The organism is Sinorhizobium fredii USDA 205 (genome assembly GCF_001461695.1).
Taxonomy (GTDB): domain Bacteria; phylum Pseudomonadota; class Alphaproteobacteria; order Rhizobiales; family Rhizobiaceae; genus Sinorhizobium; species Sinorhizobium fredii.
This window is the reverse complement of record NZ_AUTC01000077.1, coordinates 1-114,056: the sequence shown is the minus strand read 5'-3', so window position 1 is coordinate 114,056 and position 114,056 is coordinate 1. Positions and strand designations below refer to the sequence as shown.

Below are 114,056 nucleotides of genomic sequence, written 5' to 3'. Positions count from 1 at the left end.
TTCTCGATCGGAACACACCGAGCTATACGGCGATCCTCGAAAACGATGGCAACCTGGTGATCGCCCTTGCCGATATGGATCTCTACACGTTGTTCTCACCGCGCCGGCTGCAGCAACGCGCCATGCGCGAACGCCTCGCAGCGAGCGATCTCGTGCTGATGGACGCCAACCTGCCGCAAGAGACGCTGGCCGCGCTCGTCGACGCATCGGCCGGATCGAACCGCATCCTTGCGGGCATCGCCGTTTCCCCGGCCAAGGTCGTCCGCTACCGCCAAAGCCTGGCCGGGCTCGATTTCCTCTTCATGAACGAGGCAGAGGCCCGTGCGCTGACCGGCGCCGAGGCCGTTGCCGCCGAAGAATGGCCGTCGCTGCTGCGTTCTGCGGGGCTTTCCGGCGGCGTGGTCACCCGCGGCGGCAAGGCGGCGGTTGCCTTCGACCGCAACAGCAGCTGCCTCGCAGTGCCGCCCGCCCTGCCCGCGCTTGCCGACGTGACCGGTGCCGGAGACGCGCTGGCATCGGGCTTTCTCGCTGCCCGGCTTGACCGCACCGGTCTCGCCGGGTGTCTGCGGCACGGCATCGCCGCGGCAGTCATAACGCTTCACTCGCCATTCGCCGTCGCCGTCGAGATGTCGGCGGACAATCTTGCACAGGTTCTGGCCCTTGTGCCCGAGCCGCAAATGCTGTCATGAAAACTCCAGGCCGCATGCAGAAGGCGCACGGCAGTTTTCCGCCCGCACCGCTCCCACTCATCAGAAGCGAAAGCCCATGACAAAACCCACCTCGCCCTTCCTGCCAATCGAATACTCCGATGAAGTCGCGGCCGCCAAGGCGCGCGGCGCACCGCTCGTGGCACTGGAATCGACGATCATCACGCACGGCATGCCTTATCCGGGCAATCTCGACATGGCGCGCAGTGTCGAGGCGATCATCCGCGACCAGGGGGCGGTTCCGGCCACTATCGCGGTGATCCACGGCGTCCTTCATGTCGGCCTCGACGACAGGAAGCTGGAGGCGCTTGCGAAGACCCAGGGAGCCATGAAGTTGTCGCGCGCCGACCTTGCCTTTGCCCTCGCCGAGCGCCGCACCGGCGCCACGACGGTCGCAGCAACGATGATTGCGGCTGCCCGCGCCGGCATCAGCGTTTTTGCCACAGGCGGCATCGGCGGCGTCCACCGCGGCGCCGAACTGAGCTTCGACATATCCGCCGATCTCGACGAACTCGCCCGAACGGCCGTGATCGTCGTTTGCGCCGGCGCCAAGGCCATTCTTGACATTCCGAAGACGCTGGAAGTGCTTGAAACAAGGGGCGTCCCGGTTGTCACCTATGACAGCGAGACCTTCCCCGCCTTCTGGTCGCGCGATTCCGGCCTCAAGAGCCCGCTGATGCTGAACAGCCCGGTAGCGATCGCCAACTTCCAGCGGATGCGCGAACTGCTCGGCGTCGAAGGCGGCATGCTCGTTGCCAATCCGGTTCCGGAGGAAAGCGAAATCCCGCGTGAGGAGATGGAAATCTATATCGCAAGGGCGCTGGACAATGCGGCGAACGACGAGGTCTCGGGCAAGGCCGTGACGCCCTATCTGCTCGACAACCTCTACCACATGACCGAGGGACGAAGCCTCGAGACGAACATCGCCCTCGTCGAGAACAACGCGCGCCTTGCAGCCGAAATCGCCGTCGCCTTGGCGGCAAGCAAGACGAAATAGAAGAAGTTCGCGCCCGGCGCAAAGAGCGCCGGGTTTCCCGGGCTACCGGGTGGCCTCAGGAATCCAGCATTTCGCGGACGGCGACCGCCAATTGCTTCAGAGAGAACGGCTTCGGCAGGAAGCCGAACTTGGCATCGGCCGGCAGATTGCGGGCAAAGGCGTCCTCCGCATAGCCCGACACGAAGATGAACTTCAGGTTCGGGTATTTCTTCCGCAATTCGCGCAACAGCGTCGGCCCATCCATTTCCGGCATCACCACGTCCGAAACGACGATATCGACCGCGCCGTCGAGCTCTTCCATGATATCGAGCGCTTCAATACCGGACCCCGCCTCATGAACCGTATAGCCGCGTGTCTCGAGCATCCGCTTGCCGCCGCGGCGGACCGCCTCCTCGTCCTCGACGAGCAAGACCACGGCGGAATCGCCGGTGAGATCCGCAGGCTCACTCTGTGCCGCGGTCGGCGCCGGAGTGGCAACGGCAGTCGCCGCGCGCGAAGTGGGCTCCTCACGCGCCTCTGCGGTTTCCACGTAGCGCGGCAGCAGGATACGGAAGGTCGTGCCTTTGCCGGCCTCCGAGTCCGGATAGATATAGCCGCCCGACTGCTTGACGATGCCATAGACCATCGAAAGCCCGAGACCCGTACCCTTGCCGACCTCCTTCGTCGTGAAGAATGGTTCGAAGATCTTGTCCATGATCTCCGCCGGGATACCCGTGCCCTGATCGGAGACTTCGACCATGACGAAGTCGTCTTCCGGCACTTCCCGACGTCCGAGTGCGGCGACGTCGCTCGCCGGCAGGTTTCGTGTCCTGAGCGTGATGATTCCGCCGTCGGGCATGGCGTCGCGGGCATTGACGGCCAGGTTGAGCAGTACCTGCTCGAACTGGCCGAGATCGGTCCTCACCGGCCAGAGGTCGCGGCCATAGTCCACCTCCACTTTGACATTTGTGCCGGTCATCCGATCGACGAGCATCCTCAGGTCGCCGATGACGTCGGTGAGATTGAGGACGGTCGGCCGCATGGTCTGCTTGCGCGAGAAGGCGAGCAATTGCCGCACCAGGACGGCGGCGCGGTTGGCGTTCCGCTTGATTTCCATCAGGTCGGCGAAAGTCGCATCGGCCGGCCGCGCCGAAAGCAGCAGATGGTCGGCAGAAAGCAAGATGGCCGTCAGGACGTTATTGAAGTCATGCGCGATGCCGCCGGCGAGCGTCCCCACCGCATTCATCTTCTGCGTCTGCGCCATCTGGTTCTCGAGCGCCTTCTGCTCGGTGATCTCCAGCGCATAGACGATCGCCGCCTCTTCCGGTGCCTGGTCGCTCTGGTCGATGACGGCGTTCACGTAGAAACGGAAGTGGCGTCCTTCATCGGCCGGATGCAGCGAATCGATTGGCGCTATGTCGCCTTGCCGGTCCTTGGCCGCGGCGAGCGCCTCTTCGAGTTGACCCCGCTCGGCGGCGTGCATGACCGCGCCGATCATGATGCCGCGCTCGACGTCGTCCTGCGAAACGAGGCCGGCGAAGAGCTTCAGGAAGGGGGCGTTGGTTCTAAGGATCCGCCCGTCGCCGTCCACCGAGGCTATGGCCATCGGCGTGTTGTTGAAGAAGCGCGTGAACCGCATCGTCGCATTCGAGGCCGACTGATCGCCGTCGTCGCCCTCGCGAGACATGACGATCGTCCTGCTTTCCCCGGGCGCACCGTCGCGGGTCGAGGAAACGCGATGGATCAATCTTGCCGGCAGGCTCTGGCCGCTCCCCTTGCGCAGGTCGAGATCCAGAATCTTGGTCTTCTTCAGGCCGGGCTCAGCCTGCACGGATTGAATGAGCGCAAGTCCCTCGCCGGCGACGAGATCGGCAATGCTGATCGTTCCCGGCTGGAACTTGGTGAGATCGATCCCAAGCCAATCGGCAAGCGTGGCGTTGATGTAGAAGATTTCACCCTTGCGTCCGGCGGAGAAAAAGCCCGCCGGCGCATGGTCGAGATAGTCGATGGCGTTCTGCAGTTCCTTGAAGAAACGCTCCTGGTCGTCGCGCTCGGCGGTGATATCGGCAATCTGCCACAGATAGAGCGGGTTGCTGTTGGCATCCTCCAGCGGCAGCACCCGCGCCTTCAGTCGAAACCAATGCGCGCCCGAGCCGGTCATCGCGCCATTCGCCAGAGGCTTCAGGAGGCGGAACTCCTCGTGTCCCTGCTTGCCCTCGTGCAGGCCGTTGGTCAGCCGGTAGATCGCCTCTGTCGCCTCCCTGTTGCGCGACAGGATGGTTTCCAGCGACTGGACGCCGGCGGCACCTTTCGCGCCGGTCAGGGCGCCATAGGCGGCGTTCGCATAGACGATGCGCCCCTTGCGGTCGGTGACGACGGTGCCGTCCTCATGGGCATCGAGAAAGGCGCGTGCCAGTTCATCCGGCCGCGACTGTGGCATGACCTCGATGAAGCCGATCACCGACGATACCAGGAAGAATATTCCGACCATCGCCAGCACGCCGAGAATGCCGAGGACGATTTCGTTCTCCAGCTGGTTCTTGAAGACGACGAAGGCCGCGGCAGACGCGGTCAATACGATCGCCAGCACGATGATCCTGAACACGGTGCCCGGCCGCACGCCCCGGTCAACGACCGGCATCTGGTAATCACCTGACTGCCGCAATTTCGTCATCGGGTCCTCACCTGCTGGCGGAGTCGTCCGCCGCTATACCGGCACCCCGCTGACTTGCCGCGCCGCACATCCCGCTGACGCACAAGGGCCACCGTAATCCTTTGAATTGCCGCATAATTTATCCCCAAAACCAGCCCGGTTTAAGGTCCTATGCAGTTGCCGGCATCCGACCGGCCTTTGCGAGACTCACGTGTGCCGCATCCGCTTCGTCGAACTGGAATCATCTTTAACAATCAGAGATAACAGCAGAAAGCGTCTCAGCGGAAGCGCAGCGGTCAATTCACAGGGAATGTCGGACGCAAGCTTGTCCCGGCCCGAAAAAAGCCGTCAAATGTTGCAATTCGACCGGTAAAAGGAGTTCAGCCCATGATGGAAACGTTGGTCGGGGACAACGGTAGCCGATTCATCGTCGCCGCCGGAGCCGTGGCGATCGGCCTCCTGTGCCTCGTGGCGGTGCTCTGGATCATGCGAAACAGACCCTCGTCTCCCTTCGTGCGCGGCGGCAAGAACCGACAGCCGCGTCTTGCCGTGCTCGATGCCGCCGCCGTCGACACGCGCCGGCGGCTCGTGCTGGTCCGCCGCGATGACGTCGAGCATCTGATCATGATCGGCGGCCCCACGGATATCGTCATCGAAAGCCGCATCGTGCCTGATGACGCGGCGCCGGCCGCGAGTACCGGTCGCGCGGCGTCGGAACAACAGGCCGCGAAGGCTCCGGTCGCGCCGGTGCGTGCCGACCCGGGACCTCAACCGGTCACGCCCCCCGCACCTGTAGAAACAGCAAAAATAGAGCCGATCCGCCCGGTGACATCGGATGAGCCGGCGCGCGCGGTGCCCGCCCGGGTACCAGAGCTCGCACCGAAGCCCGAGGCGACCGCGCCCCAACGACCCATCATTGCGGTCGAACCGCCGCCTCGGCCGCAGCCCGCCGCCACGAACGCCCCACCCGCACCGGACATTGCTCCGGTATCCACGGCGGAGCCGCCTCAGGGGACGCTTAGCAGCCTTCGCGACCGTATTGTCCCTATGACCCCGCCACCGCGCGACGACCGGGTTTCGCAGCCGATATCAGCCGCGCCGGAACCGCCGCGACCAGTCCAGACCCCGCCCGCGCCGGCCCGACCGGCCGAACCGGTCGCCGTCGACAAGTCAGCGGAATTCGAACGTTTCCTCGATGCGGAAATCAGCGGCGATCTCCAGCGGCTTTCCCCGACGGTGGCGCCGAGACCCGACGTCCGCCCGGCGGCAGCGGCAAGCGCCCGTCTGGAACCGATACTCGGCCCGGCATCAGACGACGCGCGCAAGGAAGAGACGATCGAGGAAGAAATGAGCCGGATGCTGGCCGACATTTCCGCTGGTCGTAAATCCTGATCGGCGGAGCACGAATGCCTGCCGCTTTCGGATTTGTTGTCCCAATGGCGCAAAGAAAAACGGCGCAGCCAAGCCGCGCCGTTTTTGTAAGGCCGGAAAGCCGAAACTACTCGTCCCGATAAACCTTCTCGCGACGCTCGTGACGCTCCTGCGCCTCGATCGAGAGCGTTGCAATCGGCCGGGCATCCAGGCGCTTCAGGCCGATCGGTTCACCGGTTTCCTCGCAATAGCCGTAGGTGCCTTCGTCGAGGCGCTGCAAGGCGGCGTCGATTTTGGCGATGAGCTTCCGCTGACGATCCCGGGCGCGCAATTCGATCGCCCGGTCTGTTTCTGAGGAGGCTCGGTCTGCGAGATCCGGATGATTGGCGCTCTCCTCAGCGAGGTGATCCAGCGTCTCGCGGGCTTCGCGAAGGATATCGTTTTTCCAGGCATTCAGCTTTGCGCGAAAATATGCGCGGTGATTGGCATTCATGAAATCCTCGTCCTCGGAGAGGACATAGGTACTAAGATCGATCTTCTCACTCAACGCGATTCTCCTGAAGAACATCTCATTGCGGCGGTGTATAGACCTATGAAGGGCCCGATTCAAGCCTCGCGGACGACACCTACGCTTATTTTAACAATGCTTGCATTCCAGGCTAACTGGCGAATATTTCATCAAAAATACACACGAAACGCTTCCTATAATATTCCCGCTGGCGCGCGACAACAAGCATCCGCCCTCACCGTCCCCACATTCCGAATTGCGACATCCGGTATCGACATGCGCCATTTCAATGGCATTGGGAGTGTCGAATGAAAACCGTGGAGAACGGCTTGATCTTTGTGCCCACAGGGAGACAAGTTACCTTCGCGACGGTAACCGGCGAACGATTTGAGGTTCGCAGACCCCGGCGGCATCAGATTCGGATGGATATATGCAAGACAGTGCTCCGGCCTTCCGCCTCATCCTCCTGCGTCACGCCCGGTCCGGCTGGGCCCTGCCTGGACAAAGGGATTTCGACCGTACGCTTGACGAGACAGGCTATGCCGAGGCGGAGCTGATTGCGCAAAGTGCGGCGGATCATGGGATATCCCCGGATCTCATCCTTTGCTCGACCGCAATGCGCTGCCGCCAGACCGCCGAACCATTCCGGCGCACGCTCGGCGAAGATATCGACATCCGCTACGTCGACCAGCTCTATGCCGGGCCCGCCGGGGTCTACACGGATCTGGTCGAGGCGCATGCTGATCAGTCGTCTCTGATGCTGATCGGGCACAATCCGATGATCGAGGATGTTTTCCGCCACTTCCTCGGCGAGCAGCAATCCGCCTCGGCATTGGCGAACGGCTATCCGCCGGCCGGATTGGCGGTCATCGATTTCCCTGCCCATTCCGCAGTCGGCCGCATCTCGGCCGCGGCGCTTTCGAAATTGCTGCTCCCGGAGCCCGGCGAAGTCGCTAGGCGGTGAACCTCGCCGCCTTCGAACTGGAATCGGGAAACGGTCAAATGGCGTGCATCATTGCGCAGACGGAAACACTTCCTATATCGCGAGACAAGTGGATGCCCGTAACCCCCTACAGCGCGGCGCGCCTTATCAGGCGCGCAAAGGTCGCTGTAGCACTTTGAATTGCTGCATGTCTTCGTCCTTAAATCGAAGTCGATTTAAGGAGACATGCAGTAGGGTACTGGCAGTAATGCCGGATCGATGCAACAATCCCCAAGGGGCGGAGACATTTGGCGTCCTTACTGACAAGCTTCAAAGACGGCGCGCTGATCGCCATGGACAACCTCGCCGATCGCGCGGCCGGGTTCGTCAGTCCCTCCCTCAGGCTCGGTGTGACCGGGCTGTCGCGGGCAGGCAAGACCGTCTTCATCTCTTCGCTGGTGCACAACCTTCTGAACGGCGGACGCCTGCCGCTTTTCGAGCCGGTCCGCTCCGGGCGAGTATCGAAGGTGAGGCTTGAGCCCCAGCCGGATGATGCTGTCCCGCGCTTCCAGTACGAGGATCATATAGCCGCTCTCGTGCGCGACCGCGTCTGGCCGGATTCGACGAGGGCGATCTCGCAATTGCGGATCACCCTCGACTACGAAAGCGCAAGCGGCTGGAACCGGATGTTTTCCGCCGGGCGCCTGTCGATCGATATCGTCGACTATCCGGGCGAGTGGTTGCTGGATCTGCCGCTGCTCGCCCTGGATTTCCGGCAATTCAGCGAAACGACCGCAAAGCGGGCGCAGATAGGCGCGCGCGCGGCGCTGTCGCGCGAATGGCTGGCACTTGCCTCCGCGACTGGAGGGGAAGCGGCGGCCGATGAGGGCACCGCCCGCCGCCTCGCAGACAGCTTCACCGCCTATCTCAGAGCCTGCAAGGAAGACGACCATTCGCTATCCACTCTGCCGCCCGGCCGTTTCCTGATGCCGGGTGATCTCGAGGGGTCGCCGGCCCTCACCTTTTCTCCGCTCCCGAACCTGCCTGAAGGTCGGGCGCCGAAGGGTTCGCTATGGGCGATGATGGAACGGCGGTATGAGGCCTACAAGACGCATGTGGTGAGCCCATTCTTCCGCGAGCACTTTGCCAGGCTCGATCGCCAGATCGTGCTCGTCGACGCGCTGCAAGCGATCAATCGCGGACCGGAGGCATTGCGCGACCTGGAGCAGGCGCTGGCCGACGTGCTTGCCTGTTTTCGACCGGGCACCAATTCCTGGCTTTCCTCCCTCCTCACCCGCCGTATAGATCGGGTGCTGATCGCCGCAACAAAGGCCGATCACCTTCACCATGAGAGCCATGATCGGCTTGAGCGGATCGCCACGCGGCTCGTCGGCCGTGCCGCAGATCGTATCGGCATGAGCGGTGCCAACCTCGAAGTCATGGCGCTCGCCTCGGTGCGGGCGACGCGCGAGGCGACGGTCAATCATGACGGACACGCCCTGCCCGTCATTGTCGGCACGCCGATCACCGGGGAGCGGATCAATGGAGACGTCTTCGACGGAGAAAGGAAAACAGCGATATTTCCCGGCGACTTACCGGAGGATCCTGAAGTTCTTTTCGAGGCTATCGTCGGCGGTCCCATCCCGGCCCAATCCGAACACTCGATGCCGGAGTTGAATTTCGTGCGCTTCCGTCCCCCGCATCTCGAGGAGACGCGCGGCGGATTGAAGCTCTCCGTCCCGCACATCCGGCTCGACCGAGCCATGCAGTTCCTGCTTGGAGACCGACTTGCATGACCGATGATCCCAAGCATCGCCCCCGCAAGCCCGCCGTCTTCCCGATGGAACCCGAAACGCCTTCGGCACAGCGCTCGCAAACGCCGCGACGCCCGCCGGCAAGTTTCAGCGACAAGGTCGTATTGACGCCTGACGCAGAGGACCCTTTCATGGCCACGAGCACTGCCGTCGAGGCGCTCGATCCCCCCGAGGCGCGCCCCCGCCGGCGTCGCCTCTCCTTCGGCAAGGTGGCCGCCGGGGCAGTCGCCATTGTCCTGTCGCTCGCCACGGGGCTGTGGATCGACCACCTTGTGCGCGATCTCTTCTCGCGGGCCGATTGGCTCGGCTATGCGGCGATCGGCGTCGTGGCGATCGGTACCCTCGCCTTCCTGGTCGTCGTCGGCCGTGAACTTGCCGGTCTGATGCAGTTGACGGCGATCCAGAAACTGAAATCGGAGGTCGCCGAAGCAACGACGCTCGGCAACAGCAAGACCGCACGCGCCACGACTGCGCGATTGGTTCACCTGCTTGCCGCCAATCCCCGCACTGCCAAGGGCCGGGCCCGGCTTGCGGAGACTGAGGGCGAGATCATCGACGCTCCACACCTTGTCGAACTTGCCGAGCGCGAGCTCCTGGCTCCGCTCGACCGCGACGCCCGCCGCATCATCCTGGCCGCGTCGAAACGCGTCTCGATCGTCACTGCCGTCAGCCCCCGTGCGCTCGTCGACCTCGGCTACGTCCTCTACGAGTCGGCGCGAATGATTCGGGCAATGGCCGAGCTTTACGGCGGGCGGCCCGGCACGCTCGGACTGCTGCGGCTGATGCGCGATGTGATTGCCCATCTGGCGGTCACCGGTTCCATCGCCGCCGGCGACAGCCTGATTCAGCAGGTCCTCGGCCACGGTCTGGCGTCCAAACTCTCCGCCCGCCTCGGCGAGGGCGTGATCAACGGCCTCATGACCGCGCGTATCGGCATTGCCGCCATGGACTTGTGCCGGCCCATGCCGTTCCGCGCGTTGAAGCGTCCCGGCATAGGCGGTTTTCTGGCTGATCTGACGCCGGGCGCTTCGAAATCGGGAGGCTCCAACGGCGTGTGAAGAGTGCTTGAGGCGCAGCGCGGAAACCCTCCATTAACCATTTTAACGCAAATGTGGTTGCCAGATTTCGACGTTGACCCATCAAGGATCGATCATGTTCTCGCGCCCTTCTTTGATTGTTCGCGGCCTTGCCGCCATTGCGCTTGCAGCCACTGCCGGTATCGCGACGCCAGCATCGTCCGGTGCCCGCGATAAAGCCTTCTTCGAGAAGGTCGCCGGCCAATGGAAAGGCCCCGGCGAGATCGTCGCCGGCAAATACAAGGGCACCAAATTCACCTGCGACCTGACGGGCGAGCCGGCCTCAGGCAAGGATGCCGGGATCAAGCTTGACGGCTTCTGCCGCGTCGGCGTGTTCAAGCAGCCGATGTCGGCGATGATCACGCAGAAGGGCGGCAGCTATACCGGCAAATTCCTCGACGGCGCCGACGGCAAGGGCTTGGACGTCGTTTCCGGCAATGTCGCCAATGACAAGGTCGTCGTTGGAATCAACCGCAAAAAATTGAACGGCGCGATGATTGCCCGCCTGCAGAACGCTGAGACCATGAACATCACGATCTCCGTCAAGGTCGAGGAGACGATGGTGCCGGTCATCGGCGTCAGCCTCAACAGGCAGATGGACAACATCGCCGTCGGCTCGATCAAGTAGCTGCATCGATCCGCTCCTGCAGCGGCGCGCGTCCAATCGGACACGCGAAGGTCGCTTTAGTAGCATTGGCAGGGCCGGCAGCTACAACAGGTTGAGGAAGCCTGCGATACTGGCAAGACACAGCCGGCGCGCGGGTCCTTCCGTAGCGTAGAAGTCATGACCGGCGTCAGGGACTGTATAGCTTCGCACAGCCGAGTCCTTAGCCCAGCAATCCGGGGGTTGGTTCGGATCATTCTCGCCAAAAACGACCAAAGCCGGCTTCGGCATCGTCGAGGCCCTGACCTCGCGTAGTCTTGTCGAGGATATACAAATCAGCCGATCAACGGTCAAACCGTGAAGCACGCTGTGCCATAGGACGGTGCCGCCAGCGCTATAGCCCAAAGCAACATCGGCAAATTCCGCAAGGCCCGCCAGACGTTCGGCTGCCCGGATAAATCCATCGTTTTCAACAAGCTCGCGATGCAAGCGTTCGCCCGTAGGGTTCACGCCAAGCAGATCGCAGAGGCTTACAGTGCGAGAGACCGATTGCTGCACACCAGGCAGACAGTGCGACAGGCAATGATGGGCTGACGGCCGACCGTGGATGTCGGTGACGATCAGTAAACGCATCGCGGCCTTCCAGATATGGATTGGAACGCCATCAATCGCGGCCCCGCCACCAGTCGGCCGTCTCGTCGGCCACTTCGATTCCAGCCACGTCTGCGTCCACCAACCACTCGCCGACAGTTTTGCCCGCGACTTCGAGGCCAGCCGCAATATCGGCAAGCGGCATCAGCACGAACCCGCGCTCGGTCATGCGCGGATGCGGCAATTGCAGCCTGTCGTTGACCAAGATCACTCCGTCGAAGGTCAGGAGATCGATGTCGATCGTGCGCGGCCCCCAGCGCTCCGTGCGGATGCGCTTCAATGTCCGCTCGATCTCGAGGCAGGTTGCAAGCAGCGCTTCGGGATCGCGGGTGGTTTCGACCGCTGCGCAGGCATTGAAGAACCAGTTCTGGTCCGTCTTGCCCCAGGGCGGCGTCCGGTAGAGCCGCGAAACTGCCGTGACTCGGCAATCCGGCTGCGCGTCAAGCGCCCGCAGGGCATCCGCCATGGCGCGGCGCGGATCGCCGATATTGCCACCCAGCCCCAGGGTGGCGCGCCGCCACGTCTTACCCGACGACATGCTCGACCGTGACTTCCACGTAGTCCAGAACCCCAGGGACCGGAGCATTGGGCTTGCGGATGGACACTTTGGCCCGGCGTATCTGCCGGAAGCGTGCGCACAAGGTCTTGGCGACTTCCAGGGCGAGAGCCTCGATCAGGTAGCGCCTGCGTCCGGTGACGATCCTTTCGATCTCCGCGAAGGCGATGCCGTAATGCACGGTGTCGTCGATGCAGTCTTCGGCGAGCGCCGTGCCCTGCTCCACCTCGAGTTCGGCGTCCACGAAGAAACGCTGGCCGAGGAATTCTTCCTCGTCGAGCACGCCATGGCGGGCAAAGAAGGCACAATTCTTCAGGGTGATCGTATAGGTCGCAGTCATGGCTTCATGTCCCGTCGGCTGTTCTTTGCGATGAGCATAGCATCCGCCATTGCCAGTGCATCCCTGTTGATTGCGACATCATGCACCCGAAAGACCGCGGCACCGGCCGCCCTGAGAAGCGCCGTCGTCGCCGCGGTAGCAGCGTCGCGGTCTTGCGCCTCGCGGCCGGTAACGGCGCCGAGGAAACGCTTGCGCGACGTACCGACCAGGAACGGCTGGCCGAACCGGTGCAATTCCGCGAAACGCGCCATGAGTTCGAGATTTTCATCCGCGTCCTTGGCGAAACCATAACCGGGATCCAGGACGATTCGATCGCGTCCAACGCCTGCCTCGGCGGCAATCTGCAATGACCGGCCCAGGAAATGGAACTGATCCTCGACGACGTCGCCGAGCTTCTGACGATCGCGCCCCGTATGCATGATGCAAAGTCCGGCGCCTGTCTCGGCAGCGACCTCAGCGATGGCCGGTTCGCGCTGCAGGCCGTGCACGTCGTTGACGATGTGGGCACCGGCTTCCACCGCCAGACGCGCCGTCTCGGCGCGATAGGTGTCGACCGAGATAATAGCATCCGTCTCGCGGGCCAGTCTCTCGATGACCGGCAGAATGCGCGCCTGCTCTTCGGCGGCGTCGACTGGATCCGCGTCGGGGCGGGTCGATTCCCCACCGATGTCCAGGATCGCCGCCCCGTCGGCGAGGGCGCGCGTCGCCGCGGCGACTGCAGCCGTGGCATCGGCAAAGCGGCCGCCATCGGAAAAGGAATCCGGCGTGACATTGATGATCGCCATCAGGACACCGCGCGGCCCCAGCTCCAGCGCGCGCCCATGCGCCAACTGCCAACGAAATCTTTGAAATGGATCGTAAGTCATCTTTGGGCGGTCCGCGGCCGTGAGCGACGCCATCCTCGTCGGGCATTGTGGAAAAGTAGGCGCCTTTGAAAGCAAAGGGTTAGCACGACTCTTTCACGCAGCCATCGATTTGTCGACGTCGGAATGGGCCGATTTCTGTTGCGCTCGCCACGGCTATGCCCCAAGCTTGCGCCAACTTCAATCCAAGAGTGCCGACCGATGTTCCGAGTTCGTGATCCGCTGAGAGCCGCCCTGATTGCATTCCTTGTCGGCCTTCCGCTCAGCAATGCCTCGGCCGAAACCTTGATCAGCAAGAGCGTCACCTATTTCTCGATCGGCGGACGCACGGCGGCGGAACTTGACAGGGCCCTTGCCGCCAGTGGCCCGCTGATGAAGAACACCGGCACGCGCCACCCCGGCGCCACGCGAATTAAATTCGGCGGCACCATAACCTATGTCAGTCGCCGCGGGCGCTGCGCCGTCGGTACGGCACGCGTGACACTCAGCACACGCATCATCTTGCCGCGCTGGAAGTATCGCCCACAGGCAGGCCGCGACCTCGCTCTCGTCTGGGATACGTTGGCTGCCGACATCAAGCGTCATGAAGAGCGCCATGCCGAGATCGCACGCAATCACGCCCGTCACATGGAGCGGGCGTTTCTTGGCCTGAAGCCGGAAGCGGATTGCGAGCTTATGCAGGCTCGAGTGGCCGAGCTGAGTGCCTCGGAAGTCGCAAGCCATGACAAGGACCAGGCCCGCTTTGACCGAACGGAAGCGGCGAACTTCGACCGCCGCATGATACGCCTGCTGCAATATCGCCTGGGGGCGCTGAAGGAGGCAGAGCGTTAAGCGACGCGGTGCCGATTTCCAGCTACGTGCCGACCATGTCCGTCGAATCTTACAGCGCCGCGCGTTCAATCGGACGCGCCAAGGTCGCTGTAGCACTTTGAAATGCTGCATGATTCCTTAAATCGAATCCGATTTAAGGAATCATGCAGTAGCGCCCCAAAAGAACAATGTGACTTCGCCCTCATTCCCCCTGGCAACGGAAGGCGAAAACCCACAGTATTTTATTGGTGGATTCTAACGATAGCCGCTGATAAGCGACTCAGCTATATTAAGATTATGAAACGAGTGGTTGAGCTAAAGTTCAACCATTCGAGGGTCTGGCCATATATTTTCGGATCGACAGTAAAAACGTCGCATTTCGATTGTCGACTTAGTGCTTGATTGGGTTCGCATCATCGCTTGCGGGTGCTTGAGAGTCCCGGGTGATGAGCAAAACAGGTTCTCCTGGCGTGTCTTGGTGCAGCAGGTGCTCCCTCCCTCATCTGTATGCGATACGCCCCCCTTGCCTCGCTCGTCCATGACCAGCGAGGCATTTTTTTTTCGATATCTTCAAAACGTGGGGAACATTGGACGAAGGTGCTTCGAGGAACTCAAAGCGCGGCGCGCGAAAAGGTTTGAACGCGACGCACTTCAGGCCTGGCGCTCGGGCACATGCACGACCAAGCCATCAAGGGCCTCGCCAATCTTGATCTGACAGGAGAGCCGCGAGGTCGGCCGCACGTCATAGGCAAAATCCAGCATGTCTTCTTCCATCGCTTCCGGAGCACCGACGGCCGCCGCCCAGGCGTCGTCGACATAGACATGACAGGTTGCGCAGGCACAGGCACCGCCACATTCGGCCTCGATCCCCGGCACGGAATTGCGAACCGCATTTTCCATGACCGTGGAGCCGTTCTCGACATCGAGGTCGTGGCGCGTGCCGTCAAAGGCTACGATCGTAAGTTTTGTCATTTCTCTTTCCGGAATGAATGGATGGTATCCGCCCGCGTGCGCCGACCGCCGCGGCAAGCCCGGCCAGCCTGAATTCAGGGCAGTTTCTCCAACAAATCGGCTGGCCAGTCAACACGAGCCCGCGTCGGGATGCCGGACGTCCCCGCAAAAACGACGGTGTTAGAGGTGCAACGACAGTCGGCCGCGGGCCGGGATCAGCGGCACAGCTTGAGGATAAAAAGCTCCGCTTCGAGCACGGCAGCGCCGAGCGCTGCACGCAGCGTCCAATCACCCGGCCGCTGCTCGATGGCGGCGGCCGCCCGAGCGACACGGGTCGCTCCAACCGCCAGCGCCGCCCCTTTCAACCGATGCGCCGACTGGCCGCATGCATCGGTCCCGGCGTCGTTGATTTCGGCCATTGTTTGTCGCGCCAGGCGGGCAAAAAGCTGAAGCACCTCGATTTCGAGGTCCTTGTCTCCCATCGTTTGCTTGGACAGCTGCGCAAAATCGATAGGCGGTCGCCCGGCGGCAGATGAGTTTGCCGGATTCTCCGGCGTTTCGAAGGCTATTTTGAGCGCCGACATGAGCCGATTTCCTTAATTGACGATACATCAAGTCGTGATCGACAATGCATCGGGCAACCGCATCGTTTTCAGACATCCATCATCCGTCGAGCGCGCTGCCATCGGCTTAAGAGCCATCGTAATGGCGCGCGAAATCTGAGGACATGGTTAACGATTGATAAACAGCCTGATTTCCTTGGCTTTTCGGAGCGCGGCATCGGCGCGGCATTAACAATTCATTAGGATTCTAGCGAATGCGGATTGCACTTAATTGTAAGAACCGGGCTAATGTGTCACTACGATACGATTTGGAACGGGCCTGCATATGAAAATGGCAACTGTTCTGGTGGATAAGCTGCGCGCCCGGTGTCCTGAGACGAAAGCTGCGGCTATTCCATCGAGGCGATGCAATGGGACCAGTAGGAGTGTCGCGCAGATGTCTTGTGCGTAGCTTGCGGGTCACCACCCTGGTTGAGGGAGTCTTATGGCCCGGCATACGCGCCAGTGAGACGGCCATGAGCGGGCAATAGTAGTGAGGCGTATCCCTATGGCGACGAAGAAGAGCAACGAATCGATCGACGAAAAGGCCTTCCAGGCTCTGGAAGCAGCCCTGAAGATCGACTTTGACGACCTGAAGTCGGCCTTGAACGACAAGAGTTCCTTGGATGATCCGGAGGAAAAGGTGTCCGAGCCCAGCATGAAGGCGGCCGCATCCGAGCAAAAGCGCGCTGTGAAGGAACAGCCGGACCCACAGAAGGCACGGACGATCGAGACGCCTCGCAACCTGGCGCCGGAGCCCGCCCCGAAGCAGCCAGCACTTTCCCCGGCCAATGACGATACGCGCAGATCGCCCGCAGCAATGCTCCGCTCCCTCGAAGTCCGGTCCAGTCGGGCGGCGATCCGCGTCGCGGCGCTGATTTCCCTGGTGTGGGCGGTTGCCGGGGTAGCAATCGGCCACCTCCTCTATGCGCCGGAAATTTGGCAGATCCGCTCACTCGGCGATCTGGCGGCCACGCCCGGCGCGATCGGCATCCTGATCGGCATCGCCTTGCCGGTCATGCTCTTCTTCTCCTTTGCGATCATGATCGCCCGCGCTCAGGAACTGCGCAATGCGGCCCGCTCGATGGCCGAGGTCGCCTTGCGGCTGGCCGAACCGGAAACCGCGGCAGCTGACCGTGTCATGGCCGTGGGCCAGGCGGTTCGGCGCGAAGTGTCGGCCATGAACGAGGGCATTGAGCGCACCATCGCGCGGGCGACCGAGCTCGAAGCGCTTGTCCATTCCGAAGTCAGTGCGCTTGAACGCAGCTACAGCGAAAACGAATTGCGCGTTCGCACCCTGGTTCAGGAACTGGGCCTGGAGCGCGAAGCGATCGTCGGTCATTCCGAACGGATCCGCTCGGCGATCGCCGGCGCCCACGGCAAGCTGAAGGATGACCTCGAGCTTGCGAGCGAAGACATCGCCTCGCGCATCGCGGTCTCGGGCGAGGCATTCGCATCGCTGATCGACACGCGCGCAGCGGCACTCAGCGAAAAGTCGGACCATGCGCTGCAGACGCTCGGCACCATGCTGGATACCCGCACGGACGCGCTGCTTTCCGGCCTGACGACTGCTGGAGTGACACTCAACAAGGAATTCGACGTTCGGCTCGATGCGCTCAGCGAGAGCCTGACGAAGCGCGGCGAGCAATTGCTCAGCCAGTTCGAAACCCGTGCTTCGACACTCGATACAAACACCGAGAAGCTCAACACCGCCCTTAACGAGCGCGCCCGCCAGCTCAATGAAACCTTGATTGCGCGGACCCGCGACCTCAATGAGAGCCTGAGCGTCGGCCAGCAGGCGATTGCCGGCGGCCTCGAAGACATGCTTTCCTCACTCAATGTGGCACTGGACGAAAAGGGCGCGAGCTTCCGCCAGAGCCTCAAAACGAGCGCCGACGACGCGATCATGGACCTGGATCTGCGCGGCGGCTTCTTCGAAGAAAAGCTGCAGACGACCGTCGGACATCTGGCGACCGCCTTCGACGAGCGTTTCCACGAATTCGCCAGCGCCTTCGACAAGCGGGCGAGCCTGCTCGACACCAAGTTGATGGAGAGCCTGCACCGGATCAATGAAACCGTGTCCGGCGGTTCGGATGCGATCGGCACTGCCTTGGACAGCAGCGTCGAGAAAATCGGTTCGGCGCTTTCCGATCAGTCCCTGACGCTCGCCACGGCACTTGGAGCAACGCAGGACTTCATCGAGGAAACGATCGGTAGCCGCACCTCGGAGCTTAGCAACCTCATCGGCAACGCTCACAGCCGTATCGAGGGCGTGCTTTCCGACAAGACCAGTTCGCTGATGAGCGCCCTGACGGAAGCACAGGAACGGATCGAAGGCGGCTTCGGCCAGCGCGCCGATGCGCTCGCCGATGCGCTGACGACGAGCGAGCAGCGCCTGACGGAAGGCATGGATTCGCGCACCTCCGCCTTCATCGACGGTTTGCAGACTGCTCATACCCGCATCGAGCAAACGCTCACGGGCTCCACGGACGAGATCACCAGCGCCATCGCCGCCAGCCAGCATCGGCTGGACAATACGCTCTCGGAGCGCACCGCCGCGCTGTCTGCCGCCCTCACCTCCGGCGCGAGTGCGCTCGAAGACGCTGTCGGCGGCACGACCGACCGGCTGGAGCGCGTCCTCTCCGAACGTGGCCAGACGATCGCGACGGCCCTGACCGGCCAGACGACAAGGCTCGAAGGGGTCCTGTCGGAGCGCAGCCAGGCGATTACCGACACGCTGGCCAGCCAGACGGCCGCCCTCGACGGTGTGCTCACCGAGCGCTCCGCGCAAATCAACACGACCATGTCGGCGCGCGCCAGCGAGATGGCAGACTCGCTCAGCCGTCATGCCGAAGACGTCGCCGATAGCCTGACCTTCCGCGCGATGGCCGTGGCCGAAACGATGACCGACCGCGTCGGCGAGATCGAGAACAAGCTTTCGCAGAGCGTCTCCGAGGTCGCCGAGAATCTCGGCGGTCGCGTCAGCCAGATCGCCGGCACCCTCACCGATACGAGCGCACGCATCGCCGAGGATCTCAGCAGCCGCGTCGGCAAGATCTCCGACTCGCTCGCGGGAACCAGCGCGGAGATCGCCGAGGCGCTGACGGCCCGCACCTCCGAAGCAACGGCGTCGCTCGCCGGCAAGGCGGCCGAAATCGAACAGACGCTGTCCGGCAAGGCCGACCAACTGCGTGACACGCTGACGACGACGCATGACCAGATCCGCTCGACGCTCGACAATCGCATAAAGGCGATCGATCTTGCCGTCGGCCAGGGTCGCGAACAGTTGGAAGAGCTGCTGTCCGACCAATCGATGGCGATTGCCACCACGCTCGCAACCAGCGCCAGCATGCTCGAAATGTCGCTCGAGGAGCGGCAGGCTTCGATCGCCGGCGCGATCGAGCGCAGCACAGAATCGCTCACCACCCGGACGTCCGAAGCCGTCGCATCGCTTGCCGGCAAGGCGGCCGAGATCGACCAGACGCTATCCGGCAAGGCGGCGCAGCTACGCTCGACGCTCGACGAACAGATCAACACGTTCAACCTTGCCGTCGGCCAAGGCCGCGAGCGATTGGAAGAGCTGCTGTCCGATCAATCGATGGCGATGGCGACGACGCTTGCGACCGGCGCCAGCATGCTTGAAATGTCGCTCGAGGAGCGGCAGGCCTCGCTCGCCGGCGCGATCGACCGCGGCACCGAAGCGCTCGATGCGCGCATGCGCTCGACAACCGGCAACATTGCCGAGCGCCTCGCCGAGACGGCCGACCAGATCAGCATCGCTGCCGACACCCTCACCAATCGCGTCGACATTTCGCTGAACGGCATCAACAACCGCCTCGACGAAACCGGCGCAAGGATCGAATCGAGCTTCGCTTCGCTCGAAGACCGCGTCCGCGGCGGCGTCAGCAACGTCAGCGCCATTGTCGACGACACCGGCGGCCGGATGGAAACGACACTCGGCTCGCTCGAAGACCGCGTTCGCGACAGCGTCAGCAACGTCAGGGCCATCGTCGACGACACGGGCGGCCGCATTGAGACGACACTCGGGTCTCTTGAGGATCGCATCCGCGACAGCGTCGGCAGCGTCAACGCCATCGTCGACACTGCCGGACAGCGGATCACGGAAAGTCTCGCGGAACGCGCCGGCGAAATCGACCGGATCAGCGAGACCGCTGCAGCCCGCATCACCTCCGCCATGGACGACGGCGCTGGTCGGATCACCTCGGCGATGGACGCCGGTGCAGGTCGCATCGAAGAGCGGCTCGGCACGATGGACCGCGCCCTCAATATCGGCCTCGAAAACGTCAACCGGACGATCGAAGGCAAGGCGGCTGCGCTCGTCACCAGCCTGCGCGGTGCCGTCAGCGATGCCGCCCAGGAGATCGACGCGGAAGCCGGGCGCTCCGCCGAGCTGCTCTCCAAGGCCGGTGCTGATTTCGCCAGCGCCTTGGCTGCCCGCAACGCCGAGTTTGCCAATTCGATCGAAGAGACGGCCTCCGCAACGGCGGCACGCCATGCCGACCTCGCCCGAACCGTCGCCGACGCCGCCGATTCCGCTACGGCCCGTCTCGCCTCCACACAGGAACAGATCGCCGGCCACACGCAGGGCATTCGACAGAGCCTGACGGATGCGGAAAAGGCGCTTGATGCACGTGGCCAGTCGATCCGCAGCGCGCTCGACGAAAGCACCCGCGAGCTGAACTCGATGCTTGCCGGCCGCTCGCTCGAACTCTCGCGTCTTCTCGACGAGCAGGCGCGTCCGGTCATCGAGCAATATGCGGCCACGGGCAAGGAAGCGGCCGCACGCATCGCTGCCCTGACCCAGGAAAGCGCAGACCGGCTGCGCGCCGAAAACGCGGCGCTCGTCAACGCCATCACGGAACGGACCAGCGAAACGCTCGACGCGATCTCGCTGCGCGCCGAAGAGACCGCCAAGGCGATGAAGATGGTCGAGAACCGGTTGCAGTCGACGGCCATGGGGCTGATCGACCAGCTCGCGACCAACAATTCCGCAATCGCCTCGGTCATCGAGCAGGCGAACGGCAGTCTCGGCGACATGGATCAGCGTCTGGAGGCCGCCGCCGCGAAGGTTTCCGAATCGACCCGGCATGCATCCGACATGCTGTCCAGCTCCACCCGCCTCATCGAAGGCCGTGTCGACAAGCTCTCCGACATCGCCGCATCCACCCTCTCGCAGATCGGCGGAATCGTCGGCCGCTTCGAGGATCATTCCAAGGTCCTTGGCCAGGCCTCCAACCTGCTGGCAGCGGCCCAGTCGAACCTCGTCAGCACGCTAGAGGAGCGGCAGGATGCGCTGCGGACCCTTTCCGTGGGGCTTGTCCAGCGTTCCGAAGAGATCGAGCGCACGATGCGCGCACTCGAAGGCTTCGTCGATGGCGCCTTCCAGCGCGCCGAGGAGCGCTCCGGCCAAGTGGCCGGCAACCTTCGCAACGGCATCCAGTCTTCCTTTGCCGATGTCGGCAGGCTTCTGTCGAGCACCGAGCAGCGTGCCGTCGAAGCCGCCGAGGCGATGCGCACCACGCTTGCCGAGGCAGGCGGCGAGGCAGCCGCCTCGGTCGAAGGCGTGTTCTCTCGCGCCGAAGAGCGTTCTCGCGAGATCGCCGAAGCCCTGCGCTCCGGCGTCGAAAGCTCGATCGCCGATGCAACCAACACGCTGTCCGAGATCGAGGGGCGCACCCTCAGCGCCTCGGAAGCCCTGCGCCAGGCCGTTTCCAAGGCTGGCGACGAAGCGAGCCAGGCCCTTGAAGGTGCCTTCGGCAACGCAGAGCAACGCGCCAAGGACGCGGCGTCCCGCCTGCGCGGCAGTATCGGCGCCTCAGTCTCCGATGTCGAGCGGATGCTGGCGGAGAGCGGCAAGAAGTCGGATGGCGTTGCTACGCAGCTGCGCGAGGCCATGCGTCAGGCGATCGACGAAGCGATCAACCGCTTCAGCGGCGCGACCGACGACATTCGTCGTTCCGCCGGCGAGATCCGCAAGGAACTCGATATGACCCGCGAGGAGCTGAAGCGCGGTGCCTTCGACCTGCCGGAAGAGGCCAAGGAGAATGCCTCGGTGATGCGGCGTGCCGTTGCCGAGCAGATCAAGGCGCTGCAGGAACTCTCCGAAATTATCGGCAAGTCCTCGACGCAGCTCGAGGTCGCCCAGCCGGTTCGCCAGCAGCCGGCGCTGGCCGCGCCCACCCCCGCCGCTCAAGCGCCCGTCGCGCCACCACAGCCCGTGGTCAAGCAACAGCCGGCCGTCGAGCAGCAGCCTGCGCCTGCCCCGGCGCTGCGTGGCAGCCTGGGATTGGAACAGGCGACGCGGCCCTTGCAGCCGGCCCGTCCCTCCGCCGCCGAAGAGCGCGTCGAGGAAGGCGGCGGCTGGATGCGTGACCTGCTGCGCGCCGCCTCCCGCGAGGAAGAGCCGCAGGCCGCGCGCCCGCGGCCGGCCGAGAGCCAACCCGTGGCACGCCCCGGAGACAGCCGCAATCCGCGCCACGTGGTGGAATCGTTGAACTCGCTCTCGGTGGACATCGCCCGGGCGATCGACCACGACGCGTCGGTCGAACTGTGGCGCCGCTACCAGCGCGGCGAGCGGGATGTCTTCACCCGCCGGCTCTATACGCTGAAGGGTCAGCAGACCTTCGACGAGATCAAGCGGAAGTATGATCGCGAGCCCGAGTTCCGTACCGCGGTGGATCGCTACATCGCCGACTTCGAAAAGCTGCTGGCCGATGTCGCCCGCAACGATCCGGACAAGCGCATCACCCAGACCTACCTGACGTCGGATACCGGCAAGGTTTACACCATGCTGGCCCACGCAGCCGGCCGCTTCAGCTGATTGCTGACTATAGGTCTTAGATAGGAACGGCCTCGTCGAAAGACGGGGCCGTTGCGCATTTGAACGAACGCGGCAATTCAGATCGCCGCAAAAAGCCGGTTCCACCTCAACTACAATGTCATGTGCCGGTTTCGAGACGCCCCTGATCGCGCTCGTCGATCGCCTTCAGGAAATGGTCGGACGTTGACGTCCATCCAAAGAGTATCTGCACGAGCGTGATCGAGGCATCATGATTGCTCCTTGAAGCGTCCCAGGCGATGGGCTCGCTAGTGCAATCCGTCAGCAGTATGCAGTGGTAGTCCTGAAGAAGGCATCCCGAATTGTCGACTCCACACACACGCTTGTCGTGCATCCTGTCACGATGAGGTGTTTGATGCCTGCAGCTTTCAGAACAGAATCAAGTTCAGACTCGTGGAAGCGTATTCATCCGGTGAACACCGCAGATAATTCGAAGCTGATCTCCACCTAGCTTGATCGGAGGTCAAGGTCGCTGCTGCGGCCCTCTCGCACCGTGTCCTCGTGATGCAGGGGCAGACGTAATTACGCACCAGCTATGTTAGAAATCCTGAAATCCGCTACTGGCAATCTCGTGCTTCGATAGAGTGGCTGTAAGTACCACCGGGCCACGACCATACGTACTGTATTTGCTTTATCTGGCGCGTGGCCAGCCACTTCCCGAATGTTTTGCATTGCTCTGCAACTATGCCGGAATCAGCACCGAGGCTTTTCTTCAAGTCCGCCGCTTCGAGCGGCTCTGGAGATGAGGCCTGAAACGTGAAAACGCGATGGGCAAAAGATACTGACTCGATTGTAATTCCGTCGAATTGGCGCGGAAGGGAGTCGTTCATCTTTGCAATTTCGGTTGGCGAGATCGGGCTTGGAGGAAGGCGGTAAATGTTCACCGACAACATGAACGCCAGCGTCACCGTGAACACAATCGGCCAGCGGATGTTGAACCACCATTGTGTGACGGCTGCAAACACAGCAGCAAACAACGCCTGCATCGCCAACCAAGGGAGCCAATCGCTGGTGTTCCAATAAAGCTCACCCCAAATTTCATGTATCTCGGTCATATAACCTGCTTTAACGCGAGCCGATTGAGCAGACGCAAAGTGTCGCACAGTGCAAACGCGCCGCAATCACTGATTTCCGCGCAATCGCTCTCTGGGCGGTTATCTGGGCCGCATCCACAAGGCAACAGGTATTTCTCGGGGCCGTCAGAGATTCGAAGCGGTCAAGCACAGGTAAATGGCTGTTGAAACTAAACCGCGGCAAAACAGGAGCTAAAATGCAAGAAGCCCCGGACGAACCGGGGCTTCTCTGTGTCTGAACCAATCGGCATCGCCGATCAGTGTTCCTTGTTGGCGTAGACCGACTTCTTCGTAAGATAGACCAGGCCGGTCAAGATCAGCAGGAACACCATGACCATGAAGCCGGTGCGCTTGCGGTCTTCGAGATGCGGCTCTGCGGCCCACATCAGGAATGCCGAGACGTCCCTGGCGTATTGGTCGACGGTTTGCGGCGCACCGTCGTCATAGGTGACCTGGTCGTCGGAGAGCGGCTTCGCCATCGCCAGCGCCGAGGCGCTCACGAAATACGGGTTGTAGTGCGTGCCTTCGGCGACCTGAACGCCTTCCGGCGGCTCCTGATAACCGGTCAGCAGCGCGTGGATATAGTCCGGACCGCCTTCCTGGTAGGGCCAGAAGATGTCGAAAACGAACTGCGGGAAGCCGCGCTCAATGCCGCGCGCCTTGGCGATCAGCGAGAAGTCCGGCGGTGCGGCGCCGTTGTTGGCGGCCGCCGCGGCTTCCTTGTTCGGGAAGGGCGCCGGGAAGTGGTCGGACGGAACGGCCTTGCGCGCGAACATCTCGCCATCGCCATTCGGGCCGTCCTGCACCTCGTAGTTGGCCGCAAAGGCCTTCACCTGTGCGTCGGAATAGCCGAGACCATGCTCAAGCGTCCGGAATGCGACGAGGTCCATCGAATGGCAGGCAGAACAGACTTCGGTGTAGACCTTGAGACCGCGCTGCAGCTGTCCCTTGTCGTAGTGGCCGAAGAGACCGGCAAAGGTCCAGTCCTGCTGTTCCGGCTTGTGCAGCGGATAGTGCGGCGTGGCGCCGGCGGCGTGCTCCTCGCCGCCTGCTTCCTCGCCCTGGGCCAAAGCCGCTCCCAGACCGAGACCAGCGACGACAGCGAGTGACAGAATGCCTGTAACAAGCTTTTTCATTGTTGTGAGTTCCTTATCAATCGCTGTTCCGGTCAGGCGTGCGCGGTCTTCGGCTGCGCCTTGGCATTCTGCTTCTCCAGCACCGCCTCGGTGATGGAGTTCGGAATGCGCTTCGGCGTTTCGATCAAGCCGAGAACCGGCATGATGACGAGGAAGAAACCGAAGTAGTACAGCGTGCCGAGCTGCGACATGACGACGTAGAGGCCTTCTGCCGGGCGGGAGCCGAGCCAGCCGAGCATGATGGCGTTGGCGACGAAGATCCAGAAGAACAGCTTGTACCAGGGGCGGTAGACGGCCGAGCGGACCTTGGACGTGTCGAGCCAGGGCAGGAAGAACAGAACGATGATCGAACCGAACATCACCAGAACGCCACCGAGCTTGGAGTCGATCGGGCCGATGTTGAAGGTGATGGCGCGCAGCATCGCGTAGAACGGCAGGTAATACCATTCCGGAACGATGTGAGCCGGGGTCTTCAGCGCGTCGGCCGGGATGTAGTTGTCCGGGTGGCCGAGATAGTTCGGCATGTAGAAGACGAACCAGGCATAGACGATCAGGAACACCGAGACGCCGAGCGCATCCTTCAGCGTCGCATAGGGCGTGAAGGCCACCGTGTCGGTCTTCGACTTCACTTCGACACCGGTCGGGTTGGTCTGACCGACGACGTGCAGCGCCCAGATGTGCAGGACGACGACGCCGGCGATCATGAAGGGCAGCAGGTAGTGCAGCGAGAAGAAGCGGTTCAGCGTCGGCTGGTCGACGGCGAAGCCGCCAAGCAGGAACTGCTGGATCCACTCGCCGACCAGCGGGAAGGCCGAGAAGAAGCCGGTGATAACCGTCGCCCCCCAGAAGGACATCTGGCCCCAGGGCAGAACGTAGCCCATGAAGCCGGTCGCCATCATCAGCAGGTAGATGACGACGCCGAGAATCCAGAGGATCTCACGCGGTGCCTTGTAGGAGCCGTAGTAAAGACCACGGGCAATGTGCAGATAGACGGCGATGAAGAAGAAGGACGCACCGTTGGCGTGCAGGTAGCGCAGCAGCCAGCCATGGTTGACGTCGCGCATGATCTTTTCGACCGAGTTGAACGCGACAGTCGCTTCGGCGGCATAGTGCATCGCCAGCACGACGCCGGTCAGGATCTGGACGATCAGCATCACCGAGAGCATGGCGCCGAAGGTATAGGCGTAGTTCAGGTTGCGCGGCACCGGATAAGAGACGAACGAGTCGTGAACGAGGCGCGGCAGCGGAAGGCGGGAATCAACCCACTTCTCTATGCCTGTCGTTGGCGTGTAGGTTGAATGTTCAGCACTCATTATCAGTAGTCCCCTCAACCGATCTTGATAACTGTGTCGGAAACGAACGAGAAGGTCGGCACGGCGAGGTTTTCCGGAGCCGGGCCTTTGCGGATGCGGCCGGCCGTATCGTAGTGCGACCCGTGGCAGGGACAGAACCAACCGCCGAAATCACCGGCCTGGCCGAGCGGGACGCAACCGAGATGCGTACAGGAGCCGATCATCACGATCCAGTTTTCCTTGCCCTCGCCGGCGGAGCGGTCGAGATCGGTCGCCTGCGCATCGGTAGTGAGATTGGCGTTGCGCGCGACCGGGTCCTTGAGCTCATCGAGCGGCACGGCCTTCGCCTCTTCGACTTCCTTGTCGGTGCGGTTGCGGATAAAGACCGGCTTGCCGCGCCACTTCGCCGTCAGCGACATGCCCGGCTGGAGGCTCGAAACGTCGACCTCGATCGAAGCCAGCGCGAGCGTCGATGCATCCGGGCGCATCTGGTCGATGAACGGCCAAGCCGCCGCGCCGGCGCCGACAACGCCGGCCATGCCGGTGGCCAGATACAGGAAATCGCGGCGAGTGGGCTCGCCCAAGGTCTCGCTTGAAGTGTCGTGTTCGCTCACGGCTAAACCATCCTCTCACGCAATGTGCGGAAACCGCATCCGCCCCCGGCGCGTTTCCTGTTCCTTCCCAGGTCTCGGAGCGCGCCCTATCCTCATGCTGGCACCGACCAGGCTTGCTGCAGCAGGCTCCGGCAGGCGTCAGAATCCGGAGAATCCTGCACGCAGAATCCCCATCAATCCGGCGCGTTCTATGCTCGATCGAGAATTATGTCCAGCCTTCACAAGAGGAGGTGGGCAGATTGTCGCGGGGGAAAGAGGCAGCCAATGAGCACAAGGGCTTGGCACGGTCGAGGCGCGCGCGGGCGCGCCCTATTCCGCCGCCTCTTCTTGCGCGATGAAACCGCCGGACTGGCGCGCCCAAAGGTCCGCATAAAGGCCACCGCGCGCGATCAGCTCGGCGTGGCTGCCATCCTCGACGATACCTCCGCGATCCATCACGACCAGACGGTCAAGTGCCGCGATCGTCGACAATCTGTGGGCGATGGCGAGCACCGTCTTGCCCTGCATCAGACGCTCCAGATTGGTCTGGATCGCCGCCTCCACTTCCGAGTCGAGCGCCGAGGTCGCTTCGTCGAGGACAAGAATGGGCGCGTCTTTCAGCATTACCCGGGCGATCGCGATCCTCTGCCGCTGGCCGCCGGAAAGCTTGACGCCCCGTTCGCCGACATGGGCATCGAAGCCCTTTCGGCCGCGCTGGTCCTGCAGGGTGACAATGAAGTCGTAGGCTTCCGCCTTGCGTGCCGCTTCGACCAGCTGTTCGTCGGTCGCACCGGGCCGGCCGAAAAGAATATTGTCGCGGATCGACCGATGCAGAAGCGATGTGTCCTGGCTGACCATACCGATCTGGGCGCGCAGCGATTCCTGCCGAACCGCGGCGATATCCTGCCCGTCGATCAGGATGCGACCGCCTTCGAGGTCGTAGAAGCGCAGCAGCAGATTGACGAGCGTCGACTTGCCGGCGCCCGAGCGCCCGACGATGCCGACCTTTTCGCCGGGCCGGATGGTGAGAGAAAAATCATCGATGACACCGCCGCCCTTGCCGTAGTGAAACGTCACCTCATCGAAACGGATCTCCGGACGGTTGACCGTGAGATCGGGTGCGCCGGTCCGGTCGACAAGGCCGATCGATTGCGAGACGAGCTCGGCCGAATTCTGGATCGTGCCGATATTGCGCATGATGGCATTGAACTGCGACATCATCCGTCCGAGCAGCATGTTGAGGCGCAGCACCAGCGCCAGCGTGAAGGCGACCGCGCCTGAGCTGACATTCCCTGCAAGCCACAGATGAATCGAGTAGACGGCGATCGCCGCGATCATCAGCCCCGAAAGCAGCGCCTGGGAGGCCCGTACGCCCGTCAGAAGCCGGGTGAATGGGATGACCGCGCCCTGGAAACGGTCGAATCCGGCGCGAATATAGCGATCGTTCTCCTCGTCGCTGCCGAAGAGCTTGAGCGTCTGGATATTCGAATAGGCATCGACCATGCGGCCGTTGAGCATCGACGCCATCTCCGCGGTGTCGCGGGCGTGCTTGCGGACGCGCGGGACGAAATAGCGGGCGAGCGCAAGGAAGACCACGATCCAGAAGGCCACCATCGCCGCCAGCCGCCAGTCGAGCTGGGCGATCAGCGCCATGGTCGACGCCGTATAGATGACGATGAACCAGATCACCTGCAGCAAGGAGACGATCAGGTCGCTCGTTGCCTGCGCCCCCGACCAGACCTTGGTGACGATGCGGCCGGAAAAGTCGTTCTGGAAGAAGGTGAGCGATTGCCGGGCCACATAGACATAGGACTGCCAGCGTACCAGGTTGAGGAAGCCTGTGATGATCGCCTGCTCCTCGACCAGCGCCGCAAGCGCCACGGCCAGGAAGCGAAACACCAGCACCGTCAGCAGCATGAAGGCCAGTTCCGGGCCGTTGGAGGCGATCAGTCCGCTCCAGCCGTCCTCCGGCCGGACGGTATCGAGCACGTCGACAAGCCGCCCGACGAAATAGAACAGCCCCGCTTCGAGCATGGCGACCAGCCCGCCGAGCGCCGCCATGGCAAGGAACGGACCTTTCGCCTGTCTTGCATAGAACCAGGCGAAGCCCCAGAGCGACCTCGGCGGCTGCAGCCGATCGCGCGGCGCGAAAGGTTTGATCCAATTCTCGAAGATGGTGACGATGGCGCGCAGCATGGTTCCGATAATAGGGGGCTGAGACCGGACGGCAATCGGTTTCCGCCGGTAGGTCGATTACAAATGCGTAAGCTTTTGCCCTGACGAGAGGTGCGACGAGGCGACGGATTACTCCGCCGCCTCCTCTTTTTCGACATCATCGGCGATGAAGCCGCCCGACTGGCGCGACCAGAGGTCGGCGTAGAGCCCGCCCTTTGCAACGAGCTCCGCATGCGAGCCGGTCTCGACGATCCGCCCGGCTTCGAGAACGACCAGGCGATCCATTTCGGTCAGCGTCGAAAGACGGTGCGCGATGGCGATCACCGTCTTGCCGGCCATCAGGGCGAAGAGATTTTCCTGGATAGCCGCCTCCACCTCGGAATCGAGCGCCGAGGTTGCCTCGTCGAGAATGAGGATCGGCGCGTCCTTGAGGAAGACACGGGCGATCGCAATCCTCTGCCGTTGGCCGCCGGAGAGCTTCACGCCGCGTTCGCCGACCTGCGCGTCAAGCGCTTGCCTGCCAAGGTTGTCCTCGAGCGTCTGGATGAACTCCCAGGCGTTGGCCTTCTTGGCGGCGACGAGGACCTGTGCGTCGGTCGCCTCCGGGTGTCCATAGGCGATATTGTCGCGAATGGAGCGGTGCAGGAGCGACGTATCCTGCGTGACGACGCCGATCTGCGAGCGCAGGCTGTCCTGGCTGACGGCAGAAATATCCTTCCCGTCGACCCGGATCACGCCGTCCTCCAGGTCGTAGAAGCGCAGCAGCAGGTTCATTAGCGTCGTCTTGCCGGCACCCGACCGGCCGACGAGGCCAATCTTCTCACCGGGGCGGATGTCGAGCGACAGCCGATCGATGACCCCCTTTGCCTTGCCGTAGTGGAAGCGGATGTCCTCGAAGCGGATCGCCCCCTTCTCGGCCTTCAGCGGCACGGCATTCGGCTGATCGACGATGTCATGCGCCTTCGTCATCATCCCCATGCCGTCATAGACAGTGCCGATATTCTCGAACAGCGCCGAGACTTCCCACATGATCCACTGCGACATGCCGTTGATGCGCATGGCAAGACCGATCGCAACGGCGATCGCGCCGACCGAGATCGCGCTGGTAAGCCACAAGTAGATCCCGAGCGCACCTATAGCGAAGAGCGCCACGCAATTGTTCGTGTAGACGCATATGTGGAACAGCGTGACTTTGCGCATCTGCCGGTGGACGGTATCGAGAAACTCCTCCATTCCCGCGCGCGCATAGGTCTCCTCCCGCCCCGCATGCGAGAAGAGCTTCACCGTGCTGATATTCGTGTAGCTATCGACGATACGTCCCGTCATCATCGAACGGGCATCCGCCTGCTGCTTGGAAATCTTCTGCAGGCGCGGCACGAAAGTACTCACGATCACGACATAGATGACCAGCCAGATGGCAAGCGGCGCGACGAGCCGCAAGTCGGCAGCCGCGACGACGACCAGCATCGTCGTGAAATAGCTCACCACATAGACGAAGACGTCGAGGATCTTCATTACCGTTTCGCGTACGGCAAGCGACGTCTGCATGACCTTCGTGGCCACGCGTCCGGCGAACTCGTTGGCGAAGAAGGTCATGCTCTGCCGAAGCAGATACCGGTGCATCTGCCAGCGGGCCATCATCGGATAATTGCCGAGCAGCACCTGGTGCATGATGAATGAATCGAGCGCCACGAGGGCCGGCAAGCCGATGAGGATCAAGGCTCCCATCCAGGCAAGCCTGCCCCCCTCGGTGGCGAGGAAGGTTTCACGCTCGGCATTGGACAGCCAGTCGACGACGTTGCCGAGGAACTGGAAAAGCGCCACCTCGCCGATCGCGATTAGCATGGTGCAGACTGCCATGATGAGCAGCCAAGGCGCCGCGGGCTTGGTGTAGTGCCAGCAGAAGGCAAATAGGCCTTTCGGTGGAAGCGTGGGTTCCTCCACCGGGTAAGGATTGAGGCGGGATTCAAACCAGCCGAACATCAGTTAGCTCCTTCAGGTATTTTGAAGGAAGGCGGGTCGCCCCGCATTCTTTATCTTTGGAAATTCGAAACCGGAGGGACGCCCCGAATCGCGTTGCGACCTCCGGAAAGCCGGAGCACGCGTCATTCGATCTACAGAAGGAAAGGCCGCGGAACCGGTCAGGCCTGGAAGGGCCAGGCTACTCGTGGGAGGCGTGTCAACATCAGAACGGTCATGCATGCCTCCGTCGGTTCGCGTTGAAGAGGCTTGAGCTTTACCCTCATTCGCGTCATTGCGCCAGATTGTCGCAGCTACTTTCTTGCCTATTTTTTCACCGGGATCCGGCCTGTTGCCGATACGGCACAGATTAGCAAAGGGAAATTCAGCAGTGCAGAGCGCCCTTCCCCGCTCCCGGTCCCCCGGTAGATCGCCAGGCGATTTGATGCCATACGGGCTCGCAGATTTTCGCGTCTCGCCATCTTGCGTCTTCGGTACAGGCCCATGAACAAACACCGCATCGCTCTCTACCAGCCGGATATTCCAGGCAATACCGGAACGATCCTTCGTCTCGCAGCCTGTCTGGGGCTCGCCGTCGACATCATCGAGCCGGCGGGCTTCGACCTTTCCGACCGCAACCTCAAGCGCGCCGGCATGGACTACATCGCAGCCGTCACCTTCCCCCGCCATGTCAATTGGGAGCGCTTCGAGACATGGCGGGCGGAAAGCGGCCGGCGGCTGGTGCTCGCCTCCACCAAGGCAGCCGAGCCTTATACGCGCTTCGAGTTCCGGGCCGACGACATCCTTCTCTTCGGCCGGGAAAGCGCCGGCGTGCCGGATCATGTCCGCGACCGCGCCGACGCACGCATCCTCATTCCGATGGCACCTGGCCAACGCTCGCTCAACATCGCCATCGCGAGCGCCATGATCGTCGGCGAGGCGATGCGGCAGACCGAGGCACTCTGAGGCGACGCGGCGCATCATGCGGTGTCCTCTCTCGGTTGCCCGCGCGCCGCGACCAGGCTGCGGCGCCAATAGCAAGCGACTCCGACCGCCACAAGAAGCGCACCCGCGCCGGAGAAGGTCGTCGCATAACCCCAACTGCGGATCAGCGGCTGGCTGATGAACGGCGACAGAAACTGCCCCGCGAAGATGCTGGCGATCAGCGCCCCTGAGAGCCGACCGCGCAGCGAAGGTGGAGCGATCGCCAAGAGCGAAGCCGAAAGATTTGGCGTCGTCATGCCCATGCTGATCCCGGTTATAGCCGTTGCCGCGAGGATACCGGCATAGGATTGGCTGCCTCCCAAGCCGAGATAGCCGGCGCCGAGGGCGGCTGAGCCGAGGGCGAAGACACCCAGCCGCCCGATCCGCGCCCGCACCCGCGGAAAGGCGAGCGCAGCCACAACCCCCACAGCCTGCCCCATTCCGATCGCTGCACCGGCGAGGCTCGGCTGCGCAAAGCCAAGGCTCTTCAAATAGAACGGCAGTTGTGTCGGCAGCATATAGAAGACGAGGAAGTGCAGGCCTGCGGCGAGTAGAAGCAGGCCCAGCAGCCCGGCAGAACCGTCGAGGTCGCCTTGCCCGGCACTCGCCCTCGGCGATGCCTTGGGCTTCTCCGGTTCGGGGATGAGCGCGATCACGGCGGGCAGCAAGGCGAAAGCCAGGCAATAAATCGCGAATGGCCCGCGCCAGTGGACGTCGGCCAGCAAGCCTCCCCCGGTCAGGAAGACTGTTCCGCCAATCCCCACGAAGGCGGCCTGAAATCCCATGTAGCGATCGCGTGCGGCCCCCTCGAAGAAATCGCCGATAAGCGCCGTTGCCGTGGTCATGATCCCGGCCACTGCCACCCCGAGCGCGGCTCGCCCGACAAGCAGGCCCGGCAGGCTGTCGAGAACCAGGCCGGATGAACCGGCCAAGGCGAAGAGCACCAATGAAGCGAGCAGCAGTCGCCTTCGACCGAACCGGTCGGCAACAAGGCCGGCGACGGGCGCAAGCAGGGCGATGAAAATCGCCGGCAGTGTCAGCATCAGCCGACTGAGCAGCTCGACGCCTTGACTGCCGGCAAAGCGAGCCTCGATGCCCGGCAGCGATGCCGAGATCGTCGCCCCTGACATGATCGTCAGTGCGCTGACGCAAAGAAGGGTGAGGTTGCGGCCGCGCTTTCCCGCGGAGAGAACACCCGGCTCGCCCTCGTACGAAGATGTACCGCCGCTCATGCGGCGATCTCGCTGTAGGGCGTGGACTTGCGGGCATGTTTCAGGGTGCGCGCCCACCAGGTGAGCCGATCCATCATCAGGAACAGCGGCGCACGCAGCTCTTCGGGCTTGTAGAGATTGCCGGCGGCGTCGAATTTCGACCACGCCTTCGGAAGCGCCACCCCGTCCCTGAGCGTCACCGCGTGCAGCTCGCCGAAGACCTGGCGCAATTGTTCGACGGCGCGGATACCGCCCGAAGCGCCGCCATAGGAGACAAAGGCCACCGGCTTGGCATGCCAGGGCTCATAGACCGCGTCGATCATCTCCTTCAGCGCCGCCGGATAGCCGTGATTGTACTCCGGCGTGATGACGATGAAGGCGTCCGCCTCGGCGACCTTCCGTTCCATCCACTCGCCCATCTCGACCGGTTTATCGCCGCGCGTGCTTCTCAACCGCAGCGGGTCGATGATCGTCAGGCTGAAGACTTCGGACGTCGAAAGCTCGCGGATAAGCCAGCTGGCGACGGTATCGCAGAACCGGCCCTGCCGCGCACTGCCATAGATCAAGGCGAGGGTCATCTTCTCTGTCATGCGGGTATCAGCTCCTGGTTGTCGGTTACAGGGAGCTCATGCTATAGAACCTCAAGCTTAGTTGAGGTCAATAGCACCGATGAAAAAAGACAATGGCAGTGATTTCAAGCGCGAGCTGACAGTCGGCGAGGTCGCCGAACGCAGCGGCATCGCCGTCTCGACGCTGCATTTCTACGAGACCAAGGGACTGATCCGCAGCAATCGCAGCCGCGGCAACCAGCGGCGATATCCGCGCGCGGTGCTGAGACGCGTCGCCGTCATCAAGGTCGCCCAGCGCACCGGCATCCCGCTTGCGGAAATTCAATCCGCCCTTGCGGTTCTTCCCGACGAGCGGCCGCTGACCGTGGAGGACTGGAGCCGGCTGTCGGAGACCTGGCGCCAGCAACTCGACGATCGCATCTCCAAGCTGACTTCGCTGCGCGATCAATTGACCGGCTGCATCGGCTGCGGCTGCCTTTCGATGCGCGACTGTCCCTTGCGCAATCCCTATGACGTGCTTGGCTCCGAAGGTGCTGGGCCGCGCCTGATGGATCCTTCCGAAAGCATGGACGACGCGGAAAGCGCGCCTGGCGCTTGAGCGGCGACCATCGCGCCCGGGCGACGATCTGCGTGACGGACAGGATGAATACCGAGCCCTTGACGCGCCGGCAGTCTTCGCTCCGGTGCGGTCGCTCAGTCAGCGCTCGGCAGGCGCCGCATCGTGAACTCGATCTCGTCGCCCTCCAGCTGGCGCCAGCTCTCGACTTCCGTCCAGTAGGCGGCCTTGGGCCAGGTCTCGAACCATTCTCGCGCCTTGGCCCGGGCGGCACTCCTTTCGAGGCGGAAGGTCTCGCGCACGAACAGACTGTCGCCCCGCGCCGGGTGCTCCCGGCGGTGACGGGCGATCTGGCGCCGCAAGCCATCGAGCGGCGGTGCTGGGGGTATCTTCGCCATGGCCGTACCTCTGATCGTAAAGATAGGATGCGTGCCGCCCCTTGGCCAGTCCAACAGCCCTTGCCAGACATCCCCAAGACCGAAATCGCTCGGGGCACTCCATTGCGATAGACTGTCACCGAGACAGAGCTGCCGTTGCCATTCCGCCGAAAATATGGACTGTGGCGACGGCGACAGAATCGGCGGCTTCCTTTGCGGGATGCCGGAAGTTGGAACCTGAATCCCCATGGAAAGACCACAATTGCCGCAGGAGCTGCCTGCAGACATCGAAGACAAGAAGGCCGAGGCGAAGGCCTGGTTCGAGAGCCTGCGCGACTCGATCTGCGCGGCTTTCGAGACGATCGAGGACGATCTGACCGGGCCGTTGTCGGATCGTCCGCCGGGCCGTTTCGTCGGCAAGGACTGGCTCCGCGAGGAAGGCGCCGGCGGCGGCGGCCGCATGTCGATGATGGAGGGCCGCGTCTTCGAAAAGGTCGGCGTCCACACGTCGACCGTTTTCGGCGAGTTTTCCCCCGAGTTCCGCAACCAGATCCCCGGCGCAAGCGAAGATCCGCGCTTCTGGGCGTCCGGCATTTCGCTGATCGCCCATCCGGTCAATCCCAATGTGCCCGCCGTGCATATGAACACGCGCATGGTCGTGACCACGAGCAATTGGTTCGGCGGCGGCGCGGACCTCACCCCCGTTCTCGACCGCAGGCGGCTCATGACCGACCCGGACACCGCGGTCTTCCACCGGGCGATGGAGATCACCTGCAATCGGCATCCGGTCGCCGATCATGCGAAGTTCAAGGAATGGTGCGACGAGTATTTCTTCCTCAAGCACAGGAACGAGCCGCGCGGCACGGGCGGCATTTTCTATGACTGGCTGCACTCGTCCGAGGAAATGGGTGGCTGGCAGGCCGATTTCGCCTTCACCCGCGACGTCGGCAAGGCATTCGCCATCGTCTATCCGAAAATCGTCAGGACAAATTTCAACACGCCGTGGACCGAGGCTGACCGCGACGAGCAGCTCGTGCGTCGTGGCCGCTATGTGGAGTTCAACCTGCTCTACGACCGCGGCACGATCTTCGGTCTCAAGACCGGTGGGAACGTCGAGTCGATCCTCTCCTCCCTGCCCCCGGTCGTGCGCTGGCCCTGATTGCTTTCTCCGCTCAACGACGACGCGAACAAATCCCGGCTTGCGACGTTCTCTCCTCAACGAGGGAGTATCGCAGAATGGTATTCAAGAAGCGCACATTCTTCGGCCAGGAGCCCGAGAGAGAAACCCCTGAACATCCGGCGGAGCTGGAGCGAAGGGTTGCCCATTGCCTCGCCGTCGCACCGGGTCTTGATGCCGCCGACGTCACGGTGACCTGCAATGGCAACGCGGTCCTGCTCGGCGGCACCGTTGCCACGGCGGAGGAGGTTGCCCGAGCCGCGGAAGCGGCGAGATCCGTGGCAGGCGTCGGCGAGGTGATCAATCGTATCGAGATTTCGAAAGTCGGCAGGGGTTGAATGAGGCGACGGACCTTCTCGGAATCTCGAGAAGATTGTGACCGTCCATGCCCCTCATCTGTACGGCATCTTCTCCCCGCAAGCGGGGAGAAGAGCGCGCGCCGCTCCCAGGCCGCCAATCTTTAACGCCGCTGAGTTAAATTGCCGACATCACAGCAAGCCCTCTTCTCCCTGTGGTCACGAGGAGAAGATGCCGGCAGGCAGATGAGGAGCAAACACGGCGGCCTGTTGACGGCCGAGATCAAATCGACCGGAGCGTCCAGCTGACGATATCCGCCGCCACTTGAGCAAAGGCGGCATCGAGGGCTGCGACAAAGGCCGGATTGCCCGCGCCCTGGACCGGCGCGACGGCTCGGAAAGCCTGCTGCCTGCGGACCGTACCGTTGCGATCATCCAATATCTTGGCGAAAATTTCGACTACTGCCGTATCCGCACCATCCGTTGATATCTCGAAGGCCCGAAGTTCGGTGACCAGCTGATAGTCGATGGCCAGTCCCTGGCCCGGCTTTCCGACGCCTCGAACCCTGCCGGTGTTGTCGAAAGTCTGAACAAGCCGATCCTGCACCAGGCGCGGCAGGCTGTCGCCCCATTGGGCTTTCGCAAGATATTGGAGTTCCGATTTCGACAGCCGGACGACGATCTGGTCGCTGCCAAGCGTCTTCAGGGCCGTCGGCTCCGGCACCAGTATCTGGCGGTTCGTCGCGGCCGGCCGCTCGACGACCGGCGTCGATGCCAGGCTGAACGTGTCATTGGCTGCCTGGCGCGTACCACAGCCCGCCAGCAGCGCCGTCAATGAAAGAACCATGGCAAACCGGGCCGCCCCCGCTGCACGCCACGATACCAGACCCGGAAAACCCATACGCAAATTATCCCCAAACAACGCGCTGTCCGGCGCCCAGCCCCCACGCAACCAGCCCGCGACCGATGATCAGCGAATCACCGCCGCGTGCGGCCATCATATTGCTTAACCGTCTCGCCGCCGAATAGCAGGCGTTGTGGATTTCGATCGAAATTGGAGATCGTACTCTGCAGGCTCTGCACCGTTCGCCGCGTTTCCGTGACAAGCGTCTCCACGTCCCGCAGGCCCGAATTGGAGAAGCGCTTCAGGTTGTCGGCGATGGGGCCGATCTGAGCGTTGAGGTTGTCGGCCATCCGGCGGAACGATTCAAGCGTCGAGCGTGCCTCGGCCGAAAGCGACGGCGCATTCGCATCGCCGAGGAAGCCATCGACCTTCACGAGAATGCTGTCGACGCGATTCGACGCCGCATTCAGCTTGTTCGACATCTCCGTGAAATCGGTGATCGTCTGGTCGATGTCCTCCTGACGGGCGGATATCTTGTTGGCAAAATCGGACACCTGGGCGGCGACCTTGCGTGCATCGGCGCTCGCTGCGGAGATGTCGTTGACGACCAGCCCGACCTTCTGCGTGTCGACGGCGGCGACCAGCGCATCGACACGCTTCAGTGTCTGCTGGGCGTTCTTGCCGAATTGGTCATAGGTGTCGACCGTGCGCCTGAACCCGGCGATTGCCTCCGAGACCCCGCCGGACGCCGCCTTGAGGTCGTTGCTCACATCCTCGACATTGCTGACGATCGTGTCGATCTTCTTCGGATCGACCGCCTTGATCAGCCGGTCGGCGCTTGCAAGCGTGTCATCGAGCTTCTTCGACGCCGCACTGACGGATCCCGAAAGCTCCTCGACGCTCTTCAGGAACTTATCGATCGCGTCGGAATTGTCCGCGAGCGCCTTGGAGAAGCGCTGCGCATTGCCGATTGTCGCGGTCAACGGGCCGCGAACCTCGGTGACGAAGCCCTGAATGTCCCCAATGGCGCTGTTCGCGCGATCAAGGATCTGGTCGGCGGTCGCAAGCAGGCTCGTGACACTCGATTGGTCGGCCAGGATACGTGCTTGCGTGCCGTTTTCGAGTGCGCTCTTGAGAATGTTCTCGTCGCCCTTCCGCCCGCCGCTGAGCTCGATATAGGCCGCTCCCGTCAGGCCCTGGATTTCCAGCGTCGCCCTTGTCGACTTCAGCACCGGTGCGTCGGCCGATACCTCGGTGATGGCAATCGAATAGCGCGGGTCGTTGGCGTCGATCGCAAGGCTGCGCACGCTGCCGACATTGATGCCGTTGAACCGCACCGGTGAGCCGACCGACAGGCCGTTGGCGGAGCCCGGAATGTTGACGACGAGTTCGACCATTTCGCCGCTTCGGCCATATTGCGACATCCAATAGACGAAGCCGAATGCGGCGGCGATCACGAACACCGTGAAAAAGCCGACAATGGCATAGTTCGCTTTAGTTTCCATCGGCCCCGACTACCTCTGCGGCCTCGCCGCCATTTCATCCTGCTTCGACATACCTTGCGTCGCCTATTTTATCACCTTTGCCGGATCAGTCGTGCTCGCGCACGATCGCCCTCGCCCGCTTGCCGCGGAAATAGGATTTCACCCACGGCTCGTCGCAGGCAAGCATGTCCTCGATGGTCCCCTCGACCAGGACGCGCTTCTGGCCGAGGACCGCAATCCGGTCACAAACCGAGAACAGGCTGTCCAGATCGTGCGTCACCATATACACGGTCAATCCAAGCGTGTCCCGCAGCTTGGCGATCAACTCGTCGAACTCCGCCGCGCCGATCGGATCAAGGCCGGATGTCGGCTCGTCGAGGAAGACGAGATCCGGATCGAGCGCCAGCGCCCTTGCAAGGGCGGCGCGCTTGATCATGCCGCCGGAAAGCTCCGAAGGATATTTTTCCGCCGCTTCCGGCGCCAGGCCCACCAGTTCGATCTTCAGACGTGCAAGTTCATCCATCAGGTCTTGCGGCAGATCGAGATATTCCCGCATCGGCACCTGGATGTTTTCCCGCACCGTCAGCGCGGAAAAGAGCGCACCGTGCTGGAAGAGAACGCCGAGGCGCATGTCGAGCGCGATGCGTTCCTCATCGCTTACCTTGTCGTATTCCGCGCCGAGGATCTCGATCGCGCCGGAGCGCTTTGGCAGCAGCCGCAGGACCGTGCGCATCAGGACCGACTTGCCGGTGCCGGAAGCGCCGACGAATCCGAGGATTTCGCCGCGCAGCACATCGAGATTGAGTTTGTCGAGGACGATATTGTCGCCGAAGCCCACGGTCAGGTCGCGAACGGAAAGCACGGTCTCGCGCCTCGCCGCCTGTTCCGGTTGCTTCTCCATGACCGCCTGAACCATTTTTCCGCCCGCCTCAGAAATCGATCGCCGCATAGAACATCGCGAACAATCCGTCGATCAGGATGACGACGAAGATCGATTTGACGACCGACGATGTCACGCGCCGTCCGAGCGATTCCGCGCTGCCGCCGACCTTCAGCCCCTCGACCGCGGCGACGACGCCAATGATGAGCGCCATGAAAGGCGCCTTGATCATGCCGGCCGCCACCGAGGAGAAATCAACGGCCTCCTGCAGTCGGGCGAGGAAGGTCGGTATGGTGATGCCGGAATACGTCCAGGCGACGAGCGCCGCCCCGGCGAGTGCGGCGAAGTTCGCGATGATGGTCAAGAGCGGCAGCACGATCGTCAGTGCCACAAGGCGCGGGAAGACGAGCACGCCGACCGGGCTCAACCCCATGACCTTCAGCGCGTCGACCTCCTCGCGCATCTTCATCGAGCCGATCTCGGCCGTGATCGCACTGCCGGAGCGACCGGCAATCATGATCGCCGTCAACAGCACGCCGATTTCACGCAGTTGCAGGATGCCGACCAGGTCGACGACGAAGATCTCAGCCCCGAAGGACCGGAGCTGAAAGGCCCCCTGCTGCGCGATGATGGCGCCGATCAGGAACGACATCAGCGTGATGATGGGGGTGGCCATCACGCCCATCCGGTCGATCTGGTGGACGATCGCGGCAGGCGATACGCCGGCGTGACGCCCGAGCTTCATCTGCGCCCCACGGACGGCCGAGCCCAGAATAAACATGGCGGCCACCGTATCGGTCCAGATCGAAACCGTCACTTCACCGACCGGTGCAAACAGCCGCTGGAAAAGCGGGTCCTTCCGCTTCGAACGCTCGGGCCGCCGCAATTCTCCGGGCAGTGCGCGCACGAGTTCGACATAGCGCTCGCCGCCATCGGCAAAGTGAATCTCGCCCCCGGCCTCGCTGCCGATCCCGTTCATGAAGCGCCGGATAATCCAGGCGCCGGCCGTATCCATCGCCGTGATCCCGGAAAAATCGAACTCGTTCCTGCCACTGCCCGGCTTTCCGAGCCGCTTGAGCTTCTCGGCCATGGCTTGTGCCGTCTGGTGCCGCCAGTCGCCAGTGAACATGTAACGTCGGCCGGTCCCCCCGTCGGCCCCGGCGAGGACGACATCGGCAGCGTTCTGGGATGGCGCGCGCGTCACGTGATCTTGGTCTTTCGTTTACTCTTCGGTAATCTCTTAAACCAGATTCGATCTCAGGACAAAATCACCTAGAAATTCAAAGTCGTACAGCGGGCTTTGTGCGACCGAAAAGACACAGCGCGCGGGCGCGACCGGGAGAGGCGCCCAGGACGGAGCGGGCGCCGTGAAACCCTCCGCGGCCCCGTCGGAGAGCCCCAATGCCGATCTCGCTTGCAACCGCCGTCGAACACTTTCCGATCGCCAGCACCTTCACCATCTCCCGCGGCTCGAAGACGACGGCGAGCGTCGTCACCTGCGCGATCAGCGACGGCACGGCGTCCGGGCGGGGCGAATGCGTCCCTTATGGCCGCTACGGCGAAACGATCGAATCGGTGCTGAGCGAGATCGAAGCGGTTCGACAACGGATCGAAGCTGGCATGACCAGGCTGGAACTGCAGCAATCGATGAAACCGGGCGCGGCCCGCAATGCCGTCGATTGCGCGCTCTGGGATCTCGAGGCTAAGCAGGCGAACAAATCAGCCGCCATGCTCGTCGGGCTCGCCGATCCCGTCGCCCTGATCACGGCCTACACTATATCGCTCGCCGAGCCGGAAGAGATGATGGCGCAGGCCGCGAAATACGCCCATCGCGCCCTGCTGAAGGTCAAGGTCGGGACGGCTGACGACACCTCGCGAATCCGCGCCGTGCGGAAAGGCGCACCGGGAAGCAGCATCATCCTTGATGCCAATGAGGGCTGGACGCCGGAAAACCTCCCCTTTCATTTCGCCGCCTGCGCCGAGTCCGGCATCGCCCTCATCGAGCAACCCTTGCCGGCAGGGCGTGACGAGGCGCTGGCCGAGGTGGCCCGTTCCGTGCCCGTCTGCGCCGATGAAAGCGTGCATGCGACCGCCGACCTCAAGGCGCTCGTCGGGCGCTACGATGCGGTGAACATCAAGCTCGACAAGACCGGCGGGCTGACCGAAGCGCTGCGCATGCGCGAGGAGGCCCAGTCGCTCGGCCTGAAGATCATGGTCGGCTGTATGGTCGGCAGTTCGCTCGCCATGGCCCCGGCGATGCTCGTCGCCCAGGGGGCCGATTTTGTCGATCTCGACGGCGCGCTGCTGCTTGCCGAAGACCGCAATCCCGGCCTTCGCTACGAGGCCTCGCTCGTCTTTCCGCCGGAGCCGAGCCTGTGGGGCTGAAGGTACCATCCGGCAAAGGCGAAGCAGCATCCGGTTAATGCCACGACCGACATCGAATAGAAGCCGGCCACGCCGAACCAGGCGTAGAAATAGCCGGACAGAAGCGTGAAGATCGCCGTGAAGATACCCGTGTAGAAGAAATAGAGGCCCTGGGCGGAGGCTTCCTGCTCCTCGGCGACGCGCTCGACCAGCTTGTGCTGCATGCCGGTATGCATGATCGCATAGGTAAAGGCGTGCAAGCACTGGAGGACGAAATAGCCCGAAAAGCCCAAATCCATCGGGAAGATCAGCCAGCGCACCACCGCCAGCAGGCAGCCCGAAAAAATCATCGTCCAGACACTGAAGCGCCTGACGATTGCCTTGGCGAAGAAGAACATCAGCACTTCCGCCGCCACGCCGGCACTCCACAGAGCGCCGATTTGCGTGCCGCTATAGCCGATCTGCTGCCAATAAATGGCCGAGAACGCGAACAGCATCGCATGGCTGCTGTTGACCAATGTGACGCCGATCAAAAGCAGTTGCAGATCGGGCTGCCGCAGCGATTGCGGCGGCGCTTCGGTGATCGCCGTGATCGGCGATGGCCGGCGCGGACGGCCGATGCGCGGGGCGGCGCATGCCATCAAAACGGTGAGGCCGAAACCGGCCGCCATGGCCGGCAAGACCATTGCGCCGCCGATGAGGCCGATCATCCAGCCGCCGAGCATCGTCGCGCCGATAAAGGCGATCGAACCCCAGACGCGCATCAGCGCATAGTCGAAACCCCAGCGGCGCACACCCGATAGCGCAAGTGCCTCGACGATCGGCACGTAAGGCGAATAGGCGGCCGATTGCAGCGCATAGATCACCAGCACCGGCCAGAAGTCCTTGGCGAGGAAAAGGACGAATGCCAGGGCAAGAGAAAGACAGCCCGACCAGATCAGCACGATCGTGCGTTCGCCGAGACGGTCCGCCAGCACGCCGGCCAGCGGCGCTGTGATGACACGGATGAACAACGGAACGGCGAGCACCACGCCGATCTCGAAATCGCTCATCGACAAGCTGCTGAGCCACACCGGAAAATACGGCATGGCGAATCCGTTGACGATCAGCGGCGCGCAGAAGAGCAAGGCGATGCGGAGCGCGAAGTGACGCGGCGGAGGCCCCAGAAGCGGGGGCGCTGATGCGGGAATCATGGGAGAACCTGATGGCTGTGTGCCAGCTCTAGCACGAGTGGCCGCCGGCTCGCCAGCCGCTAGTTTTAGCCACTTGGAGCGAGAATCGCGATTTCACGCCGCCTGCGGAGCAGCGAGCCTCGCCGGCAATTCATCGGCCGAGATCTCCGCCGCCGCCGCGCCGCCGCGCAGGCTATGCCACGTGATCAGTTCCATCGTGCCGTCGAAGTGCTCGGCGATCGCCGTGCAGCTTTCGACCCAATCGCCCGTATTGATGTAGCGGATCTCGTCGATGTCCTCGATCACTGCATGGTGGATATGGCCGCAGATAACACCCTGGGCGTGATGCCGGCGGGCCTCGTCGGCGACGACTTTCTGGAACTCTCCGATGAAGTTCACCGCGTGCTTGACCTGCAGCTTCGCCCAGGACGAGAACGACCAATAGGGCATGCCGAGGCGGCGGCGAATGGCGGCAAGGCCGATATTGATGGCGATTGCCGTGTCGTATGCCCAGTCGCCGAGATAGGCGAGCACGCGCGCGTTGCGCACGACGACATCGAATTCGTCGCCATGCAGGACGAGGTAGTTGCGCCCATCCGCTCCCCGATGCATGTGGCGTGCCGCGACCTCGATGCCGCCAAAGTGGACGCCCGGGAAATCCCTCATGAACTCGTCGTGATTGCCAGGGATGTAGATGACGCGCGACCCCTTGCGCGCCTTGCGCAGCAGCTTCTGGACCACGTCGTTGCAGGACTGCGGCCAGTACCAGCTGCGCTTAAGCCGCCAACCGTCGACAATGTCGCCGACGAGAATGATGGTTTCGGCCTCGTGGTGGCGCAGGAAATCGATCAGGTAGTCCGTCTTGGCCGCCTTCGAGCCCAGATGGACGTCGGAGATGAACAGCGTCCGCAATTTCCGAACCGAATTCTGTTGAGATCCCGATGCCGCAACCATGCGATCCTCGCCTTCTCGAGCCTTGTTTCATCTCGTCAAAACCAGACTCGTGTTTCAGGAAGATGACACCGAAATTCGGCGCGCCGGATCGCGCAGAAGGAAAAGCGCTGTCGTGAAACTGTACGCGGGCGGGAAATCGTGCCAAAAGGCCCCCATCCAGAAACAGGGATGTGACGGCATGACCACGGGCGACAAAGCGAAACCTGAAGCGGCTCCGGCAAGCGGAGATATCGACCAGCAGGCACTTTTCTTCCATCGCTACCCTCGCCCCGGCAAGCTCGAAATCCAGCCCACCAAGCCGCTCGGCAACCAGCGCGATCTGGCGCTTGCCTATTCGCCGGGCGTCGCCGCGCCCTGCCTCGCCATCAGGGACAATCCGGAGAGCGCCGCGGATTTCACGGCGCGCGCCAATCTCGTCGCGGTCGTATCGAACGGCACGGCCGTGCTCGGCCTCGGCAATATCGGCCCCCTCGCCTCCAAGCCGGTGATGGAAGGAAAAGCCGTCCTCTTCAAGAAGTTCGCCGGCATCGACGTTTTCGATATCGAGATCGATGCTCCGACCGTCGAACGCATGGTCGACGTGGTTTCCGCCCTCGAGCCGACCTTCGGCGGCATCAATCTCGAGGACATCAAGGCGCCGGAGTGCTTCGAAGTCGAGCGGCAGCTGCGCGAGAAGATGGAGATCCCGGTCTTCCACGACGACCAGCATGGAACGGCGATCATCGTCGCCGCCGCCGTTCTGAACGGCCTGGAACTCGCTGGCAAGGACATTGCCAAGGCGAAGATCGTCGCCTCGGGCGCCGGGGCGGCGGCGCTGGCCTGCCTCAACCTCCTCGTCATCCTCGGCGCCAAGCGCGAAAATATCTGGGTTCACGACCTCGAGGGCCTCGTCTATAAGGGCCGCGAGGTCCTGATGGACGAATGGAAATCCGTCTACGCGCAGGACAGCGCCAATCGCGTACTTGCCGACAGCATCGGCGGCGCCGACGTGTTCCTGGGGCTTTCGGCCGCCGGCGTCCTCAAGCCCGAACTGCTCGCCCAGATGGCCGAAAAGCCGCTGATCATGGCGCTCGCCAACCCGACGCCGGAAATCATGCCGGAAGTGGCTCGTGCCGCGCGGCCGGACGCGATGATCTGCACCGGGCGCTCGGACTTCCCGAACCAGGTCAACAACGTTCTCTGCTTCCCGCACATCTTCCGCGGCGCACTCGATTGCGGCGCCCGCACCATCAACGAAGAGATGAAGATGGCGGCGGTCCGGGCGATCGCCGGCCTGGCGCGCGAAGAACCATCGGATGTCGCGGCCCGTGCCTATTCAGGGGAAACGCCGGTCTTCGGACCCGACTATCTCATCCCCTCGCCCTTCGACCAGCGGTTGATCCTGCGCATCGCCCCGGCCGTTGCCAAGGCTGCCGCCGAAAGCGGCGTTGCCACCCGTCCGATCCAGGATTTCGACGCCTATCTCGATAAGCTCAATCGCTTCGTCTTCCGCTCCGGCTTCATCATGAAGCCGGTCTTCGCGGCGGCCAAGAACGCCCCGAAGAACCGCGTGATCTTCGCCGAAGGGGAAGACGAGCGGGTGTTGCGCGCCGCCCAGGTGCTTCTCGAAGAAGGCACGGCCAAGCCGATCCTGATCGGCCGCCCGCAGATCATCGAAACCCGCCTGCGTCGTTATGGCCTGAGAATCCGTCCCGATGTCGACTTCGAGGTGGTCAACCCGGAAGGCGATCCGCGCTATCGCGACTATGTCGACGATTACTTCGCCCTGGTCGGCCGCCTCGGCGTCATCCCGGAAGCCGCCCGCACCATCGTGCGCACCAACACGACCGTGATTGGTGCGCTGGCGGTCAAGCGCGGTGAAGCGGATGCTTTGATCTGCGGCGTTGAGGGACGCTATAGTCGTCACCTGCGCGACGTTTCGCAGATCATCGGCAAGAAGCCGGGCGTACTCGATTTCTCGGCGCTTAGCCTGTTGATCTCGCAGCGCGGCGCGACTTTCTTCACCGACACCTATGTGAGCTACAACCCGAGCGCCGAAGAGATCGCCCAGACCACCGTGATGGCGGCGGGCGAGATTCGCCGCTTCGGCATCACGCCGCACGCTGCCCTCGTGTCGCATTCGAACTTCGGATCGCGCGATTCCGAAAGCGCCGCCAAGATGCGCGCCGCGCTCAAGCTCGTCCGCGAGCTCGCACCCGACCTCGAGGTCGATGGCGAGATGCACGGCGACGCTGCGATCTCCGAAACGCTGCGCGAGCGGGTGATGCCGAACAGCACGCTGAAGGGCGAAGCCAACCTGCTCGTCTTCCCCAATCTCGATGCCGCCAACATCACCCTCGGCGTGGTCAAGACGATGACCGATAGCCTCCATGTCGGCCCGATCCTGCTGGGCTCGGCGCTGCCGGCGCATATCCTGTCGCCGTCAGTCACGTCCCGCGGTGTCGTCAACATGGCGGCTCTTGCAGTGGTCGAGGCGAGCCATCCCGCTTGAGGAATGGCCTTTGGGCTATCGCGCTTTAGGCGATTCGCTGGCCACCCGCCCCGGAAATGCAACCATGGATTGATTTCGTCCAAAGAGTTGCACCGATTACGAAATATAGCACTAGACAATAACCGCCGGGCTAAACCATGTTTATTCTAGGGGCATGAATCGGTGTTACGGCATGACTAATCAACAGGCTGTCCTCGATCTGCTGGATATCGTGGAGTATCGCGGGTGCGCGGACCCGCAGCAATTCTTCGCCTTGATGCGTCGCACGTTCGATATCGCGCATCTGCTCTATCTCGAAGCGGAACCGACCGCCGACGGGCTCAAGGTCTGCCGCCTGCATCACACCTTCGGAGCCTATGCCGAGGAGCTCTATCTCTCCCGTGGCCTTCACCGGATCGATCCGATCCTCCGGCTTGCACTTGGCGGCGTGAGGCCGGTGGAATGGGCGACCGCACGCCGCCGCTTTCCGGAATGCGAGCCGCTCTTTGAGGCGGCCGAGGACATCGGCTTGTCCACGGAAGGCGTCGCCCTGCCGCTGCCTTCGCCGGCCGGGCGCATGGCACTCCTGGCAATCAGCGGCAACATGTCGTCGACGGAATGGTCCGAGTATCGCCGATGCCATCTGCGCGACTTCCAACTGGCAGCCAATCTTTTTCATGCGTCGATGCTCGAGCAGGCGATGGCAGATGCGATCGACGAGCGCGACACGCGATTGACCAGCCGGGAGACGGAGGTCCTGACCTGGTCGGCAGCCGGCAAAAGCTATTGGGAAATTGCGACGATCCTCGGCATTTCCGAACGCACGGTCCGCTTCTTCATGAGCAATGCGCGCCGCAAGCTCAATGTCGTCTCCAACACGCAAGCGGTTGCGCAGGCGGTGCGCCATGCGTTGATCCCCACCATCTGACAGGTGGATTTACCATCTGGGGTCGAAATCACCCCGGAAACCCCACAAATCTCGTGGGGAATTTCGCCGAACTGAACTGTCACTACCGACAGTTACATGTGTCGCCCGAGCCTGACAGCATCGCTCCATCGCGCAAAAACGATGGAGCGAAAGATGATCAGGATAGTGAACGGAAACGCTCGCGGACAACACCCGCAGGCCATCGACGAAATGTTCCGGCTGCGCAAGCGCGTCTTCCATGACTTCTTGAAATGGGATGTCAAGACCGAGGGCAACTGGGAAATCGACCACTACGACAAGGCCAATCCACTCTATGTGATGTCCTACTCGCCGGAGACCGGAAAGCTGCGCGGTTCGCTCAGACTCCTGCCGACGCTCGGACCGAACATGCTGGACGACACCTTCCCGATCCTGCTCGGCGGAAACCCGGAAATCCGCAGCGCTTCGGTATGGGAATCGAGCCGCTTCTGCATCGAACCGGATATCTCCCAGGACCGGTCTTCGAACCAGGTGACGGTCGCCGCCGCCGAGCTTATGTGCGGGGTCGGAGAATTGGGCCTTGCCTCCGGCGTCAGCCACATCGTCACCGTCACCGACGTCTTCCTGGAGCGGATGTTCCGCCGGATGGGGTGCCCGGGCGAACGCATTGCCGAGCCGCAGAGGATCGGCAATGTCTACGCGGTCGCCATCGCCTGGGAAGTGTCGAGAAGTCTGCTTCAAACAATGAAGGCCGTTGCCGCCATCGAGGGCACCGTGCTCGACCGGCCCATGTCGCTCGAGACCGCAAGGGCGGCGTGATCGATCGCCGGGCCGTTCCCTCGGCCCGGCCCTTTCCTGCTTCGAAACGCATTAACGCAAACGCCGTCTTGTCGTTGCGCCACCACGACAACATCGTATGATGTAGGGAAGGCGCCCCGGCTTGTCCCGCGACCAGTGGGGCGAAATGCAGGAAAAGACGAGTGTCAGTGTTCCGACCTACGGCGTCCCGAAGGATGATGCGCTATGCGGCAGCTTTGCTGCCGCTCGCCTTGGGTATGACCGCGCAAGCCTCCGCCACCGGCGTCTGCGAACGCCTGAGCGCCCGCCTCGCGCAGTTGCCGGCGGCCTTCACCACAACCGCCAATCTCCGCGATTTCACCGGTGCGGTTTCGCGCCAGAACATCGAAATTCGCCGCGCCAAGAACGAACGGCGGCGCATGACATGCAGCAATGACTCGGTCGTCTACATCGACAGCGAAAACGAGGCTGCCTGTGCGGAACTCGACGATGCGATCGTCCGGATGGAGCACAATCTGCGCACCCTCAAGGCGCAACGCCAGCATTTGATTTCCAAAGGCAATGACGACATGCGCCGGCGAATCCTCGCCGCCTTGGAATTGAACGGTTGCTCGGGGGAAGCCGGTCTCAATTGGGACGAGACGATCCAGGACGGGTCCAACCTCGAAGAGGCTCACGTTCAACGCAACATCCTCGAAGATTACCCACCGGACGGCGAAGAGTATCCGCTGCTGTTTGACGGCCCTCCGACGGACGATTTCACGTTCATGGAAAACGGCCCGGCAGGCGGCTTCAGGACCATGTGCGTGCGGACCTGCGACGGAGCGTTTTTCCCGATTTCGTCGAACGCCACGCCGGCCGATTTTGCACGCGATACCGAGCTTTGCCGGGCACGATGCCCCGGCGCCGATACGGAGCTCTACTATCACGTCCTCGCCACCGAGGAGAGTGAGCAGATGGTTTCCGCGTCGACCGGGAGGCCATATACGGAGCTCCCCAACGCCTCGCCTATCGCACGCACGGCGTCGGCGCGCCCGGTATCTGCGGCTGCCAGATTCCCAAGGTCACAGCAGATCAAGACAACAGCACCGCATCAGGAACGAAGCTTTCGGTGGTCAGCCCTTCCGTCGTAACGATCAGAGGCACCGATGCGCCGGCGACCGCACCGTCGCCGGCAAAGCCGGCGGAAGAGCGCCCCTACGACCCGGCGACCAGCAAGGTTCGCGTTGTCGGTCCCGCCTTTCTGCCGCAGGAAGAGAGCGCGATCGATCTCAAGAACCCTCGGGGATCACGCTATCAACCGCTGCAGAATGAATGACGCGCCGCGTGAATACATGTGACGCGCTTTAATCAGGACCGCTTCTCGCCGTCGCGAACGCCCCATCCTTCCTCGAAGATCAGCTCCTCGAGGGGCAAGCGTTGTCGCCAGCCCTTCACGGCCAATTCGGGCTGCTGGTAGAGCCGGTCGACATAGCCGAGACACAGCCAGGCGACGATTTCGATGTGTTCGGGTATCCCGAGGATCGCCTTCACCTCGTCCTCGTGGAAAATGCTGACCCAGCCGACGCCGACCCCCTCGGCCCGCGCCGCGAGCCAAAGGTTCTGGACTGCGCAGACCGTCGAGTAGACGTCCATTTGCGGATTGTGCGTGCGTCCGAGCACCACGGCGCCGCCGCGCGTCCGGTCGCAGGTCACACAAATGCTGAGCGGCGCCTTGCGTATGCCCTCGAGCTTGAGCGACCGATATTGCGCCTGCGCCTCGCCTGAAAACATGCCGGCCGCCTCCTCGTTGGCGCGCCGGAAGGCCCGCCAGACTCTCTCCCGCGTCTCGCTCCGACGGACGAGGACGAAGTTCCACGGCTGCATGAAACCGACGGAAGGGGCGCGATGCGCCGCATCCAGCAAGCGGGCGATCAGCGGCTCGGGCAGCGGTTCGGGCAGGAATTCATCGCGTACGTCGCGGCGCGTCTCGATGGCGCGATAGACGGCAGCGCGCTCGTCCGGCGAAAAAGCACCGGCCGCCGCAAGGCAGCCGCTTGGGTCAGGCAGCATCGTTCGATCCCCAACAATGCACAACCTCCCGCCGTCCATACGGGGCCGGTCTATCTTGCCAGGCCGGTCTTCTGACTTTGGATCACTCGGCTGAACCACCTTCCCAGATCGCTTCAGGATCCAGTGGCAAAACTCTGAAAAAGCTCAGAGTCTCCTTGGCGCAGCCGTCCCCATCACAGCGTTGGGCACGTGCCGGAATTCAACCGGCTTCCCGATTCTCCCGCGACAAGCGGGCACCTGACGGCCGCATATGGGCATAGGCGCCGGCGAAAGGCAAGGCAAGCTCCGGTTTTCGGAACCCCGGGGTCAGGACGCCGGGCTATAGCGAACGAAGGCGAAGGCATCGCCGCTTGGCGACCAGTTCGGGACGTTCATCGTGCCCTGCCCGCCGAAGAGCTCGAAGAGGACACGCGCATTGCCACCCTGTGGATCCATCAGCCGAATCCGCACATCGAGATCGCGCGGGTGGTCGAAGACCTCGCCGTCATAGGAAAGCACCAGCAGATGCTTGCCATCCGGCGACGGGTGCGGGAACCAGTCGCCGTAGGGGCTGTCGGTGATGCGCTGGACATCGCTGCCGTCCGGCCTCACCCGCCAGATCTGCATGCGGCCGGTGCGGCTCGAATTGAAATAGATCCACGCGCCATCCGGCGACCAGTCCGGACCGTCGTTGCGCCCCTCGCCATGCGTCAGGCGCCGCTCCTCGCCGCCATCGACCGAAATCGTATAGATGTCGAAGACCTGGTCGCGGATGCCGCAATAGGCCAAGGTCCGCCCGTCGGGCGACCAGCCGTGCCAATAAGACGGCAAATTTCCCGTCACCAGCCGCGGCGCGCTGCCTTCGATCGGCAGAAGGTAGATCGCCGACTTGCCGAACTCGGTCTTGTCGCTGATCGCCAGTGTTCTGCCGTCGGGCGAAATGCCGTGATCATTGTTGCACTGGCAGGCAAAGCCGGTGTCGATCTCGGTTGGCTCTGCGCCGTCGAAACCAAGCCGATAGAGCCTGCCGTCGCCGTTGACGATGAGGAATTTGCCGTCAGGCGACCAGTTCGGCGCCTCGACGAGCCGCTCCGTCTGCCAGACGACGCGCGCCTCGCCGGTCGCAACATCGAAGATCTCGACCGAGCTGCGCACCGCTAGCCCCTGTCGCGGAAGCGGTTGGTGATCGGATAGCGCCGGTCGCGGCCGAAATTCTTCTTGGTGATTTTCACGCCCGGCGCCGACTGCCGGCGCTTGTATTCGGCAATGTAGAGCAGGTGCTCGATCCGGTGGACCGTCGCCTCGTCATGCCCGCGGGCGACGATTTCCTCGGTGCTCAGTTCCCTCTCAACCAGGCACTCGAGAATATCGTCGAGCACCGGATAGGGCGGCAGTGAGTCCTGGTCGGTCTGGTTGGGCCGGAGTTCAGCCGAGGGTGCCTTGTCGATGATGTTCTGCGGAATGACTTCGCCGGAAGGACCGAGCGCGCCCGGCGGCACGGCACCATTGCGCCAGCGCGACAGTCCATAGACCTGCATCTTGTAGAGGTCCTTGATCGGGTTGAAGCCGCCGTTCATGTCGCCGTAGAGCGTGGCATAGCCCACCGACATCTCCGATTTGTTGCCGGTGGTGACCACCATCGAGCCGAATTTGTTGGAGATCGCCATCAGGATCGTTCCGCGGGTGCGGCTCTGCAGGTTCTCCTCGGTGATCCCCGACTCGGTCCCCTCGAACGTATCGGCGAGCGCATTGAGGAAACCTTCGACCGGCTCCTCGATCGCAACCACGTCATAGTGGCAGCCGAGTGCCTTGGCGCAGGCTTCGGCGTCCTTCAGCGATTCCTGCGACGTATAGCGGTAGGGCAACATGATCGTGCGGACACGCTCCTCGCCGAGCGCATCGACCGCGAGCGCCGCGCAGATCGCCGAATCGATGCCGCCCGAAAGGCCAAGGACAACATTCTTGAAGCCGTTCTTGTTGACGTAGTCGCGAAAGCCCAGCATGCAGGCGCGATAGTCCGCCTCGTCGCTTTCCGGTAGACGCGACTGCAGCCCGTTTGTCGAGACCCACCCGTCCTCGCCCCGCGTCCACTCGGAGATCGACAGCGCCTCCTCGAACTGGCTCATCTGGAAGGCGAGCGAGCGGTCGGCATTGAAGCCGAAGCTTGCGCCGTCGAAGACCAGTTCGTCCTGCCCGCCGAGCTGATTGGCATAGATCATCGGCAAGCCGGTTTCTATGACTTGCCTCAGGACGATCTGATGGCGCACATCGACCTTGCCGCGATAATAGGGCGAACCGTTCGGAGAGAGCAGGATTTCAGCGCCGCTTTCCTTGAGCGTCTCGCAAACGCCAAGCTCGCCCCAAATGTCTTCGCAGATCGGGATGCCGATGCGGATGCCGCGGAAATTCACCGGCCCGGGCATCTCGCCCGCGTCGAAGACTCGCTTTTCGTCGAACTCTCCGTAGTTCGGCAGATCGACCTTGTCGCGGACGGCGACGATCTTGCCCGCGTCCAGCACGGCCACCGAATTGTGCCGCTGCCTGGAGGCCTGACGGGGAAAGCCGATGATCACCCCCGGCCCTCCGTCCGCCGTTTCCGCGGCGAGTTTCTCGACGGCGTGCAGGCACGCGTTCAGGAAGGCCGGTTTCAGCACCAGGTCTTCCGGTGGATAACCGGACATGAAAAGCTCGGTGAACAGCACCAGGTCGGCTCCCTGGCGCGCCGCGTCGGCACGCGCTTCGCGCGCCTTTGCCAGGTTGCCGGCGATATCGCCGACTGTCGGATTGAGCTGGGCTACGGCGATCCGCAGCTTTGAAGGTACGGCTTTCTGTGGGGTCATGGCGGGCCTGTCGGTGTTTTCTCGGCGAATGCATCCAGCTTAGGCTTTGTTCTTATCGCATCCGGCGGCAAAAAACCCACTCCCAAATCGCAGTGCCCGCGGAAAAATCCGAAAAATCCTGCAGTTCCCGTCCGTTAACGGACGGGCCAGCGGCCCTTCGACGCAGCCGGAACCTGGGGATCGTCATAGCCGTTTTGCCATTCATCCCCTGTTCAAGATGACAGTCGTATGACAGTTGAACGAAAGATTTGTGACATTGGAGACGCTGTTGGCCAGTATCGATTCCGCCGCGAGAGGCTCTCAGGTCCTTGTCGAAAGGCCAAGCTTTTCCGCCCGACACGCCAAGACCCTGGCCGGCACCCGCAGCGCGCTGTTTTCGCTCCTGATGGCGATGGCGATTGTCTTTGCGGTCGAGCTCATCGTGCGCCAGTCAGCCTCCGAGACGATCGCCTATTTCATCGATCCGATGCGGCCGGCCTGGACAACGATTGCCGCATTCTTCCTCGTCATGCTGGCGCTCGACGCGCTGTTCGGGCGCGAGCACAAGGGCGCGCTCCTCGTCGCGCCGCTCGGCATCGTCCCGGCCCTTATCTGCCAGCAGAAGCAGGTCTTCCTGTCCGACCCGCTTTATCCGACCGATTTTCTGTTCGGCCGGCAGATCATGGAACTGATGCCGGTGCTGGTGAAAGACAGGCCGTGGACCGCCGTCGGCGTCGTTCTCGGCATTCTGGCGACGGTCATCGCCATCGGACTATTGCTGCGCTACGCCTGGCGCAACTTTCCGAAGCTGACGCGCAGGGAGCGTATCGCACGGGTCGCCTTCGCCCTGCCGCTGCTCGTCGCCTTCTGGAACATCATGGATTACAACCACTTCTCGTGGATCCGCGACAGGCTGCGGGTCATCCCGATCATGTGGGACCAGACCGAGAACTACCGGCACAACGGCTTTGTGCTCGCCTTTGCGATCAACCTGCCGATGGCCAATGTCAGCGCCCCGGCCGGTTACATGGCAGATGCGATCGACCGCATCCCGGTGAAGCCGCTACCCGCAGGAACGACGCATCGCGGCAAGCCTGACGTCATCGTGCTGATGAGCGAGTCCTTCTGGGATCCGACGCGCCTTCCCAAGGTCAAGCTGACGCCAGATCCGATGCCGACGATCCGCGAACTGCAGGGCGGCAATGTCTTCTCGCCCGAGTTCGGCGGCATGACGGCCAATGTCGAATTCGAAGCGCTGACAGGCTTTTCGAACGCCTTCCTTCCCTATGGCAGCATTCCCTACCAGCAATATATCCGCAATCCGATCCCGTCGCTCGCCACCTTTTTCCGCGGCGAAGGCTATGTCTCGCGCGCCATTCACCCCTTCCAGGGATGGTTCTGGAACCGCACCGCCGTATACAAGGCCTTCGGCTTCGATACGTTTCGTTCGGAGGAGAACATGCCGCCGATGCAGAAGCGCGGGATATTCGCCTCGGATGAATCGCTGACAAAAGAGGTCATCCGCCAGGCGGACGCGATGGACGATCCCTTCTTCTTCTTTGCCGTGACGCTGCAGGGCCATGGGCCGTACGAGGCGAATCGCTATCCGAAGAACACCATCAAGGTGGAAGGAGATCTGCCGGAAGCGGACCGCCAGGTTCTCGCGACCTATGCTCAGGGCATCAAGGAAGCCGACGACAGTTTGAAAATGCTCATGGACTGGGCGAAGAACCGGGACCGCGAGACGATTATCGTCCTCTTCGGCGACCATCTGCCGCCGCTCAACACCGTCTATACCAGCACGGGCTACATGAAGGACGTGACGGCAGAGCGCAAGGGCCCGAAGGACCAGATGAAGGCGCAGCACGAAACGCCGCTCGTCGCCTGGTCGAACAAGACCGGTGCGCGCAAGGATATCGGCAGCATCAGCCCGGCCTTTCTCTCCTATCAGATCCTGAAACAGGCCGGCTACGAGCACCCGTATTACACCGGCTTCCTCGGCAAGGTTCACGACCATTTCCGCGTTCTCGATCGCTACATGCTGATCCGCAAGAACGGCAAAGAGGTCGCTGACTGGCTGCGTCAGCCGAAGATCGCCCCGTCGCTGCGCGACTATCGGTTCCTGCAGCACGACATGATGTTCGGCAAGCGCTACAGCACCGAGCGCTTCTTCAAGTCCCACGCCGAACTCTTCAGCGCCGGGTCATAAATCCCAAACAGTAGCGGATTATCGTCCCGGCACCCCTGCCGGGACGATACCATTTCGGGCGCCTTGCTCAGCAATATGCCGAAGCCACATTCTTACGGCGGCCCGAGGTCCGTCGCGAATCTACAAGCGGCCTCCCCAATAAAGCGTCAACTGCTGCGCGAGTCAGCACTCCCTAAAATTCAAAGAGATACGGTAGTTTAACCATTTGCGCGCATCGTACAGATGCATGGACATGCCAAAATCAACTGTGAATTTCGCGGAGACGCTGCTATGTCCGTTTTCCAGCGCCACTCAGAAGCGTCGAACGCCAGCAACCGTTGTTGGGCAAAGAGCGTCAGCCGAAATGTGAACGCTCACCGTTCTAACATTTGCGTGAACCCAAACGGCGGGCTTGCGCGTTTAGACCAAGGTGAGATTTTATGTTGATTGCACCAAGGCACGGAGAAATCGGGGCGTTCGGTGCATGGAGAGATCTGGAGCACGCGCAGAAGATGCAGCGGCTTGCTGAGACGGATGAAGCCGAACGGAAGACTACACCCGCCTTCACGGTGGATGCACTATTGCAAAATCCTCAGTTCCTTGAGGTCTTGCAGGTCGGCGCGCGTACCCTGATTTCCATGAACGATCTTTTTCCGCGTATCGCGCGCCTCGTGGCGGCCCACCAGAAATGGATGCTCACGCAGGCCGCCTATGCTCTCCATCTGGAGCGCGACCGAGACAATGCCGACTCGGGCATCACGGCAGCGCGACTACTTAAAATCATGCGCGAAACCGGCGCTGCCAGCCGGAACACGGCAACGGCCTTCCTTGCAGAACTCATCGCCTACAAACTGCTCCGCCCCGCGAATGGCGGGCGCACCAAGAGGACTCGCCCACTCGAGCCGACCGAGATCAGCGAGAACGCCATGCGGCTCTGGTTCAAGACGCAGATGAGCACACTCGATCTATTGGATGGAGGATCGCGGGTAAGACGCGTCGAAACTGATCCGGTCATATTTGAGCGCGCTCAGCCTCTTGTCGCAAGACGGCTGCTCTCGGACACGAGATGGACGCAGCCCCCGGAAAGCGTTTCGATCTTCGTCTGGTCCGAATCCGGCGGGGTAATTCTCGACGACCTCATGGCACGCCCCCCAAGTCTCCTCGCTGTCAACGGCAAGGTCTGGGTAGACGTCAACCTTGCGAGACTTGCGGAGCGCTACCTCATCTCGAACACCCATATTCGCCGCCTGTTCGCGCGTGCCGAAGCGGCCGGCTTCATCGGCAAGGGGGACGACGGGGCGCGTGGCCGGTTCTGGATGAGCAGCCGGCTTGTCGAGGAATACGCCTCGTGGGAAGCCGTCAAGTTCGAGGCACTGGCGGATGCCTTCGATCAATCCGCAGTCGAACATCGCTGATAACAAGTGTCTTACCGAGACTCCGCAAAGCGCGGCAGGTCGTCGCGGATGTCGTAAAAGTCACCCTTGTCGGCGCAGAAGATGTGATAGCCGGGCTCGAGGCCGGTCGGCCCGTCAAATGTTCCCGCCAGGATCGAGGTATAGTCGAGATCGTCCCCCTTCCAGAACAGCGCCGAACCGCAATGCCGGCAGAAGCCGCGCCGCGCTGTGCTGCTGGAGCGATACCAGGTAATCTCGCCGGCGCCCTGGACATCCATATGGCTGTCGAGCACATTCGTGGCGGCGTAGTAGAGCCCCGTCTGCTTGCGGCATTGCGAACAATGGCAATAAATCAGCTCCCTCAGCTTGCCTCGCGTCTTGAAGCGCACCGCGCGGCAAAGGCAGCCGCCTTCGTGGATGTCCGTCATTCCCCTCTCCATTGCAGCAAAAAGCCGGGTCAGCTTCACAAAGCTGACCCGGCCCTGTCAAATTCAGAAGTCGCGCCCATGGTTCAGAAATATTGAGCCATCGGCCGCGGCTGCGGTCGCTCAGGCGTTGACCACCATCTTCTTCTCGTCGCGGCCACCCTTCATCCGCTCGGCAAGCAGGAAGGCGAGCTCCAGCGCCTGATCGGCGTTGAGACGCGGATCGCAATGGGTATGGTAGCGGTCGGCAAGGTCGTCACCGGAGAGCGCGCGTGCGCCGCCGGTGCATTCTGTCACGTCGTTACCGGTCATCTCGATGTGGATGCCGCCCGGATGGCTGCCCTCGGCGCGGTGGATCTGGAAGAAGCTTTCGACTTCCGAGAGGATCCGTTCGAACGGACGGGTCTTGTAGTTGTTGAGCGTGATCGTGTTGCCATGCATCGGATCGCAGGACCAGACGACCTTCTTGCCTTCGCGCTCGACGGCGCGGATCAGGCGCGGCAGGTGCTCTGCGACCTTGTCGTGGCCGAAGCGGCAGATCAGCGTCAGGCGGCCCGCTTCGTTGGCGGGGTTCAACAGGTCGATCAGTTCCAGGAGACCGTCGGCGGTCAGTGACGGACCGCATTTCAGCCCGAGCGGGTTCTTGATGCCGCGGCAATATTCGACATGCGCATGGTCCGGCTGGCGCGTACGGTCGCCGATCCAGATCATATGGCCGGACGTGGCGTACCAGTCGCCGGAGGTCGAATCGACGCGCGTCAGCGCCTGCTCGAAGCCGAGCAGCAGCGCCTCGTGGCTGGTGAAGAAGTCGGTCTCGCGCAGGCTCGGATGGTTCTCCGAGGTGATGCCGATCGCCTTCATGAAATCCATCGTCTCGGAAATCCGGTCGGCGAGCTTGCGATAGCGCTCGGCCTGCGGGCTGTCCTTGACGAAGCCGAGCATCCATTGATGCACGTTCTCGAGATTGGCGTAGCCACCCATCGCGAAGGCGCGCAACAGGTTAAGCGTTGCGGCGGACTGGCGATAGGCCATGATCTGCCGCTCCGGGTTGGGGACGCGCGCCTGCTCGGTGAATTCAATGCCGTTGATGATGTCGCCGCGGTAGCTCGGCAGCGTGACATCGCCCTGCTTCTCGACGCCCGAAGAGCGCGGCTTAGCAAACTGGCCGGCGATGCGGCCGACCTTGACGACCGGCTGCTGGGCCCCGAAAGTCAGCACCACCGCCATCTGCAGGAAAGCGCGGAAGAAGTCGCGGATCGTGTCGGCGCCATGCTCGGCGAAGCTCTCGGCGCAGTCTCCGCCCTGCAGCAGGAAGCCACGGCCTTCGGCCACATTGGCGAGCGCACTCTTCAGACGCCGAGCCTCGCCGGCAAAGACGAGCGGCGGAAACTTCGCAAGACGGCCTTCCACGGCCTCGAGCGCTGTGAGGTCCGGATAGTCCGGCACCTGCTGAATGGGTTTTTGCCGCCAGCTGTTCGGAGTCCAAGTCTGTGCCATTTCCATCACCTGTTGTCTGACGCGGCCGGGGCCGCATCGCGCCCCTCAAGCCGCCCGGCATTCGGAGAGTTTGATCGAACCGGCAAGCTGGCCGGTCCAAGCCGCCACATCCGCACGAGCCGGTCACGTCGCGGATGCGGGCTTATAAACGCTAACAGGAGGCTTGGAAAGCCATCCTACCAGAAAACATGGGCTGCCGCGGTTGCTTTGGAGTTCAGCGGAACCGCCGCTCAGGCGACCCGTTCGCCCTTCCTCACACGGTAGCTCGGCTGATACATGGTCACCAGCTCCTCCGCCGCGGTCGGGTGGACCGCCATGGTGCGGTCGAAGTCGTCCTTCGTGCATCCCGCCTTCAGCGAAATCCCAAGCAGTTGCGCCATTTCACCGGCGTCGTGGCCGAGGATATGAGCGCCGAGTACCTTGCGGTCCGCTGCATTGACGAGGAGTTTCATGATCATCCTGTCCTTGCGCCCTGAAAGGGTTGCCTTCATCGGACGGAACTCGGCGCGGTAGACTTCGAGTTCGTCATATTTCCGCACGGCCTCCTCCTCGCTCAATCCAACCGTCCCGATCTCCGGCTGGGAGAAGACGGCCGTGGCGATCAGATCATGATCCGGCGACGTCGGATTGTTCTTGTACTCCGTTTCGATGAAGCACATCGCCTCATGGATCGCCACCGGCGTCAGCTGCACGCGGTCGGTGACGTCGCCGAGCGCGTAAATCCCCGGCGCACTGGTGCGAGAGAAGGCGTCGACGACGATGGCGCCGCGCTCATTGGTCTTGACGCCGGCATTCTCCAAGCCAAGGCCCTTCGTATTGGGCACGCGGCCGAGGGCGAGCATCACCTGATCGACGGCGATTTCGCCATGCTTCATGGTCTTGGCGATCCGCTGGCCATCAGCGCCAGCCGATACCGACTGGATGATATCCTCGCAAAGGATGCGGATGCCCTTTTCCTCCATCGCCGCATGCAGGCCGCGCCTCAGGTCCTGGTCGAAGCGGGAGAGAATCTCCTTGCCGCGATAAATGAGAGTCGTTTCGACGCCGAGGCCATGGAAGATATTGGCGAACTCGACGGCGATATATCCGCCGCCGGCGATCAGGATCGATTTCGGAAGCTCCGGAAGGTCGAAGGCTTCGTTGGAGCTGATGCACAGCTCATGCCCCGGCAGCGCGTCATGCGGGCTCGGGTGCCCGCCGACGGCGATAACGATGCGCTCCGCCGTCACCGTCTTGCCGGTCGCAAGCAGCCGCACCTCGTTGGGCCCGACAAGCTCGGCCCGCGTATCCAGCATCTCCGCACCGGCATTTGCGAGACCCTTGCGATAAAGGCCCTCCAGCCGGGTGATCTCCTGTTCCTTGGCCGCGACGAGCTTCTTCCAGTCGAAGCGGCTCTCGCCGACATCCCAGCCGAAGCCAGCCGCATCTTCGAAATGCTCGGAATATAGTGAGGCGTAGACATAAAGCTTCTTCGGCACGCAGCCGCGGATCACGCAGGTGCCGCCGTAGCGAAACTCTTCGGCGATCGCCACCTTCTTGCCGAGCGCCGCCGCCAGCCGCCCGCTTCTGACGCCGCCCGAGCCGCCGCCGATCACGAAGAGGTCATAGTCGAAAGCGCGCATGAAGAACTCCTGGAAAGCTTGGGGTACCGAATGAAGACCGCGGCTGAGAGCTCACGATGAAGAGACGAGCCGAGAGTCGCGTTTCGCCCCTGATATAGTATTGCGATGCAAATAAGGAAAAGCCCGGATCGCTCCGGGCTTCATCAAGAGACGAACAAGACCTCGCCGCGAGACTATTGCTGTGCGGGCGCCTGCGTGCCGGCGTCGGCGGCCGGTGCGCTGCCGATCTTCTCGTCGAGCGACTTGGTGGCCTCCTGGGCGAGGTCGCGCGAAACGCCGGCTGCCCAGATGTCGGCCGCCTTCAACAGTTCGCGCGAGGCAATCGGACCGTCGTTCAAGAGTTTCTTGCCGGCCGACGAGCTGTAGAACGCGGTGATCGCGTTCAATTCCTCGACCGAGAAGGTCTTGGCATAGATCGTCGCCGCCTCGCGCTCCAGGTCCGAGCGGCGTGCCGCCAGGCCCAGCGCCTTCTCGTCGACGGTCGCCGAAATCAGTTCCTGGTGGTTCGGCGAAGCCTGAATGAGCGAGTTCTTCAGCCGTTCGGCAAGATTAGGCAGAATGTTGTCGAAGCTGTTGGTGACGCCGAGCGCTGCGATGGTTGCGCGGGCCGCCTTGACCTGATCTTCGGTCACGTCCTGCGCCTGTACGGCCGGCACCGAAACCGAAAGGAGAACGGCCGCGGTTGCGAATGCCCGGGCAAAACCTGTGATTTTGTTCATTTTTATCAATGCTCCTGTGTTGGCACATGTCGCCCGGCCAATTGCCGCCGCCAGGCATTCATGTGCGGAATTCTGTCTTGGGCCATGGCCGCGCCGCGGGGCCGGACCGGCGAAGCCTCAGCCTGCCGTGAGCGTGCGCGCGCCCTCCGGACCGGCGATGATCGCCAGCGATACCATCCCGAGAAAGAGCCCATGCTCGACCACTCCCGGAATGGCGTTCAATTCGGCCGAAAGCGCCTCTGCATCAGGAATACGGCCAAAAGATGCATCCAGAATGAGGTGTCCGCCATCGGTCATGAAGGGCCCGTCTCCCGAGGCGCGCAGCGCAATGTCGCCAGTCAAGCCGAGACGCGTCGCAACCTTCTCGATCGCCAGACGCGTCGTTGCCAGACCGAACTGGTTCACCTCGATCGGCAACTTGAAGGCACCAAGAACGCCGACGACTTTCGATTCATCGGCGATGACGATCATCCGTTCCGAGGCACTTGCGACGATCTTTTCGCGCAGCAGCGCTCCGCCACCGCCCTTGATCAGGCGCAGTTTTCCGTCGACTTCATCGGCACCGTCGATCGTCAGGTCCAGCTCGGGCAATTCATCGAGCGACTTCAGCGGCACGCCGAGTTCGAGGCAAAGCCGCGCGGTCCGCTCGGAGGTCGGGACGCCCTGGACTTGGAAGCCGGAGGCAACCTTTTCGGCCAACAACCGGACGAATTCCTCGGCCGTCGACCCGGTGCCGATACCAAGCCGCATTCCACTTTCGACATAGCCAAGCGCCGCCTGGGCGGCCTTGATCTTCATCTGGCGGGCGTCCATGCGCCAATCGCTCCCTTTCGCAATCCCGGCCGGCGAGCGGCCATTCACCGGCTGCCGTCCAATTTCCGCTGAGACACTTACACGCCCGTTGCAGCAAACGAAAGCCAAAATGCGCGCGCCTGCACCGGATTCCGGCAGCGCTACCGACCTAGGTCGCCATTGCATTCTCCGCGCACTTCGCCTACCCGAACGGACAGGCTTTTGCAGAACGAGGTTCCCGTGTCCCCGCCCCTTGTCGTCTTCGATCTCGACGGTACGCTCGTCGACACCGCCCCGGACCTCGTCGCGAGCCTCAACCACGCGGTCACGCAGGCAGGTATCGAACCGGTTACTTACGCCGACCTCACCCATCTGGTGGGCCATGGCGCACGTGCGATGATCGAGCGGACGTTCGCGCTGCGCGGCAAGGCGCTGAGCGAAGAGGAATTGACCTGGCAGATGAAGGAGTTCGTGGACTTCTACCACGGCTCCATGCCGGGCGGTTCGCTCCCCTATCCGGGGGTCATCGCGGCGCTCGACCGCCTGCAGGACGCCGGCCTGCGACTCGCCGTCTGCACCAACAAGCCGGAAATGCTGGCAAAGCGTCTTCTGGAGGGGCTCGACCTCATCGACCGTTTTGCCGCCATTTCCGGCGGCGACACGTTTTCCGTCCGCAAGCCCCATGCCGAGCACCTCCTCTCGACGGTGGCCAATGCCGGCGGCGTCGCGGAACGAGCGGTGATGGTCGGCGACAGCCTCAACGACATCCTGGTCGCCCGCAACGCCGCGGTTCCGTCAATCGCCGTGCCGTTCGGCTACTCCGATGTGCCGATCGAAAGCCTGTCACCCGACCGGATCATCCAGCATTTCGACGAACTGACCCCGGAACTCGTCAAAACGGTTCTTGGAAGGGAAAAGAAATAGGCACCCGCCTCCTGTGCAAAGGCCCCGCGCTTGGCGGGGCCTTCCATCTCATGGTCATGATGCGTCCGGCACCCGTCAGCCTTCGGCCTGCTGCCGGGCCTTGCGTGTCGCTTCGAACGCCCGATCCATGTACATGTCCCGCTCATAGACGTCGTTGAAATATTCGACCTTGCCGTCCTTGTTCGGCCATGCCGTGAAGTAGGAAACATAGACCGGCACCTTCTGAGGCACCGGCAAGGCTCTGTTGTGCCCCTGGGCGATCTCCTTGCCGACATCGTCCATGCTGACGCCAAGGACGGCGGCCGCCATGCGGCGCGGCTCGGCGAGGCGGACGCATCCATGACTGAGCGCCCGCTGGTCACGCTTGAAGAAACTCTTCGACGGCGTGTCGTGCATGTAGATCGCATGCGAGTTCGGGAACAGTATCTTCAACTCTCCCAGCGCGTTGTCGCTGCTCGGCGGCTGGCGCACGGCGATCGAGTTCGTCGATCCGTACCAATCCACCGCGTAAGACGGGACGACCCGACCGCCGACCTCGACCTGATACCCCATGCGGTCGAGATAGCTCGGATCGCTGCGCAGCTTCGGCAGCATCTCGTTGACGATGATCGACTGGGGCACGCCCCAATAGGGATTGACCTCGACGGTCTGGATCTCGTCGTGGAAGAAATAGGTCTGGTTCGCCTTCGTCCCGACCACGACCCGCATGGAGAACTGCTCCGCGCCCTGGTCGGTATAGTAGGCCATGAAGGCGGGCTGGTTGATAAAGACGTAGCGATTGCCGAGACCGTCCGGCAGCCAGCGGGCCTGCTCCATCGCGATCTCGATCTTGTTGATCTTGCTGGCCGTCGTATCGCCGCCGGTCAGGACGCGGATCGAGGCCTGGCCGACGACACCGTCCGCCTTCAGCCCCTGCTCCTTCTGAAAGGCTTCGACGAGTGAAACCAGTTCCGGCGTGTACTCGGGCGTACCCTGGTAACCGGCCAGCACGACGGCATGCTCGGTCTTCAGCGCCTCGGAAGCCTTCAGCTTTATGCCGGCGACGATATTGGCAAGCTCCGGATTGTTGTCGCCTGGCTTCAGCAGCGTCCCGGGAGCGATCTCGATGCGCGGGGCGGCGTCCGATTCGGCTCGCAGCCTTTCGAGCTCCTGCTTCAATGCGAGGAATTGCGGGCTCTTCGGGCTCCGCTCTTCCATCAGGGCTGCAACATCGGCACTTGTCGCGGCCTTGTCGAGAAATGCGACGAGATCGACGCTCTTGCGCTTGAAGTCGTGATAGCCGGATATCTTGTTCGGGTCGACGCGGCCCCGCACCGTGTCCTGCACATAAGTGAGGACTGCAGCGGACATGGCGATCTCGAAACGTACCAGGTCCTTTTCCCGCGCTACCATGTCGGCGCGATCGAAGTCGTCGGCCGGAACAGCGACGGCATAGTCCGCCGGATCGAGCCCGGTCTTTGCGGCATCGGCAAGAACCGCGAGAGCCGATCGGGCCCTTGCATTGGCGCCATTGCCATCGATCCAGACGAAGTCGGTCCGTCCGCCATAAAAGGCCTCGACGGCCTTTGCGACATCGGCCGGAGCGCGAACCTCGACTTGCGGCAAGAACTGGCGGGCATCCGCCAGCGGAATCCGCAGCATGGGCGGAAAGCCGTAGCTCTGCACGGAACCCGTCACGACAGGATCGACCAGCCGATCGGTCGCAATCCTGCGCATCTGCTCGGGCTTGTAGGTATAGTAACGCGGGCTGGAAACCCGCGGCGGCTTTGTCACCGCCCTGTCTTCAAGGCGATGCGGCGCCATCATGCCGTATCCCGGCATCGGCTGGGCCGGATAGGCCCGCTCCCGCGTGCGTTCCCTGCCGCCGCGGATGAAATCCATCAGCGTTATCGCTGAGGCCGGCCGCACATCCATGGTTGCAATCGCACAGCCGGTCATGAGCGCGACAATCGCTACCGATCTGATCATTTTCATTCGTACAAACGTCCCCGTATCGCGTTGCCGCCGAATTCGGCCGCGCCAGATTCTCGCCACGCCCTCGTGCCCGAAGACTTATAGAAAAGGATGGTGAATGAAAAGGAAACGACCACCGTTCGAATTTGATCAACTGCCCTGAAACCGGTCGCCCGTCTCGCGCGCGACGGACTGCAAGTCTCTGATTTGCATCTACTTTGCACCATGCAATTGCGCTTCGGAGTTCCCTGCGGCACTGGGCGTGCCAAAAATGATGGCGTCTTCTGTGTCTGAAAGGCCACAAGGAATGCGCGCGAAGCACGCCCGTTGTGCGATGCTCCTGTTCACTGGCTCGAATTGCCGCATCGCAACAATATTCAAACGATTGTAGCTCGCAGCAGGTCCCTGCGGCCCTTTACAAGCCGGTATTGCCGGGGCAGAGAGATGCCCGGCACCGGGGAGGACAACGGGCTGACACCGGTATCTCCGCCTCGGCTTGATGAAGCGCATCACGAAGGCAGGTATCACGATGACATCGACGCGCACGGAAACAGATACGTTCGGCCCCATCGAAGTGGCGAACGACCGCTACTGGGGTGCCCAGGCCCAACGCTCGCTCGGAAACTTCAAGATCGGCTGGGAAAAGCAGCCGCTGGCGATCGTCCGGGCGCTCGGCATCGTCAAGCAGGCGGCAGCCCGCGCCAACGTGGCGCTCGACCGCCTCGATCCGACGATTGGCGACGCCATCGTCAAGGCGGCGCAGGAGGTGATCGACGGCAAGCTCAACGACCATTTCCCGCTCGTCGTCTGGCAGACCGGCTCCGGCACGCAGTCGAACATGAATGCCAACGAGGTCATTTCCAACCGGGCGATCGAGTTGCTCGGCGGCGTCATGGGATCGAAGAAGCCCGTGCACCCGAACGACCACGTCAACATGAGCCAGTCGTCCAACGACACTTACCCGACGGCCATGCACATCGCCTGCGCCGAACGCGTGATCCACGATCTGCTGCCCGCGCTCAAGCACCTGCACAAGGCGCTTGAAGAGAAGGTCAAGGCCTTCGACCACATCATCAAGATCGGCCGCACCCATACGCAGGATGCAACGCCGCTGACCCTCGGCCAGGAGTTCTCCGGTTATGCGGCGCAGGTCGCCTCGTCGATCAAGCGCATCGAGATGACGCTCCCCGGCCTCTGCGAGCTCGCTCAGGGCGGCACCGCCGTCGGCACGGGCCTCAATGCCCCGATCGGCTTCGACGAGAAGGTGGCGGAGGAAATCGCCGCGATCACCGGCATCGCCTTCACCTCCGCGCCCAACAAGTTCGAAGCACTCGCCGCGCACGATTCGATGGTGTTCAGCCACGGCGCCATCAATGCGGCGGCCGCCGCGCTCTTCAAGATCGCCAACGATATCCGCTTCCTCGGCTCTGGCCCGCGCTCGGGCCTCGGCGAACTTTCGCTGCCGGAGAACGAGCCGGGCTCCTCGATCATGCCCGGCAAGGTCAACCCGACCCAGTGCGAGGCGCTGACGCAGGTTTGCGCTCAGGTCTTCGGCAATCACGCGTCGCTCACCTTCGCCGGCAGCCAGGGGCACTTCGAGCTCAATGTCTTCAACCCGCTGATGGCCTACAACTTCCTGCAGTCGGTCCAGCTCCTCGCCGACGCGGCGGTTTCCTTCACCGACAATTGCGTCGTCGGCATCGAGGCGCGTGAGGACAACATCAAGGCAGCGCTCGACCGGTCACTGATGCTCGTCACCGCGCTGGCCCCGAAAATCGGCTACGACAATGCCGCCAAGATCGCCAAGACTGCGCACAAGAACGGCACGACCCTGCGCGACGAGGCCGTCGGCGGCGGCTACGTGACGAACGAGGAGTTCGACGCGATCGTCCGCCCCGAAACGATGATCGGCCCTGCCTGATCGATCAATGGCCGCGGCCGCCCGCCGGCGCCGCGGTCTTCTCTACCGGCCAGCCATTCCGCTGTGGACCTGACGAACACCTTGAGGCCCATGGCGAAGCCGTTTTGCGGCGCGAAGATCGTTAGAATTGCATCGACGCGCTCAGGCAATCGTTAAGACTTCACAAAGCTTTTGCCCCTAAAAAATAGCAGACATTAGAGAGAATTAATTTTAAGGGCTTGCCATATGCAGACGGCAACTTCGAACAAGACGCCGACGCCCGATATCGCTGCGCAGATTACCCACGCCATGCGTATGATGGGCGTTGCGCCGATACCGCGCAATTACGAGCTTTACTACGAGGCCTATCTGGGCTCCAACCCGCAACTGTCAAAAGAACTCGCGGCACTCGGAAGCCGCGCGACGCAGGAAGACCTCGACGTCATCGGTGCGCGCTATTTCAGCCATATCCACCATTCGCGTGGGATCGAGCGCGCCCACAGCACGCTGGCGGAAAAGCTGACCGAGCTGGTTGCCCTGTTGCGGGACGAACAATACGCACTCGAGAGCTACAACAGGGTTCTCGACGAAGCCTACCTGAACATTGCCAACAAGAGCGCATCGAGCGCCGACATCCTCCGCCACGCGATCGACATTCTGAGCGAAGCGACCGCCGACACGATGAACCAGGGTAAGGAGCGCGTACAAACGGTCGTTCAGAAATCCTTCGAGATGGAAGCGATCCGCCAGGAGCTCGACGAATACAAGCGTATTGCCAACACCGATTCACTGACGCGGCTCAGCAATCGCCGCGCCTTCGACGAGACTCTCGCCGCGGTCTACAACAACGAGCAACTGCGCAACTACACGGGCCTGCTCGTCGTCGACATCGACCACTTCAAGAAGGTCAATGACAGCTTCGGCCATCCGGTTGGCGACAAGATTCTCTCCACCGTCGGCACCGTCATTCGTGCAAATCTCCGGCGGGACGCCTTCGTCGCCCGCACCGGCGGCGAGGAGTTTGCGGTCATCCTCAGCGACAGCACGCAGGAGGAATGCCTGCAGGCGGCCGACCGCATCCGCACCGTTCTGGCAAACACGCCTTTCAAGAACTCCAAGACGGGCGTCAATTATGGTCCGATCACGCTCTCCGTCGGTGTGTGCATGGCAACGGCGGCGGACGATCCGCTCGACCTCTACCACAAGGCCGACATAGCGCTTTACGCGGCGAAAAATTCGGGACGCAACAGGACGGTCCTCTTCGAGGAGGGCATGCGCAAGGATTCCGGACGGAACTGGCTGATCTATCGCCGATAACAAGGTCAAGCTTTGCGGCGGAGCGGTTGCTACCACATCGTCTTCGCTGCGCGGCCTGGCCAATCGCGGTCATAGGCATCCTTGTCGAAATCGGCCTTGGCCGCCTTCAGGAGCGCTCCGGGGGTTGGCAGCGATGCCGGCTCGACGAAGCGCTCCGGGTTCCAGAGCTGCGAGCGCAACAAGGCCCTGGCGCACTGGGAGTACACCTCGTTGATGGTGATGACGACAACCGTGCGGGGATGCTTACCATCGACTTCGAAGGACTCGATCAATGCCGGGTCGACACTGACGACGGCTGTCCCATTGATGCGCATCGTCGTGTTCGAGCCGGGGACGAGGAACAGGAGCGCCACGCGCGGATCGCGGACGATGTTGACAAGCGAGTCGATGCGATTATTGCCCCGCCAATCGGGCATCAGCACCGTCCTGTCGTCGGCAATCCGGACAACCGCCAGATCGTCGCCACGCGGCGAGCAATCCAGCCCTTCCGGTCCAACGGTCGCCAATGCTGCAAAAGGCGACGCTTCGATCATCTGCCGGTATTCGACTGTGAGCGCGTTCGCCACCTTGACGATCGATGCCTCGGCGGCTTCGCCGTAGAACGTCTTCAGTTCCTCAACCGTCCTGATGATCGTCATCTCATTCTCCAACCCGGCAATCCATGCATGCACCGAGGCGCGATCTCCGCGCGCCGGTTTGGGGGAATAACATGACGTCCAGATGACGACATCATGCAATCTTTCTGAGACGAGCCCTTTCTTCAGTTTCGCCAAGGAAAGCGACGATCTTCTGAATGACCAGGGGCGCAGAAACAATGCGACGGTGGCCAAGGCCGTTCGCCCAATGCAATTCGACATTCGGACCGATCGCACCGTAGCGCCGCGCATGATCGGCGGAGACCTCCTTGTCGTCCTCCGCATGGAGGACCAGGACCGGCTTTCGAAGCGCGCTCAGAATGCGTGCCGCGTCAAACCCGTCGACGCGGCGTCCGGACAGGCGCTCGACCATGCCTTCGAAGGCCGCCTGAGCGGCTGGCACAAGCCGCATGATTTTGCCAAAGCCTCTGAAGAGCCAGGCCATTTCGCTCGGCGCGCCAATGAGCACCAGCTTGGCCGGCACGCGCGCAGGCACGTCGCACAGCACGCCTCCTGCAGCACAGGCCAGGCTGGCCCCGCCGAAGGAATGGCCGATGCAGACATCGAAAGCATCGAAATGTCGCCAGGCCGCATCGATCGCCCTTACCGCCTGCGGCATGGTGAGGGACCGCCCCGGCGAGGCGCCATGACCCGGCCAGTCGAGCGCGACCACTTCGGCGCCGGCCGTCAATAGGCCATCGATCATCGCGGCCAGGTAGTCGCTCCGCGACCCCCAGCCATGCGTGAGCAGCACACGCGGTCCGCCTCCGCCGCCGCGACGCGGGAAATGACGCGCGAAAACCCAACCGCCCGCAAAGGAGAGTGTCACTTTTCGCGATTCTTCCATCAACGGCACCGCGGCGCTCAGCAGTGCCCTTTCCTTGTCGCTCTTCGGCTTGCGGCTCGGGGTAAGGCAGAATATCCGAAACGCCAATTCGCCTGCGGCCGCGGGAGAGATCGCCGACACGGCCTTGAGCGAGAGACGGATGACCTTGGTCGCAAAGGATGCCATAGTGAAATGAGCCCTAAATGTTCAAGCATGAACATAATTGTCCAACGATGAACAAAAAGCAAGTGACTACCGAACATCACCATTTTCCGTGGGACCACCCGCGCTTCCGAAGCTGGATCGCCGTCGGGCGCGCCTGCCAGCTGATGCAACAGACCTTGACGCGACGCCTGGCCCATCTCGACGTCAAGCCGCCGCATCTCGACATCCTTATCAACCTTTACCGCTTCGACGGCATCACGCAGCAGGAACTCGCCCGCAAGCTGCTCGTCGGCCGCTCCAATATGAGCATGCTGCTGCCGCAACTCGAGACGCGCGGCCTCATCCAACGGCGTGGTGACGCCAGGGACAAACGCGTGTTGCGGCTATCGCTGACGGCGGCCGGACGAACGTTGACCGAGGAGGCAATGGAGATTCAGACGGCGCTCATCGAAAATTCGCTGGGCGGCGCTCCGATCGACGATTGCATGAAGATCGCAGAGTCGATGGAACGGATCATCGCCAAGCTGCTCAAAGAGGATGACGAGCTTTCCTGACACCGACAGGCTGGTTTGATCAGCGCGGCTTTTCCGATCTGTCACGGGACATGCCCTTTTCGGCGAGCTCCTGCTCATAGGCTCCGAAGAGCTCGTCGCCCTTCTCGCCGAGTTCGCGCAGATAGGTCCAGGTGTAGATACCCGTATCGTGGAAATCGTCGAAACCGAGGCGTACGGCATAGTTGCCCGTCGGCTGCACCGAGATGATCTGGACATTGCGCTTGCCGGGAACGGTCACGCGCTGGCCCGGCCCGTGGCCCTGCACTTCCGCAGAGGGCGAAAGCACGCGCAGTAGTTCGGCCGAAAGATCGAAGGAGGCGCCGTCGTCGAAGCTCACGGTCAGCCGGTGGCGGTCCTTCGATACGCGCAATTCCGTCGGCCAGAATTCACTCATCGTCGTCGCTCCGTTTCTAGTTCCTGACCCTAAGTCTCCACTGAGTAAAGCAGATTTGAACCGGCGGAAATCTCCCGAAGGCGGGTTTCCCGATATTTGAAACAGTTTGCGACAGTATGCGCCTTGACGCGACCTCTTTTGGCCACGACATTGAACGCGCAGGAGAAAAGAGTTGAACAACGTCGCCATAGACCAGGCCAACGCACGGCCGCTCGACAGAACGACTGCGCCGATGATCGACCCCTTCGGTCGCACGGTCACCTATTTGCGCGTCTCGGTCACCGATCGCTGCGATTTCCGCTGCACCTATTGCATGGCGGAGCACATGACCTTCCTGCCGAAGAAGGACCTGTTGACGCTGGAAGAGCTTCAGCGTCTCTGTTCCGCCTTCATCGCCAAGGGGGTCCGCAAGCTGAGGCTGACCGGCGGCGAGCCGCTGGTGCGCAAGAACATCATGTTCCTCGTGCGCGAACTCGGCAAGGAGATCGACGCGGGCCGGCTCGATGAACTCACCTTGACCACCAATGGCTCGCAGCTCTCGAAGTTTGCCGCCGAGCTGGCCGACTGCGGCGTGCGGCGCATCAATGTGTCGCTCGATACCCTCGATCCGGACAAGTTCCGCGAGATCACCCGCTGGGGCGAACTGGCGAAGGTCATCGAAGGGATCGACGCGGCACAGGCCGCCGGTCTCAAGGTCAAGATCAACGCGGTGGCGCTCAAGGGCTTCAACGATGCGGAGATCCCGGACCTGATGCGCTGGGCGCATGGCCGCGGCATGGACCTGACGCTGATCGAGACCATGCCGATGGGCGAGGTCGACGAGGACCGCACCGATCACTACCTGCCGCTCTCGGAGATGCGCGAGCGGCTCGAGACAGAGTTCACGCTCAAGGATATCCCCTACCGTACCGGCGGCCCGGCCCGCTACGTCGAGGTGGCGGAAACCGGCGGCCGCCTCGGCCTCATCACACCGATGACGCACAATTTCTGCGAAAGCTGCAATCGCGTCCGTCTCACCTGCACCGGGACGCTCTATATGTGCCTCGGCCAGAACGACGCCGCCGACCTGCGCGCGGCACTGCGCGCCACGGATGACGACGCCTATCTTTCCCAGGTGATCGACGAAGCGATAGGCCGCAAGCCGAAGGGGCACGATTTCATCATCGACCGTGAGCACAACCGCCCGGCCGTGGCCCGCCACATGAGCGTAACCGGCGGCTGACATCTCTCGGTTCAACCGAAACGAAAAACCCCGCTGTGTGCGCACAGCGGGGTTCTCCTTGCGCGCTCTGTTCTAAGCCGCGTAGCCCGAGCCGTAGCGCGGCCGGCCATGATCGGGGACCGCACCGCCGGTGCCGGTCTTGAACCGCTCGATCTTTTCGTTGAGAACCTCCACCTGCCGGCGCAGCCCGTGGATCTCCGCCGTGTTTTCCTCGACCATGGCGGCATTCTGCTGCGTGATCAGTTCGACTTCATGAACGGCCGTATTGACCTCGTTGAGGCCGGTATACTGTTCGGCAGCGGCCGCTTCGATATTGGCGACAAGCTGGTGGATGGTCGAGATGTGGTCATTGATGACCGACAGGGCATCGCCGGTCTCCTGGACCAGCGCTACACCGCTGCGCACCTGTGCGGAGCTCGCCGAGATGAGCCCCTTGATCTCCCGCGCCGCTCCGGCGCAGCGCTGCGCCAGCTCGCGGACTTCCTGCGCCACCACGGCAAAGCCGCGCCCCGCCTCGCCGGCCCGTGCCGCCTCGACGCCGGCGTTCAGAGCCAGCAGGTTGGTCTGGAAGGCGATCTCGTCGATCACGCCGATGATCGTGCCGATCTTTTCCGATGAACGATTGATCTCCGCCATCGCGTCGATCGCCTTGGAGACGACCTGGCCGGAATGTCGCGCGTAGGAGTTCGTCTCGTCGACCGAGACGGTCGTCTTGCGGGCGCTTTCGGCGGTCGCGCGGACGATTTCGGTGAGCTGCCGCAGGGCGCGCGAGCTTTCCTCGAGCGCCGCCGCCTGCTGCTCGGTGCGGCGCGCCAGGTCGTCGGCCGAGGCCGAGAGATTGCCGGTGCCCCCGGTGATCTCCTCGGTGACGACGCGCACATCCATCAATGTGGCGCGCAGGGCGTCGACGGCATTGTTGTAGGTCCGCGCCATCATCACGTAGTCGGCCGGCAGGTCCTCCGCCATGCCCTCTTCGAGATTGCCGGCGGCAAGCTGGGCAAGGACATCCGACAGCGCATTGAGGGCCTGCATCTGCTCGGCTTCGATGCGGGCGCGCTCTTGCGACCGGCGCGCCTCCTCCTCAGCCGACAAAGTGCGTGCCGCTTGTGCTTCGCGCTCGAGGCGCACATTTTCCACGGCGTTGTCGCGGAAGACGGCGACGGAGCGCACCATGTCGCCGATCTCGTCGCCGCGATTGCGGCCTTCGATCGCCACTTCCAGATCGCCATTGGCAAGGCGGGTCATGGTTTCGGTCACCCGCTTCAGCGGACCGCGCAGCGTCTCGACGAGCATCAGCCCTCCGATGATCGCCAGCAGCGTGCCGGCGACCATCGCGACGATCGAGACCGTCGCCGAACGCTGGCTGTCCTGCTTGCCGGCTTCCTGGGCGCTGCTGACGAAGTTCTCCAGCGTGCCGCTCGCCTTGGCGACAAGGCTCGATGCCTCGTCCTTGGCGGCCTGCCAGCGGGCGCCGACATCGATCAACGCGGCGGTGCCTTTGTCGATATTGTCGAGCGACGGTCCGAGCTTGGCGGGTAAGTCGCGCAGCGCGGCGTTCTTGGCGCCGAGTTCGGACAGGTCGCCGGCCGTCTCGCGAACAGCTTTGATATCGGCCACGATCGGCTCGCGGCTCGCCGCATCGAGGCGGCGGTGCAACTCGCTGATGTGCAATCGGGTGCTGGCCAGCCCCTTGAACGTGTCGTCCATCAGGCCGATCAGCGTCTTCAACGACGAAATTTCGCCGTCCATGCCGACGAAGCGCTTGGCGGCGGTATCGGAATTCTTCGCCGCCTCCTTGGCGAAATCAGCTTCGTATTTCGAGAACTTGCTGAGGATCGGCACGAGCGCGTTCTTCTTGGCTTCGTTGTCCTGAGCGCCGGCCAGCACCGCCTGAATTTTCTGGGCCTGGTCCTTGAGCTCGCCGATCGGCTTCTTGACCTTGTCGGAGGCAATCCGCTCCGACTCGTCGATCTGCTTCATCAGGTGCGGCAGGAGCTTGTTCGCCTGTTCGATCTTCGCGTCGGGATTGACCGCCATCGTCACCGGCAGGCGGAACTTCTTGATGCGTTCGGCGAGGCCCTGATAGGCTGCTGCATCGAAGAGCAGCGCCTTGGCGAAGGCTTCCTTCTCGCCCGTTTCGTCCTGGAGGATATCGATCTGCTTATAGGCGTTGTTGCCGTTCTTGGTCATCTCGGCGAGCGCCGCTTCCAGCGATTTCGTCACCGTCTCCCGTTCGACCTGGACGGACCAGAGTTTGTCGGTCTGGCTCCGCATCTCTTCGCCGAGAGCGACGACGGAGGCGATCTTCGCCCTGTCCTCCGCCCGGGTCAGCAGAGATTCCAGGGCCTTTACACCCGCTTCCTGCTCGTCGACCATCGTCGCAAGCAGCCCGCGGCTTTCCTCGCCGGAATTATCCAGGAAGTCCTGCAATGCGCTGCGCAGCGCCTGGAAATCCGACAGGTTATTGATCGTTTCGCGCGTCACGGTCATGTGGCCATTGAGCGTGCGGGCCGTAAAGAAGCCGGCAAGGCCGATCCCGGCGATCAGGGCCACAAGCGGCACGACGAAAAGGAGGACTTTCGTGACGATGCGCAGGCGCTGCAGAAGACGATCGATGACAGACATTGCGAACCCCGTTTTTTGTTATGGAGAGACATATCCGCGCGGTTGGGATGCCTGACGGCTATTTGCCGTTCGGACGCAACGCCGAGGCGAAGGTCCCGACTGTCGCATCGATAGCGATCGACAGCACAAGCATCGACTTCTGCCGGCGGAAGCACCCCCTGGCTTCGGCCGGTAGTCGAGATCGACGGCAGCGGTGTTTCCGAGCCGTCGCCCACCGATCGCGTCATGCGATTGGACTGCGGAATCATCGGGACGATAGGCAGCGAAGCTTAAGATTCCGCGAATGCACATCACGCTTGCGGGAGACCCGTGGCCATTTGTCGCTTTGGCGTGCACCGACGCGCCTCTGATGCAAACATGCGCTTGAGTTTACGCACGTTGGAGGCCAAAGCTTTATCACTGGGCTCGCAATCCATGGATTCGCCCACCCCACCCAGTACGCGCCCCAGCCGAAGGTCATCAGGAATGCATTCCTCAGCCAACATCCGCGGCATCGTCTTCATGACGCTTGCCATGGCCGGTTTCTCCTGCAACGACGCGCTCGTCAAATCCGTGACAGGCGCCATGAACACCGGCCAGATCATGTTCATCCGCGGCCTGATGACCACGCTGATGATCCTTGTGCTCGCCTATCGTTTTGGCGCCCTGCGTCCGGTTCGCACCGTCTTCAGGCCGGTCATCATGCTGCGCATCGCCATGGAGGCGCTCGCCTCGTTGACCTATATTTCCGCACTCGGCCACATACCGCTGGCCAATGCATCGGCGATCATGCAGGCCTTGCCGCTGGCGGTCACACTCGGCGCAGCCCTCTTCCTTGGCGAGCCGGTCGGCTGGCGGCGCTGGACGGCAATCGTGATCGGCTTTGTCGGCGTGCTGATCGTGCTTCGGCCAGGACCGGAAGGCTTCACGCCGGCCGCCTTGACCGTTGTCGCCTGCGTCTTCTTCACCGCGACACGCGATCTCTGCACCCGCCGCATCGGCAATGACGTGCCGTCGCTGTTCATTACCGTCACGACGGCATCGGTGACGACGCTGGTGGGAGCGGTGCTCATCGTCCCGTTCGGCGGCTGGCAGCCGGTGTCGATGACGTCCTTCAGCCATCTCGCCGGTGCCAGCGTGCTCCTCATGCTCGGCTACCAGACCATCGTCCTCGCCATGCGCGACGGCGACATCTCGGTGGTCGCGCCCTTCCGCTACACGGGTCTTCTCTGGGCGATCACCATCGGCATCGTCTTCTTCTCGGAGGCACCGGACCGCTGGATGCTGGCCGGCGTTGCCATTATCGTTGGCTCGGGTCTTTACACCTTTTACCGCGAGAGCCTGCGCGGCCGACAGGCCGTGGCGCAGCGGTCTGTCGCCGGACCGCTCGAATAAAGGAGCGCAAGGATGGTCGACAACGCCGCCGATTCGGACCGTCGCCCGCCTGCCGTCGTCCTCGCCGGCGGGCGCTCCTCGCGCATGGGCAGCCCTAAAGCCGCGGTGATGCTCGGCGGACAAACCATGCTTGCCCGCGTCGTCGCGCGTCTGTCGCCGCAGGCCGCGAGCATCGCGGTCAACCTCAACATCGATCCGGGCATCGCTCTCCCGAGTGGTGCCCCGGTCATCGCTGACACGATACCTGGCTTGCCCGGCCCGCTCGCCGGCGTGCTGGCCGCCCTGCGCCACGCAAGGAAGGTCGCGCCGGAGGCAAGCCACGTCGTGACCGTGCCGATCGATGCGCCGTTCTTTCCAACCACGCTTGCTGCTCGGCTTCAGGGGGCGCTGATCGTCGGGGACGAGATTGCCGTTGCCTGGTCCCTTGGCGAAATGCATCCGCTGTTCGCACTTTGGCCGCTGGCGATCGCCGACGATCTCGATTCCTGGATCCGCACGGATGAGAAACGCCGCGTCCGCGCTTTCATTGCTCGTCACTCGTCGGTCGCGGTAGACTTTCCGATCGTTGCGACGAAAGCGGGGCCGCTCGATCCGTTCTTCAACGTCAACACGCCGCAGCAGCTTGAAGAAGCTGAAGAATGGCTGAACCGCCTCGAGGATTCCGTAATATGACCCCACCCAAGATATTCGGCATCGCCGGCTGGAAAAATTCCGGCAAGACCGGCCTGATGGTACGGCTCGTCGGCGAAATGACACGGCGCGGTTATATGGTGTCGACTGTCAAGCATGCCCACCACGACTTCGACATCGACAAGGTCGGCGCCGACAGCTACCGCCACCGCGAGGCCGGCGCCCACGAAGTGACGATCGTCTCCTCGACGCGTTTTGCGATCATGCACGAATTGCGCGGCGCGCCCGAGCCCAGCTTCGAGGAAATCCTGGCGCGGCTCGCACCCTGCGATCTCGTGCTGATCGAAGGCTACAAGCGCGAGCCGATCCCGAAGGTCGAGGCGCGCCGGCTGGAATCAGCCAACCGCGAACCGCTCGCGCCGACCGATCCGCATATCGTCGCCATCGCCGCCGACCACCCGGTGACTGACAGCGATCTTCCCGTCTTCGATCTCGACGACACGGACGCGATTGCCGACTTCGTCGAGACGACCACGGGGCTGCGGCGCGAAACTTAATTCTTCCGCAAGCGGTCCAGGTGCTGTTGCGCCTCCGGCAGTGCTCGTGCTGCCTTTTGCAACAGGCGCAAACAAAAAACGGGGCCGGTTGCCCGGCCCCGATTTCCGTTTAGCGAACTGCTGAGCGACTTATCGCTGCGCTACCGGGCGTACCAGCGGGGTGACACGGCGGATCGTCACGCGGCGGTTCTCCTGTTCAGCCTCCGGCGTGCGGATCTTCAGGAACCGCTCGCCATAGCCCTGGGTCACCAGGTTTTCGGCCGGGACGCCATAGACCTCGGTCAACAGCACCGCGACAGACTCGGCACGCTCGTCGGAGAGCACCAGATTCGATCGGTCGGAGCCGACGGCATCCGTGTGGCCCTCGATGAAGAAGGTTTCGCCCGGATCCTTCTCGAGCACCTTGCTCATTGCGTCCGCGACATTGCGAAGCGTCTTGGCCTGTGTCATCGACACCTCGGCACTGCCGGTGGCGAATTCGATGGTGTCGAGATCGATACGACGAACCTTGTCGCGCAGGCGCGCGGAATTGCGAACCTCATCGATGGTGTAGACGCGCTCGACTTGCTCGACCGGCGGCTCGGACAGGAACTCGTAGTAGTCCCGGTCCGGATCTTCGGCCACATCGACGATATACTCGTCGACCGGTATGCCAAGACGCATCGGCGGCAGTTCGTAGCCGACGTCGACGATCGCCGGCCGGTCATCTTCGTATTCCGGCGTGTACATCATCACATATTCATCGCCGTTCCTATCGACGCGCGTGCGCGTCAGGATATCGCCGTAACGATTATAGACGGTGACGATCTGGTAGCCGCCGGGGCGAACGATCGTTTCGCGGACGCGGCCGCCTGAAAGATTGTCGTAGTACGACTCTTCCGAATTCTGCCGCAGACGCGGCCGATCGTCGCCCCTGACGAAGATGCGATCGCCAACGCCGAGGATCACGCGATCGTCAACCTGTTCGACGACCTGCACTTCCGTCACATTGTTCTCCGTAACGTTATTGACGGTCGTGTTGTTGATCACCGTGTTATTGATGACCGTGTTGTTGACGATGTTGGTCGTTTCCGGCACGGCAAAGGCCGGCGCTTCCTCGACCCGCGCGCCCTCCTCCTTCAGCACGGCCTCGATCCGTTGCGAAAGTTCCTCCTTGCTCTCGACGGGGATCGCCGCCTGTGCCTGCGCAGAAGCATCGTCGGTGGGAGCAGCTACGCTTTCCTGCTTGGCGCGCAGTTCCTCGCGCTGCTTGCGCCGGGCCTCGCGCGACTGGTTGCCGCCGGCATTGTCGGCGTCCTTGTCGCTGTCGAGCACGGCCGCACCCTTTTCGACGGGAAGCACAACGGTCTCGTCGGACGCCGCCGGATCCTCGGCGACCTTCTGCTTTTCTTCCGTCGTGCGCTCGTCGACGACTTCGGGAGCGGGCTGCCCTTGGGACTGCTCGCCTTCCGCCGTTGCCGGCTGTTCCGCACCCGGAACCGGCTGCTGCTCGCCCTCGCCCGTCTGCTGGGCTGGAGCCTCCGTCGCCGGCTGCTCGGCGGTCGTTCCGCCTTCAGGAACGACGGCCGGCTGCTGGGCAGCCTTTTGCTCGTCGGTTTGGCGCTGCTCCTCGGCCTGTTGCTGACGTTTCTTGCGGGTCGGGGCCTGCTCTTCAGCCTGCTGCGGGGCGCTTTCCTCGGCCGCGGGCTGCAGTTCTTCGGCTTGTTGCTGGCGCTTCTTGCGGGTGGGAGCCTGCTCTTCCGCCTGCTGCGGAGCGCTCTCCTCGGCGGCGGGCTGCTGCTCCTCGGCCTGTTGCTGGCGTTTCTTGCGCCTTGGAGCCTGCTCCTCGGCCTGCTGCGGGGCGCTCTCCTCGGCGGCGGGCTGCTGCTCCTCGGCCTGTTGCTGGCGCTTCTTGCGCCTTGGAGCCTGCTCTTCGGCCTGCTGCGGAGCAGCCTCTTCGGCCGCCGGCTGCTGCTCTTCGGCCTGTTGCTGGCGCTTCTTGCGTCTTGGAGCCTGCTCCTCGGCCTGCTGCGGGGCGCTTTCCTCGGCGGCAGGCTGCTGCTCCTCGGCCTGCTGCTGGCGCTTCTTACGCCTTGGCGCTTGCTGCTCTTCGGCCTGCGGCTGCTGTTCTTCCGCCTGTCCCTGGGACTCCTCCTCGGCGGCACGCTGCTTGCGCTTCTTCAGCAGCAGCAAATCTTCCGGCGACGGCTGTTCGGTGCCTTCCTGCGCGACTTCGAACGGCGCCATCAGGCTGTCGGCAAGCGCTGGTTGGACCGCAAGGGAAGCCACGAAAACGGGCAAGGCAACCGTTGCGAAAAGTTTGGATCGAATGGACATTGTCTTCCTTCCTCTTGTGGCCCGGCGTCCTCGAGCGCCGCGCCACAGTTCAAGCCGCATCGCGTCGGCACAGGGCCATGACCGGTGGTTCCGGCATTTTTGTGTCGGCCGAAAGTCCGTAGTCGAACTCCGCAGCCACCGATCGGTTCCGTCCAAAGGCCTATCGAAGCCGACATTAACCATTCCTGAACGGATCGTTCATCCGCCCCCTCAACGATGCGGCTTAAGAGGACAACATTTCGGGTTTCGCGGTGGGCGACGCCGCTTTCCTGTTGATTTTTACCGGAAAAGCGTACGAATATCGCCGCAACCGGCGGCAACCCCCGCCGGCGCGATTTGGCATCCGCGCACAAGAACAGACCGGATGCCGGCCAACAGAGAGGATAATCATGCGTATTTCCAGACGGCTGGTAGCCGCCGCATCGGCTGCCGTTTTCGTGCTCATGGCGGGCACCGCCATGGCGGAGGGCGAAAAGGTCGTGATCGGCACCGAGGGCGCTTACCCGCCCTTCAACAATCTCGCGGCGGATGGCTCGCTGACGGGCTTCGACGTCGACATCGCCAAGGCACTTTGTGAGGAAATGAAGGCCGAGTGCACCTTCGTGACGCAAGACTGGGAAGGGATCATCCCGGCGCTGATCGCCAAGAAGTTCGACGCGATCATCGCCTCCATGTCGATCACCGAGGAACGCAAGCAGAAGGTCGATTTCACCAACAAGTACTACAACACACCGCCGGCGATCGTCGTACCGAAGGATTCGCCGATCACCGAGGCGACCGAAGCCGCCCTGCAAGGCAAGATTCTGGGCGCCCAGGCTTCCACGACCCATTCCAACTATGCGGAAGCGCATATGAAGGGCGCGGAGATCAAGCTTTACCCGACCGCCGATGAGTACAAGCTCGATATCGCGAACGGCCGCGTCGACGCGGTCATCGACGACGTCGTCGTGCTCTCCGAATGGCTGAAGAGCGAAGATGGCGCTTGCTGCAAGTTGCTCGGCACGCTGCCGGTCGACCCGGTGATCAACGGCGAAGGCGCCGGCATCGCCGTTCGCAAGGGCGACGATGCACTGCGCGAGAAGTTCAACAAGGCGATCGAAGCCATCCGCGCCAACGGCAAGTACAAGGAAATCAACGAAAAGTACTTCCCCTTCGACGTCTACGGCAGCTGATCGCCCGCGTCTCCCGCGACGATCTACTGCATGTCTCCTTAAATCGACCTCGATTTAAGGACGAAGACATGCAGCAATTCAAAGTGCTACAGCGACCTTTGCGCGCCTGATAGGGCGCGCGGCGCTGCAGCAGTGATGCCGAGAAAGTCTCGGTTGATGAAGAGAATGCAACGGCGGATGGGCTTGCCCTTCCGCCGTTTTTGTTTGACAAGAAAAACAATACTAAGCGCCTTCGGCGCCAATAAGAATGACCAGGGGAACGTAACGGCATGAGCGGACTATCTGCCGCCATTTATTCCGGTACAGCCGGGATCCTTTCGATCATCGATCCGTTCTGCGGGCCGGCCGGGATCTTTCGTTGGTTCGCGTCCGGCACGCTCCTGGCGTGCGGCGATAGCGGCTGGGGCGACGAGATCGCCTACGGCTTCCTCGTGACCGCGAGCCTCGCGATAGCCACCCTGCCCCTCGGACTGGCGATCGGCTTTTTCATCGCCCTTGCCAAGCAATCATCGGAAAGATCGCTGCGGTTGTCGGCCAACATCTACACGACGATCTTTCGCGGCCTTCCGGAACTCCTGACGCTCTTCATCGTCTATTACGGCCTGCAGATCCTGGTGCAGCAGTTTCTCGCGACGCTCGGTTATGAGGAGCCTATCGAGATCAATGCCTTTGTCGCCGGCATGATCGCGCTCGGCGTCGTTTTCTCCGCCTATTGCTCGGAGGTGTTGCTTTCCGCCTTCAAGGCCATTCCGCAGGGCCAATACGAAGCGGGCGATGCCCTCGGCTTTCACCGCGGCAAGACGATGCGGCTCATTATCCTGCCGCAGCTCATACGCATCGCGCTTCCCGGTCTCGGCAATCTCTGGATGGCGCTGCTCAAGGATACGGCCCTCGTTTCGGTCGTCGGCCTGCCCGACATTCTTCGCCAGACGGGCATCGCGGCGCGCATGACCAAGCAGGCCTTTCAGTTCTTCGGCGTTGCCTGCGTCCTGTTCCTCGTCCTGGCGATGATATCGTCCGTCGTATTCTCGGCGCTCGAGCGCTCCACCAAACGTGCGGAGATGCGCCGATGAGCATTGCCGAAACGATGATTCCACCGCAAGCGCCGCCGCCCGCCCCGCCGAAGCCCTACACGCTCGCTCGCTTCTTCGGCAGCGTCGCCCTCGGCGTTTGGCTGGCCTTCGCCGTCGGCATCTTCCTGACAATCGTGAACGGCTGGGACCCGGAGAAATTCTCGCGCTACGGACCGAGCTTCCTCTCCGGTCTCGGCGTGACGCTGATCCTCGTCATCTCTTCGATCCCGATGGGGGCCGTCCTGTCGTTCCCCGTCGTGCTCGGGCGCATGTCGAAGAACAGGTTCTGGTCCTGGATTGCCTATATCTACGTCTATTTCTTCCGCGGCACGCCGCTGATTGCCCAGCTCTTCCTCGTTTATTACGGTCTCGGCAGCTTCCGGCCGCAGCTCGAATCGATCGGCCTTTGGTGGTTTTTCCGCGACGCCTGGAACTGCGCGCTCTTCACCTTCACGCTGAATACCGCCGCCTATCAGGCGGAAATCCTGCGCGGCGCCATCGAGAGCGTGCCGCGCGGCCAGCATGAGGGGGCGGCCGCCCTGGGCCTGCCGGAGCGCATTGCCTTCTTCAAGGTCATCCTGCCGCAGGCGATGATCGTGGCACTGCGCCCCTATGGCAACGAGATCATCCTGATGATCAGGGCTCGGCTATCGTCGCGATCGTTACCGTCTTCGACCTGATGGGAGAGACCCGGCGCGCCTTTTCCCGCACATTCGACTTCCAGATGTATGTCTGGGCGGCGGTGCTGTATCTCCTGATCGTAGAGTTGCTGCGCAATATCTGGGCCTGGATCGAAGCGCGGTTGACGCGTCATCTCAAGCGCTGAGGCGCAACGCCGCGTAGCAAGCAGACTTGGCAGCACTCACCACCTCTTGCTGCCAAGTCCTTGTTTTTTCGAGTTAATCTCCAACGCTACGCCAATATTAGGTCTTGATTAACAAATCAAGCGCTTCATCATAGGGACCAACCTTTGTTGGAAGCGAGGTCCTTGATGACGAACGACATGGAACTGCAGCTCAACGGGTATGGCCTGACGACGGCTCAGATACTCTACCGGATGCCCGACCATCCCGCCCTGTTGCAGACCTATATCTGGCAGCACTACGATATCGCCCCGGACTTTCCCGAAATGCGGAGCTTTCTCAGGTTCTGGCAGGAGAAGCTGGACGGACCGCTGCATTCGGTCCGCTATGTGCATCGCAAGCTCATATCGGCGACGGAATGGCGGGCGCTCAAGGGCGAACTCATTCTGCACTGAGAATTTCGCTATTACGTCCCGCGCTGTCCGGCGCGCTCAGACATGCACCTCGCCATGGGCAAGTTCGCCCTCGTGGGCTTCCTTGTGAAGCGACCCGTAGAGGACGACGCCGTAGAAGAGCGCAACGCCAATCATGACGCTCCAGCCTGGCAGGAGGCCCAGAGCGGCATTCTCGGTAAAGTCCGTCCAAGAACGGACATGGCCGAAAGGAACGCCGTTGGACGACATCTTCGGCGACGATATCTTCAGCGTCCAGGCGAGCAGCAGGATCAGGTACATCCAACAATAGTTGCGCTGCAGCCGTCGGCAAACCGCCTCCTTGTAGGTCATCAGGAAGGCTGGCCTGCGAAGGCTTTTGGCAATCGCCGCCGACCACTTGAAACTCTGCGTGCCTTCCGGGGCGAGGATCTGTGCGAAATAGCCGCGCTCGAGTTGCCGCACGCGGGCGCGATAGACATCGAAGAAGCGGTAGCGTCTGGCTTCGATCAACAGAAGCAAGGTGATCAGCAGTATCGCAAAGAGCAGCACGCCGTGGTGCGAGGACGGCGTCGACAGCGACACGGAAAGCATTGCCGCGACGACAGTGATTGCCCAGTTGGACGTGCGGTCGATGCGATCGCGCCAGCCGGCCATCCGCCCCAGTTCGCCGCGGTAGTAGTGCACGATTGTGTTGATCGTCTCCTGCGACGTCTGCGGCAGGGGCGGACCGTGCCTCTCCGGCACCTCCGTTTCCAATGTCAGCGGGCTCAGATCAGCAGACATCGGCATCCTCCCGATTTCTCATCCTTTTCATGATCATGACTCCAATTGCCTTGCGGATAAATCCCGCCAGGCAAGGCACCACCGATTTCTTGAGCAAATGCTAAATGTGCTCTGTCCCACCGGCCCCGCATGAGGAAACGAAATGGCAAGTAAGGACGGCCGCCGAGAGGCGATTGCCAAAGGCCTCCCGCGGTCGTAAGAAGCGCGCATGACGCAAAAGAACAAAAAGATCGACGAGGAAGCGCTGGCGGAAGCCTATAACCGCGCCCTTTCCCTGGAAAAGTCCGGCAACTTCGACGCCGCCGCGGCAGCTTACCGCGAGGTGCTGGACCTCGATCCCGACGATCACGGAGGCGCTTCGGTCCGGCTTGCCTCGATGGGACGGGGCGAGACGCCGTTCAAGGCCCCGGATGCCTATGTCGCAACCCTTTTCGATCAGCATGCAGACGTCTTCGACAATGTGCTTGTCGATCAGCTCGGCTATTGCGTGCCGCTGCTCGTCCGCCAGCGCGTCCAGGCTTTGGATCTCGGATCCTTCAAGCGGATACTCGATCTCGGCTGCGGCACGGGTCTGACCGGCGGCGCATTGCGCGATCTGGCAGAGGACATCACCGGCATCGACCTTTCCGAGAACATGGTCGAGATCGCCCATGAGAAGGACCTCTACGAGACGCTCTACGTCGCCGAAGCGATCGATTTCCTCGACGACAATGAAGAAGCGCCGTTCGACCTGATCGTCGCCACCGATGTGCTGCCCTATATGGGCGCGCTGGAGGCCCTGTTCTTCGGCGCCGTCGACAACCTCGTACCGGGCGGCCTTTTGATCTTCTCCAGCGAAACTCTTCCCGAAGAGACATTTGCCGGCAAACCCTTCATGGTCGGCCCGCACCAGCGTTTCGCCCATTCGGAAGCCTATCTGCGCGATCGGCTCACGGCGACCGGGTTCGAGATCGTCGAGGTGACCGACATCACCGTGCGGATGGAAGAAGGCGAACCGATTGCCGGGCAATTGGTGATCGCACGCTTTCTTTAGGATCTGAAGCTGACATCGCGGATCCGGGGGACGCTCTTGCTCCTGCGCGGCGAAATCCTAATTTCCTCGAATGGAACTTGTCGAAGTCTTCCAGCGTCTCGGTGTCGCATTCTCTGTCGGCCTTCTCGTCGGATGCGAGAGAGGCTGGCAGGAGCGTGACGAGCGCTCGGGCGGAAGAACTGCGGGCATCCGGACCTTCGGGCTCTCCGGCTTTCTTGGCGGACTTGCCGGTTACCTTCAGACGCTTGCAGGTCCGGTCGCGCCGGCGGTCCTGATGCTGCTGTTCGGCGCCGCCTTCGTCCTGTTCAGAATGCGCGAGGCAAAGGAAGAAGAGGATTTCGGCGTTACAACGGTCGTCGCGGCTCTCCTCGTCTTTGCGTTGGGTGCGACAGCGGTCGTCGGTGACGTGCGGGTCGCCGCAGCCGGCAGCGTCGCGACAACCGCGCTGCTTGCCGCCAAGCGCAGCCTCCACACTTTCCTGCGGCAGTTGACCTGGCTCGAGCTGCGGGCCGCTCTCGTTCTTCTCGCCATGACCTTGGTCGCCCTGCCACTGCTCCCGAACGAGACGGTTGATCCGTGGAATATACTCAACCCATTCGAACTGTGGCTGTTGACGATTACGATCGCCGCCATCTCATTTGCCGGCTATGTCGCCATCCGCGTTGCCGGCCCCGGTCGCGGCATTCTGTTCGCCGGCGCGGCCGGCGGCCTGGTTTCCTCGACCGCGCTGACGCTTTCTTTCGCGCGCTTCGCCGCGGAGGCGCCGGAGAGTGCCCGGCGACTGGCGTCCGGCGCGGCGATAGCCGGCGCCCTGTCGCTCATCCGCGTCCTCGTCATCGGTGCGGCCTTGGCGCCGATTCTGCTCGTGCCGCTAGCGATTGCGCTCGTTCCGGCGGTATTGATCATGCTGGCTGCCAGTGTGGTCGTCATCCTTCGTGACTCCAGCAAGAAGGGCGCACCGGATCTCCATCTCGACAATCCGTTCGAACTGGGCGAGGTGCTGCGTTTCGGCGCCTTGCTGGGCGCCGTGATCGTGGCTTCAAAGGTCCTGGTCGACAGGATCGGCGCAACCATGCTCTTTGCCGTCGCCGCCGTATCGGGCCTGATGGACCTCGATGCCATCACGCTCTCGACGGCGCGCCTCACCGGAACCACGGTCGATATCACCACCGCCGTTGCGGCCATCCTGATCGCCGTTGTGGTCAATCTGCTCACAAAAGTCGTGTTGGCCTTCACAGCGGGCGGCAAAGGACCTTACGCGGTCACGCTTGCGGTGGCGACCGTCGTTGCGATCTCCGCCGGCGCCCTCGGCTACTTCATGCTCGGTTCCTTCGTTCCGGCATCATTCATGCCGGCATGAAATGGTAGTTACGACCTGCGCTCGGCCTTCCTCCTTCCGCCCAATTCCGCTAAATCTTTGGCCAATTGTAAACAGGAGCTTTCGCAATGGCCAAAGTCGCATTCCTCGGTCTCGGCGTCATGGGTTATCCGATGGCCGGCCACCTCAAGGTTCGTGGCGGACATGACGTGACCGTCTACAACCGCACTGCCGCCAAGGCCGAGCGTTGGGCGGCCGAGTTTGGCGGACGCGCCGCCGCGACGCCCGCCGAAGCGGCAAAGGGCCAGGAGTTCGTGTTTGCTTGCGTCGGCAACGACGACGACCTTCGATCGGTGACAGTAGGCACGGACGGCGCCTTCGAGACCATCGCCTCCGGCGCGATCTTCATCGACAATACGACGGCCTCCGCCGAAGTTGCTCGCGAACTCTATGCCGCTGCCGGCGCCAAGGGCGCCCATTTCATCGATGCGCCGGTTTCCGGCGGCCAGGCGGGCGCCGAGAACGGCGTGCTGACGGTCATGTGTGGCGGCGATGCCGAGGCCTTCGATAAGGCGAAGCCGGTGATCGAAGCCTATGCCCGTATGGTCGGCCTGATGGGACCGGCGGGTGCCGGCCAGCTTACCAAGATGATCAACCAGATCTGCATTGCCGGCCTCGTCCAGGGCCTTGCCGAAGGCATCCATTTCGGCAAGAAGGCAGGGCTCGACATTGAAAACGTGATCGACGTCATTTCCAAGGGCGCGGCCGGCTCCTGGCAGATGGAAAACCGCCACAAGACGATGAATGCCGGAAAATACGATTTCGGGTTTGCCGTCGACTGGATGCGCAAGGACCTCGATATCGTGCTTGCGGAAGCCCGGCGCAACGGCGCCAAGCTCCCCGTGACCGCTCTCGTCGACCAGTTCTATGCCGAGGTCCAGGCCCTCGGCGGCAGCCGCTGGGACACGTCCTCCCTGCTCGCCCGGCTCGAAAAGTGACGCTCTCGCCGGCATCCTCGGCGGAAGAGATCATCGATCATCTGCGCAGCATTGCCTCCGCGGAAAACCGGGCCGGCATGGCACGCTTCGGCATCGCGACCGAAACGGCGCTCGGCATTTCCAATGTCGAGCTTCGTCGCATCGCCCGGCTGACAAAGGCCGAGCATGCCCGCGCCCTCGAACTCTGGCGATCCGGCATCCGGGAGGCGCGCATCCTGGCGGCCTATACCGCCGAGCCCGAGGCATTGACGGTCGACGACGCACGTCTTTGGGCAGCCGACTGCAACTCCTGGGAAGTCGTCGACACCGTGGCCGACCTGTTCGTCGCCGCCCGGTTCGAGCAAGTGTTGATCCCGGAATTCGCCGCCGACAGCCGGGAATTCATCCGCCGGCTTGCCTTCGCGATGATCGCCACCTGCGCGGTGCATCTGAAACAGGCGCCGGATTCGGCACTGCTCGTCTGGCTGCCCTTGATCGAGGCCCATGCCGACGACGAGCGCAATTTCGTGAAGAAGGCGGTCAACTGGGCGCTGAGGCAGATCGGCAAGCGCAGCGCCGCCTGTCACGGGCCGGCTCTGATGCTCGCGGAAAAGCTCGCCGCGAGTGCCAACCGCGCGGCGCGCTGGACAGGCAAGGACGCCGCTCGGGAACTGACCGATGCAAAGGTCCGCAGCAGGTTGGGACTTGCGGATTGAAACAGGAAAATGCCAGCGAAATCGTGATGATGAATGCGGAAGCGAAACTTCCGCATCAACTACGACGGAACTAGTCCTCGTTCGATTTCGCCTGGTCGATGACCATGTAGTCGAGCGGCAATTGCGTCGTATACTTGATCTGCTCCATGGCGAAGGCCGAAGAGACGTCGCGGATCTCGATCTTGGCGATCAGCCGCTTGTAAAAGGCGTCATAGGCGGCAATATCCGGCACGACGACGCGCAGCAGATAATCGACGTCGCCGCTCATGCGGTAGAATTCGACCACTTCCGGAAAATCGGCAACCACTTCGGAAAAGCGACGCAACCATTCCATCGAGTGGGCGCTGGTGCGAACCGAAACGAACACCGTCACCTTGGTGTTGACCTTGACCGGATCGAGCAGCGCGACGCGACGGCGAATGACGCCATCCTCTTCCATCTTCTGGATGCGCCGCCAGCAGGGCGTCGTCGAAAGCCCGACCTTCTTGGCGAGGTCGGCGACGGCCAGAGTCGAGTCCTCCTGCAGAAGACGCAGGATCTTGCGGTCCAGACGGTCCATGGAAAATCCTCTCGAATATTTTTCCCTCTATAGCGCGGAATTTATGAAAAGAAAGAAAATTGTTTCACCGGATCAGCGCTTCGACCCGTTCGCGCAGATAGGGAAGCAGTTCTGTCTCGAACCACGGATTCTTCCGCAGCCAGCCGGTATTGCGCCAGCTCGGATGCGGCAAGGGCAATATCGCGGTGCCGATGTTGCGCTTCACATACCGCTCCCAGTTGCGGACGGTGTCGGTCATCGATTTCGGACAGTCGGCTCCGATATGCCAGCGCTGCGCATGGTGGCCAACCGCCAATATGAGCTCGATCTGCGGCATGGCGTCCATCGCCCGCCGCCGCCACAGCGGCGCGCATTCGGCTCGCGGCGGCAGGTCGCCGCCATGCCTGTCGTAGCCTGGAAAGCAGAAACCCATAGGAACGATGGCGAAGTTGCGCGGATCGTAGAAGGCGTCGCGGTCGACCGCGAGCCATTGCCGCAACCGGTCGCCCGACGCATCGTTGAAGGGAAGCCCGCTTTCATGCACCCGCAAGCCCGGCGCCTGGCCGGCAATGAGGATGCGGGCGGTGGCGGAAAGGACTGCCACGGGCCGCGGCTCATGCGGCAGGCGATGGCCCTCGCCGCGCGCCGGATCGTCGCGACAGAGGCGGCAGGCCGCGATCGCGGCCCGCAACTCCCGCAGCCGCTCCTCGTCGCTAGGCACCGACGAACTCCTTCGCGATCTTCCAAGCCTGGTCTTCGAGCCACTGCACGATGAGTTCAAGCCAATCGCCGGCCCGGTGCGGCGCCTCCTCGGCTTTGCCCTGGGAACGGCGCCATTCCTGCGGGCGGACGAAATCCCCTGCCCACAGCCCGGCTTGGCTGTCGCGCGCAAAAGCCTCTTCCTCGTGGTAGAGCCCATAGCTGACGGCATGACCGGAGAGAACCATCTCGCGGCCGATGTCGCGCCCACCGGCTTCGCACAGGCCGAGCTCACGGCCGTAGCGGTCGTGGCCATGGAGGCGGCAGCGCGTCGTCGCTCCATCTATGAGGCCCTCTAGACGCTGCTGCGCCTCCGCACCACAGCTCCATCCCGCCCCACCACGCTGACACGTCTGACCGATTTCCGGGGCGTCGATACCCTCGATACGCACACGACGGCCGTTGAGCCGCAGACTGTCTCCGTCACTCGCGACGGCGGCGCCGCGCAGCTCCCCGGTTACGGCCGCTTCCGGCGGCGGCAGCCTGGAAGCGACATAGGCGCCAAGGCTTAGCAGGAGCAGGAAAATCCAGCCGCCGATCAGGCTGCCGCGCCCCTGCCGGCGGTCGTTCCGCGTCGATGTGGTCCCCGGTCGCCCAAAAGCGAAACGCCGGTTGGCCTGCGCCTGCCTTCCGCCACCGACAATACGGAACTTGCGTTGCCCTGGCTTCAAGCGGTGTCCTCCCTGTCTGGCATCGGCTTCCCTGTTGTCACGCAACGGAGAGGCAAAAACCCAATCGCGCCACAATGGTTGTCGAATCCTTCCCACTGCATGTTTCCTTAAATCATGCGATTCAAGGATAAAACATGCAGCAATTCAAAGCGCTACAGCGCCCCCTAGCGCGTCTGAAAAGACGCGCGGGCGCTGTAGAGGGCAGCAACTTCTTAAGGATTGCATCCTAGACTGCAAGCCAACGCAATTCCCGATCCACGAGCATGAGCATCGCTGTCAGCACATCGACTGATAAGATCATCGTCGACAAGTCGCGAAACCATCGGAACAAGGCTGTTTCGAAGGCGGTGCGCGCGACCCGCCAGCGGCTGCAGACCGGTTCGTCCGTGCCCGCCGGCTTCGACCGCGAAATGCTCCTCCTCCACATCGATGCCGTCCTGCACGGCGCCGTTGCCCTCCCCCTGCTGGTCGGTTTGATTTCGGCGATCGGCCTCTATCTCTCCGAGGAGCCGAGCATTCTCCTTTGGGGCCTGATGGCGCTTTCGGCCCATGCGGTCACGGTCTTCCTGGCACGCAAGGCGAAGCGCCAGAACATCGGCGCGGAGAAAGTCGCCATCTGGCGCCGCCGCTTTCTCGCCGGCCAATTGCTCATGGGATTGTGCTGGGCGATCTTTGCCCTCCATGACTGCAGCGCCTGCGGCGAGATTCAATTTGCTCTCTTCGAAGGTACCGGGCTGTTCATCGCCCTTGCGGCCACTGCAATGGGCACGTTCCTGCTGCGCAACGCCTTGGTCTATACCTTCCTTCCGGTCGTCGCCGCGCTCGGTTTCTCGTCGCTGACGGCGGGCGATCCCATTCATGTCGGACTGACCGGCATCCTGTCGCTCTCGCTCGTTTTTCTGGCCTTCATGACGGAGCGCATGAACAAGGCGAATGTGCATATCCTCTCCATGCAGTCGGAAAAGGACGACCTGATCGCCGAACTCGAAGTGGCGAAGTCCATGTCGGACGAGGCGCGCCGGCGTGCCGAAGAGGCAAACCTCGCCAAGTCCCGCTTCCTTGCATCGATGTCGCACGAGCTGCGCACGCCGCTCAATGCCATTCTCGGCTTCTCGGAAGTGATGTCGACGGAGGTGCTGGGGCCGCTCAACAATCCGACCTACAAGGAATACACGGTCGACATTCACCGCTCCGGTGAGCATCTGCTGAACCTCATCAACGAGATCCTCGACCTGTCCCGCATCGAAGCCGGTCGGTACGAGCTCAACGAAGAGGCGGTCAATCTCGCCGAGATCGCCGAGGATTGCATCGGCATGGTGCAGCTCCGCGCCCGCGGCAAGAACATCACGATCGGGTCGCAATTCGAGACGGCCATGCCCTCCGTCTGGGTCGACGAGAAGGCGATACGCCAGGTCGCACTCAATCTCTTGTCGAACGCCGTCAAGTTCACGTCTGCCGGCGGGGAAATCACCGTCAAGGTCGGCTGGACGGCCGGCGGCGGACAGTACATCTCGATCAAGGACAATGGCCCGGGCATTCCCGAGGAAGAGATTCCGATCGTGCTCTCCGCCTTCGGCCAGGGCTCGATCGCGATCAAGAGCGCCGAGCAGGGCACCGGACTTGGCTTGCCGATCGTCCAGGCGATCCTCGCCAAGCACAATGGCCAATTCATCCTGCGCTCGAAGCTTCGCGAAGGCACCGAGGCAATCGCCATCCTGCCGCCCCGCCGCGTCCTGCAGAGCCTGCCGCCGGTCGAGGACGTCCCCTCGCCCGCACGCCGCCGCAAGAGCTTCGCCTGAAAGACGAGGCGCACTACAGCGCCGCGCGTCTTATCAGGCGCGAAAAGGTCGCTGTAGCACTTTGAATTGCTGCATGTCTTTGTCCTTAAATCGAGGTCGATTTAAGGAGACATGCAGTAGCCGTCGTCAGCCAAGGTAGCGCCCCAGGAACACCACGTAAAAGGCGTAGGTGGCGTTCGCCAGAATGAGGCAGAGGCAGGCGAAGGATCCGAGATCCTTGGCGTGCTTGCCCATGTCCGAGATTTCCGGCGAGACGCGATCGACGATCTCTTCGATCGCCGTGTTGATCGCTTCGAAGGCCATCATCAGCAGGAACAGGATGGCCATCGCGACATATTGGAAGACGCTGGCGCCGGCGATGACGAAGGCGGCCATTGCAACGGCGAAGGCCATCAGCTCGTGGCGAAAGGCCGCCTCGCCGATCAGCCGCTTCGCGCCGCCCAGCGAATAGCTCGCGGCCGCAAAGAGATGCCGGATGCCGGTATGCTTTGTGACAGGGGCCGCTTGACCGTGACGGGAGGTGGTGTTCTTGGCGTCCATTTCATCTCGACGAGCTTGACTGTGCAGCTTCGACATTGCGATTGCGGCGAATGCGAGGCCGGCTTCAATCGAAGAACGCCCCCGCATCCCCCGATAGGCGAGAAGGCGCTCCGCTTCAAGACCGCAGTTGCCAAGCATAACATGGCTGACAGTCGACCGACAGGAATGGACCAAGCCGAGGCGTCAGTCCTTGTTGCTGACACCGGCCTGGGCGAAGGTTGCCATTCCGCTATGGCAGGCGGCGGCCGCCTTGACGATGCCTGCGGCAAGTGCGGCGCCCGTGCCCTCGCCGAGCCGCATGCCGAGCGCCAGCAGCGGCGTCTTGCCGAGCTTCTCGATAGCACGAATGTGGCCGGGCTCTCCCGAGACATGGCCGATCAGGCAATGGTCGAGTGCTGCCGGGTTGGCTGCCTTGAGGATCGCCGCGGCTGCGGTTGCCACATAACCGTCGACGATCACCGGCACCTTCTGCATGCGTGCCGCGAGGATGGCGCCAGCCATGGCCGCAATTTCGCGCCCTCCGAGCCGGCGCATCAGTTCGAGCGGATCGGACAGGTGATCGCGATGAAGCGCAACGGCCCTCTCGACGGCCGCGATCTTGCGCTTCAGCACTTCGCCTTCGGAGCCCGTGCCCGGACCGACCCATTCCTCCGCGGTCCCGCCATAGAGGCCGAGATTGATGGCGGCGGCGATCGTCGTGTTGCCGATGCCCATTTCGCCGATGCAGAGCAGGTCCGTGCCGCCGGCGATCGCCTCCATGCCGAAGGCCATCGTCGCGGCGCAGTCGCGTTCGGACAGGGCCGCTTCCTCGGTGATGTCGCCGGTCGGATAATCGAGCGCCAGGTCGAAGACCTTGAGCCCAAGGTCATGGGTGACGCAGATCTGATTGATGGCCGCCCCGCCGGCGGCGAAATTCTCCACCATCTGGGCCGTAACCGACGAGGGGAAAGGCGTGACGCCCTGCCTGGTCACACCGTGATTGCCGGCGAAGATCGCCACGAGCGGCCGGTTGACCGCAGGCGGACGGCCCGTCCAGGCGGCGAGCCAGAAAGCGATTTCCTCGAGACGGCCGAGCGCACCGGGCGGCTTCGTCAGTTGCGAATCCCGCTCGCGGGCCGCAACGAGTGCCGCCGCATCCGGTCCCGGCAGGTTTCGCAACAACTCGCGGAAATCATCAAACGGCAGGCCGCTGGCACTCATGGGGAATCCTTGCTGAACGAAGGGTGGTTCGGCGCCCGTCATAGAGGCTGCCAGCGCTTCCGGCAACGGCATTTGCGCCAAATGCTGTCGCCGGAGCATGATCCGGCAAAGGGCCGGCGATTCGGGCGGCTCCGACCTGGGAGGGACAATGCGCTTTATCGGCGATCTCTGCGATGATCTGGCGCGATCGGTGGCGTTCCTGAGCCGCATCCCCATGCCTCGGCGCCATTTCGCCGATCATGACGGTCGGCTGAGCCGCGCCGTGCGCGCCTTTCCGCTCGCCGGCATTCTGATCGCCCTCCCCGCGGCGCTGCTGGCAGCGCTCCTGGACGTGCTTCAGGCGAGCTCGCTGTTCACCGCTTTCCTGATCGTCGCCGTGCAGGCGCTCGTCACCGGCGCCCTGCACGAGGACGGCCTCGGCGACACGGCCGACGGCCTGGGCGGCGGCCGCGATCGCGACGCGGCACTGGCCATCATGAAGGATAGCCGCATCGGCACCTATGCAGCGGTGGCGCTCATCCTTTCCTTCGGCCTTCGCGTCTCGGCACTCGCCGCCTTCCTGCCGCTTCTCTCTCCCTTTGGTGCCGCGTCTGCACTTCTCGGGACTGCCGCCCTCAGCCGCACGGCCATGGTCTGGCACTGGTCGCGTCTGCCCCCGGCGCGCCGCGACGGTGTCGCCGCGGCAGCAGGCATTCCGGAACCGCGCGCGACATCTCAGGCGCTTGGCTCCGGAGCGATTCTCTCGCTTCTGCTGTTCTATGCAGCCGGGATTCCGCCGATTGCAGCCCTGCTCGCTTTCGCCGCATTCGCCGTCACTGTGTTGGGCTTCGGCAGGATTGTCGGTCGCAAGCTCGGCGGCCATACCGGCGACACGATCGGCGCCACGCAGCAGCTGACGGAAATCGCAGTGCTGGGCGCCCTTGCGCTGGCAATCTGAAAGGCCGATATAATCTCGACGAAACTAGGGTCAGGACCTATTAAATTAATCCATTCTGTTCCGGTCCATGGGATTGGATGGAAGAAAACAAGCGCAAGGCAAGACCCGAAGGTCTTGTCGAGCATTGTTTTCGATCAGGCGGCCCATGGACCGGAACCCGAAGGGCGCGGCGGATTTCGCGCCTGACCGCGTCGGGAAGATTTGAAAATGTTCGGCATTTCCTGCATCTTCCCTCCTAGTCAGACACGAAATCCGCCGCGCAGAATGGATGAATTTAATAGGTCCTGCCCCTAGACCAGAGCACGCCAAGCCGATGGAATCTCCCTGCATTCTCGTCTGCGCAATCGACGACCGGACAGGCTACTGTTTCGGCTGCGGGCGCACGCGAGATGAAATCGGCTCCTGGACGCTCTACACCGATACGGAACGGCACAGCATCATGCTGGCGCTGCCGGCGCGGCTGGAAACCGTCGAGCGAAAGCCGCGACGCGAAACACGCCGGACGCGGCTGGCGCGGGAACGAAGCGGCACATGAACCGTCTGATCCTTCTGCTGGCAATCCTGGCCATCGGCCTTGCACTCCTCATCTTCAATCACGACAGCGGCCAGACCCTCGGCATGAACAATGACGACTTCGGGCGGCTCGTCTCGCTCGGTGCCATTGCGACGCTGTTGGCGGCCGGGGTAATCCGCAGCCGACGCCATTTCGGAGAGAGTGTGCGCCTGATCGCCGTATGGCTGCTGATCGCCGTTGGCCTCGTTTCCGGCTATGCCTATCGCGTCGAGCTTCAGGCCTTCGGCGACCGGGTGCTCTCCGAACTGATGCCCGGCCCGACGATGGTCGTCACCGACAGCGAGGGGCAGCAGGAAGTCGTGCTGCGCAAGCGCCTCGACGGCCACTTCCAGGCCGACGCGACGATCAATGGCGAGGAGGTCAGCATGCTCGTCGACACCGGGGCCAGCAGCATCGCCCTCACCTACGAGGACGCCGAGCGGATCGGCCTCGATCCGGAAAATCTCGGCTATACCCTGACCGTGATGACGGCAAACGGGCCGGCCCTCGCCGCGCCTGTGACGCTGGAGCAAATTGCGATCGGTCCGATCGAGCGCCGCAACATCCGGGCAACCGTCGCCGCGGAAGGCAAGCTCGACCGCAGCCTGCTCGGCATGAGCTTTCTCTCGACCCTTGACTCCCTGCAGATGCGGACCGATGAACTGCGGCTGCGGGACTAGAGCTTGGCAGTTGCGACGGTTCTCGGCGCTCCAATCTGGCTGCGGCCGAGCCGTTGGCTAAGGGGCACGGGCCGCTGTCAGGCGGCCGTGATCCGTTCGCGGTACTTGTCGATGATGACGGCCAGGATGATCACGACGCCGGTGATCAGCTGACGCATGAAGTCGCTCAGTCCGAAGAGGATGAGGCCGTTCGCCAGAACGCCGATGATGCAGGCGCCAAGCAAAGTTCCAATGACGCTGCCGCGTCCGCCACTAAGGCTCGTTCCGCCGATAATGACCGCAGCAATGGCGTTGAGTTCGAAGCCGATGCCGATGATCGGGCTGGCGATGTTGAGCCGCGCCATGTAGACCATCGCGGCAATGCCGACCAGGACGCCGGCGATCGTGAACGCCGCGATCTTGTAGGTCATCAGCGAGTGGCCCGCGAGGCGAACGGCTTCCTCGTTATTGCCGATCCCATAGAGCAGGCGCCCGAACACGGTCTTCGAAAGCACGAACCAGGCAATCGCTACCAGGGCAAGCGCGATCAGGAAGACGACCGGCACGCCGTAGATCATCTGCGAGCCAAAGGCGTTGAAACTCGGCGGAAAGGAATAGATCGTGCGGGCATCCGTGACCTGCAGCGCCGCGCCGCGGGCGATGTTGAGCATGCCGAGCGTCACGATAAAGGACGGCAGTCCCCAGAAGGCGCTGATCCAGCCGTTCAAGAAGCCGCAGAGCGCACCGGTTCCGACGGCTGCAAGGGTCGCCAGGCTCACCGCCTGAAAGACCGAGAGGTCCGGAATGGTCAGCACCGAACCGCCGACGACGGCGCAGAATGCCAGCATGGAGCCGACCGAGAGATCGATACCGCCGATCAGGATGACGAAGGTCATGCCGATGGCGAGGATCAGGTTGATGGTGATCTGCGTCAGGATGTTGGAAATATTGTTGGGCGACAGGAAGTGATCGGTCGTCAGGGCGAAAAACAGGATGAGCAGCACGAGTGCGATCCCGATGCCGGCGTCGCGCAGCAGCAGCTTCATCGAGACTGCCGGAGCGGCCGTGGCCGTCGCAGTTGGTAGGTTTTCGTCGAGTTGCATGTCAGTGCCCCGTCTGTCGTTTTTCGCCCTGGTAGGCGTAGGTCAGGATCTTTTCTTCGGAGAATTCGGCGCGTGGAAGCGAGCCGACGATGCGATGCTGCGACATCACCATGATCCTGTCGCAAAGCGTCATCAGTTCAGGCAGTTCCGAGGAGACCACGAGGAGAGCAAGGCCGCGTTCGGCCAGTCGCCGGATCAAGGCGTAGATCTCCGCCTTGGCGCCGACATCGACGCCGCGGGTCGGTTCATCCAACAGCAGGATTTCCGGCTTGCGCGCGAGCCATTTGGCAAGAACCACCTTTTGCTGATTGCCGCCCGACAGCGTCGCGGCGTTTTTGCCGGGGCCGCCATATTTCAGCTTCAGATCGGCTCCGAGCTTTTCGGTCAGGGCATTTTCGGCCCTTTGATCGAGCAGGCCCGCGCGCGACACATCTGCCAGAGAGGCCATCGTGACGTTGGCGGCGATCGGCATTGACAGGATCAGCCCTTCTTCCTTGCGGTCTTCGGTGACGAACCCGATTCCCGCGCGGATCGCATCGCGGGGGGAGCGCAGGGCTGCCGGTTTGCCGTCCCTCATCAAGGTGCCTGACAGTGGCGGTTCGGCGGCAAAGATGGCGCGCAGCAATTCGGTACGGCCGGAGCCTACGAGACCGGCGATCCCGAGAATTTCGCCCTTGTGAAGATCGAAGGAGATCCCGTCTTCATGGGGTGATTGCGCATGGCGGAAGTTCACCAGCGACAGCACTGTTTCGGAGCGCGCTGACGATCCGATGCTGTGGGTCATCTCCTTTTGCAGTTGCTGCCCGACCATGGCGCGGACCAGCTCGTCCTGCGTCGTCTCGCCAATCCGGCGGCTTGTGACCGTCTCACCATTGCGCAAGACCGTTACCCGGTCGCACAACTTGAAAACCTCGTCGAGGTGATGCGAGACGAAAATGATCGACACGCCACGCCGCCGCAGGTCGTCGATGATTGCGAACAGCCGCTCGGTTTCGCGCGACGTCAGGGTGGCGGTTGGCTCGTCCAGTATGAGCACCCGGCTCTCGGTCATCAGCGCACGGGCGACCTCGACGAGCTGTCGATGGGCGATGCCGAGCCGTTCCACCGGCCAGCGGACGTCGATATCCTTCAGTCCGATGGCATCGAGAGCGGTTCTGGCGCGTGTGTTCATGTCGCGGCGCTTCACCACTCCGAGGGCGTTGCGCGGCAAATGCTCGATAAAGATGTTCTCGGCGACCGAGAGAAACGGGAGCAGGTTGAACTCCTGGTGCACGACCTGCAGGCCGCGCGCCTTGGCATCCCGCGGTGTGTGCGGCGCATAGGCTTCACCAGCCAATGTGATGGCTCCGGAGTCGGGCTTGACAATGCCGCAAAGCACTTTGATGAGGGTGGACTTTCCGGCGCCGTTCTCGCCGATAAGTCCGTGCACCTCTCCGGGTGCGACGGAAAGCGTCACGCCCGCCAGCGCAACGGTTCCGCCGAAGCGTTTGCGAATGTCGTGAAGCTCGAGAAGCGGCTGCGCCACGCTGTCGACGTGGGCAAGGTTCGTATTCATGGAAACACCCCTGCGGGAGAAAGACCGCACCGGCAAGGAGCCGGCGCGGTGCGACCGGCCGCGTTACTTCACGTCGTCCGTGGTAACGAGCTTGATGTCGGTCTTGACCCAGCCCTCGAGCTTCGGTCCGCCGCCCACCACCGCCAGGGCCTTGTCGATGGCATCGGATGCCATTTGCGAACCGAACTGGTCCACGGTCGCGAGCAGCTTGCCTTCCTTCAGCAGCGGCTGGACGGCCGAGACGTTGTCGAAGCCGACGACCTTGATGTCGGGGCGGCCGGCCGCGTCGAGCGCCTTGATGACGCCGATCGCCATCGAATCGTTTGCCGCCATGACACCCTGGATGTCCGGGTGAGCCGTCAGCATGGTCGAGAACACGGAGTTGGCCTCTTCCGTTTCCCAATGCGCGGTGCGCGAATCGAGCAGGTTGAGCTTGCCTGCGGCGATCGCATCCTCAAAGCCGAGCTTGCGCTGGGCCGCGTTGTCGGCGCCTGGATTGCCCTCGATGATAACGACCTTGCCACCCTCGCCGAGCGCCTTGGCGAGAGACTCGCCCGCCAGCTTGGCGCCGCCGCGGTTGTCAGGGCCGACGAAGGCCAGATCCAGCCCGGCATCCTTCTTGGCCTGCTCATCGAGTGAGACGTCGAAGTTGACCACCGTGATGCCTGCATCGATCGCCTTCTTCAGCGGAGCGACCATCGCACGCGAATCGGCTGGTGCAATGACGATCGCATCGACGCCCTGGGTGATGAAGTTCTCGACACCGTTCAACTGGCTTTCGAAATCCGTTTCATTCTGCATGCCGATGGCCTTCAGCTCGTAGTCGCCACGCTTCTTGGCGTGGGCTTCGGCACCCTCCAGCATGTTCTTGAAGAAGTCGTTGGCGAGCGACTTCATGACGAGGCCGACGACCGGCTTGTCGGCGGCGGCGGCAATGGTCGGAAGCGCAGTTGCTGCGACGAGTGCCACGACGGATGCGAGTTTGAAAAGTTTCATCGTAATCCTCCTTGAGAAACCGCCGCCCTCCAGCAGCGGTGAAACGTTTCATCGGCAAGCCAGATATCGTTTCAGGCCGCAGGAAATCGTTTCATCGCGACGCTGTCAATATGAAACGTTTCATCGTTGCAATCTTTTGCACCGGGTATATATCCAGACTCAAAGCTTGCCCGTGGGAGTGCTCTTGACCGTCACCATCAAAGATGTCGCGAAGGCTGCGGGAGTCGCCGTCGGCACGGTCTCGCGGGTCCTTGCGAAGAACAAGACGGTCAGTGAAGAGATTCGGACCCGCGTCGAAGAAGTCATCCAGCAACTCGGCTATACGCCAAACTCCCTGGGACGTAACCTGAGGCTGAACAGGACTGACCTTATAGGCTTGGTGATCCCGGACATCACCAACCCCTTCTTTGCCGAGCTTGCGAAACATGTCGAGATGATGGCGTCGGCCGAAGGCTATTCGGTTCTCCTTGCCAATTCCCATGACGATCCCGCCGCCGAACAGCAGCAGGTGCAAACGCTGCTCGGCCGTCTGCCGAGCGGACTTATCTTGGTTCCGGTCAGCGAAAGCAGGATCGGAGACCTCGTCAGTGGTACGAATACCGTCACCGTCGACCGCCCCCTGAAGGGCCAGACGCTTGTCGGCGTGGATAACAGGAGAGGCGGCTATCTCGCCGCCGACTACCTGTTGTCACTCGGGCACCGCCGCCTCGGCTACATGGGGGGGCCTCAGATCCTGGACGTCGCGCGCGAACGGTATGAAGGCTTCATCAGTCGGATTGAGGAGTTTCAGCAGCAGCATCCGAGCCGGTCGTTCGCCATCCAGACCGTTGACGGCAATTTCGACTACAGGGCCGGCGAGGAGCTTGGCAACAGGCTGCTGCGACAGCAACACCCGCCGACGGCGATCGCCACCGCCAGCGATCAGCAGGCGATCGGCCTGATGCGCGCGGCCGCCGATATCGGTCTCTCCATACCGGACGACCTGTCGATCGTCGGCTTCGACGATATCCCGCTTGCCTCCCTCGTCCTGCCGCGCTTGACGACGATTCGCCAACCGCTCGCCGAGATAGCGCGGATTGCGCTCGATGCAATCCTCAAGCGCTCATCTGCGACAGAGTGCAAGCTTGAGCCGGTCCTGGTCGAACGAAGCTCGACGCGGGCCTGGCCCGCGTAATAACGGCTCAGCGATGGGTGCTGGCCTTAACCCGTCAATTGCGCAGCCTGTAGCCGGTACGGAAGATCCAGGTCAGCAAGGACATGCAGATCGCCAGGAAAGCGAGAATGATCACGGCGCTGGCGAGCGGATTGACGTCGGAGATCTCGAAGAAGCTCCAGCGGAAACCGCTGATCAGGTAGAGCACCGGATTGAAGTGGCTGACCGCCCGCCAGAATGGCGGCAGCATATCGACCGAATAGAAGCTGCCGCCCAAGAAGACGAGCGGCGGGACGACCAGCATCGGGATCAGGTTCAACTGCTCGAAGTCCTTCGCCCAGATGCCGATGATGAAGCCGAAGAGGCTAAAGGTCACCGCCGTCAGCACGAAGAAGAAGATCATCGCGAAGGGGTGGGCGATGCTGAGATCGACGAACAGCGATGCGGTGATCAGGATGATCGTGCCGATCATCAGCCCCTTGGTCGCGGCCGCGCCGACATAGCCGAGAACTATTTCCAGCATCGAGATCGGCGATGACAGCACTTCGTAGATCGTGCCGGTGAACTTGGGGAAATAGATGCCGAAGGAACCGTTGCCGATGCATTGCGTCAGGAGCGTCAGCATCATCAGCCCCGGCGTGATGAAGGCGCCGTAGGAAACGCCGTCGATCTGCTGGATGCGTTCGCCGATCGCCGCGCCAAACACGATGAAATAGAGCGAGGTCGAAATGACCGGCGACACCACGCTCTGCAGCAGGGTGCGTCGCGTACGCGCCATCTCGAAGAAATAGATGGACTTGACCGCCTCGATATTCATCGCCCTGCCTCCACGATCTCGACGAAAATATCTTCGAGCGAGCTTTGCTGCGTCGAAAGATCCCGAAGTCTGATTCCGGTCTCGGCGAGCGTCGCTAGCAGCGCGGTGATGCCGGTCCGTTCGGCGCTCGTGTCGTAGTCGTAGATCAGACTTTGACCATTGTCCTCGAGCGTCAGGTTGTAGGACGACAAGGAATCCGGAATGCGCTCCAACGGTTGGGCGAGATCGACGCGCAACTGCTTGCGGCCAAGCTTCGTCATCAGCGCATTCTTGTCCTCGACCAGGAGGATTTCGCCACCATTGATGACGGCGATCCGGTCGGCGATCTCTTCCGCTTCCTCGATGTAGTGTGTCGTCAGGATGATCGTTACGCCCGAAGCCCGCAGCCGCTCGACGACCTCCCACATGCTCTTGCGCAGGCTGACGTCGACGCCCGCGGTCGGCTCGTCGAGGAAGAGCACGCGCGGCTCGTGCGACAACGCCTTGGCGATCAGCACGCGCCGCTTCATGCCGCCCGAAAGCTCGCGCAGCATGTTGTCCTTCTTGCTCCAGAGCGACAGGTCTTTCAGCACCTTCTCGATATGGGCGGGGTCCGGCTTCTTGCCGTGCAGGCCGCGCGAGAAGGAAACGGTGTTCCACACCGTCTCGAAGGCATCCGTCGTCAGTTCCTGAGGCACCAGCCCGATCATCGACCGCGTCTGGCGGAAGTCGCGGACGACGTCATGGCCATTGACGGTGACCTCCCCGCCGCTCGGATTGACGATGCCGCAGATGATCGAGATCAGGGTGGTCTTGCCGGCCCCGTTGGGTCCGAGCAAAGCGAGGATCTCCCCCTCCTCTATCTCGAGGCTAACGCCCTTCAGCGCCTCGAAGCCGGAGGCATAGGTTTTCGACAGGTTCGAAACGGAAACAATAGAAGCCATGAAAAACGGATCCGAATGCGGGGCAATATCAGAGGATTGCTGCTCTATATGGGCCAATTCGTTTCGCTTTGCAGCCCATCCCGCTCAATTTTAAAGGTGACGCTGCGTCAAACGATACAGCGAGACGCCGATGTTAAGAGGTCCGCTGCCGCAGCCGCGCTCCAAACAGGCGATCATGGGCCGCCATCCCGGCGAGCATCGCGGTGCTGAAGAGCGCGGTTGCCGGCAGGCCGAGCGACAGAGATGCAAGTGCCGGGCCGGGGCATAGCCCGACCATGCCCCAGCCGATGCCGAAGATCGCCGAACCGACGAGCAGCCGGCGATCGATGATGCGTGTTTCCGAAAGATGGAAGCGACTATCGAGAAGCGGTTTGTGCATTCGACGCACCAATGCCATGCCCAGCGCCGAAACGGCGACGGCGCCGGCTAGCACAAAGCCGAGGCTCGGATCCCAATCGCGGGTAATATCGAGGAAACCGCGGACACGCGCCGGGTTCAGCATCCCCGAAAGCGCCAGGCCAAGGCCGAAGACGATGCCGGACATGAGGGCGGCGACAACGCGAAGGCGTTCGATTCGGTTCATGCGAAGAGCCCCATCAGATAGACCGTCGCGACCGCCGCGGCCATGAAGCTGGCGACCGCAGCCATCGAACGGCGTGAAAGGCGCGCAAGCCCCACGACCCCATGGCCGCTGGTGCAGCCAGAACCCATGCGCGAACCGTAGCCGACCAGCAGACCACCCGCGACGACAAGCGGCCAGGGCGTTACCAATTCCACCACGGGCCACGCACCCGCGAGCAGGCGGAAGAGAACGGGTCCGACAAACAGCCCGATGACGAAAGCGGCGCCGGTCGCCGTCTGCACGCCCTGCAGCAGCCGTCCGGCAATGCCGCTCACCCCGGCAACCCGACCGTTCGCCATCATCAGAATCACCGCCGACAGTCCGATCAGCATGCCGCCGCAGAACGTAGCCAAATACGCGGTCATTGCTTCATCTCCTGTCGCAGAATATCTCGTAGAGCGCCATGATCAGCCGTGCCGCCTTCTCCTCGGCGAGGCGATAGAAGATCTGCTTCGCATCGCGCCGTGTCGCGACGATGCCCGCTTCGCGCAGCACGGTCAGTTGCTGCGACAAGGTCGGCTGGTGGATGCCGAGGGTCTCTTCCAACTGGCCGACGGAATGCTCGCCCTCGACAAGCGTGCAGACGATCATCAGCCGGTTCTGGTTTGCGAGTGTCTTGAGCAGGGCGGCCGCTTCGCCCGCTCGCTCGCCCATGTCCGGGCCGACGTTTCGCATTTTCGTGCCCGTTCGCATATCCATCTCCTTTCAGCCCCACGCCGCTCCCTTCAGCGCATTGAGCGGAAATTTCAGATAGCGCGCGCCGTTGGCTTCCGGATCCGGCAACCGGCCGCCGCGAATATTGACCTGCAATGCGTGCAGAATCAGCTTCGGCATCGGCAGCGTCCTGTCGCGCGCCTCGCGCAATTGAACGAACTGATCCTCGGTCATGCCAGCAAGATGGGCGTTGCAGCGCTTCTGCTCGCCTACGGTACTCTCCCAGCGCGGCTCGCGGCCTTCCGGCCGGTAATCGTGACCGATGAAAACGCGGGTTTCGTCCGGCAGCGCCAGGATCTCGGCGATCGAGCGCCACAGCTGGCGTGCGTCGCCCCCCGGGAAATCCGCCCGGGCCGTCCCGCTGTCCGGCATGAAGATCGTGTCGTGGACGAAGGCTGCGTCGCCGAAGATATAGGTCACGGAGGCAAGGGTGTGGCCTGGCGAATAGAGCACCCGTCCTTCGATCGACCCGAGGGGGACGTGTTCGCCGCCGTCGAAGAGATGGTCCCATTGCGACCCGTCCGCTTCGAGCTCAGGCCAGTTGTAAATGCCCTTCCAGAGCTTCTGGACGCGGACGATCTCGGATCCGATGCCTGTGGGCGCCCCGGTCCGTTCCTTCAGATACGCGGCAGCCGAGAAATGATCCGCATGCGGATGGGTGTCGAGGATCGATTCGACCGTCAGGCCGTTCTGCGCCACGTAATCGAGGATCAGATCCGCCTGCTCGGTCGCCGTCGTACCCGATTTCTCGTCGAAGTCGAGCACCGGGTCGATGATGGCGCAACGCTTTGTCAGCGGATCGGAAACGACATATTGGATGCTTCCCGTGCGACACTCGTAAAAGCCTTTGACGTCCGGTTTTGCAAGCGCAGCTGCAGACATCGTTGCCTCCCAATTCATCAATATACATTTAAATATAATATATATCGTCCGGCCGAACAAGTTACTCGGGCGACGTCAATCTCACGTCGCGCGCTTCAAAGACCTCGGAGAGACGGATTATCGCACAGCCGCAATGCGAAGGGGCATCCAATTTCGGGTGGCCGGAATGCGATTATCAGGCTCGATTCCGGGCTAGCCGTAGAGGCTGTAGAGGAAGCGCAAGGCTATCAAGATCATGAAGATACCGAAGCCCGCCTCGAGCTGCCGCCTGTCCATTGCATGCGCCAGGCGCACGCCGAGCGGAGCCACCAGCAACGAGACCGGAATGATCAAGCCAACCGCGATCCAGTTGACGAAACCGGTCGAAAGCGGCGGCAGACCGGGTTCGCCCCAGCCGGCCCAGATGTAACCGAACAGCCCGGGGATCGAGATCAGCACGCCGACGCCGGAGGACGTCGCGATCGCCTGGTGGATCGGCCGGTTGTAGAGCGTCATGAACGTATTGTTGAGCACGCCGCCTCCAACGCCCATCAGGCCGGACAAAACGCCGATCACTACGCCGACGAGCCACCTGATCGGATTCTTCGGAAGCTCGGTGCCAAGGCGCCAGGTCGCGCGGTTGAAGATCATCCGCAATGCCACCGCGAGCGCGATGGCGGCGAAGACAAGCCGCAAGGTTTCGCTGCTGACATAGGCCGCGATCACGGTGGCCAGGATGGCGCCGAGCGGAATGGCGAGGATCCAATTGCGTAGCAGGGCCGTGTCGACGACGCCGCGCCGGTAGTGCAGCAGGAAGGAACGCACCGATGTCGGCACGATGATTGCCGTTGAGGTGCCCACCGACAGATGCATCCGCTCCGCGTCGTCGACACCGAGGAGCCCGAAGACCTGAAAGAAGACCGGCACAAGGATGGCGCCGCCGCCGACGCCGAAGAGGCCGGCAAGTACGCCGGACACGACACCGGCCGCGGCCAGCGCCAGGGCAAACATCATCAGTTCCGAGAGCGGCGGCATGGAAAACCCGATCTTGCTGAAGGCCGGCAACAGATTCTGCCGATGGGGATGAGCCCCATCACTGTCATGAAACGGTGATGCTTTTCAATCACCTTCAAGAGGCGTTGAGCAACCCCGCTCTCGTGATTTGCACGCCGGAGCCTCCCCTATCCTCCGGTCGTTTTTGGCCGGCCCCCGCCGGCCTCTTTTTTTGCGCGCCTTGCCGCCAATGCATGTCGCCCAAAAGTGTGCAGCGGTTTTGGGATGACGACATGCACAAAGACAAGAAGCTAAAGCGCGCCGCGTGAATACGTTTGAATGCGACGCGCTTTAGTCGCAATGGCGGTAGCCGGACTTCCGGGTCCTGAGGTCGAAGTGGAAATGGTCCTTGTGGTAGGGGTCGCTGCCGGGGCCGAGCACGGTGTGGAAATATTTGCAGCTGTCGGCGCGCACCGCCTTCAACAGCCCGCGCTCCCGGAAGGCGAAGAAGCCCTTTCGGCGCACGTCGATCTCCTTGCCGTTCTTCAACACGAATTTGCCGACGTCGATAGCATTGCCGCGTGCGTGTTCCGACATCGGATTGCCGCGGCGCGAGTTCATCGTCCGGCAGGAATAGCCGCCGAGCGGCTTGATCGTCTTGACGCCGGACCAGTAGCGATAGCGCGAGGACGGCGCGAGCTCGTATTTCACCCATTTGGCGAAGGCTTCGGTCACCTGGCAATTGAGCTTCACCGCAGGCTTGACGGCAATATTGCCGGAAAGGCCGCTGATCTCGACCGGGTAGTCGATGCCGCACGACGGACCGTTATAAATGCGCGGCACGTCGCGGAAGGTGACGCCGAGCTTCTGCAGGCGCTGGCGGCAGGCGATCTCCGAGCGCGGCATTTCGCCGGTGTATTCAGGCGTCGACAGCGGATTGCGGGCGCGCGGCAGGAAGGCGACCTGCTGCGGCTCCTCGGCGCGCCGAATGGTTCGCTGCGGCTCGACGGGTCGCGCCCTCTTCACTTCTTCCGCGGAAATCTGCTCGGGCGACAGCGGCGGCAGATCGGGATCGTAACCCGGACTAGCTTCCGAAACAGGCTCCGGCTCGGCCGGGCCGCCGAGCTGACGCACGTTGTCCTCGCCAATACCGCCGACGACCGGCTGGGCGGTGTTGCCTTCGGCGATGTCACCGGCCTGCTCCTGCGCCAGGCCGACGACCGGCTCGACGCCGAGCATCGCATCCATGTTGACGCCTTCGGGAGGAACCGTCATCGGACCGGCGCTTGCGACTTGGGTCTCAGCCATCTCCGGCTGGCTGTCGATCATCGGCAGGCTGCCTTGCGGGTCGGCGGCGCCAGCGGTCCTGTCGCTGAACGTCGATACCGGCTCTTCCGACGGATAGGCGGCCGCCTGTTGTTGCGGATTGGCAACGACGCGGCTCGGCCTGATGGCGCCGACACGGGACGCAGCATCGATCCTGGCCGGTGGCGAAAGTACGTCCGTGCTACAGGCCACAAGCGGAATGGACAGCAGCAGCGCCGTCAACGGTCGATGGAGAAGAGAAACATACGCCATACCAATTGCCGCCTTCGTCCATGACAAAGCCACCGCCTGCCCACAATCGAAACGTGACGTGCCGCTATGTCGCCAAGCAGGCAGGCGGCCGAAAAAGTCGGGTTCAAGCCGCACTATAGGCAAACGTGGTTAATGAAGCTTTGCCCGCGACCAAAAGTGGCCCGCACTGGCACAAGCCTCTGGCTCGGCGACCCTATGTCAGCCGCACTCGCCTCGGTGGACAATCCGGAAACCGGCCGCGCCGGCCTCGCAGGCGTTCGGGAAGGTCGTGAGCCGTGCGCCGCGCTGGCCGCACACCGGAGCATATTCCCGCGTGCAAAACTGCTGCGGCGGCGCGGGATCATCGCTGCGACGGCATTCGCCCGATCCGACCACCCGGAACCCGTCGGCGCGCGCCTCGCAGGCATTCGGAAATGTCCGCCTCTGCCGGCCGCGCTGGCCGCAGACCGGCGCGTATTGGCGGCTGCAGGCCTGCTCCACCGGCGGACGCACATCCGGCCGGCATTCGCCGCGGTGCAGGACGCGGAACCCGTCGGCGCGCGCATTGCAGGCGTTGGGGAAGGTTCTGAGCCGGTTGCCGCGTTCGCCGCAGACCGGTGCGAACTCCATCGTGCACATTTGCGGCGGCCGGATCGGCGCGGGGCCGGGGCGCTCGTCGACGACGACCGTGCAGGCGGAAAGAAGGCCGATCACCATCAAGACCGCAGCGGATGGCCGCGAGATCAATAGCCTGAGAAGCGACATGGAAATCCTCCGCGGTGATGCTGCGCCCGGGCGGCTGCGCAGCCGCCCTCTCCCGGCGCGATCTCACCTGGAATGGACAGCGCGGTCAAGATCCGCGAACCGGATCACTTTCATACAACTGGCGATAGGAAGCGAGTCGAAACAAAAGGACCCGCGCCCTTTCGAACGCGGGTCAGTCCTGCAACTGCACTTCTCTTTTGTTGATGCTTTAGGCCGCCCGGCCATACGCCGCTTGCCCGTCCCGCAAGCGGAACTTCTCGAGCAGCGACTTCAACTCGCGGCTTTCCTGGGCCAATACCTGGCTCGCGGCCGTCGTTTCCTCGACCATCGCCGCGTTCTGCTGCGTCATCTGGTCCATGCTGTTGACGGCCGTGTTGACCTCCTGGAGGCCCGTCGCCTGTTCCCGCGCCGCGGTGGCGATCGAGGCAACCTGTTCGTTCACCTGGTTGACGAGCGCCTCGATCTCCATCAGGGCGTCGCCCGTTGAGCGGACGAGCTCGACCCCCGCGCCGACTTCCTTGACCGATGTGCCGATCAGACCCTTGATCTCCTTCGCAGCTCCAGCCGAACGTTGCGCAAGCTCGCGGACTTCCTGGGCGACGACCGCAAAGCCGCGTCCCGCCTCGCCTGCCCGCGCCGCTTCCACGCCGGCGTTCAGCGCCAGCAGGTTGGTCTGGAAGGCGATTTCGTCGATGACGCCGATGATCTGGCTGATGCGGCTCGAAGAATCCTCGATACGCCCCATGGCATCGATCGCGTTGCGGACGATGCCGCCCGATTTCGCGGCACTTGCCTTGGTCTCGTTGACCATGTCGCGCGCCTCGACGGCGCGGTCCGAGGCGTGGCGCACGGTCGACGTGATCTCGTCGAGCGCCGCGGCGGTTTCTTCCAGGGCGGCGGCCTGTTGCTCCGTCCGCCGTGCCAGATTGTTCGCCGCCTCGGAAATGTCGCCGGCACTGCCGTGCACGACCTCCGTCGATTGCGAGATCGCCCCGATCACATCGCGAAGCGCGGCGACGGCGGTATTGAAGTCGTGCTTGAGCTTGCCGTATTCCGGCGCGATGCGGCCGACCTCGGCCGTCAGATCGCCGCTTGCCAGCCGCTCCAGCGCGGCGCCGAGCGCTTCCATCGCCTCAGCCTGGGCGGCCGCGGTCGAGCGCTGCAGTTCCTCATTGCCGCGCCGCTCGGCGTTCAGCCGATCCTGCTGCTCGTCTTCGCGTGATCGCAGTTCCAGGCGCTCCTTCACGGAATCCCGCAGCACCAGCAGAACCTTGGCCATCTGGCCGATCTCGTCGGCGCGGTCCGTTTCAGGAACCTCCGAGGAAACGTCCTCGTCGGCAATCGCCTGCATCGAGACCTTCAGCCGTTCCACCGGCCGCACGACGCTGCGGACGATCGCCAGCGCCGCCATCAGGATCGCCAGCGCGGCCGCGGCAAGAATGCCGCCCACCTGCCAGGCGCGCTCGCGGAACATTGCCGCGAGGTCGTCGGCATAGACGCCGGTGCCGACGACCCAGCCCCAGGGCTTGAAGCCGGCCACATGCGAATATTTCAGCACCGGTTCCTCGGCGCCGGGTTTCGGCCAGTAGTAGTCGACGAAGCCCCTGCCCTCAGCCTGCACCGTCTTGACGAATTCGACGAACAGGAATTTCCCGTTGGGATCCTTGTTCTGGGAAAGATCCTTGCCGTCCAGTTCCGGCTTGATCGGATGCATCACCATCGTCGGCTGCATGTCGTTGACCCAGAAGTAGCCACTGTCCTGGTAGCGCATCGCCTTGATCGCTTCCAAGGCACGCTTCTGCGCCTCCTCGCGCGGCAGCGTCCCGGCCTCTTCCTGCTTGTGATAGGCCTCGAACACCGTAACGGCGTTCTCGTTCATTGCCGAAAGCATCGCCTTACGCTCGGCGACGAGCTTGTCCTGCGCCTGGATCAGGCCGAAGGTCAATGCCGCCGCCATCACCAACAACGCAAATGCCACCAGCGCGTAAAGCCGCGCCGAAATCCGAAATCGTCTCATCCCAGCCTCCCTCTCAGTGGCTTGCAGGATAAGGACAGGTATTTGCGAAGCTCCTAACAAATGCTTCGCTAGATTTTACGGTCGATCCTTAATGAATCGGCAACCATGGCGGGCGCCGAACAGGTGGCGAGATTTGGTGAGACCCTCTTTTTCCGATACCCGCCATGGGCTAAACCTTTTGCCGACAATGGGAGACGGGCCGCATGAATGCAGTGATCAAGCCGAATGGCGAGCTAACCTTGCGCACGCTGGCGATGCCGCGCGATGCCAATGCCGCCGGCGATATATTCGGCGGATGGGTGATGGCGCAGATGGACCTTTCCTGCGGCATCCGGGCCGCCGAACGCGCCAGGGGCCGCGTCGTGACCGCCGCGGTGAAGGAAATGGCGTTCGCCCTGCCGGTGAAGATCGGCGACACGCTGTGCATCTATACGGACATCGTCACAGTCGGGCGCACCTCGATGACGCTCAAGGTCGAGGCCTGGGCGCAGCGCTATCTCTCGCATGTGATGGAGAAGGTCACCGACGCCATTTTCGTGATGGTGGCGCTCGACAGCAGCGGCAAGCCGACACCCGTGCCGGCGGAATAGCGGCAACCCATGGACTCGCCCGCGCCGGATCCGGCGATCTTCTCCCATATCCGCGTCGTGATGGGCATGATCATCAGCCTCAGCCTGGCGCGGCTGCTGAGCGGCGTGGCGCTCTTCATACAGCACCCCGGCAAGACGAAAGTGTACTGGATCCATCTCGGCTGGGTGCTGTTCCTGTTCGTTTTCCTCGTGCATTTCTGGTGGTGGGAGTACCACCTGCACGCGCTGCCGGTGATCGACGTCACCGTCTATCTCTTCGTTATCCTCTACGCCTGCGTCTTCTTCTTCCTGTGCGTGCTGCTTTTCCCCACGTCGCTGGAGGACTACAGCGGCTACGAGCACTATTTCATGTCGCGCCGCGCCTGGTTCTTCGGCTTCCTCGCCCTCGCCTTCATCGTCGACCTGATCGACACGGCGGTGAAGGGAAAGGCTTATTTCGAGTCCTTCGGCATCGAGTATCCGCTGCGTAACGCGGCCTACATAGCGCTCTGCATCGTCGCTGCGCTCACGCCGAACCGCCGGTTCCATGCCGTCTTTCTGGTGGGCGGCCTGCTCTATCAACTGGCCTGGATGTACCGCGCCTTCGACCTGCTGGATTGAGTGGGGCGCGGCCTACCCCTTCGCCCCGCATGCGGAGGGAAGGTCGCGGCAGCCGGATGAGGGGCACCCCGAGCGAAGACCTTCATCCCTTGAAGATGAACGATGCTCCGAGCGCGATCAGCGCGAAGCCGATCAGTTGATGCCAGCCGAGCGGCTCCTTCAGCCAGAAGACCGAGAAGATGATGAAGACGCTGAGCGTGATCACCTCTTGCATCGTTTTCAACTGCGCCGCCGAATAGACGGAATGGCCGATGCGATTGGCCGGGACGGCGAGCCAATACTCGAAGAAGGCGATGCCCCAGCTCGCGACGATGACGATATAGAGCGGCGAGGAGGTGAACTTCAGGTGGCCGTACCAGGCGAAGGTCATGAAGACATTGGAAGCGAGCAGCAGCACAACCGGCCAGACATAGGCGGGATTGATGGCAAGGGACATGAAGACCTCGGGAGAACGCGAATCAGTGTCCGAGGATGATCCGGCCACACCCGCCGTTTCAAGCCTCTCCATGCCGCGCGACCCGCAGTCCATTCATCGTCGACATAACCCTGTAATCGAAAAGCAACGGCCGGCGCAGCCCCGTTGCTGCTGGCCGGAGGTTGGTCCGGGAAGACCGAAAATCCACGCCGGCCGTTTCCCTTTTGTACTCATTCCCCCTTTCCTTTCGGACTGACTCTCTCCATATTCCCCGCCATGACCCGATCTCCGAAGAGTTCCCCGAAGAAACCGTCAACACCCAACGGCTTCGAAGAGGCCCCGCAGGCGCCGCTTTCCGGCACGCCGCTGTCCGGCAACGTCTCCGACTGGGTGAAGCAGCTCGAGGCCGAGGCGGAAGTTTCCGCCTTCGAAAGCCAGCGGGAGATCGCTTCCAAAGCCGGCAAGCACCGCAAGAAGGTCGAGATCGCCGCCTCGAAAACCGCTGCGAAGGGCAAAGGCAAGCCCGAGACCGTCGCGGGCAAGACCGCCCGCGGCACGTCGATGGGCGGCAGCCACGATCCCAAGACGCGCGCCGCCGCCGGGCTCAACCCCGTCGCCGGCCTCGACGTCGCTCTGGAGGATGCCGACAAGCTGACCACCGGTTCCGGTGTCACCGCGACCGTCGAGGCGCTCGCCAAGCTCATCGAGAGCGGCAATCCGCTCTTCAAGGACGGCAAGCTCTGGACGCCGCACCGCCCTGCCCGACCGGAAAAGTCCGAAGGCGGCATCGCCATCCGCATGCAATCGGACTACGAGCCCGCCGGCGACCAGCCGACGGCGATCGGCGACCTTGTCGACGGTCTCACCACCGGCGAGCGCAACCAGGTGCTGCTCGGCGTCACCGGTTCGGGAAAGACCTTCACCATGGCCAAGGTGATCGAGGCGACGCAGCGCCCGGCCGTCATTCTGGCGCCGAACAAGACACTCGCCGCCCAGCTCTATTCCGAGTTCAAGAACTTCTTTCCGGACAACGCCGTCGAGTATTTCGTCTCCTACTACGACTACTACCAGCCGGAAGCCTATGTGCCGCGCTCCGACACCTATATCGAGAAGGAGTCCTCGATCAACGAGCAGATCGACCGCATGCGCCACTCGGCGACGCGCTCGCTGCTCGAACGCGACGACGTCATCATCGTCGCCTCGGTCTCCTGCATCTACGGTATCGGCTCGGTCGAGACCTATACGGCGATGACCTTCCAGATGAATGTCGGCGACCGGCTGGACCAGCGGCAATTGCTCGCCGACCTGGTGGCACAGCAATACAAGCGCCGCGACATGGATTTCCAGCGCGGTTCGTTCCGGGTGCGCGGCGACACGATCGAGATCTTCCCGGCCCACCTGGAGGACGCCGCCTGGCGCATCTCGATGTTCGGCGACGAGATCGACGCCATCACCGAGTTCGATCCGCTGACCGGCCAGAGGACCGGCGATCTGAAATCGGTGAAGATCTACGCCAACTCGCACTACGTGACGCCGCGGCCGACGCTGAATGCCGCCACCAAGGCGATCAAGGACGAGCTGGCGCACCGCCTCGTCGAGCTGGAACGGGCCGGCCGGCTGCTCGAAGCGCAGCGCCTCGAACAGCGCACCCGCTACGACCTGGAAATGCTGGAGGCCACCGGCTCCTGCCAGGGCATCGAGAACTATTCGCGCTATCTGACGGGCCGCAAGCCGGGCGAGCCGCCGCCGACGCTGTTCGAATATATTCCGGACAACGCGCTGATCTTCATCGACGAGAGCCACGTCACTATTCCGCAGATCGGCGGGATGTATCGCGGCGACTTCCGTCGCAAGGCGACGCTGGCCGAATACGGCTTCCGCCTGCCCTCCTGCATGGACAACCGACCTTTGCGTTTCGAGGAGTGGGACGCGATGCGCCCCGACACGATCGCCGTTTCGGCGACGCCCGGCGGCTGGGAGATGGAGCAGTCCGGCGGCGTCTTCGCCGAACAGGTGATCCGCCCGACCGGCCTCATCGACCCGCCGGTCGAGGTGCGCTCGGCCAAAACCCAGGTCGACGACGTGCTCGGCGAGATCCGTGAGACGGCCGCCGCCGGCTACCGCACGCTCGTCACCGTGCTGACCAAGCGCATGGCCGAGGATCTGACCGAATATCTGCACGAGCAGGGCGTGCGGGTACGCTACATGCACTCCGACATCGACACGCTGGAGCGCATCGAGATCATCCGCGACCTGCGCCTCGGCGCTTTCGACGTGCTGGTCGGCATCAACCTGCTGCGCGAGGGCCTCGACATTCCCGAATGCGGCTTCGTCGCCATCCTCGACGCCGACAAGGAAGGCTTCCTGCGCTCGGAAACCTCGCTGATCCAGACGATCGGCCGCGCCGCCCGCAATGTCGACGGCAAGGTCATCCTCTATGCCGACACGATCACCGGCTCGATGAGCCGGGCGATGGAGGAGACCGCCCGCCGCCGCGAGAAGCAGATGGCTTATAACCTCGAAAACGGCATCACGCCGGAATCGGTGAAAGCGAAGATCTCCGACATTCTCGACTCGGTCTACGAGCGCGACCACGTCCGCGCCGACATCTCCGGCGTCGCCGGCAAGGGTTTTGCCGAGGCCGGCCACCTCGTCGGCAACAATCTGCAGGCGCATCTCAACGCGCTCGAAAAGCAGATGCGCGACGCCGCCGCCGACCTCGACTTCGAAACCGCCGCGCGGCTGCGCGACGAGATCAAGCGCCTCAAGGCCGCCGAACTCGCCGTGCTGGATGATCCGATGGCGCGCGAAGAAGCCAGGTCGCAGGAAGGCGGTAAGCGGGGCGGAAAGGGTGCGGCCGGCACGCCTGACTCCCTCCCCCTTGTAGGGAGGGTTGGGGAGGGGAAAAACGAAACCTCTCCCGGCCCTTCGGGCCACCCCCCCCACAAGGGGGAGGGAAAGTCCTACTTCGCCAAACCCTCACTCGACGACATGGGCCCGGGCACCGACACCGAACGCCCGCTGTTCCGCAAGCCCGACCTCGACGAAATGGGCCGCGACGTGGCAATTCCTGCCGGCCGCGAGGCGGAGGAGCGTTCGCTGTTCCGGAAGAATACCCGTCCGGACGCCCTGTCCGACGAAGGCGGGCAAGATAGCGAGTCCGGACCATCAAAGACTTCAAGCTATTTTCGCAAAAATAACTTGGACGAGATGACCGTCGGACGGACAGAGAAGCCCGTGACCGGAAAAGTTCCGGAGAAGCCGCTGATCCGCGCCAAGCCAGGCGTCGGCTCCTACGAGGACCCGGCGGAGGAGAAGCGCCACAAGGGACGGACGAAGGGAAAGACGGGTCGGCCGGGACGGTAAAGCTTTCCGTCGCCGCATCTCCAGCAGCATCAAGCCCTTTACGGCCTTTGGATCAGCGCACCGCACACGCCCTTTCTGCTCTCGATCGAAGTTAGTCCCTGCTGGCCGAAATCAACTTCATCCGGGCGATCACCGGCTCAACGTGAGAAACCCGCAACCGCGCGCGGTTACCACAAATTTTTAACGGCCACGCGGGGATTTTTAGCTCGCAGATCCGACAAAACCCCTAATTTTGTAGGGAACATTTCCCGCCGGAACTGCATTTAAGCCTTTACTAAATTAGGGAGATTTAAATGAAGGCCACCTATGCACTTCTCACGAGTACCGGCCTGGCGCTGATGTCGGCCGGCTTTTTAGCATCGGCTACGATCCCGGCACGAGGCCAGGAAGCCGAACGGCCCATCCTAACGGCTGACCAGTGCAGTCCGTTGACAGAGGCGAACTATCAGCTCTGCTGCATTGCGCAGAACAGAGATCAGATCCTCACCGCCGGGCAAATAGAGCAATGCCCTCCGCTGTCCACGGCGCTGATTCGCAACGTCTTTTCCACGACATCCACCAACGGAGTCACGGGTGGGAATGGAGGCGGCGGTAACGGCGGCGGCGGCGGCGGCGGCGGTGGCGGCGGTAA

Annotated in this window: 100 protein-coding genes, 3 pseudogenes and 1 riboswitch (1 of these 104 running past the window's edge); of the genes and pseudogenes, 45 read left to right on the top strand and 58 right to left on the bottom strand. The window is 62.7% G+C overall.

Translation table 11 applies throughout. The features are described 5' to 3' along the window. Both N181_RS09320 and N181_RS09315 read left to right on the top strand, forming a co-directional pair. Nucleotides 1-689, top strand: partial view of a carbohydrate kinase family protein gene (locus N181_RS09320; RefSeq protein ID WP_037396535.1) — the 3' portion only. The gene continues 259 nt to the left of window position 1, outside the view; only the last 689 of its 948 coding nucleotides appear in the window; the start codon falls outside the window, past its left edge; it ends in the stop codon at nucleotides 687-689. 76 nt (nucleotides 690-765) lie between these two features. Further along, nucleotides 766-1,704, top strand: a complete 939-nt coding sequence (locus tag N181_RS09315; protein WP_037396538.1) for a pseudouridine-5'-phosphate glycosidase — start codon at nucleotides 766-768, stop codon at nucleotides 1,702-1,704. Between the two features lie 55 nt (nucleotides 1,705-1,759). Here N181_RS09315 and cckA read toward each other — a convergent pair whose 3' ends face one another. Continuing rightward, nucleotides 1,760-4,357 carry a cell cycle histidine kinase CckA gene (cckA, locus tag N181_RS09310; protein WP_060563345.1) on the bottom strand — a complete coding sequence of 866 codons (2,598 nt, stop codon included), beginning with the start codon at nucleotides 4,355-4,357 and terminating at the stop codon, nucleotides 1,760-1,762. 366 nt (nucleotides 4,358-4,723) lie between these two features. Here cckA and N181_RS09305 point away from each other — a divergent pair, with 366 nt between their 5' ends. Then, on the top strand, nucleotides 4,724-5,728 hold the full coding sequence (locus N181_RS09305; protein WP_037396540.1) for a flagellar biosynthetic protein FliO: 1,005 nt from the start codon (nucleotides 4,724-4,726) through the stop codon (nucleotides 5,726-5,728). A 106-nt stretch (nucleotides 5,729-5,834) separates the two neighbouring features. Here the strand turns inward: N181_RS09305 and dksA are convergent, their stop codons facing one another. Continuing rightward, a complete protein-coding gene (gene dksA / locus N181_RS09300) occupies nucleotides 5,835-6,254 on the bottom strand; it encodes an RNA polymerase-binding protein DksA (RefSeq protein WP_012708186.1) in 420 nt (139 codons plus the stop codon). Nucleotides 6,255-6,645: 391 nt separating this feature from the next. Between dksA and N181_RS09295 the strand changes: the two genes are divergently transcribed. From N181_RS09295 to N181_RS09280, 4 genes are all read left to right on the top strand, one after another. Continuing rightward, entirely contained in the window at nucleotides 6,646-7,179 is a 534-nt protein-coding gene (locus N181_RS09295) for a SixA phosphatase family protein (RefSeq protein ID WP_037396541.1), read from the top strand. A 266-nt stretch (nucleotides 7,180-7,445) separates the two neighbouring features. After that, nucleotides 7,446-8,933 (top strand): YcjX family GTP-binding protein, encoded by a 1,488-nt coding sequence (locus N181_RS09290; RefSeq protein WP_037396542.1) that lies wholly within the window; start codon nucleotides 7,446-7,448, stop codon nucleotides 8,931-8,933. Next, nucleotides 8,930-10,009, top strand: a complete 1,080-nt coding sequence (locus N181_RS09285) for a YcjF family protein (RefSeq protein ID WP_037396545.1) — start codon at nucleotides 8,930-8,932, stop codon at nucleotides 10,007-10,009. The genes N181_RS09290 and N181_RS09285 overlap by 4 nt, the downstream gene beginning before the upstream one ends. Before the next feature lie 94 nt (nucleotides 10,010-10,103). Continuing rightward, nucleotides 10,104-10,655 carry a hypothetical protein gene (locus N181_RS09280; protein WP_037396548.1) on the top strand — a complete coding sequence of 184 codons (552 nt, stop codon included), beginning with the start codon at nucleotides 10,104-10,106 and terminating at the stop codon, nucleotides 10,653-10,655. Nucleotides 10,656-10,736: 81 nt separating this feature from the next. Here the strand turns inward: N181_RS09280 and N181_RS09275 are convergent, their stop codons facing one another. Genes N181_RS09275 through folP form a run of 4 tightly spaced genes read right to left on the bottom strand, consistent with a single transcriptional unit; the run spans nucleotide 10,737 to nucleotide 13,044 of the window. Further along, entirely contained in the window at nucleotides 10,737-11,264 is a 528-nt protein-coding gene (locus tag N181_RS09275; protein ID WP_037396550.1) for a dienelactone hydrolase family protein, read from the bottom strand. A 31-nt stretch (nucleotides 11,265-11,295) separates the two neighbouring features. After that, nucleotides 11,296-11,820, bottom strand: a complete 525-nt coding sequence (folK, locus tag N181_RS09270; RefSeq protein ID WP_037396552.1) for a 2-amino-4-hydroxy-6-hydroxymethyldihydropteridine diphosphokinase — start codon at nucleotides 11,818-11,820, stop codon at nucleotides 11,296-11,298. Next, nucleotides 11,807-12,178: a dihydroneopterin aldolase gene (gene folB / locus N181_RS09265; protein WP_012708193.1), complete on the bottom strand. Its 372-nt coding sequence runs from the start codon at nucleotides 12,176-12,178 to the stop codon at nucleotides 11,807-11,809. Before folB ends, folK begins: the two co-directional genes overlap by 14 nt. Further along, a complete protein-coding gene (folP, locus tag N181_RS09260; protein WP_037396569.1) occupies nucleotides 12,175-13,044 on the bottom strand; it encodes a dihydropteroate synthase in 870 nt (289 codons plus the stop codon). The genes folB and folP overlap by 4 nt, the downstream gene beginning before the upstream one ends. A 198-nt stretch (nucleotides 13,045-13,242) precedes the next feature. Between folP and N181_RS09255 the strand changes: the two genes are divergently transcribed. Then, a complete protein-coding gene (locus tag N181_RS09255; RefSeq protein WP_037396555.1) occupies nucleotides 13,243-13,872 on the top strand; it encodes a DUF922 domain-containing Zn-dependent protease in 630 nt (209 codons plus the stop codon). A 630-nt stretch (nucleotides 13,873-14,502) separates the two neighbouring features. Here the strand turns inward: N181_RS09255 and N181_RS09250 are convergent. Then, complete coding sequence (locus tag N181_RS09250; protein WP_012708200.1) at nucleotides 14,503-14,823, bottom strand: 2Fe-2S iron-sulfur cluster-binding protein; 321 nt, start codon at nucleotides 14,821-14,823, stop codon at nucleotides 14,503-14,505. Nucleotides 14,824-15,017: 194 nt separating this feature from the next. Beyond that, a complete protein-coding gene (locus tag N181_RS09245) occupies nucleotides 15,018-15,386 on the bottom strand; it encodes an Hpt domain-containing protein (RefSeq protein WP_014328510.1) in 369 nt (122 codons plus the stop codon). 526 nt (nucleotides 15,387-15,912) lie between these two features. On the opposite strand from N181_RS09245, the gene N181_RS09240 reads away from it, so the two are divergent. Beyond that, nucleotides 15,913-22,245, top strand: a complete 6,333-nt coding sequence (locus N181_RS09240) for an apolipoprotein A-IV repeat region-like domain-containing protein (RefSeq protein WP_037396557.1) — start codon at nucleotides 15,913-15,915, stop codon at nucleotides 22,243-22,245. A 279-nt stretch (nucleotides 22,246-22,524) separates the two neighbouring features. On the opposite strand, the gene N181_RS35195 is transcribed toward N181_RS09240, so the two are convergent. From N181_RS35195 to N181_RS09205, 7 genes are all read right to left on the bottom strand, one after another. Beyond that, on the bottom strand, nucleotides 22,525-22,668 hold the full coding sequence (locus tag N181_RS35195; RefSeq protein WP_080577577.1) for a cysteine hydrolase family protein: 144 nt from the start codon (nucleotides 22,666-22,668) through the stop codon (nucleotides 22,525-22,527). A 152-nt stretch (nucleotides 22,669-22,820) separates the two neighbouring features. Then, nucleotides 22,821-23,318, bottom strand: coding sequence for a hypothetical protein (locus N181_RS09230; protein WP_037396559.1), 498 nt, complete (start codon nucleotides 23,316-23,318; stop codon nucleotides 22,821-22,823). Between the two features lie 275 nt (nucleotides 23,319-23,593). Continuing rightward, a complete protein-coding gene (locus tag N181_RS09225; RefSeq protein ID WP_037396560.1) occupies nucleotides 23,594-24,472 on the bottom strand; it encodes a cytochrome c1 in 879 nt (292 codons plus the stop codon). A 32-nt stretch (nucleotides 24,473-24,504) separates the two neighbouring features. Next, nucleotides 24,505-25,785, bottom strand: coding sequence for a cytochrome b (locus tag N181_RS09220; RefSeq protein WP_014328514.1), 1,281 nt, complete (start codon nucleotides 25,783-25,785; stop codon nucleotides 24,505-24,507). Nucleotides 25,786-25,799: 14 nt separating this feature from the next. Further along, nucleotides 25,800-26,378, bottom strand: a complete 579-nt coding sequence (petA, locus tag N181_RS09215) for a ubiquinol-cytochrome c reductase iron-sulfur subunit (RefSeq protein ID WP_014328515.1) — start codon at nucleotides 26,376-26,378, stop codon at nucleotides 25,800-25,802. Nucleotides 26,379-26,687: 309 nt separating this feature from the next. Then, nucleotides 26,688-28,553 (bottom strand): ABC transporter ATP-binding protein, encoded by a 1,866-nt coding sequence (locus N181_RS09210; protein WP_014328516.1) that lies wholly within the window; start codon nucleotides 28,551-28,553, stop codon nucleotides 26,688-26,690. Between the two features lie 108 nt (nucleotides 28,554-28,661). After that, complete coding sequence (locus N181_RS09205) at nucleotides 28,662-30,515, bottom strand: ABC transporter ATP-binding protein (RefSeq protein ID WP_037396578.1); 1,854 nt, start codon at nucleotides 30,513-30,515, stop codon at nucleotides 28,662-28,664. 480 nt (nucleotides 30,516-30,995) lie between these two features. Here N181_RS09205 and N181_RS09200 point away from each other — a divergent pair, with 480 nt between their 5' ends. Then, on the top strand, nucleotides 30,996-31,457 hold the full coding sequence (locus N181_RS09200; RefSeq protein ID WP_060563343.1) for a tRNA (cytidine(34)-2'-O)-methyltransferase: 462 nt from the start codon (nucleotides 30,996-30,998) through the stop codon (nucleotides 31,455-31,457). Between the two features lie 14 nt (nucleotides 31,458-31,471). Here the strand turns inward: N181_RS09200 and N181_RS09195 are convergent, their stop codons facing one another. Both N181_RS09195 and N181_RS09190 read right to left on the bottom strand, forming a co-directional pair. Next, nucleotides 31,472-32,707 carry an MFS transporter gene (locus N181_RS09195; protein WP_037396583.1) on the bottom strand — a complete coding sequence of 412 codons (1,236 nt, stop codon included), beginning with the start codon at nucleotides 32,705-32,707 and terminating at the stop codon, nucleotides 31,472-31,474. Further along, on the bottom strand, nucleotides 32,704-33,276 hold the full coding sequence (locus N181_RS09190) for an NADPH-dependent FMN reductase (RefSeq protein WP_037396586.1): 573 nt from the start codon (nucleotides 33,274-33,276) through the stop codon (nucleotides 32,704-32,706). The genes N181_RS09195 and N181_RS09190 overlap by 4 nt, the downstream gene beginning before the upstream one ends. Nucleotides 33,277-33,355: 79 nt before the next feature. Here N181_RS09190 and soxR point away from each other — a divergent pair, with 79 nt between their 5' ends. Further along, nucleotides 33,356-33,853, top strand: coding sequence for a redox-sensitive transcriptional activator SoxR (gene soxR, locus N181_RS09185; RefSeq protein WP_037396597.1), 498 nt, complete (start codon nucleotides 33,356-33,358; stop codon nucleotides 33,851-33,853). Between the two features lie 95 nt (nucleotides 33,854-33,948). On the opposite strand, the gene N181_RS09180 is transcribed toward soxR, so the two are convergent. Next, a complete protein-coding gene (locus N181_RS09180; protein ID WP_014328522.1) occupies nucleotides 33,949-34,209 on the bottom strand; it encodes a hypothetical protein in 261 nt (86 codons plus the stop codon). A gap of 226 nt (nucleotides 34,210-34,435) precedes the next feature. Between N181_RS09180 and hemF the strand changes: the two genes are divergently transcribed. Both hemF and N181_RS09170 read left to right on the top strand, forming a co-directional pair. Continuing rightward, nucleotides 34,436-35,347, top strand: coding sequence for an oxygen-dependent coproporphyrinogen oxidase (gene hemF / locus N181_RS09175; protein WP_037396602.1), 912 nt, complete (start codon nucleotides 34,436-34,438; stop codon nucleotides 35,345-35,347). Nucleotides 35,348-35,424: 77 nt separating this feature from the next. Next, entirely contained in the window at nucleotides 35,425-35,703 is a 279-nt protein-coding gene (locus tag N181_RS09170) for a BON domain-containing protein (protein ID WP_014328524.1), read from the top strand. A gap of 241 nt (nucleotides 35,704-35,944) precedes the next feature. Here the strand turns inward: N181_RS09170 and N181_RS09165 are convergent, their stop codons facing one another. The 4 genes from N181_RS09165 to N181_RS09150 form a co-directional block, all read right to left on the bottom strand. Beyond that, nucleotides 35,945-36,562 (bottom strand): ABC-type transport auxiliary lipoprotein family protein, encoded by a 618-nt coding sequence (locus tag N181_RS09165; protein WP_014328525.1) that lies wholly within the window; start codon nucleotides 36,560-36,562, stop codon nucleotides 35,945-35,947. Nucleotides 36,563-36,639: 77 nt separating this feature from the next. Further along, nucleotides 36,640-38,010: an MlaD family protein gene (locus N181_RS09160; RefSeq protein WP_014328526.1), complete on the bottom strand. Its 1,371-nt coding sequence runs from the start codon at nucleotides 38,008-38,010 to the stop codon at nucleotides 36,640-36,642. A gap of 85 nt (nucleotides 38,011-38,095) precedes the next feature. After that, nucleotides 38,096-38,905: an ABC transporter ATP-binding protein gene (locus N181_RS09155; RefSeq protein ID WP_014328527.1), complete on the bottom strand. Its 810-nt coding sequence runs from the start codon at nucleotides 38,903-38,905 to the stop codon at nucleotides 38,096-38,098. 13 nt (nucleotides 38,906-38,918) lie between these two features. Continuing rightward, nucleotides 38,919-40,073 carry an ABC transporter permease gene (locus N181_RS09150; RefSeq protein WP_037396610.1) on the bottom strand — a complete coding sequence of 385 codons (1,155 nt, stop codon included), beginning with the start codon at nucleotides 40,071-40,073 and terminating at the stop codon, nucleotides 38,919-38,921. Between the two features lie 197 nt (nucleotides 40,074-40,270). Here N181_RS09150 and dgcA point away from each other — a divergent pair, with 197 nt between their 5' ends. Beyond that, nucleotides 40,271-41,254, top strand: a complete 984-nt coding sequence (dgcA, locus tag N181_RS09145) for an N-acetyl-D-Glu racemase DgcA (protein ID WP_037396612.1) — start codon at nucleotides 40,271-40,273, stop codon at nucleotides 41,252-41,254. On the opposite strand, the gene N181_RS09140 is transcribed toward dgcA, so the two are convergent. Together N181_RS09140 and N181_RS09135 are read right to left on the bottom strand one after the other, a co-directional pair. Next, nucleotides 41,206-42,426, bottom strand: a complete 1,221-nt coding sequence (locus tag N181_RS09140) for an MFS transporter (protein ID WP_037396615.1) — start codon at nucleotides 42,424-42,426, stop codon at nucleotides 41,206-41,208. The two genes, dgcA and N181_RS09140, sit on opposite strands and share 49 nt — an antisense overlap. Before the next feature lie 93 nt (nucleotides 42,427-42,519). Continuing rightward, the gene (locus N181_RS09135) at nucleotides 42,520-43,359 is read right to left on the bottom strand and encodes a UDP-2,3-diacylglucosamine diphosphatase (RefSeq protein WP_037396618.1); all 840 of its coding nucleotides are present in this window, start codon (nucleotides 43,357-43,359) and stop codon (nucleotides 42,520-42,522) included. 178 nt (nucleotides 43,360-43,537) lie between these two features. On the opposite strand from N181_RS09135, the gene N181_RS09130 reads away from it, so the two are divergent. The 4 genes and pseudogenes from N181_RS09130 to N181_RS09115 all read left to right on the top strand — a co-directional run bounded on the left by N181_RS09130 (nucleotide 43,538) and on the right by N181_RS09115 (nucleotide 48,852). Further along, entirely contained in the window at nucleotides 43,538-45,850 is a 2,313-nt protein-coding gene (locus N181_RS09130) for an NADP-dependent malic enzyme (protein WP_037396621.1), read from the top strand. A gap of 172 nt (nucleotides 45,851-46,022) precedes the next feature. Further along, on the top strand, nucleotides 46,023-46,757 hold the full coding sequence (locus N181_RS09125) for a helix-turn-helix transcriptional regulator (RefSeq protein ID WP_037396624.1): 735 nt from the start codon (nucleotides 46,023-46,025) through the stop codon (nucleotides 46,755-46,757). Between the two features lie 153 nt (nucleotides 46,758-46,910). Next, a complete protein-coding gene (locus tag N181_RS09120) occupies nucleotides 46,911-47,555 on the top strand; it encodes an acyl-homoserine-lactone synthase (protein ID WP_014328534.1) in 645 nt (214 codons plus the stop codon). Between the two features lie 194 nt (nucleotides 47,556-47,749). Continuing rightward, nucleotides 47,750-48,852, top strand: a pseudogene (locus tag N181_RS09115) (DUF2865 domain-containing protein). Nucleotides 48,853-48,884: 32 nt separating this feature from the next. Here the strand turns inward: N181_RS09115 and bluB are convergent. The 3 genes from bluB to N181_RS09100 all read right to left on the bottom strand — a co-directional run bounded on the left by bluB (nucleotide 48,885) and on the right by N181_RS09100 (nucleotide 52,405). Continuing rightward, complete coding sequence (gene bluB / locus N181_RS09110) at nucleotides 48,885-49,586, bottom strand: 5,6-dimethylbenzimidazole synthase (protein ID WP_037396627.1); 702 nt, start codon at nucleotides 49,584-49,586, stop codon at nucleotides 48,885-48,887. 44 nt (nucleotides 49,587-49,630) lie between these two features. Further along, a riboswitch (cobalamin riboswitch) is annotated at nucleotides 49,631-49,842 on the bottom strand. A 50-nt stretch (nucleotides 49,843-49,892) separates the two neighbouring features. Next, the gene (locus N181_RS09105) at nucleotides 49,893-50,720 is read right to left on the bottom strand and encodes a TolB family protein (RefSeq protein ID WP_037396629.1); all 828 of its coding nucleotides are present in this window, start codon (nucleotides 50,718-50,720) and stop codon (nucleotides 49,893-49,895) included. 2 nt (nucleotides 50,721-50,722) lie between these two features. Beyond that, a complete protein-coding gene (locus tag N181_RS09100; protein ID WP_037396632.1) occupies nucleotides 50,723-52,405 on the bottom strand; it encodes an NAD+ synthase in 1,683 nt (560 codons plus the stop codon). 268 nt (nucleotides 52,406-52,673) lie between these two features. Between N181_RS09100 and N181_RS09095 the strand changes: the two genes are divergently transcribed. Together N181_RS09095 and N181_RS09090 are read left to right on the top strand one after the other, a co-directional pair. Next, nucleotides 52,674-54,593: an LTA synthase family protein gene (locus N181_RS09095; RefSeq protein ID WP_086018623.1), complete on the top strand. Its 1,920-nt coding sequence runs from the start codon at nucleotides 52,674-52,676 to the stop codon at nucleotides 54,591-54,593. 491 nt (nucleotides 54,594-55,084) lie between these two features. Further along, entirely contained in the window at nucleotides 55,085-55,987 is a 903-nt protein-coding gene (locus N181_RS09090) for a hypothetical protein (RefSeq protein WP_050984079.1), read from the top strand. An 11-nt stretch (nucleotides 55,988-55,998) separates the two neighbouring features. Here N181_RS09090 and N181_RS09085 read toward each other — a convergent pair whose 3' ends face one another. The 5 genes from N181_RS09085 to rpiA form a co-directional block, all read right to left on the bottom strand. After that, nucleotides 55,999-56,394, bottom strand: coding sequence for a GFA family protein (locus tag N181_RS09085; RefSeq protein WP_014328541.1), 396 nt, complete (start codon nucleotides 56,392-56,394; stop codon nucleotides 55,999-56,001). A gap of 120 nt (nucleotides 56,395-56,514) precedes the next feature. Further along, on the bottom strand, nucleotides 56,515-57,888 hold the full coding sequence (locus N181_RS09080) for a class II 3-deoxy-7-phosphoheptulonate synthase (RefSeq protein ID WP_014328542.1): 1,374 nt from the start codon (nucleotides 57,886-57,888) through the stop codon (nucleotides 56,515-56,517). A gap of 230 nt (nucleotides 57,889-58,118) precedes the next feature. Further along, nucleotides 58,119-59,510, bottom strand: a complete 1,392-nt coding sequence (gene gor / locus N181_RS09075) for a glutathione-disulfide reductase (RefSeq protein ID WP_037396636.1) — start codon at nucleotides 59,508-59,510, stop codon at nucleotides 58,119-58,121. A 173-nt stretch (nucleotides 59,511-59,683) separates the two neighbouring features. Continuing rightward, nucleotides 59,684-60,229, bottom strand: coding sequence for a DUF2059 domain-containing protein (locus tag N181_RS09070; RefSeq protein WP_037396638.1), 546 nt, complete (start codon nucleotides 60,227-60,229; stop codon nucleotides 59,684-59,686). 117 nt (nucleotides 60,230-60,346) lie between these two features. Further along, nucleotides 60,347-61,042, bottom strand: a complete 696-nt coding sequence (gene rpiA, locus N181_RS09065; RefSeq protein ID WP_060563349.1) for a ribose-5-phosphate isomerase RpiA — start codon at nucleotides 61,040-61,042, stop codon at nucleotides 60,347-60,349. A gap of 219 nt (nucleotides 61,043-61,261) precedes the next feature. On the opposite strand from rpiA, the gene N181_RS09060 reads away from it, so the two are divergent. Next, nucleotides 61,262-61,945 (top strand): HAD family hydrolase, encoded by a 684-nt coding sequence (locus N181_RS09060; protein WP_037396650.1) that lies wholly within the window; start codon nucleotides 61,262-61,264, stop codon nucleotides 61,943-61,945. Nucleotides 61,946-62,020: 75 nt separating this feature from the next. On the opposite strand, the gene N181_RS09055 is transcribed toward N181_RS09060, so the two are convergent. Continuing rightward, entirely contained in the window at nucleotides 62,021-63,919 is a 1,899-nt protein-coding gene (locus N181_RS09055; protein ID WP_037396644.1) for a L,D-transpeptidase family protein, read from the bottom strand. A 508-nt stretch (nucleotides 63,920-64,427) separates the two neighbouring features. On the opposite strand from N181_RS09055, the gene fumC reads away from it, so the two are divergent. Together fumC and N181_RS09045 are read left to right on the top strand one after the other, a co-directional pair. Then, nucleotides 64,428-65,819 (top strand): class II fumarate hydratase, encoded by a 1,392-nt coding sequence (gene fumC / locus N181_RS09050; protein WP_060563347.1) that lies wholly within the window; start codon nucleotides 64,428-64,430, stop codon nucleotides 65,817-65,819. A gap of 225 nt (nucleotides 65,820-66,044) precedes the next feature. Beyond that, a complete protein-coding gene (locus tag N181_RS09045; protein WP_037396658.1) occupies nucleotides 66,045-67,115 on the top strand; it encodes a GGDEF domain-containing protein in 1,071 nt (356 codons plus the stop codon). A 29-nt stretch (nucleotides 67,116-67,144) separates the two neighbouring features. Here the strand turns inward: N181_RS09045 and N181_RS09040 are convergent, their stop codons facing one another. Together N181_RS09040 and N181_RS09035 are read right to left on the bottom strand one after the other, a co-directional pair. Then, complete coding sequence (locus N181_RS09040; protein ID WP_037396660.1) at nucleotides 67,145-67,753, bottom strand: pyridoxamine 5'-phosphate oxidase family protein; 609 nt, start codon at nucleotides 67,751-67,753, stop codon at nucleotides 67,145-67,147. A 91-nt stretch (nucleotides 67,754-67,844) separates the two neighbouring features. Further along, complete coding sequence (locus tag N181_RS09035; RefSeq protein WP_037396662.1) at nucleotides 67,845-68,762, bottom strand: alpha/beta fold hydrolase; 918 nt, start codon at nucleotides 68,760-68,762, stop codon at nucleotides 67,845-67,847. Nucleotides 68,763-68,809: 47 nt separating this feature from the next. Between N181_RS09035 and N181_RS09030 the strand changes: the two genes are divergently transcribed. Further along, nucleotides 68,810-69,295 (top strand): MarR family winged helix-turn-helix transcriptional regulator, encoded by a 486-nt coding sequence (locus N181_RS09030; protein ID WP_037396665.1) that lies wholly within the window; start codon nucleotides 68,810-68,812, stop codon nucleotides 69,293-69,295. A gap of 19 nt (nucleotides 69,296-69,314) precedes the next feature. Here N181_RS09030 and N181_RS09025 read toward each other — a convergent pair whose 3' ends face one another. Further along, entirely contained in the window at nucleotides 69,315-69,689 is a 375-nt protein-coding gene (locus N181_RS09025; RefSeq protein WP_014328553.1) for a gamma-butyrobetaine hydroxylase family protein, read from the bottom strand. A 172-nt stretch (nucleotides 69,690-69,861) separates the two neighbouring features. Between N181_RS09025 and moaA the strand changes: the two genes are divergently transcribed. After that, on the top strand, nucleotides 69,862-70,911 hold the full coding sequence (gene moaA / locus N181_RS09020; protein ID WP_037448656.1) for a GTP 3',8-cyclase MoaA: 1,050 nt from the start codon (nucleotides 69,862-69,864) through the stop codon (nucleotides 70,909-70,911). 72 nt (nucleotides 70,912-70,983) lie between these two features. On the opposite strand, the gene N181_RS09015 is transcribed toward moaA, so the two are convergent. Beyond that, nucleotides 70,984-73,536 (bottom strand): methyl-accepting chemotaxis protein, encoded by a 2,553-nt coding sequence (locus tag N181_RS09015; protein WP_037396673.1) that lies wholly within the window; start codon nucleotides 73,534-73,536, stop codon nucleotides 70,984-70,986. Between the two features lie 465 nt (nucleotides 73,537-74,001). Here N181_RS09015 and N181_RS09010 point away from each other — a divergent pair, with 465 nt between their 5' ends. From N181_RS09010 to mobB, 3 genes are read left to right on the top strand one after another with little or no spacing between them, the layout of a single operon-like run. Next, nucleotides 74,002-74,910 (top strand): DMT family transporter, encoded by a 909-nt coding sequence (locus tag N181_RS09010; protein WP_014328556.1) that lies wholly within the window; start codon nucleotides 74,002-74,004, stop codon nucleotides 74,908-74,910. 12 nt (nucleotides 74,911-74,922) lie between these two features. Further along, nucleotides 74,923-75,582: a molybdenum cofactor guanylyltransferase MobA gene (mobA, locus tag N181_RS09005; protein ID WP_037396681.1), complete on the top strand. Its 660-nt coding sequence runs from the start codon at nucleotides 74,923-74,925 to the stop codon at nucleotides 75,580-75,582. Then, nucleotides 75,579-76,097, top strand: coding sequence for a molybdopterin-guanine dinucleotide biosynthesis protein B (gene mobB, locus N181_RS09000; RefSeq protein ID WP_014328558.1), 519 nt, complete (start codon nucleotides 75,579-75,581; stop codon nucleotides 76,095-76,097). Before mobA ends, mobB begins: the two co-directional genes overlap by 4 nt. Nucleotides 76,098-76,226: 129 nt before the next feature. Here the strand turns inward: mobB and N181_RS08995 are convergent, their stop codons facing one another. Beyond that, nucleotides 76,227-78,413, bottom strand: a complete 2,187-nt coding sequence (locus N181_RS08995; protein WP_060563341.1) for an OmpA family protein — start codon at nucleotides 78,411-78,413, stop codon at nucleotides 76,227-76,229. A 389-nt stretch (nucleotides 78,414-78,802) separates the two neighbouring features. Here N181_RS08995 and N181_RS08990 point away from each other — a divergent pair, with 389 nt between their 5' ends. From N181_RS08990 to N181_RS08975, 4 genes and pseudogenes are all read left to right on the top strand, one after another. Beyond that, nucleotides 78,803-79,585 carry an ABC transporter substrate-binding protein gene (locus N181_RS08990; protein WP_014328560.1) on the top strand — a complete coding sequence of 261 codons (783 nt, stop codon included), beginning with the start codon at nucleotides 78,803-78,805 and terminating at the stop codon, nucleotides 79,583-79,585. Between the two features lie 269 nt (nucleotides 79,586-79,854). Further along, nucleotides 79,855-80,658: an ABC transporter permease gene (locus tag N181_RS08985; RefSeq protein ID WP_037400630.1), complete on the top strand. Its 804-nt coding sequence runs from the start codon at nucleotides 79,855-79,857 to the stop codon at nucleotides 80,656-80,658. Next, nucleotides 80,655-81,484, top strand: a pseudogene (locus tag N181_RS08980) (ABC transporter permease). Before N181_RS08985 ends, N181_RS08980 begins: the two are co-directional and overlap by 4 nt. A gap of 165 nt (nucleotides 81,485-81,649) precedes the next feature. Further along, nucleotides 81,650-81,916 carry an usg protein gene (locus tag N181_RS08975; RefSeq protein ID WP_037400627.1) on the top strand — a complete coding sequence of 89 codons (267 nt, stop codon included), beginning with the start codon at nucleotides 81,650-81,652 and terminating at the stop codon, nucleotides 81,914-81,916. A 36-nt stretch (nucleotides 81,917-81,952) separates the two neighbouring features. Here N181_RS08975 and N181_RS08970 read toward each other — a convergent pair whose 3' ends face one another. Further along, on the bottom strand, nucleotides 81,953-82,678 hold the full coding sequence (locus N181_RS08970) for a DUF2270 domain-containing protein (protein ID WP_037400625.1): 726 nt from the start codon (nucleotides 82,676-82,678) through the stop codon (nucleotides 81,953-81,955). A 208-nt stretch (nucleotides 82,679-82,886) separates the two neighbouring features. Between N181_RS08970 and N181_RS08965 the strand changes: the two genes are divergently transcribed. From N181_RS08965 to N181_RS08950, 4 genes are all read left to right on the top strand, one after another. Continuing rightward, nucleotides 82,887-83,711 (top strand): class I SAM-dependent methyltransferase, encoded by an 825-nt coding sequence (locus N181_RS08965; RefSeq protein ID WP_037400622.1) that lies wholly within the window; start codon nucleotides 82,887-82,889, stop codon nucleotides 83,709-83,711. Between the two features lie 70 nt (nucleotides 83,712-83,781). After that, entirely contained in the window at nucleotides 83,782-85,071 is a 1,290-nt protein-coding gene (locus tag N181_RS08960; RefSeq protein WP_037400619.1) for an MgtC/SapB family protein, read from the top strand. 86 nt (nucleotides 85,072-85,157) lie between these two features. Then, nucleotides 85,158-86,027 (top strand): NAD(P)-dependent oxidoreductase, encoded by an 870-nt coding sequence (locus N181_RS08955; RefSeq protein ID WP_037436835.1) that lies wholly within the window; start codon nucleotides 85,158-85,160, stop codon nucleotides 86,025-86,027. Beyond that, a complete protein-coding gene (locus N181_RS08950; RefSeq protein ID WP_037400611.1) occupies nucleotides 86,024-86,722 on the top strand; it encodes a DNA alkylation repair protein in 699 nt (232 codons plus the stop codon). Before N181_RS08955 ends, N181_RS08950 begins: the two co-directional genes overlap by 4 nt. Before the next feature lie 70 nt (nucleotides 86,723-86,792). On the opposite strand, the gene N181_RS08945 is transcribed toward N181_RS08950, so the two are convergent. The 3 genes from N181_RS08945 to N181_RS33015 form a co-directional block, all read right to left on the bottom strand. Beyond that, nucleotides 86,793-87,281 (bottom strand): Lrp/AsnC family transcriptional regulator, encoded by a 489-nt coding sequence (locus N181_RS08945; RefSeq protein WP_037400610.1) that lies wholly within the window; start codon nucleotides 87,279-87,281, stop codon nucleotides 86,793-86,795. Between the two features lie 64 nt (nucleotides 87,282-87,345). Beyond that, nucleotides 87,346-87,981 (bottom strand): uracil-DNA glycosylase family protein, encoded by a 636-nt coding sequence (locus tag N181_RS08940; protein WP_037436838.1) that lies wholly within the window; start codon nucleotides 87,979-87,981, stop codon nucleotides 87,346-87,348. Beyond that, nucleotides 87,974-88,690 carry a thermonuclease family protein gene (locus N181_RS33015; protein ID WP_037400595.1) on the bottom strand — a complete coding sequence of 239 codons (717 nt, stop codon included), beginning with the start codon at nucleotides 88,688-88,690 and terminating at the stop codon, nucleotides 87,974-87,976. Before N181_RS33015 ends, N181_RS08940 begins: the two co-directional genes overlap by 8 nt. A 263-nt stretch (nucleotides 88,691-88,953) precedes the next feature. Between N181_RS33015 and N181_RS08930 the strand changes: the two genes are divergently transcribed. Next, a complete protein-coding gene (locus N181_RS08930) occupies nucleotides 88,954-90,489 on the top strand; it encodes a sensor histidine kinase (protein WP_037400593.1) in 1,536 nt (511 codons plus the stop codon). A 126-nt stretch (nucleotides 90,490-90,615) separates the two neighbouring features. On the opposite strand, the gene N181_RS08925 is transcribed toward N181_RS08930, so the two are convergent. After that, nucleotides 90,616-91,029 (bottom strand): diacylglycerol kinase, encoded by a 414-nt coding sequence (locus N181_RS08925; protein ID WP_037400603.1) that lies wholly within the window; start codon nucleotides 91,027-91,029, stop codon nucleotides 90,616-90,618. A 183-nt stretch (nucleotides 91,030-91,212) separates the two neighbouring features. After that, entirely contained in the window at nucleotides 91,213-92,229 is a 1,017-nt protein-coding gene (gene cobT, locus N181_RS08920) for a nicotinate-nucleotide--dimethylbenzimidazole phosphoribosyltransferase (protein WP_014328572.1), read from the bottom strand. A gap of 148 nt (nucleotides 92,230-92,377) precedes the next feature. On the opposite strand from cobT, the gene N181_RS08915 reads away from it, so the two are divergent. The 3 genes from N181_RS08915 (at nucleotide 92,378) to N181_RS08905 (ending at nucleotide 94,399) form a co-directional block, all read left to right on the top strand. Then, nucleotides 92,378-93,166 (top strand): adenosylcobinamide-GDP ribazoletransferase, encoded by a 789-nt coding sequence (locus N181_RS08915; protein ID WP_037400591.1) that lies wholly within the window; start codon nucleotides 92,378-92,380, stop codon nucleotides 93,164-93,166. A gap of 313 nt (nucleotides 93,167-93,479) precedes the next feature. Next, a complete protein-coding gene (locus N181_RS08910) occupies nucleotides 93,480-93,701 on the top strand; it encodes a DUF1289 domain-containing protein (RefSeq protein WP_037400589.1) in 222 nt (73 codons plus the stop codon). Next, a complete protein-coding gene (locus N181_RS08905) occupies nucleotides 93,698-94,399 on the top strand; it encodes a TIGR02281 family clan AA aspartic protease (protein WP_060563340.1) in 702 nt (233 codons plus the stop codon). Before N181_RS08910 ends, N181_RS08905 begins: the two co-directional genes overlap by 4 nt. 77 nt (nucleotides 94,400-94,476) lie before the next feature. On the opposite strand, the gene N181_RS08900 is transcribed toward N181_RS08905, so the two are convergent. The 3 genes from N181_RS08900 to N181_RS08890 all read right to left on the bottom strand — a co-directional run bounded on the left by N181_RS08900 (nucleotide 94,477) and on the right by N181_RS08890 (nucleotide 98,032). Continuing rightward, nucleotides 94,477-95,481, bottom strand: a complete 1,005-nt coding sequence (locus N181_RS08900) for an ABC transporter permease (RefSeq protein WP_037400585.1) — start codon at nucleotides 95,479-95,481, stop codon at nucleotides 94,477-94,479. 1 nt (nucleotide 95,482) lies between these two features. Beyond that, a complete protein-coding gene (locus tag N181_RS08895) occupies nucleotides 95,483-97,036 on the bottom strand; it encodes a sugar ABC transporter ATP-binding protein (RefSeq protein WP_037400583.1) in 1,554 nt (517 codons plus the stop codon). 63 nt (nucleotides 97,037-97,099) lie between these two features. Then, on the bottom strand, nucleotides 97,100-98,032 hold the full coding sequence (locus N181_RS08890) for a sugar ABC transporter substrate-binding protein (RefSeq protein ID WP_037400580.1): 933 nt from the start codon (nucleotides 98,030-98,032) through the stop codon (nucleotides 97,100-97,102). A gap of 178 nt (nucleotides 98,033-98,210) precedes the next feature. Here N181_RS08890 and N181_RS08885 point away from each other — a divergent pair, with 178 nt between their 5' ends. Then, nucleotides 98,211-99,206, top strand: a complete 996-nt coding sequence (locus N181_RS08885) for a LacI family DNA-binding transcriptional regulator (protein WP_234818578.1) — start codon at nucleotides 98,211-98,213, stop codon at nucleotides 99,204-99,206. Between the two features lie 34 nt (nucleotides 99,207-99,240). Here the strand turns inward: N181_RS08885 and N181_RS08880 are convergent, their stop codons facing one another. The 10 genes from N181_RS08880 to N181_RS08830 form a co-directional block, all read right to left on the bottom strand. Continuing rightward, a complete protein-coding gene (locus N181_RS08880) occupies nucleotides 99,241-100,002 on the bottom strand; it encodes an ABC transporter permease (RefSeq protein WP_014328580.1) in 762 nt (253 codons plus the stop codon). Next, the gene (locus N181_RS08875; protein ID WP_014328581.1) at nucleotides 99,999-100,925 is read right to left on the bottom strand and encodes an ABC transporter ATP-binding protein; all 927 of its coding nucleotides are present in this window, start codon (nucleotides 100,923-100,925) and stop codon (nucleotides 99,999-100,001) included. The genes N181_RS08880 and N181_RS08875 overlap by 4 nt, the downstream gene beginning before the upstream one ends. 133 nt (nucleotides 100,926-101,058) lie before the next feature. After that, nucleotides 101,059-101,508: a YeeE/YedE family protein gene (locus tag N181_RS08870; RefSeq protein ID WP_037400578.1), complete on the bottom strand. Its 450-nt coding sequence runs from the start codon at nucleotides 101,506-101,508 to the stop codon at nucleotides 101,059-101,061. Beyond that, on the bottom strand, nucleotides 101,505-101,912 hold the full coding sequence (locus tag N181_RS08865; RefSeq protein ID WP_014328583.1) for a YeeE/YedE family protein: 408 nt from the start codon (nucleotides 101,910-101,912) through the stop codon (nucleotides 101,505-101,507). The genes N181_RS08870 and N181_RS08865 overlap by 4 nt, the downstream gene beginning before the upstream one ends. 4 nt (nucleotides 101,913-101,916) lie before the next feature. Next, nucleotides 101,917-102,240 carry a sulfite-sensing transcriptional repressor BigR gene (bigR, locus tag N181_RS08860; protein ID WP_014328584.1) on the bottom strand — a complete coding sequence of 108 codons (324 nt, stop codon included), beginning with the start codon at nucleotides 102,238-102,240 and terminating at the stop codon, nucleotides 101,917-101,919. 12 nt (nucleotides 102,241-102,252) lie between these two features. Then, nucleotides 102,253-103,143, bottom strand: a complete 891-nt coding sequence (locus N181_RS08855; RefSeq protein ID WP_037400576.1) for an MBL fold metallo-hydrolase — start codon at nucleotides 103,141-103,143, stop codon at nucleotides 102,253-102,255. Between the two features lie 192 nt (nucleotides 103,144-103,335). Beyond that, nucleotides 103,336-104,157 carry a sulfite exporter TauE/SafE family protein gene (locus N181_RS08850; RefSeq protein WP_037400599.1) on the bottom strand — a complete coding sequence of 274 codons (822 nt, stop codon included), beginning with the start codon at nucleotides 104,155-104,157 and terminating at the stop codon, nucleotides 103,336-103,338. A gap of 309 nt (nucleotides 104,158-104,466) precedes the next feature. Continuing rightward, nucleotides 104,467-105,693 (bottom strand): extensin-like domain-containing protein, encoded by a 1,227-nt coding sequence (locus N181_RS08840; protein WP_037400572.1) that lies wholly within the window; start codon nucleotides 105,691-105,693, stop codon nucleotides 104,467-104,469. A 198-nt stretch (nucleotides 105,694-105,891) separates the two neighbouring features. Further along, nucleotides 105,892-106,437 carry a Kazal-type serine protease inhibitor family protein gene (locus tag N181_RS08835; RefSeq protein ID WP_037400570.1) on the bottom strand — a complete coding sequence of 182 codons (546 nt, stop codon included), beginning with the start codon at nucleotides 106,435-106,437 and terminating at the stop codon, nucleotides 105,892-105,894. Nucleotides 106,438-106,645: 208 nt separating this feature from the next. After that, nucleotides 106,646-108,454, bottom strand: coding sequence for a methyl-accepting chemotaxis protein (locus N181_RS08830; RefSeq protein ID WP_037400568.1), 1,809 nt, complete (start codon nucleotides 108,452-108,454; stop codon nucleotides 106,646-106,648). Between the two features lie 203 nt (nucleotides 108,455-108,657). Between N181_RS08830 and N181_RS08825 the strand changes: the two genes are divergently transcribed. Next, nucleotides 108,658-109,044: an acyl-CoA thioesterase gene (locus tag N181_RS08825; protein ID WP_037400566.1), complete on the top strand. Its 387-nt coding sequence runs from the start codon at nucleotides 108,658-108,660 to the stop codon at nucleotides 109,042-109,044. A gap of 9 nt (nucleotides 109,045-109,053) precedes the next feature. Next, nucleotides 109,054-109,644, top strand: a complete 591-nt coding sequence (locus N181_RS08820) for a hypothetical protein (RefSeq protein WP_037400564.1) — start codon at nucleotides 109,054-109,056, stop codon at nucleotides 109,642-109,644. 82 nt (nucleotides 109,645-109,726) lie between these two features. Here the strand turns inward: N181_RS08820 and N181_RS08815 are convergent, their stop codons facing one another. Further along, nucleotides 109,727-110,080, bottom strand: a complete 354-nt coding sequence (locus N181_RS08815) for a DMT family protein (protein WP_037400597.1) — start codon at nucleotides 110,078-110,080, stop codon at nucleotides 109,727-109,729. A 255-nt stretch (nucleotides 110,081-110,335) separates the two neighbouring features. On the opposite strand from N181_RS08815, the gene uvrB reads away from it, so the two are divergent. Both uvrB and N181_RS08805 read left to right on the top strand, forming a co-directional pair. Further along, a complete protein-coding gene (gene uvrB / locus N181_RS08810) occupies nucleotides 110,336-113,425 on the top strand; it encodes an excinuclease ABC subunit UvrB (protein ID WP_037400563.1) in 3,090 nt (1,029 codons plus the stop codon). A 293-nt stretch (nucleotides 113,426-113,718) separates the two neighbouring features. Next, a pseudogene (locus tag N181_RS08805) lies at nucleotides 113,719-114,056 on the top strand (hypothetical protein); the annotation flags it as partial.

Excerpts from the sequence above, each read along its gene's own strand:
- N181_RS09315 (WP_037396538.1), top strand. The coding sequence starts at position 766 with ATGACAAAACCCACCTCGCCCTTCCTGCCAATCGAATACTCCGATGAA.
- cckA (WP_060563345.1), bottom strand. The coding sequence starts at position 4,357 with ATGACGAAATTGCGGCAGTCAGGTGATTACCAGATGCCGGTCGTTGAC.
- N181_RS09305 (WP_037396540.1), top strand. The coding sequence starts at position 4,724 with ATGATGGAAACGTTGGTCGGGGACAACGGTAGCCGATTCATCGTCGCC.
- N181_RS09295 (WP_037396541.1), top strand. The coding sequence starts at position 6,646 with ATGCAAGACAGTGCTCCGGCCTTCCGCCTCATCCTCCTGCGTCACGCC.
- N181_RS09285 (WP_037396545.1), top strand. The coding sequence starts at position 8,930 with ATGACCGATGATCCCAAGCATCGCCCCCGCAAGCCCGCCGTCTTCCCG.
- N181_RS09280 (WP_037396548.1), top strand. The coding sequence starts at position 10,104 with ATGTTCTCGCGCCCTTCTTTGATTGTTCGCGGCCTTGCCGCCATTGCG.
- N181_RS09275 (WP_037396550.1), bottom strand. The coding sequence starts at position 11,264 with ATGCGTTTACTGATCGTCACCGACATCCACGGTCGGCCGTCAGCCCAT.
- folK (WP_037396552.1), bottom strand. The coding sequence starts at position 11,820 with ATGTCGTCGGGTAAGACGTGGCGGCGCGCCACCCTGGGGCTGGGTGGC.
- folB (WP_012708193.1), bottom strand. The coding sequence starts at position 12,178 with ATGACTGCGACCTATACGATCACCCTGAAGAATTGTGCCTTCTTTGCC.
- folP (WP_037396569.1), bottom strand. The coding sequence starts at position 13,044 with ATGACTTACGATCCATTTCAAAGATTTCGTTGGCAGTTGGCGCATGGG.
- N181_RS09255 (WP_037396555.1), top strand. The coding sequence starts at position 13,243 with ATGTTCCGAGTTCGTGATCCGCTGAGAGCCGCCCTGATTGCATTCCTT.
- N181_RS09250 (WP_012708200.1), bottom strand. The coding sequence starts at position 14,823 with ATGACAAAACTTACGATCGTAGCCTTTGACGGCACGCGCCACGACCTC.
- N181_RS09245 (WP_014328510.1), bottom strand. The coding sequence starts at position 15,386 with ATGTCGGCGCTCAAAATAGCCTTCGAAACGCCGGAGAATCCGGCAAAC.
- N181_RS09240 (WP_037396557.1), top strand. The coding sequence starts at position 15,913 with ATGGCGACGAAGAAGAGCAACGAATCGATCGACGAAAAGGCCTTCCAG.
- N181_RS09230 (WP_037396559.1), bottom strand. The coding sequence starts at position 23,318 with ATGACCGAGATACATGAAATTTGGGGTGAGCTTTATTGGAACACCAGC.
- N181_RS09225 (WP_037396560.1), bottom strand. The coding sequence starts at position 24,472 with ATGAAAAAGCTTGTTACAGGCATTCTGTCACTCGCTGTCGTCGCTGGT.
- N181_RS09220 (WP_014328514.1), bottom strand. The coding sequence starts at position 25,785 with ATGAGTGCTGAACATTCAACCTACACGCCAACGACAGGCATAGAGAAG.
- N181_RS09210 (WP_014328516.1), bottom strand. The coding sequence starts at position 28,553 with ATGCTGCGCGCCATCGTCACCATCTTCGAGAATTGGATCAAACCTTTC.
- N181_RS09205 (WP_037396578.1), bottom strand. The coding sequence starts at position 30,515 with ATGTTCGGCTGGTTTGAATCCCGCCTCAATCCTTACCCGGTGGAGGAA.
- N181_RS09200 (WP_060563343.1), top strand. The coding sequence starts at position 30,996 with ATGAACAAACACCGCATCGCTCTCTACCAGCCGGATATTCCAGGCAAT.
- N181_RS09195 (WP_037396583.1), bottom strand. The coding sequence starts at position 32,707 with ATGAGCGGCGGTACATCTTCGTACGAGGGCGAGCCGGGTGTTCTCTCC.
- N181_RS09190 (WP_037396586.1), bottom strand. The coding sequence starts at position 33,276 with ATGACAGAGAAGATGACCCTCGCCTTGATCTATGGCAGTGCGCGGCAG.
- soxR (WP_037396597.1), top strand. The coding sequence starts at position 33,356 with ATGAAAAAAGACAATGGCAGTGATTTCAAGCGCGAGCTGACAGTCGGC.
- N181_RS09180 (WP_014328522.1), bottom strand. The coding sequence starts at position 34,209 with ATGGCGAAGATACCCCCAGCACCGCCGCTCGATGGCTTGCGGCGCCAG.
- hemF (WP_037396602.1), top strand. The coding sequence starts at position 34,436 with ATGGAAAGACCACAATTGCCGCAGGAGCTGCCTGCAGACATCGAAGAC.
- N181_RS09170 (WP_014328524.1), top strand. The coding sequence starts at position 35,425 with ATGGTATTCAAGAAGCGCACATTCTTCGGCCAGGAGCCCGAGAGAGAA.
- N181_RS09165 (WP_014328525.1), bottom strand. The coding sequence starts at position 36,562 with ATGGGTTTTCCGGGTCTGGTATCGTGGCGTGCAGCGGGGGCGGCCCGG.
- N181_RS09160 (WP_014328526.1), bottom strand. The coding sequence starts at position 38,010 with ATGGAAACTAAAGCGAACTATGCCATTGTCGGCTTTTTCACGGTGTTC.
- N181_RS09155 (WP_014328527.1), bottom strand. The coding sequence starts at position 38,905 with ATGGTTCAGGCGGTCATGGAGAAGCAACCGGAACAGGCGGCGAGGCGC.
- dgcA (WP_037396612.1), top strand. The coding sequence starts at position 40,271 with ATGCCGATCTCGCTTGCAACCGCCGTCGAACACTTTCCGATCGCCAGC.
- N181_RS09140 (WP_037396615.1), bottom strand. The coding sequence starts at position 42,426 with ATGATTCCCGCATCAGCGCCCCCGCTTCTGGGGCCTCCGCCGCGTCAC.
- N181_RS09135 (WP_037396618.1), bottom strand. The coding sequence starts at position 43,359 with ATGGTTGCGGCATCGGGATCTCAACAGAATTCGGTTCGGAAATTGCGG.
- N181_RS09130 (WP_037396621.1), top strand. The coding sequence starts at position 43,538 with ATGACCACGGGCGACAAAGCGAAACCTGAAGCGGCTCCGGCAAGCGGA.
- N181_RS09125 (WP_037396624.1), top strand. The coding sequence starts at position 46,023 with ATGACTAATCAACAGGCTGTCCTCGATCTGCTGGATATCGTGGAGTAT.
- N181_RS09120 (WP_014328534.1), top strand. The coding sequence starts at position 46,911 with ATGATCAGGATAGTGAACGGAAACGCTCGCGGACAACACCCGCAGGCC.
- bluB (WP_037396627.1), bottom strand. The coding sequence starts at position 49,586 with ATGCTGCCTGACCCAAGCGGCTGCCTTGCGGCGGCCGGTGCTTTTTCG.
- N181_RS09100 (WP_037396632.1), bottom strand. The coding sequence starts at position 52,405 with ATGACCCCACAGAAAGCCGTACCTTCAAAGCTGCGGATCGCCGTAGCC.
- N181_RS09090 (WP_050984079.1), top strand. The coding sequence starts at position 55,085 with ATGCAGCGGCTTGCTGAGACGGATGAAGCCGAACGGAAGACTACACCC.
- N181_RS09085 (WP_014328541.1), bottom strand. The coding sequence starts at position 56,394 with ATGACGGACATCCACGAAGGCGGCTGCCTTTGCCGCGCGGTGCGCTTC.
- N181_RS09080 (WP_014328542.1), bottom strand. The coding sequence starts at position 57,888 with ATGGCACAGACTTGGACTCCGAACAGCTGGCGGCAAAAACCCATTCAG.
- gor (WP_037396636.1), bottom strand. The coding sequence starts at position 59,510 with ATGCGCGCTTTCGACTATGACCTCTTCGTGATCGGCGGCGGCTCGGGC.
- N181_RS09070 (WP_037396638.1), bottom strand. The coding sequence starts at position 60,229 with ATGAACAAAATCACAGGTTTTGCCCGGGCATTCGCAACCGCGGCCGTT.
- rpiA (WP_060563349.1), bottom strand. The coding sequence starts at position 61,042 with ATGGACGCCCGCCAGATGAAGATCAAGGCCGCCCAGGCGGCGCTTGGC.
- N181_RS09055 (WP_037396644.1), bottom strand. The coding sequence starts at position 63,919 with ATGAAAATGATCAGATCGGTAGCGATTGTCGCGCTCATGACCGGCTGT.
- fumC (WP_060563347.1), top strand. The coding sequence starts at position 64,428 with ATGACATCGACGCGCACGGAAACAGATACGTTCGGCCCCATCGAAGTG.
- N181_RS09045 (WP_037396658.1), top strand. The coding sequence starts at position 66,045 with ATGCAGACGGCAACTTCGAACAAGACGCCGACGCCCGATATCGCTGCG.
- N181_RS09040 (WP_037396660.1), bottom strand. The coding sequence starts at position 67,753 with ATGACGATCATCAGGACGGTTGAGGAACTGAAGACGTTCTACGGCGAA.
- N181_RS09035 (WP_037396662.1), bottom strand. The coding sequence starts at position 68,762 with ATGGCATCCTTTGCGACCAAGGTCATCCGTCTCTCGCTCAAGGCCGTG.
- N181_RS09030 (WP_037396665.1), top strand. The coding sequence starts at position 68,810 with ATGAACAAAAAGCAAGTGACTACCGAACATCACCATTTTCCGTGGGAC.
- N181_RS09025 (WP_014328553.1), bottom strand. The coding sequence starts at position 69,689 with ATGAGTGAATTCTGGCCGACGGAATTGCGCGTATCGAAGGACCGCCAC.
- N181_RS09015 (WP_037396673.1), bottom strand. The coding sequence starts at position 73,536 with ATGTCTGTCATCGATCGTCTTCTGCAGCGCCTGCGCATCGTCACGAAA.
- N181_RS09010 (WP_014328556.1), top strand. The coding sequence starts at position 74,002 with ATGCATTCCTCAGCCAACATCCGCGGCATCGTCTTCATGACGCTTGCC.
- mobA (WP_037396681.1), top strand. The coding sequence starts at position 74,923 with ATGGTCGACAACGCCGCCGATTCGGACCGTCGCCCGCCTGCCGTCGTC.
- mobB (WP_014328558.1), top strand. The coding sequence starts at position 75,579 with ATGACCCCACCCAAGATATTCGGCATCGCCGGCTGGAAAAATTCCGGC.
- N181_RS08995 (WP_060563341.1), bottom strand. The coding sequence starts at position 78,413 with ATGTCCATTCGATCCAAACTTTTCGCAACGGTTGCCTTGCCCGTTTTC.
- N181_RS08990 (WP_014328560.1), top strand. The coding sequence starts at position 78,803 with ATGCGTATTTCCAGACGGCTGGTAGCCGCCGCATCGGCTGCCGTTTTC.
- N181_RS08985 (WP_037400630.1), top strand. The coding sequence starts at position 79,855 with ATGAGCGGACTATCTGCCGCCATTTATTCCGGTACAGCCGGGATCCTT.
- N181_RS08975 (WP_037400627.1), top strand. The coding sequence starts at position 81,650 with ATGACGAACGACATGGAACTGCAGCTCAACGGGTATGGCCTGACGACG.
- N181_RS08970 (WP_037400625.1), bottom strand. The coding sequence starts at position 82,678 with ATGTCTGCTGATCTGAGCCCGCTGACATTGGAAACGGAGGTGCCGGAG.
- N181_RS08965 (WP_037400622.1), top strand. The coding sequence starts at position 82,887 with ATGACGCAAAAGAACAAAAAGATCGACGAGGAAGCGCTGGCGGAAGCC.
- N181_RS08960 (WP_037400619.1), top strand. The coding sequence starts at position 83,782 with ATGGAACTTGTCGAAGTCTTCCAGCGTCTCGGTGTCGCATTCTCTGTC.
- N181_RS08955 (WP_037436835.1), top strand. The coding sequence starts at position 85,158 with ATGGCCAAAGTCGCATTCCTCGGTCTCGGCGTCATGGGTTATCCGATG.
- N181_RS08945 (WP_037400610.1), bottom strand. The coding sequence starts at position 87,281 with ATGGACCGTCTGGACCGCAAGATCCTGCGTCTTCTGCAGGAGGACTCG.
- N181_RS08930 (WP_037400593.1), top strand. The coding sequence starts at position 88,954 with ATGAGCATCGCTGTCAGCACATCGACTGATAAGATCATCGTCGACAAG.
- N181_RS08925 (WP_037400603.1), bottom strand. The coding sequence starts at position 91,029 with ATGGACGCCAAGAACACCACCTCCCGTCACGGTCAAGCGGCCCCTGTC.
- cobT (WP_014328572.1), bottom strand. The coding sequence starts at position 92,229 with ATGAGTGCCAGCGGCCTGCCGTTTGATGATTTCCGCGAGTTGTTGCGA.
- N181_RS08915 (WP_037400591.1), top strand. The coding sequence starts at position 92,378 with ATGCGCTTTATCGGCGATCTCTGCGATGATCTGGCGCGATCGGTGGCG.
- N181_RS08910 (WP_037400589.1), top strand. The coding sequence starts at position 93,480 with ATGGAATCTCCCTGCATTCTCGTCTGCGCAATCGACGACCGGACAGGC.
- N181_RS08905 (WP_060563340.1), top strand. The coding sequence starts at position 93,698 with ATGAACCGTCTGATCCTTCTGCTGGCAATCCTGGCCATCGGCCTTGCA.
- N181_RS08900 (WP_037400585.1), bottom strand. The coding sequence starts at position 95,481 with ATGCAACTCGACGAAAACCTACCAACTGCGACGGCCACGGCCGCTCCG.
- N181_RS08895 (WP_037400583.1), bottom strand. The coding sequence starts at position 97,036 with ATGAATACGAACCTTGCCCACGTCGACAGCGTGGCGCAGCCGCTTCTC.
- N181_RS08890 (WP_037400580.1), bottom strand. The coding sequence starts at position 98,032 with ATGAAACTTTTCAAACTCGCATCCGTCGTGGCACTCGTCGCAGCAACT.
- N181_RS08880 (WP_014328580.1), bottom strand. The coding sequence starts at position 100,002 with ATGAATATCGAGGCGGTCAAGTCCATCTATTTCTTCGAGATGGCGCGT.
- N181_RS08875 (WP_014328581.1), bottom strand. The coding sequence starts at position 100,925 with ATGGCTTCTATTGTTTCCGTTTCGAACCTGTCGAAAACCTATGCCTCC.
- N181_RS08870 (WP_037400578.1), bottom strand. The coding sequence starts at position 101,508 with ATGAACCGAATCGAACGCCTTCGCGTTGTCGCCGCCCTCATGTCCGGC.
- N181_RS08865 (WP_014328583.1), bottom strand. The coding sequence starts at position 101,912 with ATGACCGCGTATTTGGCTACGTTCTGCGGCGGCATGCTGATCGGACTG.
- bigR (WP_014328584.1), bottom strand. The coding sequence starts at position 102,240 with ATGCGAACGGGCACGAAAATGCGAAACGTCGGCCCGGACATGGGCGAG.
- N181_RS08855 (WP_037400576.1), bottom strand. The coding sequence starts at position 103,143 with ATGTCTGCAGCTGCGCTTGCAAAACCGGACGTCAAAGGCTTTTACGAG.
- N181_RS08850 (WP_037400599.1), bottom strand. The coding sequence starts at position 104,157 with ATGCCGCCGCTCTCGGAACTGATGATGTTTGCCCTGGCGCTGGCCGCG.
- N181_RS08840 (WP_037400572.1), bottom strand. The coding sequence starts at position 105,693 with ATGGCGTATGTTTCTCTTCTCCATCGACCGTTGACGGCGCTGCTGCTG.
- N181_RS08835 (WP_037400570.1), bottom strand. The coding sequence starts at position 106,437 with ATGTCGCTTCTCAGGCTATTGATCTCGCGGCCATCCGCTGCGGTCTTG.
- N181_RS08830 (WP_037400568.1), bottom strand. The coding sequence starts at position 108,454 with ATGAGACGATTTCGGATTTCGGCGCGGCTTTACGCGCTGGTGGCATTT.
- N181_RS08825 (WP_037400566.1), top strand. The coding sequence starts at position 108,658 with ATGAATGCAGTGATCAAGCCGAATGGCGAGCTAACCTTGCGCACGCTG.
- N181_RS08820 (WP_037400564.1), top strand. The coding sequence starts at position 109,054 with ATGGACTCGCCCGCGCCGGATCCGGCGATCTTCTCCCATATCCGCGTC.
- N181_RS08815 (WP_037400597.1), bottom strand. The coding sequence starts at position 110,080 with ATGTCCCTTGCCATCAATCCCGCCTATGTCTGGCCGGTTGTGCTGCTG.
- uvrB (WP_037400563.1), top strand. The coding sequence starts at position 110,336 with ATGACCCGATCTCCGAAGAGTTCCCCGAAGAAACCGTCAACACCCAAC.